Origin of the sequence: Caulobacter ginsengisoli, from assembly GCF_030814835.1 — a bacterium.
In the GTDB taxonomy this organism is placed as follows: domain Bacteria; phylum Pseudomonadota; class Alphaproteobacteria; order Caulobacterales; family Caulobacteraceae; genus Caulobacter; species Caulobacter ginsengisoli.
Genome location: NZ_JAUSVS010000006.1, coordinates 107,859 through 220,519, shown reverse-complemented (window position 1 = coordinate 220,519; position 112,661 = coordinate 107,859). Strand labels below are relative to the sequence as shown.

Here is a 112,661-nt window from a genome sequence, read left to right as displayed (position 1 = left end):
GTCAACGAGACGACCTGGGGATCGTCCGCGCCTAGCCGGCCGCCCAACGCCTGGACCGACTGGTCCAGGTCGAACAGCAGGGTGCGGCGGCCGTCGTCGCGGATCATCGACTGCACCCAGAAGAAGGACGCCCAGCGCGAGCCCCTGGTGATGGGCGCCACCCGGTGCAGGCTGGAGGCGGGGTAGAGGATCAGGTCGCCGGCGGCCAGCTTCACCGCATGTTCGCCGTAGGTATCCTCGATAATCAGCTCACCGCCGTCATAATCGTCCGGGTCGCTGAGAAACAGGGTGGCCGACAGGTCGGTGCGGTAGCGGACGCCCGCGCCTTTCGCGAAGCGGATGGCGTTGTCGACATGCTCGTCGAACTTCATCCCGGCGTCATAGCGGTTGAACAGCGGCGGGAAGACCTTCAGCGGCAGGGCGGCGGAGACGAACAAAGGGTTGCGGCCCAGGGCAGTCAGGATGGTCTCGCCCAGGGCCCGGGCCTGGGGCGCCTCTTCCGGGATCTGCAGGTTGTGCTTGGCCAGGGCCGACTGGGCGCCCGCCGTCACCCGCCCGTCGACCCAGTCGCCGCCGCTGAGGACGCCGCGGGCGTCCGCGACTTCCTGGGGCGACAGCAGGGCGGGAACCTGGATCAGCATGGGGCCGGTTTTGTCAGAACTTCCGGCCGAGCGACAGGATGAAGGTGCGGCCCGCCGCCGGGACGCCACGGTTGCCGAACGCCTGGCTGTAGTTCAGCCGGTCGGTCAGGTTGTAGCCATTGACGGCCACCCGCCAGTCGCCGACCTGCCAGGCGACATAGGCGTCCAGGCTGAGGCTGTCGGGGATCTCGGCGATCAGCGACAGCCGCGAGGGGGCCGGCGCCACGCGGGTCACCGTGTAGCGGACCGGCATGCTGCTCTGATAGGTGACCCCGCCGCCGGCGGTGAGGCCGGTCACCAGGCTGTCCAGGTCGAGCGTGGTGTAGAAGCTGCCGGAGTTCTTCGGGGTGAAGATCACCGGCCGGCCGACCACGAAGCGGTTCAGGGTCGGGGTGCCGATCGGAACCCCCGCCCCGCATTCCAGCGTCGTCGCCGAGCAGTTGGTGAAGGATTCCAGCGTCTCGCTGTCCAGATAGGCGTAGTTCAGCGCCACCGACCAGTCGGGGGTGATCTGGGCGGTGGTCCCCAGTTCCAGGCCTTTGACCTCCTGCTTTTCCCCCGACTGGGCCAGCAGGAAGCCGGTGCCCGGATCGGTCTGGGTGGCGTTGTTCTTCTCGACCTTGAAGACGGCGGCGCTGACGTTCAGCCGGCCATCGAGGAAGCCCAGCTTGGAACCCAGTTCCCAGGTCGTCGCGATCTCGGGCTCCAGATCCCGGGCCGCCAGGGTCAGGTTGGTCCCGGCCCCGACCACCGAGGTCCCCTGCGGCGTCTCCGAGCGGCCCCAGGTCACATAGACCGTGCGGTCCTCGGCCGGCTCCCAGACCAGGCTGAGGCGCGGGCTGACCAGGTCGGACTTGGACTTGATGCGGGTGGCCGTCCCGTTGACGGCGATGGCGTCATAGCGGGCGCTGTAGCGCTCCCAGCGCACCGAGCCGATCAGCGAGACCTGGTCGGTCAGCCACAGACGGTCGGTCAGGAAGACCCCGAAGTCGGTGGCGTCGCCGCTGGTGGTCAGGACCGAGGTCGCCGTCGCCGTGCAGACGCGCGGGGCGGCCGGACAGACGTTGCTGGCGGTCGGGTGATAGACCGCATAGCCGGCCGGATAGCGCCGGTCTGGCCCCGTCAGATTGCGCGGGATCAGGTTCCGCGCCGTGACCCCGGCCGGCAGGGTGTAGAAGCTGAAGGTCTTGTCGTTGGACTGGTAGCTGACGTCCAGGCCGGCGATCACCAGGTTGCGCAGGCCCAGGGCCTCGAACTCGCCCTTCAGGGTGGTCAGGTTCTGGGCGCCCCAGGCGTCCATGTCATAGGGGCCGCCGCCGCCCATGCCGGCGTTGGGCGCGGTGGCCGGGTTGCCGTCGAACAGGTTGGCCGTGCAGGTCGCGTTGCACTGGTCGGTGGTCGAATAGGCGAAATAGCGGGAATAGACCCCGACCCGGCTGTCGTTGGTGACCACCCAGCCATTGCCGAACGTCTTGGAGAACCGGGCGGTGACGACGTCGGCCTGGGTCTGGTCGATATCTTCCGAATAGCCGGTGAAGGTCGAGCGATCGACGCCGACATTGTACGAGCTGGCCGGGCGGGCGATCAGGTCGCCCGGCTTCTGGACGATGATGATGCCGTAGTCGGGGATGCGCTCGTCGTTCTGGTGGACATAGTTCAGGTTCAGGCTGGTGTCGGTCCCCAGGCCCAGGCCCAGGGCGAGAGCCACGCCCCAGCGCTCGTCCTGGATCACATCGCGGTCGACGGCCCGGCTGGACTGGCCCATCAGGTTGATGCGCAGGGCGGTCGCATCGCCCAGGGGGATGTTCACGTCGGCCAGGGCGCGGACATAGCCGCCCGAACCGCCGAACAGGTCGAGCGTCGTCTCGGCCTCGCCGGTATTGGGCTTCTTGGAGACGGTGTTGATCGCCCCGCCCACCGAGCCGCGGCCGAACAGGGCGCCCGAGGGGCCTTTGAGGACCTGGACCTCCTCGTAGGGGAAGCTGTCGCGGCTGTAGACGCCGAAGTCGCGCAGGCCGTCGACATAGACATCGTCCTTGGCGTCGAAGCCGCGAATCTTGAACTGGTCGCCGCTGAGCGTGCCGCCCTCGCCGATGGCGATGGTGATGCCGGGCACGCTGCGCAGGGCCTGCTCCAGGCTGCTGACGCCCTTGGCGCGCAGTTCGTCCTGGTTGATCACCTGGACGGTCTGGGGGGTGTCCTGCACCGAGGTCGGGGCGGCGGCCATGTCGAGCAGTTGCTTGGGGGCCTGGACGTTGACCGAGGAGACGGTGTTGGCGGAGTCCGCCGCGTCGGCGGCGTCAGCCGCATCGGCCGTCGCGGCCGTGGCCGCCTCGGCATGGACCAGGCCCGGGGCCAGGCTCAGCCCCGCGACGCCGGCCAGGGCGGCCATCCGCAGAGGCGCGCGACGGAGAGACGAACCGGCGCGGGCGGTGACGCCCTGACCCTGATAACGACGCATGAAACTGACCTCTGGAACCCGGCGGCGCCAGACTGTGGCCCGCCCCCGAAACTGCGATTGCGAGTCGTTCTTAGATGGCTTGTTTCAGACTCGCAATGAGAATCGTTCTCAAAAACGTCAGCTTGTCGCAGCCGTGTCGTGGCCCGCATCGTGACCATGCCGGATCGCCTTGCGCAGATGCCGGCGATGCAGCCACATGATCGTGCCGCTGGTCCCCAGCAGGGCGGGGGCCAGGCCGGCCAGGAAGATCAGCGCCTGCCAGACCGGACCCATGTCGTCGCCGTCATGCAGCCGGCGCATCCAGCGCGACAGCGGGTCCTGCGCGGCCGGGCCGTCGGGGCCGCCGCCCTGGCGGACCTCGCCGCTGGCATCGTCCACCCGCACGGTGACCGGCGCGTCCAGGCCGTCCACCTTCAGGGCCACCCGCCAGGCCGGGGCCTTGCCCTTGGTCGGCAGGGTCACCGCGGTCAGCACGCCGGGGGTCTCGGCCTGGGCCGCCTGAACGGCCTCGTCGATGGTCAGCCTGGTCTCGGCCAGGGGCGGCGGCGGGGTGCGCCGTGGGCCGCCCATCCCGGGCATGCCGCCGCGCTGCGCCGCCGGCGGAGCGACCCCGAAGAGGGCGCGGGCGGTCTGCGGGAAGGAAATATAGACCCCGGTCAGGGACAGGATCAGCAGCGGGACCAGCACCCAGAAGCCGACCATGTGGTGCAGGTTGTTCCAGGTCGAGGGTGAGCGCCGCCAGCGCAGGGCCTTGAGCACCCGTCCGTTGCGCGGCCACCAGAGCCAAAGGCCCGTCAGGCAGGAAACCGTCATCGCCCAGCCCAGCCAGCCGACGATCTTGCGCCCCAGCCCCGGCGTCGTAACCAGCAGTTGGCCGTGCAGGCGGTGCATGATCCGGGTGAACGAGGCCTCGGTGTCGACCACCTCCAGCACCTTGCCGGTGGCCGGGTCGAGGAAGGCGGTCAGGGTCTTCGGCCGCGCCCCGGCCGCCACGGGTCCGGGAACCCGGCCCTGCACGGTGGCGGGCCCGCCCTCGTCCTCGGGCAGGCGCAGCTGGGTCGGGGTCGCCCGCTGGCCCAGCGCCGCGCGGGCGGCGTCCAGCAGGGTGGAGGCCGGAACGACCTCGGCGCTCCGGCTGACCGCATAGCGGCCCGGATGGGTCAGCCGGTCGAAGCCGTCATGCCAGACCAGGTACGCCCCCGACAGCCCCAGCGGAACCGTCAGCACGAACAGCCCCACCCCCAGCCAGAGATGCACATCCAGCCAGAGGCGACGCAGGCGGCCGAGCAGGGAACGGGTCACGGGCGGGCTCCGATGATGAGGCTGAAGCGCTAGTGCAAACGCTTCTCAACTGCAATCCTCTTGTTTCTCCCTTCCTCCTCCCCCGGGTCGGGCCTCGCCCGGCCCGCCCGAGGGCAGGCTGAGGAAGGGCGGGGATGGTGATGGTGGCACAGCGTTTCCGGAAGCGCTCAGGGAGGCGTGGTCGCCACCCCGCACCCTTCCCCTGACACCGAGCGCACACCACCACCCCTGCCCCTCCTCCATCGAGGAGGAGGGGTTCTAAGCCGGTGGGCGGCGGCGTAGTCTCTCCGCATGGACGACGCGCCACAGTTTCCAGTGTTCAGCACGACCCAAACCCGCCCGGCCCGCCAGTGGCGGCGCGGCGGCGGCGGGGAAGCCATCACCCGCCCCCTGGCCGACGAGACCCCCATCGGCCTGATCTATGACAACCGCCCCCACGCCGTGCTGATGGCCACCCCCGCCGAGGTCGAGGACCTGGCCGTCGGCTTCACCCTCACCGAGCGGGTGGCCACCCTCGACCAGATCGAGGCGATCGACACCGAGATCCTGGCGCAGGGCGTGCAGGTCCGCCTGACTCTCGCCGAATCCGCCCGCAAGTCCAGAGCCCGGGCCCGCAGCCGTAGCCTCGAGGGCCGCTCCAGCTGCGGCCTCTGCGGCGTCGAACGGCTGGCCGCCGCCGTGCGGCCCCTGCCCCGCCTCCCGGACAGCCCCGCCCTCACCCAGGCCGCCATCGAGGCCGCCCTCGACGCCCTGGAAGACCAGCAGGCGCTCGGCAAGCTGACCCGCGCCATGCACGCCGCCGCCTTCGCCTCCGCCGACGGAACCCTGCTGGCCGTGCGCGAGGACGTCGGCCGCCACAATGCCCTCGACAAGATCGTCGGCGCCGCCGCCCGCCAGGGGCTCAGGCCCTCCGACGGCTTCGTCCTCGTTACCAGCCGCTGCTCCTACGAGATGGTCGAGAAGGCCGCCATGGCGGGTTTCCCGCTGCTGGTCGCCATCTCGGCCCCCACGGCGCTGGCCATCCGCAAGGCCGAGGAGGCCAACCTCTCCCTGGTCGCCCTGGCCCGTTCCGACGGCTTCGCGGTCTTCGCCGGTCCCCGGAGGATCGCCCCATGACCAAGGTCAAAGGCGTCAAGACCTACCGTAAGCCCGCCGGTGGCTGGGGCGCCCTCCGTGCGGTCGCCGGCGCCCTGAGCGACCAGGAGACCGTGGTCGAGGGCGGCCGCTCGCTGCTGTCGGCCAACCAGCCGGACGGCTTCGACTGCCCCGGCTGCGCCTGGCCCGACCCCAAGCACACCTCCAGCTTCGAGTTCTGCGAGAACGGGGCCAAGGCCGTCGCCTGGGAATCGACCACCAAGCGGGCCACCCCCGAGGTCGTCGGCGCCCACACCGTCGCCGAACTGCTGACCTGGAGCGACCACGCCCTGGAGGACCTGGGCCGGCTGACCGAGCCGATGGTCTATGACCGCGCCACGGACCGCTATCGCCGCATCGACTGGGCCGGGGCATTCGACCGCATCGGCGAGGTCATGCGCGGCCTCTCCAGTCCCGACCAGGCCGAGTTCTACGCCTCGGGCCGGGCCTCCAACGAGGCGGCCTTCCTGTTCCAGCTGATGGGGCGGAAGTTCGGGACCAACAACTTCCCCGACTGCTCCAACATGTGCCACGAGCCGACCAGCGTGGCCCTGCCGGACGCCATCGGCATGGGCAAGGGCAGCGTCACCCTGGAGGACTTCGACCTCTGCGACGCGGTCTTCTCCTTCGGCCACAACCCCGGCACCAACCACCCGCGGATGATGTCCACCCTGCGGGCCGCCGCCAAGCGCGGGGCGGCCATCGTGGTCTTCAACCCGCTGCGCGAGCGGGCGCTGGAGAAGTTCGCCTCGCCCCAGGACCCGGTCGAGATGGCCACCCTGACCGGGACCGACATCGCCTCGCGCTATTTCCAGGTCGCGGTCGGGGGCGACGCCGCCGCCGTCACCGGCATGCTCAAGGCCCTGCTGGCGGCCGATCGCGCCGGCGGCCAGGTCATCGACTGGCCCTTCGTCGTCGAGCACACGGCCGGCTTCGAGGCCCTCGCCGAAACCGTCGACGCCGCCGACTGGCCGACCATCGAGGCGCAGAGCGGCCTGACCCGAGCCGACCTGGAAGAAGCCGCCGCCATCTACGCCCGCTCGAAAGCCGTGATCCTCTGCTACGGCATGGGCATCACCCAGCACCGCTCCTCCTCGAGCGCCGTCCATCAGCTGGCCAACCTGCTGCTGATCCGCGGCAATATCGGCCGGCCCGGCGCCGGCATCTGCCCCCTGCGCGGCCATTCCAACGTCCAGGGCGCCCGCAGCGTCGGGGTGGCGGAAAAGCCGACCCAGGCCCTGCTGGACAATATCGAAAAGGTCTTCGGCTTCCGGCCGCCGCAACACCACGGCCACACCGTGGTCGAGGCCATCGCCGCCATGCGCGACGGCGGGAGCAAGGCGCTGATCAGCCTGGGCGGCAACTTCGCCGTCGCCGCCCCCGACCCGGCCGCCACCTTCCCCGCCCTCACCGGCCTCGACCTCACCGTCACCGTCGCCACCAAGCTCAACCGCACCCAGCTGCTCTGCGGCCGCGAGAGCTACATCCTGCCCTGCCTGGGCCGCACCGAGCGCGACGACCAGGCCGGCGGGCGCCAGGCGGTGACGGTCGAGGACTCCATGTCGATGGTCCATGCCTCCAGAGGCCTCAACCCGCCGGCCTCCGAGCACCTCCGTTCCGAACCCTGGATCGTCGCCGAACTGGCCCTGGCCCTGCTGGGCCCCGACACCGGCGTCGACTGGCGGGGCCTGGTCGCCGACTACGGCAAGGTGCGCGACCTGATCGAGCAGGTCTTCCCCGAGACCTTCACCGGCTACAACCAGCGCATCCTGACGCCCGGCGGCTTCCGCCTGCCCGTCCCGCCCTCCGAGCGGATCTGGAAGACGGCCAGCGGCAAGGCCAACTTCATCCCCTACCAGGCCGACGGCGATGACCCCCGGCGCGGCGATCCCGACGTGCTGCTGCTGACCACCGTGCGCAGCCACGACCAGTACAACACCACCATCTACGGCCTGAACGACCGCTACCGCGGCGTCTCCGGCCGCCGGGACGTCATCTTCGCCAGCCCCGCCGACCTCAAGGCGAGAGGCCTGGCCGACGGCGACCTCGTCGACGTGGTCGCCGCCTTCGCCGATACCGGCCCAAATGGGGGCCATGTCCGCCGCCTGGCCGGCTTCACTGTCGTCGAACGGGTCCTCCCGACCGGCTGCCTTGCCGCCTACTACCCCGAGGCCAACCCCCTGCTGGCCCTGGCCGACCACGACAGGCGCAGCGGCACCCCGGCCTACAAGTCCATGCCCGTGCGGCTGATGCGGGCCGGATGATCGCCGGCCTCGTCCTGGCCGGGGGAAGGTCCAGCCGCTTCGGCTCGGACAAGGCGGCGGCGCTGCTGGACGGCCGGCCGCTGCTGGACTGGGCGCTGGACGCGTTGCGGCCGCACTGCATGGCGCTGGCGGTGAGTGGGCCCGGCGGGTTGGCCGACGCGCCGGGAGATCCGGATGGGCCGCTGTCGGGGGTCAAGGCGGGGCTGATCTGGGCTCGGGAGATCGGGGCGAGCCGCCTGGCCACCCTGCCCTGCGATGTGCCGAGGGTTCCGGCCGACCTCGTCCCTTGCCTGGCGGCTGTCGATGCACGCGTCGTCTCAGCCCGTACGGTCGATGGGTCTCAGCCGCTCTGCGCGCTGTGGTCGGTCGATCTGCTGGACGCCATCACAGCCGAACTGGCCGCCGGCCACCCGTCCATCCAAGATCTGCAGGCGCGGCTGGGTGGGGCGCAGCTGCTGTTCGAGAACGAGCGGGCATTTCGGAACGTGAACAGGCCAGAAGACCTTCCCCCGCTGGCGGGGGAAGTGGCCTGAGATGCGCAGCATCGAAGGTCGTTGGGGGTCCTTGCGGCGTTGGCGGATATTCCCACCGTGGGTAAGGGCCCCCAACGAGCCTCCAGCTTCGCTGTCGGCCCACTTCCCCCGCCAGCGGGGGAAGGGCTTTTTGACTTTCTACATCCCCCGCCGCATCTCCACCCAGGCCGCCTCGAGCCCGTCGCGATGCTGCGGCGCCGCCACCCCGATCAGCGCCTGGGCCCGCCCCTCGAGCGTCAGCCCCCGCAGGTCGGCCGTCCCGAACTCCGTCACCACCACCGCCAGGTCCGCGCGAGGCACGGACACCGCATTCATCTCCAGCCGGGGCACGATCCGGCTCAGACTCCCGCCCTTGGCCGTCGCCGCCAGGGCGACGATCGGGACCCCGCCCTCCGACAGCCTTGCCCCGCGCAGGAAATCGGTCAGCCCGCCGATCCCGGAAATCTGCCGCCCGCCCATGAACTCCGCATTGGCCTGGCCGAACAGGTCGACCTCCAGCGAGGAGTTGATCGCCACCAGCTTCGGGATCGCCGCCAACACCCGCACATCGTGGGTGAAGCTCGACGGGGCGAACCGGATGCGGCGGTCCTCGCCACACCGCCGGTAGAGGGCGTCCGTCCCCATCGCCATGCCGGTCAGCACTTCGTCCAGCACCCCGCCGTCGAGCGCGTCCAGCAGCGGCTCGGTGACCATGCCGGAATGGATCTTCAGCCCCCGCCGCCCCGCCAGCCCGGCCAGGGCCGCGACCCCCACCTTGCCGACCCCGAACTGCAGCACCCCGCCGTCGGGGATCAGCTCGGCGATCCTGCCGGCGATCACCGCGAAGGCCGGGTCCAGTCCGCCGGCGTCATAGGTCAGCAGCGGGGCGTCGGTCTCGGCGACCACATCGAAGGCCGCCAGCGGGATCGAAGGCCCCTGGGTGCGCGGCATGGCCGGGTTGATCAGGCCCGCCTTGAAAACGGCGCGGTCCATCACCGCCGGGGCCATGTCCGCGGCGACGCCCAGCGAGCACGTCCCGCCCTCGTCCGGGGGCGAGACCTGCATCATCACCGCGTCCAGCGGCGTCTGGGCCAACCAGCCAAAGGTCTGGAACCAGGTCTGCGGCCGCAGGGTGAAACGGCCGGCTTCGAAACTGGCCCGCCAGTCGGCCGAGGCGAACGTCCCCTCCGACCGCGCCCCGCAAGCGGCCCAGTCCCGGCGGTTCACCCCCGGGACCAGCGCCCCGACGAAGGTCAGCCCGGCCGCCAGGTCCGGTTCGCGCTGGAAAATCTCCAGCAGCTGTAGCGGTTCTGCCGCACCGCCCTGGATAAAGACGCGACCGCCGCCAATACTCGCCCGTTCGGCGAGTTTCCGGGCCAAAAGATCGACTGTGACGCGAATCATGTCAGATTCAGTTCAGACGACGCCTGCAACCTTCGCGCCGCCTGAGTGTTTCCCGCTTTGAAACCCGGCCCCTGAAGGACCAAGGACCGCCACCGATGCAAGCCGCCGATCACAGCCACGACATCCTGCGGCCCTTCCTGATCGTGGGGGCGCTGGCCTTCATCACGGGCTTTCTGGGCTACCTCGCCCTGTTCATGCCGGGCGTGCAGGGCTAAGCCCCCGTCGAGCCGAAGCCGCCGGCGCCGCGCACCGTCGCGTCCAGTTCCGCCACCTCCTCCCACGCCGCCCGCGCCACCGCGGCGACGATCAGCTGGGCGATGCGGTCGCCCCGCCGGATGGTGAAATCCGTCTCTCCCAGATTGGCCAGCACCACCTTCAGCTCGCCGCGATAGTCGGCGTCGATGGTGCCGGTCAGGCAGGTGATCCCGTGCCGGATCGCCAGGCCCGAGCGCGAGCGGATCTGCCCCTCGAAGCCCAGCGGCAGGGCGAAGGCCAGCCCGGTCGGCACCGCCGTCCGCGCCATGGGGGCCAGGATAAGCGGCTCGTCCTCGGGAATGGCGGCGCGCAGGTCCATGCCGGCGGCGGCCTCGGTTTCATAGGCCGGCAGCGGCAGGTCGGGATTGTGAGCCAGGCGGGTGATCGGGACGCTGGGACGGTCTTGGCTCACTTAAAGGCTCTCTCTTAAAGGCTTTGGGCGATGCGCAGCGCCAGGCGCTGGGCGACTTCGGACTTGGGGGCGCGCTCCCAGCGCTCGGTTCCGGCGGCGGTGATCAGCAGGACGGCGTTCTCGCCCCCGCCCATCACGCCTGGCTCGGTGACATCGTTGGCGACGATCCAGTCGCAGCCCTTGCGCTGGCGCTTGGCGACCGCATGGGCCTCGACGTCGTTGGTCTCGGCCGCGAAGCCGACGACCAGCTTCGGACGGCCCGGCCCAGAGGCCGAAAGTTCGGCCAGGATGTCGGGATTCTCGACCAGGGTGATGGCCGGCGGGCCTTCCCGCCCCTTCTTCAGCTTCAGGCCATAGACCTCGTCCGGCCGCCAGTCGGCCACCGCCGCCACGCAGACCGCGACATCGGCCGGCAGGGCCGCCTTGCAGGCCGCCAGCATCTCGCGGGCGCTTTCGACATCGACCCGCGTCACCTCGGCGGGAGCCGCCAGGCCGGTCGGTCCCGAGACCAGGGTCACCCGCGCGCCCAGCCGCGCCAGGGCCGTGGCGATCGCATAGCCCTGCTGGCCGCTGGAGCGGTTGGAGATGAAGCGCACCGGGTCCAGCGCCTCGAGCGTCGGCCCCGCATTGACCAGCACATGCTTGCCGGCCAGCGGCGCGCCGGTCTGCAACAGGCCCAGGATGGCCTCGAGAATGGCCGGCGGCTCGGCCATGCGGCCGGGGCCATACTCGCCGCAGGCCATGGCGCCCTCGTCCGGCCCCACGAAATGCACCCCGTCCGCCTGCAGGGTCGCCAGATTGCGGCGCGTGGCGGCGTGCTGCCACATCCGCACATTCATGGCCGGGGCCATCAACACCGGCTTGTCGGTGGCCAGCAGGGTGGTCGAGGCCAGGTCGTTCGCCAGGCCCGCGGCCGCCTTGGCCATCAGGTCGGCGGTGGCCGGGACGACGACCACCAGGTCGGCCGAGCGCGACAGTTGGATGTGGCCCATCTCGGCTTCGTCGGTCAGGGAGAAGAGGTCCTGGTAGACCTTGTCCTCGGCCAGCGAGGCCAGCGACAGGGGCGTGACGAACGCCGCGCCCGCCTTGGTCAGCAGCGGCCGCACGGCCACCCCGGCCTTGCGCAGCAGCCGGGTCAGTTCCAGCGCCTTGTAGGCCGCCACCCCGCCGCCGACGATCAACAGGACTCGCTTCTCGGCCACGCGTCAGACCCCGCTCAAATCTCATTTTCCTTTAGGGCGCCGAAGGGGACTGGACAAAGGATCAAATCTGTTCTTTGTTTGTTCCAAGACAACCTGGGGATGGAGGGCAAGCAATGTCCCGCATGAGAATCCAGTGGCTTCTGGCGGCCGGCGTTTTAGCGCTGGCGGCCTGTGACGGCGGCCCCTCTGCGGTGGCCAAGCGTGATCCGGCCGCGCCCGCCGCCTGGTCCGGGGGCGACAGCCAGCAGGCCGACAACAGCTATGACCGCCCCTCGGCCCGCCGCTCCAAGGCCGACGCGCCGGTGAAGCTGGCCGAGGATGGCCGGCCGATCTGGGCCGCCAGCCGCAAGGGCACGGCCGAGGAGCAGGCCCAGAAGGCCTTCGACCGCAATGGCGAGGCCTTCGGCGCCGCCACCCTCGAGGCCTATGTCGCCAAGGTCCACGCCTTCACCGGCAACCCGCCCAAGGGCGCCCAGACCCTCACCCGCCGCAACGGCGACAAACTGATCTACGACCCGCGCGGCAACGTCTTCGCCGTCGTCACCCGCGACGGCGCCCCCCGCACCATGTTCAAGCCCGACGACGGGGCGGCCTACTGGGAAAAGGTCAAGGCGGGGGAGGCCAAGCCGCGCAAGGCTTCGGGCCGCAAGGATGACGATCAGGCCTGACCAATAATCCGCTCATCCCCGCGAAAGCGGGGACCCAGGCTTTTTACTGTTCGGGGCGATCGGGCGGGGGTGAGCGGTTGGAAGGCTGAAACGAAAAACGCCTGGGTCCCCGCTTTCGCGGGGATGAGCGGGGTTTTTATAGAGGCCACCAACGGGCCAGCAGGAAGGCCGCCCCCGCCACGGCGGCGCCGACCGCGAACCAGGCCAGCCGCGAGGGCGGGCGGGGGGGCGGGGCGATCACGATCGGGGCGCCATGCTCCTCGGCCAGCCTCGCCAACGCCCGGACGGCCCGCAGGCCCTCGTCGGCGAAGTCGCGGGCCTTGGCGGCCGGGCCCAGTTCCCGGGCGATCCAGCGACGGACGATGGGGTCGGCGGCGGCCCAGAGGTCGTGGCTGGGATCGATGCGGCGGGCCACGCCCTCGACCGTGACCATGGTCTTCTGCAGCAGCACCAGCTCGGGCCGCAGGTGCATGTCGAAGAGGGCGGTGATGTCGAACAGCTGGGCCAGCAGCCGGCCCATCGACACCGCCGAGGCGGCCCGGCCGAACACCGGCTCGCCCACCGCCCGCAGCGACTGGGCGAAGGCGTCGACATCGTGGTGCGGCGGCACATAGCCGGCCTCGAAATGCACCGCGGCGACCCGGGCGTAGTCCTTGCGCAGGAAGCCGTAGAGGATCTCGGCCAGATAGCGCCGCTCGGCTTTTCCCAAGCGCCCCAGGATGCCGAAATCGACCGCCACCAGCTTCGCGGGGGCGTCGATGAACAGGTTGCCCTCATGCAGGTCGGCATGGAAGACGCCGTGGTCCAGGGCCTGGGCCAGGAAGGCGCGGATCAGGTTGTCGGCCAGCAGGCGATGGTCCAGCCCCGGCAGGGTCAGCGAAGCCGGCGAGGACAGCGGGACGCCGTCGGCCCATTCCAGGGTCAGCACCCGGCGGGCGACCCCGTCCCAGACCACCTTGGGGCAGGTCATGAAGGCGTCGCGACCCATGACCTCGGCCATCTCGGCGGCGCCAGCGGCCTCGAAGCGCAGGTCCAGCTCCAGCTCCAGCGAGCGGATCACCGTCTCGGTGAACAGCTTGGGCTCCAGCCGCTTCAGAGCGGGCGCGAAGCCCAGCAGCAGCCCGGCGGCCAGGCGCAGCGTGGCGCTGTCCTTGGCCACCCGCTGCTCGATGCCCGGCCGCAGCACCTTGACCGCCACGATCCGCCCGTCGGCCAGCACCGCCCGGTGCGCCTGGGCCAGGGAGGCGGCGGCGATCGGGTCGCCGAACTCATTGAGGAAGCCCGCCAGCGGCCGGCCCAGGGCCTGCTCGACCTCGGCCCGGGCCACATCGGTGGGGAAGGGATCCAGCCGGTCGCGCAGCCGGCCCAGGTCGTCGCTGAACTGGATGCCGAAGATGTCGGAGCGGGTCGCCAGGAACTGGCCCAGCTTGATGGCGACCGGGCCCATATGCTCCAGGCAGCGGCCCAGCCGCTCGCCCGGCCGGCCCTCGCGCGCGGCCCGACCGGCGAACAGGCGCAGAAACCCGGCCACAGCCCTTACCCCGGCCGGCAGCACCGGGTCGATCTCGCGGGGAATCAGCGCGTCGGCCCGGACCAGGGTCCAGCCCGCCGCGACCAGGCGGCCGAAAGCCGGCAGGCTTGCCATGGCTAGATGGCCCAACCCTGGTGCAGGGCGGCGACCCCGCCGGTGAAATTCGTGAACGTCACCCGCGAAAACCCGGCGTCGCGCATCATCTGGGCGAAGGTCTGCTGGTCGGGGAAACGGCGGATGCTCTCGACCAGATACTGGTAGGACTCCCGGTCCTTGACGACCAGTTCGCCGATGGCCGGAATGGCCTTGAACGACCACAGGTCATAGGCGGCCCGCACCGCCTCGCTGGTCGGCCGCGAAAACTCCAGGCAGACGAACCGCCCGCCGGGCTTGAGCACCCGCCGCGCTTCGCGCAGGGCCGCGGCGATGTCGGTCACGTTGCGGATGCCAAAGGCGATGCAGTAGCCGTCGGCGCAGGCGTCGGGCAGGGGCAACCGCTGGGCGTCGCCGACGGCCCAGGTAATCTCCGGCTCGGAGCCCCGCTCGCGGCCGGCGGCGATCATCTCGGCGTTGTAGTCGATGACATGGACGACGGCGTCCTTGTCCAGCCCCCGGCGCAGCTGCGCCGCCCGGGCCATCTTGGCGAACCGCCGCGCCATGTCGCCGGTCCCCCCGGCGCAGTCGACGATGACCTCGCCGGGCTGGACGTTGAGCCGCGCGGCTGTCGCGTCCTTCCAGAGCCGGTGCACGCCCGCGCTCATCAGGTCGTTCATCAGGTCGTAGCGGCCCGCGACCTTGTCGAACACGCCGCGCACCAGCGAGGGCTTCTCGCGGGCGTCGACATCGCGAAAACCAAAAGTCGCTGTGCGCTCGGACATGGCCGCCGTCATAGCGGGCGCGGCGGCGATTAGGAAGGCGCATAGGTCACGGCCGGCGCGCGCCTGAAGCGGATATAGGCCTCGGCCAGCACCAGGTTGGCGCTCCAGGACAGCCAGGAAATGACCCGGTAGGCCGGGAAGAAGTCGATGCCGAGCACCAGCCCGGAAAACGGCAGCATCAGCCGAAGCGTAATCGCCCCCGCCAGGACGGCGTAGGACCGCAGCATCCAGGCCCTGTGGTCGCCAAAGCGCCTTTCAACGGCCGCGCGCCAGCCCAGCCAGGTGAACAGCGGCCACAGCACGGCGGGAATGGAAAACCCCAGGCCCGCGACCGGCCCCGCCGTGACGCCGAAGGCCAGGACGAAGCCGGCCGGCGCGCCGATGGCGCAGGCCAGCAGATAGAGCCGGCCGTTCAGGCGGTGGAAGCCGGGCCAGCGCCTGCGGATCGCGGCCACGAACTGCAGCGGCGCGATGGCCAGGGCGACGATGGACGCGGCGACGTGAATGACCAGGACGGGGCTGGCGAAGGTGTTCTCGACAATCACCTGCGGCGGTGTTTCGCTGCCGACCAGGTAGCGGGCGGCCGCGGACCAGGCGACCTGGGCGGTCAGCAGCACGAGCGCCGCACGCCAGGCGGCCGAAGAAAGAGGGGCAAGTCTTCTGATCATCATGGGCTCCGGGCAGGAATGGGCGCACAGCGCTCGCCCCGTCGCCGGGCCGTGGAAAGGCGGTTTGCCGTGAACCGTGCATCCGGGTCGCGAACGGCGCCTGGTTCACGGGAAGCCGGGGGCCGGCGCTGGCGGGGGCTTCTGCTCGACCTGCTGCTGTTCGGCGGGTTTGGCCTGGTGATGACGGCGCTGGGCCCCTATCGCACCCTGGACACGCCCACCCCGCTGCGGACGGCCTACTGGCTGATCGCGGTGATCGCCTGCGGGCTGTTCGGCGCCGGCGTCGAGGCTCTGCTGGGAACGAAGATCCGCGCCTTCTGGCCGCGCGTCGCCGCCGTCTCGCTGATCATGACGCCGCCGGTCACCCTGTTCATCTACGCGCTCAACGCCCTGATGCTCGACCTGCCCAGGCGCCCCTGGATGCTGCCCCAGCTCGGCGGCCAGGTGCTGGTCGTCGCCCTGCTGCTCATGACGCTGCGGGGCCTGGCGCGGCGGCGGGTGATCGAAACCCGCACGGTCATAGAGCCCCCGCTCCCGGACGCCGAACGCGCCTTCCGGCTCAGGCTCTCGGCCAGGCGGCGCGCCGCCCGGCTGATCGCGGTCGAGGCGGAAGACCATTATGTGCGCGCCCACACCGACAGCGGCTCGGAGCTGATCCGGATGCCGTTCTCCGAGGCCCTCGACGAACTGGCCCAGGTCCACGGCCACCGCCTGCACCGCTCCTGGTGGGTCCCCGCGCAGGCCATCGAAGCGGTGCGCTGGAAACGCGGCGGCGGCGAGGCCCGCCTGGCCGGCGGCCTCATTGCGCCGGTGAGCCGAAGCTACATGGCCGCTCTGAAGGAGGCCGGCTGGCGCTAGGCTGGATGCGACAGGAAAGGTTCACCACGAACAACACGAACAACACGAACAGACGGAGCCAAACGCGTCCTCCCGGCCGAAGGCCCGATCTATCAAACAGACCCTTCGGGTCAGAGCTGGGCTAGCGCCGACCCGTTCGTGTTGTTCGTGTTGTTCGTGGTGAAAAATCTGCACAACGCCAAATTCGCCAACCGCCGGATGGCGCAATTCCAACCCCGCCCCATATGCTCCCCACATGCCCGAGCTTCCCGAAGTCGAAACCGTCCGCGCCGGTCTGGCGCCCGCCCTGGAGGGGGCCAGGCTGAGCCGGGTGGAGGCGCGGCGCCCGGACCTGCGCTTTCCGCTGCCCGAGGGGTTTGTGCAAAGGCTGACCGGGGCCAGGATCGAGGGCCTGACCCGGCGGGCCAAATACCTGCTGGCCCCGCTGGATCGCGGCGACACCCTGGTCATGCATCTCGGCATGACGGGTCGGTTCGAGATCGAGGGCGCGCGCCTCAAGGAACAGCCCGGCGAGTTCTATTACTCGACCCCGCCCGATCCCAAGCACGCCCATGTCGTCTTCGAGACCGAGGCCGGCAGCCGCATTACCTACTATGACCCGCGCCGGTTCGGCTTCATGGACCTGATCCCCACCGACCGCCTGTCCCAGCACCCCTGGTTCGCCGGCATGGGGCCCGAGCCGCTGGGCCCCGACTTCGATGTCGAGGTGCTCGCCAAAGCCTTCGCCGGCCGCAAACAGGGGCCCAAGACCCTGCTGCTCGACCAGCATGTCGTGGCGGGGCTGGGCAACATCTATGTCTGCGAGGCGCTCTACCGGGCGAAGATCGCCCCCGACAAGCCGGCCGGCGAGGTCCCCAGACGCAAGCTGACCGCCCTGACCACGGCCATCCGCGAGGTGCTGACCGAGGCCATCGCGGCCGGCGGCTCCTCGCTCAAGGACTATGCCGCCGCCGACGGCGCCCTGGGCTATTTCCAGCACCGCTTCCAGGTCTATGACCACGAGGGCGATCCCTGTCCCCGGCCGACCTGCCGCGGCGTGGTAGCCCGCCAGGTCCAGGCCGGCCGCTCGACCTTCCACTGTCCCATCTGCCAGACCTGACGGAGTTTCCATGGCCTTCAATTTCAGCAGGGCGTGGAAGCGCCTGGTCGCCGCGGCCACGGTCTGGCTGGTCGGCTTCGGCGTCGCCGCCGCCCAGCCGCCGGTCTGGGTCGTGAGGGACGCCGATTCCACCGTGGTCATCTTCGGCTCGGTGCATGTGTTGCCGCCCGGCCTGGACTGGAAGCCCAAGGTGCTGACCGACGCCCTGGCCAAGGCCGACGACCTGTGGTTCGAGCTGCCCTTCGACCCGGCCAGCCAGGCGGCCGGGGTCGAGGTGGTCAAGGCCAAGGGCCTGCTGCCGCCGGGCGAGAGCCTGCTCGCCAAGCTGACCCCCGCCGGCCGCGAGCGGCTGGCCCGGCTGGCCCCGAAGCTTGGCCTGTCGCTGGAGCAGATGGACCGCCTGCGCCCCTGGCTGGCCGACGTCACCGTGGGACTGGTGGACATGTCCCAGCGCGGGGCCGGGGCCGCCGACGGGGTCGAGCAGACCATCGAGAAAGCGACCCCGCCCACCGCCCTGCGCAAGGCCTTCGAGACGGCCGACGAACAGATCGGCTTCTTCGCCGACGCCCCCGAGGCCGACCAGCTGGCCTCGCTGGAGGACACCCTGCGCCAGATCGAAGAAGAGCCGGACGCCTACAACCGCCTGCTGGCCGCCTGGCTGTCGGGCGACCTCAAGGCCCTGCAGACCGAGGGGCTGGAGCCGATGAAGCGCGCCTCGCCCGACCTCTTCGACCGCATGATCACCCAGCGCAACAACCGCTGGGTCGAGGCCATCACCCAGCGCATGGCGGGCTCGGGCGAGACGGTCATCGTCGTGGGCGCCGGCCACCTGGTCGGCCCGGACGGGGTGCCGGCGTTGCTGCGGGCGAGGGGGTTCAAGGTCGAGGGGCCGAGGTAGGGGGGCTTAACCGCCTTCCCCTAATTCCTCGCCCGTTGGGCGAGGTGGCGGCGAAGCCGACGGAGTGGGCCGTGGAGCACACGGTGTTTCCGGATCGAGCACTGTCGGGGTGGGCATGCTTGAAGCTCCGTGTGCTCCCCAGAGCCCACTCCACCACTTCGTGGTCCCCCTCGCCCAATGGGCGAGGAATGCGAAGGGCTTGAGCGCAGCCGCGAGCCGGTCCAAAACCCGCGTCATGACCTACAACACCCTGCTGATCGAAACCCCCTCCCCCGGCGTGACCCTGGTGCGCCTCAACCGCCCCGAGGCGCTCAACGCCCTCAACAGCGAGCTGCTCGGCGAACTGGCCCAGGCCCTGACCGCCGCCACGGCCGACGACAGCATCCGCTGCCTGGTGCTGACCGGCTCGCCCAAGGCCTTCGCGGCGGGGGCCGACATCAAGGAGATGTCGTCCAAGTCCTATGCGCAGATGTTCACGTCGAACTTCTTCGCCGACGCGGCCAAGGCGCTGGAGGGGTTCCGCAAGCCGATCATCGCGGCGGTCTCGGGCTATGCCCTGGGCGGCGGCTGCGAGCTGGCCATGATGTGCAGCTTCATCATCGCCGCCGACACGGCGAAATTCGGCCAGCCGGAGATCAATCTCGGCGTCGCCCCCGGCATCGGCGGCACCCAGCGGCTGACGCGGTTCGTCGGCAAGTCCAAGGCCATGGACATGATCCTCACGGCCCGAATGATGGACGCGGCCGAGGCCGAGCGGGCCGGGCTGGTCAGCCGGGTCGTGCCCGCCGACCGCCTGCTGGACGAGGCCCTGGAGGCCGCCGCCAAGATCGCCTCGCTCTCACCGCTGGCGGTGATGATGAACAAGGAGCTGGTCGAGGCCGCCTACGAGACCACCCTGACCGCCGGCGTCGCCCTGGAGCGGCGCCTCTTCCACTCCCTCTTCGCCTTCGAGGACCAGAAGGAGGGCATGGCCGCCTTCGTGGAAAAGCGGAAGCCTGACTTCAAGGGGCGGTAGGGGCGTCGGCGTTAGGCAGGGTGGCGCCGCTGAAGATGAACTGGCCGGCGATGGACCCCAGCCATTCGGCGAAGGCCTTGGCCGCCGCTTCGCCCGCGCCCTTGGTCACCACCACCGCGACGGGCGCTTCCGGGGTTCCCACCGTCCAGCGGTTTTCCAGCGGCGCCCGGCGCGTGCGCTGAAGATTGTCGGCCAGCAGCAGCTGGTGGGTGATCAGGATTCGCGCGCCGTCGGCTTCGGCGAGTTTGATGAGCTCCGTCGGCGGTCCCTGCGCAATCGTCCAGCGGCTGTCCGGGTGCGACTTCTGATACGTCGTCAACGAGCGCTTGACGGCCTCGACCAGGTCCGGATCGCAGATCACCGCCAGGTCGTCGCTCTTCTGACTGCAACTGGCTGCCGCGCCCAGCGCGGCGAGGGAAACCAGCAAGGTCCGGCGGTGCATAAAGAGTCCTTTCAACGACTTGCCTGGCGTCTGCGCATTGACCCGGGGGCCAGCGTTGCGTATATCGCGCGCCTTCCAATTCAGTGGCGCCCATTCTCGGGCGTCCAGTCCGTTCGAGGTTTTCTAAGCCATGGCCAACAATCCCGGCGCTAAAAAAGCGATCCGTAAGATCGAGCGCCGCACCGAGGTCAACAAGGCCCGCCGCTCGCGTGTCCGCACCTTCCTGCGCAAGTTCGAAGAAGCTCTGACCGGCGGCGACGCCGGGGCCGCCAAGGCCGCCTTCATCGAGGCTCAGTCCGAACTGATGCGGGCCGTGTCCAAGGGCGTGGTCCACAAGAACACCGGCTCGCGCAAGGTCTCGCGCCTGGCGGCCCAGCTCAAGAAGATGGCCGCGGCCTAATCTTTGGGCTGATTGCCCACGATTTCCGTAGAACGCTGATTTATCAGCGCTTTTGAACCGATCCGGTCCCTGACCGGGTCGGTTTTTTCGCTTGACCCAAGCCCCGTTCGGAGTCCGTCGTACGCGCTGCCTGCGGCCAATTAACCCTGCTCCGAACTCGCGCGGTTAACGAATTCCCTTGCGGGGCGAGGGGTCCTCGCGAGTCAACAGAAAGATTCGCTGGAGTCGTCAAATTTCCCGTTTGACCCCCCCATCGAGGTGGCTAGTGTTGGGCCACAGACGCATTTTTTCCTTCCTCAGTCGGATGAAAACAAAAGCGGCGGCGGATGCATGCGCATACGCCGCGCGGGGAAGCTTTCCCTGTTTCTGAAGGGCGTTTTCCGTCGCGGGGGACGGACAATGTTGTGGGTTCGGGCGTGACCGGAAACGAGAGAAGTGAGGGGCTAATGATGACAAGGGGCGCTCAAGGCATGCCTGAGCTGACGCCAGCCGACACCGTTTGGACCAAGGCCTGTTCGGCCCTGCGTCGTGAGCTGGGTGAGGCTGATTTCGGTTCCTGGCTGAGCCAAGCGGCCCTGCGCGAGGGCGCCGCCGGCGCCCTGGTGCTGGTCACCCCCACGGGCGTCGCCCGCGACTGGATTCGCCGCAACGCTTGGCGCCGCATCGCCGAGCTGTGGGCCCAGAACGACCCGCAGGGCCGTCACCTGGACCTCAAGTCGCGCATGGAGTTCGAGGCCGAGGCTGGTCCGGCCTCTTCCGCGAGCCCGGCCGTCGTCGTCTCGCCGCTGGAAATCGCCGATCCCGTCTCCACCGACGCGGCCCCCGCCGCCGGCCGCGGCCGCAGCGCCGCCCTGGGCGGGCTGCAGGAGCGCTTCACCTTCGACACCTTCGTGGTGGGACCGGCCAACGAGTTCGCCTATGCGGTGGCCAAGCGCGTGGCCAGCTGGGCCGACGGTCACTTCAACCCGGTGGTGATCCACAGCTCCTACGGCTTCGGCAAGACCCACCTGATGAACGCCATGGCCTGGGAGGCCATGCGCACCCAGCCGACCCGCAAGGTGGTCTATCTGAGCGCCGAGCGCTTCCTGTCGACCTTCGTGCGGGCGGTGATGGACCGCGCCACCACCGCCTTCAAGGAAGAGCTGCGCGACGCCGACCTGCTCTTGATCGACGACGTCCACTTCGTCGGCGGCAAGCAGTCCACGCAGGAAGAGCTGTTCCACACCCTGACCGCCCTGATGGAGGACGGCCGCCGGGTGGTGTTCTCCACCGACCGGCCGCCCAGCGCCATCACCGAGATCGACGCCCGCCTGCGCAGCCACCTGTCGGCGGGCCTGGTCTGCGGCATCGAGCCGGCCGACCGCGACCTGCGGCTCGGCATCCTGGAAAAGAAGCTCGACACCCTCGGCCGCCAGCAGGGCTTCGCCGCCACCGCCCGGCCCGAAGTGCTGCAGTTCCTGGCCGACCGCTTCACCGACAGTGTCCGCGAGCTGGAAGGGGCCCTCAACACCCTGGTCGCCCGCGCCGGGGTCGGGGTTTCCAGGCTCTCGCTGGACGAAGCCCAGGCCATCCTGCGCCCCCACCTGCGCGGCGCCGAAAAGCGCATCACCATCGACGACATCCAGAAGGCCACCTCCGAGCATTTCGGCCTCAAGCAGGCCGACCTGATCAGCGAACGCCGCAACCGCTCCATCGCCCGGCCCAGACAGGCGGCCATGTGGCTGGCGAAGCAGCTGACGACCCGCTCGCTGCCCGATATCGGCCGGCGGTTTGGCGGCCGGGACCATACGACGGTGCTGCACGCGGTGCGGCGGATCGAGGAACTGAAGGCCGGGGACGCGCAGCTGGCGCGGGATCTCGAGGCCCTGGCGCGGAAATTACGCGGCTAATCCTCACCCGGAGGGGGAGGGGGACCGCCGCGCAGCGGTGGTGGAGGGGGTCGGTGTGGTTCCCACGCTTGGCTTGAGTCCTCAGCCGATCCGCCGCGCCCTTTTTTGAACCCTGGAAGTCACACGGACCCCCTCCACCATGCTCCGCATGGTCCCCCTCCCCCTCCGGGTGAGGATTTAGAGGGCCGCCTTCCGCAACGACGCCGAGATCGCCTTCAGCCCCCCCGCCAGCTCCGCCGGCAGCGGCCAGCCGTAGCCCAGCCGGAAATACCGGTCGTCCTGCTCGAACCAGTGCCCCGGCCCGACATAGCAGCCGTGGATGTCGTTCAAGGTCGCGTAGAAGACCGCCATGTCGACCTCGCCGACGATGCGCGGGAAGCAGACGCAGCCGCCCGACGGCTCCACCCATTCCAGCATGGGCTCGGCGGCGATCCAGGCCGCCACGCTGTCGAACGCCGCCTTGAGCGGGGCCTGGACGCTGGCCATCCAGGCGTCGGCCTGGCTGTAGGCGGCCAGGCCGATGGCCTCGTCGACCACGCTGCCGCAGATGCCGATCTGCTCCTTGGCGCACAGGAAGCGGTAGTTCAGCCCCCGGTCGCGGCTGACGATCCAGCCCAGGCGGATGCCGGGAATGCCATAGCTCTTCGACAGGGACGAGACGCTGATCAGCCGCTCGCTGAGCGTCGCGGCCACCGGCGGCTTTTCCACGAAGGACATGTCGCGATAGGTCTCGTCGACCAGCACATGCACGTCATGGCGCTCGGCCATCGCCGCGACGGCCCGCAAGGTGGCCGCCGACAGCGCCACGCCGGTGGGGTTATGCGGCGTGGTCAGGCTGATCAGCCTGGTCTTGGGCGTGATCATCGTCTCGAGCCGCGCCAGGTCCAGCGCAAAGCCGTCCTCGAACTTCAGGTCCAGGCATTCGACCTGGCAGCCCAGGATGCGCGGGGTCTCGATGTTGGTGGCGTAGTTGGGCCGCACCACGATCATGTGGTCGCCGCGATCCAGCAGGGTGACCGCCACGATGAACAGGGCCGCCGCGGCGCCCGCGGTCAGCAGCACCTCGCCACTCTGCATCCCGGCCCGCGCCGCGATCGCCTCGCGCAGGGGCGGCAGGCCCAGGTGATCGGTGTAGCAGAGGATCTGGTCGTTCAGGTCCAGGCCCAGTTCCGCCAGGGTGCGGTCCCGCAGCGAGGATTCGGTCAGGTTGAACTTGATCTTGTCGTAGCCGAGCTGTTCGGGCGACTCCGCCTCGATGAGCATGCGTGGAAAACGCAAAGGCGGAGCCCCCTCTAGAACCTAGGCCTTAGTACGACTTACCCGGCATCTTGTAGAAGGCGAAATAGTCCAGCATCCGCTTCCAGCCGTCGGCCGCCGCCTCGGCGTTGTAGCTGGGCCGGTAGTCGGCGTGGAAGCCGTGCTGGGCCTCGGGATAGACGATCAGCTGGCTGTTGGTCTTGCGCCCGTCGATCATCGCCTGGCGCATCTTCTCGATGTCGCTCTGGGGGATGCCCTGGTCCTTGCCGCCATAGAGGCCCAGCACCGGGCATTTCAGCTCTGGCGCCAGCTCCAGCGGCCAGCGGCGCTCGGGCTCGGACAGGAACTGCCCGTCGGCCGGGCGCGACAGGCGGCCGTACCAGGCCACCCCGCACTTGAAATAGCGGAACCGCTCGCAGGCCAGCCAGACCACCGCCCCGCCCCAGCAGAAGCCGGTAATAGCCATCTTCTTGGGATCGACGAAGCCCTGCGCCATCGCCCATTGCACGCTGGCGTCCAGGTCGGTCATCACCTGGGCGTCGGAGGCGGCCGAGACGATGCGGCGGATCTCGGCGAAATCGGTGACCGGGGCCGGATCGCCGGCCCGCACGAAGAAGTCGGTGGCCATGGCCACATAGCCCAGCTTGGCGAGGCGCCGGCAGATGTCGCGGATATATTCGTGGATGCCGAACACCTCGGAGATCACCATCACGGTGGGGAACTTCCCCTTCGCCCTGGGCCGGGCGACATAGGCCGGGATCGAGCGGTCGCTGGCGGGGACCATGACGGTCTCGCAGATCAGGCCGGTTTCGTCCGTATGGATCGGGTCGGCCTCGGCCGAAAAGGCGGCTACCGCATAGCCGGCGAAGAACAGGCCGCCCAGCGAGCGGCGCGAGACATCGAAGTCGCCCGGAAGGGGACCTTCGGGCCGGTTCAGTACGCGCATCGGCGTTTCCTCCCACTATTGCCGGCACCCTATCCCCGGGAAAGCGGCGAGGGGAAGGGGAGTCTGGGGGTGCGATGCGATCCGACTTCCGGGGCGGCGTGCATGTGGGTTTAAGCCGCTTCGCGGGAGGAAGAGGAGTTTTAGAGGAGAAGAGCGAGCGACAGCGACTTCCCAGCAGAGCGCCGCAGGCTGTCCTTCGAATGGAATGCCTGCGGCGCTTCAAGGATGGCCCGGCCGCTCACTCTTCTCCTCTAAAACTCCTCTTCCTCCCCGCCGAAGGCGGCACACTTTCCTAAGCCGGCCGCGCCCGCCGCAAAGTCAGATTGATCCGCCCACCCCCAGGCACCAGCCGCGAGGACCCGCCCAGGATGCGGTCCACCCCGTGATAGGCCAGCCGCGCCTCTCCCCCCAGCAGGCAGACATCGCCGGAACTGAGCTTCAGCGAGCGGGTGGGATCGGTGCGCTTGCGGCCGCCGATGCGGAAGACGGCGGTGTCCCCCAGCGAGACCGACAGCACCGGAAAGCCGAAATCGGCCTCGTCGCGATCCTGATGCAGTCCCATCCGGGCCCCGGGGCGATAGAGGTTGACCAGGCAGGCGTCGGGCGGGGTGGCGGGGTCGGCCAGCTCGGCCCAGAGGTCGAGCAACAACTGGGGCATCGGCGGCCAGGGCCGGCCGGTGACCGGGTGGGCGGCTTCGTAGCGGTAGCCGGCGGCGTCGGTGATCCAGTTCAGCGGTCCCATCCCGGTCATCTCCACCCGCATGGGCAGGCCGCCGGGGGTGATCGGCGTGTAGAAGGGCGCGTCCTCAGCGCCCGCCATCACTGCGCTGACAAGCGCGGCCTGCGCCTCGGCGTCGAGGCGGCCGGGAAGATAGAGGAAGCCGGACGGGATCATGGATCTTCGATAGCGCATCGCGGCCAGCATGGCGGCCTTTGCGGTGAATACGCGTCCGGATTCCGCCGGGAGATCGGCGAAGGAACTTCCGAACCTGACAAAAGCTTCATGATCATGGCGATCCGCAACAGCCTAGGTTACCGCGCAACTCCCGGGGAGGATCGAGATGCTCCAAAGTCTGGCCCGCGCCGCCACGCTCACGGCTGTCCTGTTGCTGGCCGCCTGCGCCCCGCAGAAGGACGCCCGCCAGGTCCTGCCCCCCGGCGTCACCCCGATCCACTACGACATCAGCGTGGTCCCCGACGCCGCCAACCTGAGGTTCGGCGGCACGATGGGGGCCGACATCGTGCTCGGCGCGCCGATGGAGACCCTGACCCTCAACGCCGCCAACCTGAAGTTCTTCAAGGTGGCGGTGGATGGCCGCGTGCCCGACGTGAAGATCGCCTATGACCAGGACGCCCAGCGGGCCAGCCTGACCTTCGCCGCGCCGCTCCCCGCCGGCAAGCACCGCCTGACCATCGACTATACCGGCCGCATCGAGCAGCAGGCCCAGGGCCTGTTCGCCATCGACTATGACGGTCCGGCCGGCGAGAAGAAGCGGCTGCTGGCCACCCAGTTCGAAAGCCCCGACGCCCGCAGATTCGCCCCGATGTGGGACGAGCCGGCCCTCAAAGCCACCTTCACCCTCAGCGTCGCCGCCCCCAAGGACCAGCTGGTGGTTTCCAACATGCCGGCCGCCGCGACGGCGGACCTGGGCAACGGCCTCATCAAGACCACCTTCCAGCAATCCCCGAAGATGAGCTCCTACCTTCTGTTCATGGCCATGGGCGATCTGGAGCGGGTTCACCGCCAGGTCGGCAAGGTCGATGTCGGCATGGTGGTCAAGCGCGGCTCGACGGCCGAGGCGGCGTTCGGCCTCGACGCCGCCGCCAAGCTGCTCCCCTATTACGACGACTATTTCGGCACGCCCTATCCGCTGCCCAAGCTGGACATGGTGGCCATCCCCGGCGGCTCGACCGCCTTCTCGGCCATGGAGAACTGGGGGGCCATCCTCTATTTCGAGAAGGCCGTGCTGGTCGACGCCAAGGTCTCCTCCGAGGAAGACCGCCAGAACGCCTTCACCACCATCGCCCACGAGATGGCCCACCAGTGGTTCGGCGACCTGGTGACCATGAAATGGTGGGACGACATCTGGCTGAACGAGGGCTTCGCCTCCTGGATGGAGACCAAGGCCACCGACCATTTCCATCCCGAATGGTCGGTCTGGCTGCAGGACCAGGCGGGCAGCGACGCGGCCAAGAACCTCGACGCCCGCTCGGCCACCCACCCGGTCGTGGTCCCGGTCGCCGACGCCCGCGACACCCCCTTCGACACCATCTCCTACCAGAAGGGCCAGGCGGTCATCCGCATGATCGAGGCCTATGTCGGCGAGGACAAATTCCGCCAGGCCCTGCGCAGCTATATGAAGAAACACGCCTACGGCAACGCCACCAGCCAGGACCTGTGGGCCGAGGTCCAGGCCGCCTCGGGCCTGCCGATCCTGGCCATCGCCAGGGACTTCACCACCCAGGGCGGGGTGCCGATGGTCAAGGTGTCGGCCTACGGCGAGGAAGATGGCGTGCGGCTCAAGCAGACGCGCTTTGGCGTCGATGCGGAGTCGAAGGCCTGGCGGTCCTGGAACATCCCGGTGCGGGTGGGCCGCGAGCAGGGCGTCATGACGCCCGGCCACAGCCTTGGCTTCATCTACAGCTATGCGGTCGTGAACACCGGCCAGACCGGCTATTTCCGCACCGACTACGACGCGCGCAGCTTTGCCCGGATCTCCCGGGACTTCGCCAAACTCGACCCCGCCGACCAGTTGGGCGTGCTGAACGACAGCTGGGCCCTGGGCGAGGCCGGCGTCGAACCGCTGGCCCGCTGGTTCGCCCTGGCCGGCCGGCTGCCCGCCGACGCCAACCCCATCGTCTGGATCAATGTCGCCGATGCCCTGGAAGCCGTCGACGACCTCTATGACGGCGATCCCCGCCAGGCCGCCTTCCGCGCCAAGGCCCGCGCTGTCCTGGCGCCGGTCTGGGCCCGGGTCGGCTGGACGCCCAAGGCCGGTGAGATTCCCACCGTCATCCTGCTGCGCACCGAGCTGATCCAGGCGCTCGGCCAGTTCGACGACGCCGCCGTCGTCGCGGAGGCTAGAGCCCGGTTCGCCCGCATGGACAGCGATCCCCTGCCAGCCGCCATCCGGGGCGAAACCCTGCGCGTGGTGGCCAGCCACGCTGACTCTGCGACCTGGGAGCGGCTGCACGCCCTGGCGGCGGGGTCGAAGAACGCCCTGGAGAAGCAGCAGTTCTACTCGGTGCTGGGCGCCGCCCGCGATCCGGCCCTGGCCCGCCGCACCCTGGACCTGGCGCTCAGCGACGAGCCGCCGATCACGCTTAGGCCCGTGCTGCTGCGCGAGGTCAGCCGGCGCAACGCCGCCATGACCTGGGACTTCCTGATGCAGAACCAGGCCAGGGCCGACGCCCAGTTCGCCCCCGACGGCCTGGCCAGCGTGGTCCCGCGCCTGACGGGGGGGACCAACGACCCGGCCCTGGCCGGCAGGATCGGCGCCTGGGCCACCGCCCATGGCGGCATCGGCGCCCGGCTGAAGGCCGGCCTCTCGGCGGTCGAACAGCGGGCCCGGGTCAAGCGCGACCGGCTGGGCGAGGTCGACGCCTGGGTCAGGGGCGCCTAGCCGCGGGCAGCGGCTGGGCGAAGACGCCCAGAGAGGCGCCGACGAAGCGCAGCGACCCGTCGCTGGGGTTGTTCAGCACGTTGTAGCCGCCCTGGCCGTCGGACTGGACCATGCTGGACGAGCCGCCGCCGTCGAGATTGACCGCCGTCCAGGCGTTCAAACAGATCATCACGCTCGCCGCCTGCGGCACGGTCAGGCCGCCGCTGTCGCCCGCCTTGCCGTCGATGGTGACCAGATAGAGGGTGTCGCCGTCCTGCGAGAGGCCCAGCATGGTGCGGGCCGCCGAGCCGAACGGATCGGCGTAGCGGGGGTTCTGGGCGCCGCCGTTGTTCTGTCCCTGCTGGACGATGATCCCCGTGCCGGCCACGGCGGTGACGACTCCGTTCAGCGGCGTCAGGACGGCGGGCGTCTGGATGGCGACCTGGTTGCCGGCGCCGAAGGTGACCAGGGCCGTCCCCGCCTCGAACGGGTCGATGTTCTGCCCCGAGACCTGCTGGCCCTTGGCGACCACCATGCCCAGCAGGACGGTGTCCGCGCTGGTTCCGCCATTGCCCAGATCCTGGCAGCAGGGCCAGAACAGATTGGCGTTGATCGCCACGGCCGTGTTCGAGGCGACCAGGAACTGGCCGGTCGTCGCCGACCGGGTGTCCTGCGACCCACCGCCGGTCGAGGCGGTGAAGCCAACCCCCGGCGCGGTCAGGTCGATGGTCAGGACCTCGCCGAAGAAGTCGTTGTTCGGGTCGGTCACGGTCGAAAAGGCGACGCCCTGGAATTTCAGCAACGGCGTGGTCTGCTGAAAGCCCGGGATCGTGCAGGCTCCCGCCTGGGCCAAGGCCAGGCCGGGGACCGCCGCCAGCAGAACCGCCATCAAAACCAGCCGCCGCATCCCGGACTCTCCCTCAGATTGCCAGGGAGAGCCTAGAAGCGGCGGGGTGGCTGCGCAATCGCGACGGGATCAGTCCCCCGTATACCGGTAGACGCTGACGTTGCAGACATCGATGCCCTGGCGGATCAGCACGTCGCCGTCGCTGAACACCGCCTTGAAATCGTATTTGCAGTAGCCGGTGCCGTCATCGACATTGACGGTCACCGAGGCGCCCGGCCGCAGCATGTCGGTCCCCAGGATGTCTTCCTCCCAGTCGTTCTGGCCGATGTTGGAGGCGTAGAACTGCACGATGGTGTGGTCGGTCTCGTTGATGATCTTGACCCGGCGATCCTCGGCCAGGGCCGGGCCGGCGATGAGGGCCGATAGGCCGGCGGCGAGCAGAACCAGCCGGCGGGCGCGGGCGGCGAAAACGAAGGTCATGTGAGGGGTTCCAAACCAAGGGAAACTGACGGACCCCACCCTGGATGCGCGCCGGCCGGGCCCATACCCACGAAAAGGGGCCTCCGCGACGGAGTGTCCTCAAACGCCCCGAACGATCAAACCCCCGACATCCGTAGGGCTTTTCCCCTTGCGAGTGGGCGAGACTTCCCCATATGGCGACTCGAAACGGCGCTTTCCGTCAGCGGAAGGCTCCGCTATGCAACCGGGTCGTCTTTGACGGTCCCAACCTGGATTAACCGGGGACGGAAGAGAAAAACCGGGGCGCCTCTTTCGAGGGCCCTCGCCGCCACCGTCCGCCACTTGAGGAGCGAAGAGAACCACAGATGAGCAAGATCATCGGCATCGACCTGGGCACCACCAACTCGTGCGTGGCCATCATGGACGGCAAGACGCCCAAGGTGATCGAGAACGCCGAGGGCGCCCGCACCACCCCCTCGGTCGTCGCCTATCTGGAAGATGGCGAACGTCTCGTCGGCCAGCCGGCCAAGCGCCAGGCGGTCACCAACGCCTCCAACACCCTGTTCGCCATCAAGCGCCTGATCGGCCGCGCCTTCACCGACCCGGTGGTCGCCAAGGACAAGGACATGGTGCCCTACGAGATCGTCAAGGGCCCGACCGGCGACGCCTGGGTCCGCGCCCAGGGCAAGGACGTCAGCCCGCAACAGGTCTCGGCCGACATCCTGATCAAGATGAAGGAAGCCGCCGAGCAGCACCTGGGTGAAAAGGTCGAGAAGGCCGTCATCACGGTTCCGGCCTACTTCAACGACGCCCAGCGCCAGGCGACCAAGGACGCCGGCAAGATCGCCGGCCTGGAAGTCCTGCGCATCATCAACGAACCCACCGCCGCGGCGCTGGCCTACGGGCTTGAGAAGTCCGAGGGCAAGAAGATCGTCGTCTACGACCTGGGCGGCGGCACCTTCGACGTCTCCGTGCTGGAAATCGGCGACGGCGTCTTCGAGGTGAAGGCCACCAACGGCGACACCTTCCTGGGCGGCGAGGACTTCGACCTGCGCATCGTCGACTACCTGTCCGACGAGTTCAAAAAGGAAACCGGCGTCGACCTGCGCAAGGACAAGCTGGCCCTGCAGCGCCTGAAGGAAGAGGGCGAGAAGGCCAAGAAGGAGCTCTCCAGCGTCACCCAGTACGAGGTGAACCTGCCCTTCATCAGCATGAACGCCTCCGGCCCGCTGCACCTGAACATCAAGCTCTCGCGCGCCAAGCTCGAGGCCCTGGTGGAAGACCTGATCGCCAAGACCATCGGTCCCTGCGAGCAGGCCCTCAAGGACGCCGGCCTGAAGAAGGGCGACATCGAGGAAGTGGTCCTGGTCGGCGGCATGACCCGCATGCCCAAGGTCGTGGACGCGGTGAAGGAATTCTTCGGCCGCGAGCCCCACAAGGGCGTCAACCCCGATGAAGTCGTGGCGCTGGGCGCGGCCATCCAGGCCGGCGTGCTGCAGGGCGACGTCAAGGACGTGCTGCTGCTGGACGTCACCCCGCTGACCCTGGGCATCGAGACCCTGGGCGGCGTCTTCACCCCGCTGATCGAGCGCAACACCACCATCCCGACCAAGCGGTCCCAGACCTTCTCGACCGCCGACGACAACCAGAACGCCGTGACCATCCGGGTCTTCCAGGGTGAGCGGCCGATGGCGTCGGACAACAAGATGCTGGGTCAGTTCGACCTGATGGGCATCCCGCCGGCCCCGCGCGGCATGCCGCAGATCGAGGTCACCTTCGACATCGACGCCAACGGCATCGTCCATGTGACCGCCAAGGACAAGGCGACCAACAAGGAACAGTCGATCCGCATCCAGGCCAACGGCGGCCTCTCGGACGCCGACATCGAAAAGATGGTCAAGGAAGCCGAGGCCAACAAAGCCGACGACGAAAAGCGCAAGGTCGGCGTCGAGGCCAAGAACAGCGCCGACGCGGTCCTGCACTCGACCGAGAAGGCCCTGGCCGAACACGGCGACAAGGTCGACCCCGGCGAGAAGATGGCCATCGAGAACGCCATCAAGGAGCTGAAGGAAGCCCTGGAAGGCGACGACATCGAAGCCATCCAGGCCAAGACCCAGGCCTGTATCCAGACCTCGATGAAGCTGGGCGAGGCGATGTACAAGGCCCAGCAGGCCGAGTCTTCGCCCGAAGGCGGCGGCGAGGAAGCCAAGGCGGCGGACGACGGCGTCGTCGATGCCGAGTTCGAAGAAGTCGACGACTCCAAGCCCGCGGCGTGACGGTTTGCCCCATGGCGGTCAGAGCGTCACTGATGCACAAATCGTCCTGGGGATCGTCGCCGTCTCACGGTAACCCGCCCCGAGCGCCCGGCCCAGAGAATGGGTGGCGGGCTTGTCTCGGGGCGGGGATCACCCCACCTCCCATACAGATCGGTTTTGATGTGATCCCGTCCCATGCGTGATTACTATGAAGTCCTGGGCGTTCAGCGCGGCTGCGACGACGCGGCCCTGAAGGCGGCTTTCCGCAAGCTGGCCATGGAGCACCATCCCGACCGCAACGGCGGCTGCGAGGACGCGACCGGCCGGTTCAAGGAAATCAACGAGGCCTATTCCATCCTCTCCGACGCCCAGAAGCGGGCGGCCTATGACCGTTTCGGCCATGCCGGCGTCAATGGCGGCGGGGGCGGCGGCGGGCCGCAGGGTTTCGGCGACGTCCACGACATCTTCAACGAGGTGTTCGGCGAGGCGTTCGGCGAGATGTTCGGCGGCGGCCGCAAGGGCCGCTCCAACGGCCCGGCCCGGGGCGCCGACCTGCGCTACGACCTGGAGATCACCCTGGAGCAGGCCTATGCCGGCGCCGAGGTCGAGCTGAAGGTCCCCTCCTCCATCACCTGCGAGCCCTGCAACGGTTCGGGCGCCAAGCCCGGCACCAACCCGACCACCTGCGGCACCTGCGGCGGGGCCGGCCGGGTGCGCGCCACCCAGGGCTTCTTCGCCATCGAGCGCGCCTGCCCCCGCTGCGGCGGGGCCGGCAAGCTGGTGCTGGATCCCTGCCAGGCCTGTCACGGGGCCGGCCAGGTCCGCAAGGAGCGGGTCCTGTCGGTGCGCATCCCGGCCGGGGTCGATGACGGCGCCCGCATCCGCCTCGCCGGCGAGGGCGACGCCGGCCAGCGCGGCGGGCCGCGCGGCGACCTCTACATCTTCCTGTCGGTCAAGCCGCACGAGCTGTTCGAGCGCGACGGCCTGGACCTGCTCTGCACCGTCCCCGTGCCGATGACCACCGCCGCCCTGGGCGGCCAGATCGAGGCCCCCTGCCTGATGGGCGGCGAGAACTGCGACGGCCAGTGCAAGCTGCCCGTCGACGTCCCCGAGGGCGTGCAGACCGGCAAGACCATCCGCCTGAAGGGCCGCGGCATGCCCTCGCTGCGCAACCGCCAGAGGGGCGACCTGGTCGTCGAGCTCTATGTCGAGACGCCCACCCACCTCTCCGCCCGGCAGAAGGAACTGCTGCGCGAACTGGCCGACCTCTGCGGCGACAAGCAGCATCCCAAGTCCGCCAACTTCATCGGCAAGGCCAAGCGGTTCTGGGAAGAGGTGACGGGGGTCTAGCTTTCACCCCGTCCCGATCGGCGATAGGCTCCGTCCGCTGATCCGGAGGGCCGATCATGATCCTGCGCATCCTGGCGCTCGTCTGCGGCCTGCTGCTGGGCGCCGGCCCGGCCGCCGCGACCGACAGCTGGCAGCCCTATGTCAACAAGAGCTATGGCGTCTCGCTCCAGATGCCGAGCCCGCCGCAGATCAAGGTCGAGACGCCGCCGTCCGCCGACGGCCAGCCGACGCGCCGGACGCTGACCGTCACCGCCAAGCCGGCGGAGAACCGCTACTACATGCTGCGGGTCGACATCTTCGACCTGCCCAGGCGGGGCACGCCGCGCGAGCGCCTGAACCGCACCGTCGATGGCCTGCTCACCCCCGACCGCGGGCCGGTCATTTCGCGGACCGAGACCACGGTCGGCGGCAGCCCCGCCATCGATATCGTGTTCGGACCGGGGGAGGGCGGGGTCTATCTGCGCAGCCGGCTGATCAACCGCGAGGACAGGCTGATCCACCTGACCACCGCCTCCGACAGCCCCCCGCCGCTGGACCGCTTCTTCACGGAGTTCGCCTTCATCCCCTGAGCGGACGCGAACGCCGCTTCCCACATTGTTGCCGGGCTGACGCTCATCTAGGCTCGCCCTTCGAATTCATAGGGGCCCCAAATGTTCAATCGATGGCTTGCGGCGCTGCTGGGCAGCCTGCTGATCTGCGGCGGCGCCATGGCGGCCGACAGCTGGGTCCATTACCGCGACCCGGCCAGCGGCGCTTCGATGGACTTTCCGGGCCAGCCCGAACTCAGCACCGCCAACGGCGACGGGCGGGTGACCAGCACGGCGGGGGTTTCGACGGACGACGCCTATTACAGCCTGTCGGTCGTAACCTATGGCGAGGTCCTTGACGGCGATCCCTGGACCGTCCTGGAAGCCGGCCTCGCCGGGGGCCTCAACGCGGCCAACGCCACGCTGGTTTCCAAGACCCGTACCGAGATCGACGGCTCGCCCGCCATGGTCGTGGACATGAAGCGGGACTCGGACAACCTCAAATTCAGGAGCGTCTTCACGGTGCGAGACTCGCGCCTCTACGTCGCCGTCGTCGTGGGATCGCCCCAGCTGCCGGCCGAGACTGACCGCTTCCTGGCCTCCCTGCATCTGGGCGGCGAGACGCCCTGACGTTGGCCTTTCGGCGGCCCCGTTCTAGGGTGGCCGCAAATCCCGGGAGTCTGACGATGTCGTTGCGAAGCCTTGCCGCCCTGCTGGTCGGCCTGTCGCTGTGGAGCGGCGCGGCCCTGGCCGCCGAGCCGGACTGGCAGGCCTATCGCAATGACGAGTTCGGCGTCGCCACCGCGCTTCCCGCCGCGCCGCAGACCGTTACCAACAGCACGCCCGCGGAAGGGGAAAGGCCGGCCCTCAAGACGGTCATCGTCTCCAGCAGTTTTGGCGCCGACCGGTTCTATTCCCTGCAGATGACCCGCTCGACCCGGCCGCCGGACGATGTCGACGCCAAGCTCGCCACCCTGGCCGGGGTGCTGTCGGAGAAGCTGAACCTGCCGGTCATCTCGCAGACCCGGTTCACGTTCCAGGGCCTGCCGGCCCTCGACCTGGTCCTGGGCCCCAGCAGCGACAACGTCTACATCCGGGGCCGGTTCGTCCTGCGGGGCGGCGACCTGGTCCAGCTGCTCACCTCCAGGGTCGGCGAGGCGCCGCCGCTGGACCGGTTCTACAGCGACTTCAAGCTGGACCCGGTGTCGCCGGGCGGGGTTCCCGCCGGCGGACTCTAGCGATTGCCGGGTGGTCGGCTTCAGAACGCTGCCGAGAGGATATCCCCGTCGCCGGTGAACCCGGCCCGCTTCATGCCTTCCGAGACATAGGGCATGGCGATCTGACCATCGGCCCCGACCGCGATCAGCCCGCCATCGCCGCCCAGCGACTTGATCTCGTCCAGCACCGCCTGCGTCGCCTCGGCCAGGCTCTGGCCGCCGAACTTCATGCGGAAGGCGACCTGCGAGGCCGCCGAGGTGCGGATGAAATACTCCCCTTGGCCGGTGCAGGAGACCGCCACCAGCCCGTCGGCCCAGCCGCCCGAGCCGATGATGGGGGTGTCGCCCACCCGGCCGGGCAGCTTGCCGAACACCCCGCCGGTCGAGGTCGCCGCCGCCAGCCGACCTTCGCCGTCCAGGGCCACGCAGCCGACCGTGCCGTGGGCCAGCTTGCCGGGCGGGTGGTTGGCTTCGAAGGTTCCGGCCCGGGTGAACCAGGCGGCCGGGTCGCCGATGGCGTCCATGTCCTGGTCGCGGGCGAACAGCGCCGCGCCATCGCCGGCCAGCATGACGTGGGGGGTCTTTTCCATCACGCAGCGGGCGACGCTGACCGGGCTCTTGAAGCCGGTCAGGGCGGCCACCGATCCGGCCCGGCCCGACGCGCCGTCCATCAGGCAGGCGTCCAGCTCATAGACCCCGGCGGTGTTGGGGCTGGCCCCGCGTCCGGCCACATAGAGGCCGCTGACCTCCAGCTCGCGGGTCGCCGCCTGGACGACGTCGAGCGCGCTGGCCCCGCCGCGCAGGGCGTCGCGCCCGGCCTCGACGACGCCGCGCATATGGGCGATCTCGCGCGTGTAGTCGCGGCCCTTTTTCGCGCCGGCGCCGCCGTGCACCACCAGACTCAAACATTTGTTCGTCAACACGGCTCTCCCGGTCTATGAACGCTGATAACACCGCGCTAGCGTCGCGGAGACAGCAATAACACTATGGGAGAGGCGGCATGAAGGCGGTGCTCAGCAAGGTCGTGGGTGGCCCGGAAACCCTGGTGGTCGAGGACCTGCCCAGCCCGGTCGCCGGACCGGGCCAGGTGCTGCTGGCGATCAAGGCCTGCGGGGTCAACTATCCCGACGTGCTGATCATCGAGGACAAGTACCAGTTCAAGCCCGCCCGTCCCTTCGCCCCCGGCGGCGAGGTCTCCGGCATCGTCAAGGCGATCGGCGAGGGCGTGACCCATGTGAGCGTCGGCCAGCGCGTCTTGGCCAACACCGGCTGGGGCGGCATGGCCGAGGAGCTGGTGCTGGACGCGGCGCGCGTGGTGCCGATCCCCGACGCCATGCCCTTCGACGAAGCGGCCGCCTTCATGATGACCTACGGCACCAGCTGGTATGGCCTCAAGGACCGCGGCCACCTGCAGGCCGGCGAGACCCTGCTGGTCCTGGGCGCCGCCGGCGGCGTCGGCCTGGCGGCGGTCGAGCTGGGCAAGGCCATGGGCGCGCGGGTCATCGCGGCGGCCTCTTCGCAGGAGAAGGTCGACCTGGCCATCGCCCGCGGCGCCGACAGCGGCGTCGTCTATCCCACCGGCCCCTTCGACAAGGACAGCGCCAAGGCCCTGGCCCAGCTCTTCAAGGACGCCTGCGGGCCCAGCGGCTGGGACGTCGCCTATGACGCGGTCGGGGGCGACTATGCCGAGGCGGTGATCCGCGCCGCCGGCTGGGGCGGCCGCTTCCTGGTCATCGGCTTCCCGGCCGGGATTCCGAAGATCCCGCTGAACCTGACCCTCTTGAAATCCTGCGACATCGTCGGGGTGTTCTGGGGCGCGGCCGTGGCCCGCGATCCCAAGGCCCATCAGGAGAACGTCAAACAGCTGATGGAGATGTATGCGGCCGGCAAGATCCGCCCGCACGTCTCCGAGACCTTCCCCCTGGCCCGGGCCGGCGAAGCCATCGCCCACCTGGGCAGCCGCAAGGCCCTGGGCAAGGTCGTGGTCGTCACCGAGTAGCAGAAAACAGTCGAGGGGGTTTGAGCATGGCGGGACGGCTTGAGGGCAGGATCGCCCTGATCACCGGCGGCGTGTCGGGGATCGGGCTGGGGGCGGTGGAGCTGTTCGTCGCCGAGGGCGCGAAAGTGGTCGCCGCCGACCTGCAGGACGAGAAGGGGGCGATGCTGGAAAAGCGTTTCCCCGATCAGGTCCGCTACGCCCATTGCGACGTCACCTCCGAGAGCGACGTCGCCGCGGCGGTGAAGCTGGCCGAGACGGCGTTCGGCGGGCTGGACATCCTCTTCAACAACGCCGGTCACGGTGGCAGTCCTGGCGGCGTCGCCGACATGGACGCGGCCGGCTGGGACCACACCTTCGCCCTGCTGGTGCGCGGCCCGGCGCTGGGCATGAAATACGCCGTCCCGCTGATGGCCAAACGCGGCGGCGGCAGCATCGTCAACACCGCCTCCATCGCCGGGCTGCAGGCCGGGTTCGGCCCGCTGGCCTACAGCAGCGCCAAGTGCGCGGTCATCCATATGAGCCGCTGCGCCGCCGCCGAGCTGTCGCCCCAGAAGATCCGCGTCAACGCCATCTGCCCGGGCCTGATCGCCACCTCGATCTTCGGCGCCTCCATGGGCCTGCCCCGCGAGGTCGCCGACCAGATGGCCGCCCGGGTCGAGGAGATCGGCGCCAAGGTCCAGCCCATCCCCAAGGCCGGTATGCCCGAGGATATCGCGAGGGCCGCCCTCTACCTGGCCAGCGACGACAGCGTCTTCGTGACCGGGACCCACATCGTGGTCGACGGCGGCATCACCATCGGCGGGCGGCACAGCTGGGACGTCTCGGCCTCCTCACCGATCCTCGACGCCCTGGGCATCACCCCCGAACAGGCCCAGCAGATGCGCGCCGCCCAACTGGCCATGAGCCAGACGCCGGGATAGGCGCGATCGACCCGACACTCCGTCTCGCACGGTCTGCGCGAAGTGTGGCGGGAAGGAAGAGAAGGTCAGAGGAGAAGCGCAAGCGACTGTGGGCGGAGCCGATGCCGCGGGCCATCTGCAAGCAGCGAGCTATTGAGGCGCAAAGCGCCTCGACGAGATTCAACAGGCTCGTGACGAATGGCTCAGGAAGGCCCTGCAGCTTGCTCTTCTCCTCTTAACTTCTCTTCCTTCCCAATTTAAACCCACGCCCCATGCCGCCCGCGGCTTCGGCGGCCAAGCCCCCTCTCCTGGGCGCTCGTTTTTTCCGAAAACCGGTTCCCACTTATAGGAACGCGCTCTAAATCGGCCCGGTGACCACCAGCATCCACCTCGATCCCGGCCTCGATCCGCGCCAGCTGGCGCCGGTGCTGGCGCAGTTCGGCCGGCTGCACCTGCCGGGCGTCTTCGATCCCGGCTCGGCCGTCGCCATCGCCCAGGCCCTGGCGGCGCCGCAGGTCCCCTGGATCAAGACCTGGCGCACCCTGGGCGCCAGCCTGGACGGCTCGCTCGAGGCCTTCGACAGCCTCACCCCCGAGAACCGCGCCGCCTTCGACGCCGAGATGAAGGCGGCGGCGCGGGGCGGCTTCTGCTTCCTGTTCGACGCCTGGCGGGTCAGCAAGGACATCGAGGCGGGCCAACGCCGCGGCGGCGCGCTGGAGCCCATCGAGGCGGTCTACGACTTCCTCAACAGCGAGACCTTCCTGACCTTCATCCGCCGGATCACCGGCGAGACCCGCGAGATCTTCTGCGACGCCATGGCCAGCCGCTATCGGCCGGGCGACTTCCTGGCCGCCCATGACGACGCGGTCAGCGGCCAGCGGCGGCTCTGGGCCTATGTGCTGAACTTCACCCCCGGCTGGCGGGCCGACTGGGGCGGGGTGCTGAACTTCCTCGACGAGGACGGCCATGTCGCCGAGGGCTACAGCCCGGTCTTCAACGCCCTCAACCTCTTCTCCATCCCCACGCCCCACGCGGTCTCCTACGTGGCCCCCTACGCGCCGTCGCCAAGGCTCTCGATCACCGGATGGGTCCGGGCGCGCTGATGCCCGACGTCCTGCCGCCCGTCCCGGAACTCGCCAAACGCCCGACCCTGGCCCCCAATGTGCGGGGCGCGCTGTGGATGCTGGCCTCGGCCCTGATGTTCACGGTGATGACCACCCTGATCAAGTTCTTAGGGAACGACTATCCGGCCGCCCTGCAGACCTTCTACCGCCAGGCCGCCGGCCTGATCGTCCTGGTCCCCTGGATCGTCCGCGACTGGAAGGGCGCCTTTCGCACCACAAGACTGGGCATCCTCCTCTTCCGCTCCAGCGCCGGCACGCTGGGCATGATCCTGAGTTTCTACGCCTTCCAGAAGCTGCCCCTGGCCGACGCCAATGCGCTCTCCTTCACCCGCACCCTGTGGCTGGTCCCCCTGGCCTTCTTCGTGCTCAAGGAGCCCCTGGGCCCCCGGCGGATCATCGCCGCCCTGGTCGGCTTCGCGGGGGTGCTGGTCATGCTCAAGCCTGGCGTCGGCGGACATGTGTTCAGCTGGGGCGAGGGGGCGATGCTGACCGCCTCCCTGCTGTTCGCCCTGACCATCACCGGCATGAAGGTGATGACCCGGGACCACAGCCCCTTCACCCTGCTGGTCTATTCGGCCGTGCTGGGCCTGGCCTTCTCGATCCCCGGCGCCGTCCTGACCTGGCGCTGGCCCAGCCCGACCGACATGGCCCTGCTGGCGGCCATGGGCGTGGCCGGCACCATCACCCAGGGTTGCTACATCAAGGGCATGCAGATCGGCGACGCCGGCGCCATGGCCCCGATCGACTACAGCCGGTTGGTGATGACCGTCATCGTCGGCTTCATCCTGTTCCAGGAAATCCCGGCCTGGACCACCATCCTGGGCGCGGCGGTGGTGGTGGCCTCGACTCTCTACATCACCTGGCGCGAGCAGCAGATCGCGCTGAAACGGTGAGGGGCTAACCCGGACATCCGGCTGGCGGCATCCGGTGTGGGATTAAATTGGGAAGGAAGATAAGGGGAAGAAGAAGCGTAAGGGACGGCGCTGGCCGAGCCTGGGCCGTCAGAGGCCGGCAATCTTCTTCGAGGCGCTTCGCGCCTCAATAGGACTCCGTTCGGACGTGGCCCAGGCGCGGTCGATCCTTCGTCGACAGCCCTTGCTCTTCTTCTTCCCCTTATCTTCCTTCCAAGTTTAATCCCACGCCCACCCCGCCAACGGTCGCCAACGCCTTAGCGCCACACCACGAACGGCCAGGCGATGGCCGTCTGGCCGCCCCAGTAGAGGAACCAGATGAGAAGGCCCGCCAGCTTCGGCCGGCCGAACACCGTCTCGTCCTTGAACAGCTGCACCGCCAGGATCGAGTCCGAGGCCATGAAGGCGACCGCCCCGGCCATGCAGGCCGCGTAGCTGGCGGGCAGGGTGAAGCTGGCGGCGACCATGGCCAGGATGGCCAGCACATAGACCGCCACCATGTAGCGCATCTGGCCGACGCCCGGCCAAAGCCAGCGCAGCAGCAGGGCCCCCACCACGACCACCGCCAGGGCCGCCCCCAGCCGCCAGCCGAGGACGGTGAACTCGGCCAGGCCGGCCCCGATCCCCAGGAACAGCGGCACATAGAGGACATGGGCCACGAAGAAGGCGGCCATGCCCGGCTGCAGCCACTTCCTGGCGTCCCCGGCCAGGAAGGCGTCGCCGAGCGCCGAGAAGGCCAGGGCCAGGACCAGCAGCAGCGGCGCGCCGGCCAGGAAGGCCGCGCCGGCCAGCGCCGCCACCGCCGCCGTCTTGACCACCGTCCGGAGCCAGGACGGCGGCCGATGGGTCAGCCACAGGCCATAGGCCAGGGCCGCCGCCAGCGAGACGATGCCTAGTCCCTCAATCATGGGGGCCCTCAATCATCGGCGAGCCGGTCCAGGAAGCCCCGCGCCGCCGCCTTGTGGGCCGGCTTCACATGCTTGCCGACCACCGCCAGCACGGCGGCCAGCACCGCGGCGTCATCGGTGAAGCCCAGCCCGGCGATCATGTCGGGAATGGCGTCGGTCGGCAGCACGAAATAGGCCAGGGCCGCCAGCATCAGGCCTTTCGCGGCCGCCGGGGTGGCCGGATCGCGGACGCACCACCACACCGACAGGGCGTCGTCGGCGAACGGAATCCTGGCCGCCACCTTGCGGATCTTGGGCCAGAAGCCCCGCGCGACCTTCTGCTCGTTCAGGCGGACCACGGCGGGCAGCAGGGATTTCTCCTTGTCGAGGACAGCCTCGGCGGCGGCCTTGCCCAATCCCTCGGGCGAGTTGACGTCGGGTGACGGCTTGGCATTCGCGTTCACGAGGCTTAACCCCCTGGTTTGAAGTCTATTGAACACCAACGTCCCGGGAGACGTCCATGAAACTCGATTCATCCATCAGCGCGGTCGTGACCGGCGGCGCCTCGGGCCTTGGCGAAGCCACCGTCCGCGCCCTGGTGGCGCAAGGCGTGAAGGTCGCCATCTTCGACCTGGACCGCCAGGCCGACCGCGGCGCCGCCCTGGAGAAGGAACTGGGCGTCACCTTCTGCGCCGTCAACGTCACCAGCGACGCCGATGTCGACGCCGGCTTCGAAAAGGCCCGGGCCGCCAACGGCCAGGAGCGCATCCTGGTCAACTGCGCCGGCACCGGCAACGCGGCCAAGACCGCCGGCCGCGACAAGACCACCGGCGATATCAAGCACTTCCCGCTGGCCCATTTCGACATGATCATCCAGATCAACCTGGTCGGCACCTTCCGCTGCATCGCCAAGTCGGCGGCCGGCATGCTGACCCTGGACCCGCTGGAAGACGGCGACCGCGGCGTCATCGTCAACACCGCCTCGGTGGCGGCCGAGGACGGCCAGATGGGCCAGGCGGCCTATTCCGCCTCCAAGGCCGGCGTCATCGGCATGACTCTGCCCATCGCCCGCGACCTGATGAGCGAGGGCATCCGCATCAACACCATCCTGCCGGGCATCTTCAACACCCCGCTGCTCAACGCCGCTCCCGAAGCGGTCAAGGCGGGCCTGGCCGCCAGCGTCCCCTTCCCCAAGCGCCTCGGCCAGCCGGAAGAATACGCCCAACTGGCCCTGACCATGATCACCAACGGCTACTTCAACGGCGAAGACGTCCGCCTCGACGGCGCCATCCGCATGGCGCCGCGCTAACCTCCCCTTTCGGGGGAGGCGACTCGCGGCGACGCCGCGAGCGGGCGGGGGCTGAAGCCCACTGTCGATTATGGGGCCGGCCGCACGATGGTCGGCCCCAGATTGGCCAGCACGTCCCGCGCATCGAAGACATGGCGGTCGCCGGCCGGGGGCGGGCCCTTGCCGACGGCGATCTCGGCGGTGGCCTCGAACTTCTCGATGGTGCGGACATCCATGCGGTCGGCCCAGAAGGGGTCGCCATACCAGGGGTCCCACCGCCGCCAGCCCGGACCAGCCCCATAGTAGCGCCAGTAGGGCCGCCAGTAGCCGAACCGTCCGGGCCCATAGCCGAACGGATCGGGCTCGACATAGGTGCGGCTGGTGCGGTCGACCTGTTTCTCGACCGTGGCGAACCAGTCAAAGCCCTGGTCCACCGTCAGCTCGGCCGAGCGATAGAGCAGATAGCGCTCCACCGTGTCGCGCGAGGTCAGGCTGTTGCCCGCGAAGGTGACCCGGAAATGGGTCGCGTCCAGCCGCTGTTCGGAAAACCCGCCCGAGACCGCCTGGCCGGGCACGTTGGGTTGGTAGGGGGTGGCGGTGGCGCAGGCCGTCAGGGCCACGCCCGCCATCAGGATCGCGGCTGCCGCCGCCGATCGCATGCTCATTTCAGCGCCTTTCGTCTCGAAAGTTCCGTCCCTGGAGTCAACACTTGGAACCCCGGCGAAGTTGCCGCAAGACCCCGTCGCGCTTCGATTTTTCCTGAACGCCACCGGCGACGATTTGCGGTGACGCCGGGGCCGCCGTCTGCGACTTAGTCGGCCTGACGGAAACGGGGCCGCATGAATACGGACTTCTGGCTGTTCTTCGCCGTGGGTATCGCCGCCCAACTGGTCGATGGAGCCCTGGGCATGGCCTATGGCGTGGTGTGCAGCACCGCCCTGCTGGCCCTGGGCGTGCCGCCGTCCAACGCCTCGGCCAGCGTGCATGCGGCCAAGGTGTTCACCGGCGCGGCCTCGGCGGTCAGCCACGTCCTGCATGGCAATGTGAACTGGCGGCTGCTGGCCCTGCTGTCGGCCGGCGGCGTGCTTGGCGGGGTGCTGGGGACCTTCGTGCTGACCAGCATCGACGGGGCCATCGTCAAGCCCTGGGTGGTGGCCTGGCTGGGGATCATGGGCCTGGTCATCCTCTGGCGGGCCTGGCGCGGGACCCGGCCGCAGGTCCTGGGCTGGACCCGGCCGCTGCCGCTGGGGGCCATCGGCGGCTTCTTCGACGCCATCGGCGGCGGCGGCTGGGGGCCGGTGGTGACCAGCACCCTGCTGGGCTGGGGCGGCGACGCCCGCCAGGCCATCGGCACCACCAACGCCGCCGAGTTCTTCGTCGCCTCGGCCATCTCGGCCACCTTCCTGGCCGCCCTGGTCACCGGCCAGTGGGAGGCGGCCGGCCTCTCCGATCACGCCTGGTCGATCGGCGGGCTGATCGCCGGCGGCGTGGTGGCCGCTCCCATCGCCGGCTGGACCATCAAGGTCGTGCCGGTCAGGGCCCTGACCTGGCTGGTCGGCCTGCTGGTGACAGGCCTCGCCATCTGGCAAGGCCTGGTGCTGGCCAAACTGATCTGATCGATCAGACCCCGCCGGTCTGGATGGCGACCCAGATCGCCCTGCCCAGGGCGCCCAGCACCAGGACCGCGGCCGCCAGCGACTGGACCAGGAAGCCCATGCTGCGCGACTGGGCGGCCTTGGAATAGCCGGTCGCATAGAGGATGCGGCCGAGGATCCAGACCACGCCCAGGGCGGCGGCGACCCGGTCGTTCCAGTAGAAGGCGAACAGCCACAGGCCCGGCAGGAAGATCGGCATCCATTCCAGGGTGTTGGCCTGGACGCGGAACACCCGCTCGAAATCGGCATGCCCGGTGGTGGCCGGCACGGCGATGCCGTATTTGGCCCGCGCCCGGGCGACCAGGAAGCTGGTCCAGAAATAGGTCAGCACCGCCAGCAGGGTGACGATGGCGACGAGTGTGTGGCCTTGCATGTGTTTTCTTCCCCGACCGAGGGGTCTTATGCCCCTCAGGGGCGAGATTGACATGCTTCGGGGCGAACGGCGATATGGCGGTGTGGACCCTAGTTGGGCAGCCGCGCGTTTAGTCCGCAGACGGAATCGGCCGCAGAGGGCGTCGCCATGCAGACCACCGCCTCGATCCACGCCATCCGCTACGAGGAAGACCGCCACAAGCTGTTCGTCCGCTTCAACGACGGCGAGGAATACGTCTATGTCGGCGTGACCGGCGAGGCGCACCGGTCCTTCGTCGATTCCGACAGCCGCGAGGCCCACTTCGCCAGCGAAATCAGCGGGCGGTATCCGTTCAATAAGGTGGAGTAGGCGGCCTTCCGCTCCCGGCGGGAGCGGACGACCTCGCCAGAGCGAGGTCCGGTGAGGGTTTCGGGGGCCGTGTTCGGGGTTTGGGACTACCCCTTGCCTATAAGCCAGGCGCCCGAGCGAGGCGGTGGCAAATCACGCCTTGTCGCCACACGGCCCTGGAAACCCTCACCTGGCCAGGCCTCGCACGCGCTCGCGGCGCGTGTCGGGCGGCCGTCCGCTCCCGCCGGGAGCGGAGCAAGCTACCCCCGCCGGTCCCGCTTCGCCGCCACCCGCAGCCGCAAGGCGTTCAGCTTGATGAAGCCCGCCGCGTCGCGCTGGTCGTAGGCGACCTTGCCCTCCTCGAAGGTCACCAGCTCCTGGTCGTAGAGGCTGTAGGGGCTGGTGCGGCCGATGATGCTGACATTGCCCTTGTAGAGCTTGACCCGCACCTGGCCGGTCACCTTGGCCTGGCTGAAGTCGATGGCCGTCTGCAGCATCTCGCGCTCGGGGCTGAACCAGAAGCCGTTGTAGATCAACTCCGCATAGCGCGGCATCAGCTCGTCCTTCAGATGCATCGAGCCGCGATCGAGGGTGATCGACTCGATGCCCCGGTGGGCGGCCAGCAGGATGGTCCCGCCGGGGGTCTCATAGACGCCGCGGCTCTTCATGCCGACATAGCGGTTCTCGACCAGGTCCAGCCGGCCGACACCATTGGCGTGGCCCAGTTCATTGAGTTTGGTCAGCAGATTGGCCGGCGACAGCGCCTCGCCGTCGATGGCGACGGGATCGCCCCGCTCGAAATCGATGGTGAAGACGGTGGCTTTGTCGGGGGCGTCCTCGGGCGCGATGGTCCGCATATAGACGCTCTCGGGGGCCTCCACGGCCGGGTCCTCGAGCACCTTTCCTTCCGAGGAGCTGTGCAGCAGGTTGGCGTCGACGCTGAACGGCGCCTCGCCCAGCTTGTCCTTGGCGATGGGGATCTGGTGGTCGCGGGCGAAGGCCAGCAGGGCCTCGCGGCTCTTGAAGTCCCATTCCCGCCAGGGCGCGATGACGGTGATGTCGGGCTCGAGGGCGTAGTAGGCCACCTCGTAGCGGACCTGGTCGTTGCCCTTGCCGGTCGAGCCGTGGCTGACCGCGTCGGCGCCCACCTTGCGGGCGATGTCGATCTGGGTCTTGGCGATCAGCGGCCGGGCGATCGAGGTGCCCAGCAGATACTGGCCCTCGTAGACGGTGTTGGCCCGGAACATCGGGAAGACGTAGTCGCGCACGAATTCCTCGCGCAGGTCCTCGATGAAGATGTTCTCGGGCTTGATGCCCAGCAGCAGCGCCTTCTCGCGGGCCGGCCCCAGCTCCTCGCCCTGGCCGAGGTCGGCGGTGAAGGTGATGACCTCCGCGCCATACTCGGTCTGCAGCCATTTGAGGATGATCGAGGTGTCGAGACCGCCCGAATAGGCGAGGACGACCTTCTTGACGGCGGGCTTGTCGGACATGTCGGGCTTTCGGCAGTGCAGCAAAGTTCAGGCGCTGCGTTCAAGGGCCGTTTAGCCCCCCCGTCAAGTCCGCTGTTGCGGCGCCCAGCGGAAATGGCCCGTCTGGCGGAACGGAAAGGCCGCCGCCTCGCGCTTCGTCCCGCCGCCCATGTTGTGGATGACATCCTGCACGCCGAAGGCTCCGGCCCCCGCCGCCAGCATGATGTGGGTCCCCACCGGGACCAGCTGCACGGTGATGATGTCTCCCGGCTGCCAGGTTTCGCCGGACGGGCGGGCCGCCCCCAGGCGGGTCAGGAAGGTTTCCAGGTTAGGCACCCGGCGGTGGTCGATATTGCTGTCCGGACCCTTGAGCCCCCAGCGATGCGGATAGGCGGCGAAGGCGCGTTTCATATCCTCGTGCACCAGCCGCTGCAGGTCGATGCCGAAGGCGTCGCGATAGGCGCGGACCACCACGTCGGTGCAGACCCCCTTCTCACGCGGCACGTCGCCGTTCGGGTAGGCGATCCTGGTGTAGAGCGGGTCGTAGTGGACGGTCGTGCCGATCTGCGCTGACGCCGCCTCCAGCAGTTTCTCAGCCCAGGTGGCGGCGTGGGCCCGTCGCGGCGGCGCGCAGGCGCTGAGGGCGAGGGCGGGCGTGGCGGCGAGCAGGGCGCGGCGGTGGATCATATCGTCAGGTTCCCGACGGACTTGGGCGAATTCGCGGCCTCCCATAAATCCGCTCATCCCCGCGAAAGCGGGGACCCAGGCTTTTTGCTGTTGAGGGCGGTTCTGACGGGTCCGGGCGGCTGAAAGCCCGCTACGAAAAACACCTGGGTCCCCGCTTTCGCGGGGATGAGCGGGTGTGGGGAGATGATCTAGACCGTAACCTGAGCCCCCAGCTCCACCACCCGGCCCGGCGGAATCTTGAAGAAGTCCGTCGGGTTGGCGGCGTTCTTCATCAGGAAGATGAACAGCTTGTCCTGCCAAAGGGGCATGCCCGACTGCGCATTGGGCACCAGGCTGCGTCTCCCCAGGAAGAAGCTGGTCGCCATGATGTCGAACTTCAGCCCCTGCTTGCGGCACAGGCCCAGCGCCTTGGGCACGTTCGGGGTCTCCATGAAGCCGTAGGTGATGGTCAGCTTCTTGAAGTCCTCGTTGACCGGCTCGAGCTTGATGCGCTCGCTCTCCTTGACGCGCGGCGTCTCGGCGGTGCGGACGGTGGCGACGATGTTCTTCTCGTGCAGCACCTTGTTGTGCTTGAGGTTGTGCATCAGGGCGACCGGGGTCATGTCCGGGTCGCTGGTCAGGAAGATGGCCGTGCCGGGAGCGCGGTGCGGGGCTCTGGCCCGCAGGATCTCCATCAGATCGGCGAGCGGCACGCTGTCCCGGCGGGTCTTGTCGGTGAGGATCTGGCTGCCCCGCGCCCAGGTCCACATGATCAGGACCAGCACCGCCCCGAACACCAGCGGCATCCAGGCCCCGTCGGGGATCTTCAGCATGTTGGAGGAGATGAAGGTCAGGTCCAGCAGGACCAGCGGCGCCAGCAGGGCGAGCGTCGCGGGCCAGCCCCAGTTCCAGTGCTTCCGGGCGATGACGAAGGCCAGCATGGTGTCGACGAACATCGCGCCCGTCACGGCGATGCCATAAGCCGAGGCGAGGCGATGGCTGTCGCGGAACACGAACAGCAGCACCAGCACCCCCACCATCAGGTAGGTGTTGACCTGCGGCACGAAGATCTGGCCGGCCTGGGTTTCGCTGGTCCGCTTGATGTCCATGCGCGGCAGCAGGCCCAGCTGCACCGCCTGCTGGGTCATCGAGAAGGCCCCGGTGATCACCGCCTGGCTGGCGATGACGGTGGCGGCGGTGGCCAGGACCAGCACCGGCCAGTAGGCGATGGCCGGGACCATCTCCCAGAAGGGGTTGTGCCGGGTTTCCGGCTCGCGCAGCACCAGGGCGCCCTGGCCCAGATAGACCAGCGCCAGGCAGATGAAGGCCACCACCCAGGCAAAGCGGATCGGCCCTTTGCCGAAATGGCCCATGTCGGCATAGAGGGCCTCGGCCCCGGTCACCGCCAGAAAGACGCTGCCCAGGATCACGAAGCCCAGGAAGCCGTTGCTGGCCAGGAAGCGGATGCCGTACCAGGGATTGAAGGCGGCCAGGATCGCCGGGTCCTGGACCAGGTGATAGAGGCCCAGCCCGCCCAGGGTCAGGAACCAGATAAAGGTCACCGGCCCGAACAGCGAGGCCATGCGGTGGGTGCCCTTGGCCTGGACGAAGAACAGGGCGATCAGGATGCCGGCCGAGATCGGCAGCACATAGGGCGTGAAATAGTGGCCGAAGTCGGGGGCGTCCTTCAGGCCCTCGACCGCCGAGAGCACCGAGATGGCCGGGGTGATGATGCCGTCGCCATAGAACAGCGCCGCGCCCAAGACCCCCAGGAAGAACACCGCTGTCGAGCGCTTGCCCAGGGCCCGTTGCGCCAGGGCCATCAGGGCCAGGGTGCCGCCCTCGCCCTTGTTGTCGGCCCGCATCAGGAAGACGACGTATTTCAGGGTGACGATCAGGGTCAGGGTCCACAGGACCAGCGAGACCACCCCGAACACCGCCAGCGGGCTGGCGCTGTTCTTCGAGTGGGCCAGGGCCTCGCGCATGGCGTAGAGCGGGCTGGTGCCGATATCGCCGAACACCACGCCCAGCGAGCCCAGCGACAGGGCCAGGAAGGCGCGCTTGCTCTTCGGCTCACCGTGGCCGTGATGGGTCGTGTGGGGCTGCGACGCCGGATCGGACTCGGTCGCGCCAGAGGCTTCAGCAGCCATCAAGTTCAGGTCTCCGGGACCGGCCAGGGAGCGCCGTCCCACGTCAATGCGGCGGGCGCCATATACCCAATCACAGGCGGGTTCAATCGCAACCCGACGTCAACGGGATAGCCCAGCCCTTTCAACGAAGCCCTAAGGCGCCTAGTTTCATAGCCACATGTCCGACAGCCAGAAATTTCCCGTCGCCGCCCACGCCCTGGCCTATATGGCCCACAAGGGCGCGACCAGCGCCGACAAGGCGGTGTCCAGCGGCGAACTGGCCGCCTCCATGCCCACCAACCCCGTCGTCGTGCGGCGGGTGACGGCCATGCTGGCCCGGGCCGGGCTGATCGAGACCCGGGCCGGAGCCGGCGGCGGCGCCTGGCTGATCGCCGACCCTGCGACCATCGGCCTCGACCAGGTCCTGCGCGCCGTCGGCGGCTGCGCCCACCTGGGCGTGACCCCGAAGGGGGCCCAGGGCTGCCCGGTCGGCGAGAAGATCCCCGACGCCATCCGAGGGGCGATTATCGCGGCCGACAAGGCGGCGGCGGACCGGCTGGGGGATTTCTCGGTGAGTGATCTGCTCGCCTGACGGGCCTCAACAACACTCTCCCGTAGGGGGCTTGCGGATTCACACATCGATCCTCAGCCCAAGCCCTTCCCCCGCTGGCGGGGGAAGTGGCCTGAGACGCGCAGCGGCGAAGGTCGTTGGGGGTCCTTGCGGCGCTGGTGGGTTGCACGACGGTGGGAAAGGGCCCCCAACGAGCCTCCAGCTTCGCTGTCGGCCCACTTCCCCCGCCAGCGGGGAAAGGGCTGGCAACCCTGTCCGGCAGATGTGTGAATGCGGTAGCCCGTTGGGAGAAGGGAAGTATGGGGCCTTCTACCGCCGCAAACTCCCCAGCACCCCGCGCAACAACTCCCGCCCGACCTGGCTGCCGATCGAGCGCAACATCGACTTGGCGAAGGCCTCGCCCATGCCTTGTCGGTTCGACGAGCGGCGGGGGGCCTCGTAGCGGGGCGCGCGCTGGGCCTGCTGGCGCTCCCACTGTTTTTCCTGGGCGGCGCGGTCCTTGGCGGCCTGGGCTTCCGCCTTGTCGAGGTCCGCCTGACGAGACGCCTGGGCCTGGCGGGCGGTCAGGGCCTCGAAGGCCGAGTCGCGGTCGATGGTCTGGTCGTAGAGGCCGCGCACCGGCGAGGCCTGCGATGTGGCGTCGCGCTCGGCCGGGGTGACGGGGCCCAGGCGCGAGGCGGGCGGGCGGATCTTGGTGCGCTGGACGATGGTCGGGGCGCCCTTTTCGTCGAGGACCGAGACCAGGGCCTCGCCGACTTCCAGGGCCTGGATGGCCTCCGCGGTGTCGAAGGCCGGGTTGGGGCGGAAGCTGTCGGCGGCGGCTCTGAGGCCCTTCTGCTCGGCCGGGGTGTAGGCGCGCAGGGCGTGCTCGATGCGGTTGCCCAGCTGGCCCAGCACGGTGTCGGGAATGTCGGCCGGGTTCTGGGTCACGAACCAGACGCCCACCCCCTTGGAGCGGATCAGCCGGACGACCTGCTCGATCTTCTGCAAGAGGGCGCCGGGGGCGTCGCGGAACAGCAGGTGCGCCTCGTCGAAGAAGAACACCAGGCGCGGCTTTTCCGGATCGCCGACCTCGGGCAGCTCCTCGAACAGCTCCGACAGCAGCCACAGCAGGAAGGTGGAATAGAGCTTGGGGCTCTGGATCAGCCTGTCGGCGGCCAGGATGCTGACCAGGCCGCGGCCCGAGCCGTCGACCCGCATCAGGTCGGAGAGCTTCAGGGCCGGCTCGCCGAAGAAGTCCTCGGCGCCCTGGGTTTCCAGGCTCAGCAGGGCCCGCTGGATGGTCCCCACCGTGGCGGCCGAGACGTTGCCGTATCTGGCGTCGATCTCCTTCTCGTGCTCGGCGACATATTTCAGCGCCGCCTGCAGGTCCTTCAGGTCGAGCAGCAGCAGGCCCTCGTCGTCGGCCAGCTTGAAGACGATGTTGAGCACCCCCTCCTGCACATCGTTGAGCTCCAGCAGCCGGGCCAGCATCACCGGCCCCATCTCCGAGACGGTGGCGCGGATGCGGGCGCCCTTGTCGCCGAACAGGTCCCAGAAGATCACCGGCGGGGCGTCGGGCCGCAGCTCCAGGTTCATGCCGGCGGCCCGGGCCTGCATCTTCTCGTTGGGGGCGCCGGGCTGGCTGATGCCGGCCAGATCGCCTTTCACGTCGGCGGCGAACACCGGCACGCCGTTGTCGGAAAAGGCCTGGGCCAGAATCTGCAGGGTGACGGTCTTGCCCGTGCCGGTCGCCCCGGCCACCACGCCATGGCGGTTGGCCCGGTTCAGCAGCAGGGTCTCGGGCTTGTCGCTATAGCCGATCAGGATGGAATTGGCGGGCAGGTCCACAGGCGGTCTCCGGTTGCGAAGCACAGTCTAGCTTCCGGCCGCGCCTTGGCCCAACATTCCCGCGCCCCAAATCGCGAGACACCGACATGGCCACCGCCAAGCCCCCCATCAAGGTCGACAACACCGCCCGCAACGCCGTCGTGGTCATCGCCGTGGTGTTGTGCGGCGCGACGATGAAGTGGCTGACCGGCATCCTGGCGCCGCTGGCCCTGGCCATCTTCCTGGCGGTGATGATCGACGGTTTCGCCCGGGTGCTGCGCGAGCGGGTCAGGTGGGTGTCCGAAGACGCCGCCCTGCCGGTGGCCATCGTCACCGCCATCCTGCTGTTCGGGGCCGCGGCCTTCGTGGTCGGGGACAACGCCGCCGGGTTCGCCGCCCAGGTCGAGGACTACACCCCGCGCCTCAACGCCCTGATCCGCCGGGTCTACGCCCTGCTGGGCCAGCAGGCCCCGGCCTCGGTGGAGGAGCTGGTCCGCAACGCCAACCCAGGCCAGTATCTGGTGACGGTGGCCAACGGGGCCCGGGCCTTCCTGGGCCCGGCCTTCTTCGTGCTGATCTATCTCGCCTTCATCATCGCCTCGCGCCGGGGCTTTAGGCGGAAACTGGTGGCCATGTTCCCCCACCACCTCGAGCGCGACGACGCCATGGCCACCTTCCAGGCCATCCGGGTAGGAGTGGAGCAGTATCTCTGGGTGCAGACCGTCACCGGCCTGATGATCGCCGCCGCCTCCTGGGTGGTGATGATGCTGGTCGGGCTGGACAACGCCTTGTTCTGGACCTTCATCATCTTCCTGACCTCCTACATCCCGATCATCGGCGGCATGGTCGGCACCTTCCTGCCGGCGGCCTTCGCCTTGTTGCAGTTCACGACCTGGTGGCAGGCGGCGGTGGTGTTCGGCGGCCTGCAGGCGGTGCAGTTCATCGTCGGCACCTTCATCCTGCCCAAGATGCAGGGCGACAGCCTGAACATGGACCCGGTGGTGGTGCTGCTGTCCCTGGCCTTCTGGGGGGCCATCTGGGGGATGCCGGGGATGTTCCTCTCCACCCCGCTGACGGTGATGGTCATGGTCATCCTGGCCCAGTTCCCCGGCTCGCGCTGGGTCGCCATCCTGCTGAGCGCCAACGGCAACCCCCATACGCCGCCGCGGCATGCGGAGGTGTCGGAGGGGATGGGGTAGGCCTCTTCCTCCCCGCGAAGCGGGGGAGGATTGAATTATTTTATGTTGCAGTGCAGCAAAAAGCTTGCATTCCCGCCCGAGGCGACTATCTGAAGCTCTGTCGGGGAACACCCCCCTGTCCCCGACGATGATCCGGCGCCTCTCCTCCCCCCTGCGGCGCCGGAACGAAGCGTCCCACCCCAATGCGGTGGGGCCCCTGCGCCGCCGGATCCCCCCTCCGGCGGCGCTTTCGTGTCCGCTCTATGAAATTTCGGGGTCAAAAACACCCCTGATAGAAAGTTTCTGAAGAAACTTCTTGCTTCCGGGTCCGACCCGCGTTTGATCCCCACCCCAAGCAGGCTAGGCTTGCACAAATTCCCATGGGGACACCGATGAAGGGTTCGAACCTTCACCTCGCCGGCGCCGACGCGGGCGAACTGGCCAAGGCTTTCCAGGCGCGGCTCAAGGGCAAAGGATCGCCCAGTGGACCGGCCGCCGACTTCCTGGGCCAGCTGACCCAGGACCTGGCCGACGAGGACACCCCCTCCCAGGATCCCGCCGACCTGGCCATCGCCTTCGCCGACTTCTGGGCGTTCGGGGAAAAGCATGAGGGCGAGGCGCCGCTCATCCGCCTGCGCCGCTGGAAGGGCGCGGATGGCCGCGACCTCGGCCGCGACCTCTTGGAAATCGTCCAGCCCGACCGGCCCTTCCTGGTCGACAGCATCATGGGCGAGATCGCCGAGGGCGGCCTGACCGTCCGGGCCCTGTTCCATCCCATCGTCGCCATGGGGAAGGGCCGCCACGAATCCCTGATCCAGATCCAGCTCGACCCGGTCGGCGAGGACCGCGAGCAGGCGGTGGTCGACGCCGTGGCCGCGGTGCTGGCCGATGTCCGCCTGGCGGTCGACGATTTCGACGAGATGCAGGCCCTGATGGCCCGCACCATCCGCGAACTGGACGCCGCCCCGACCCGGGTCGCCGCCGACCTGAAGGCCGAATACCACGCCTTCCTGCAGTGGCTGGAGCACGAGCACTTCGTCTTCCTGGGCGCCCGCATCTACGAATATCCGCGCACCGCCGACGGCGGCTACGCGGCCGAGGAGCCGCTCTACCAGCCCGAAGGGAGTCTCGGCGTGCTGCGCGACCAGGCCCGCGCCGTGCTGCGCCGGGCCAGCGAGCCGGCCATCCTGTCGGCCCAGGTGCGCCGCCACCTGGAGACCGCCGACCCGCTGATCGTCGCCAAGTCCAACCTGCGCTCCAAGGTCCATCGCCGCGGCTACATGGATTACGTCGGGATCAAGCGCTACGGGGCCGACGGCAAGCCCTCCGGCGAGGTCCGCTTCGTGGGCCTGTTCACCGCCGAGGCCTATGACGCCCCGGCCAAGGACGTGCCGCTGGTCCGCCGCAAGGTGGCCCGGGTCATCGAGCGCGCCGACCGGGTGGTCGGCAGCCACAGCGACAAGCGGCTGCGCAACATCCTGGAGACCTGGCCGCGCGACGAGCTGTTCCAGATTCCCGAGGACCAGCTGCTGGAAATGGCCCAGGGGGTCATGCACCTCTACGACCGGCCCCGGGTGGGCCTGTTCGCCCGCCGCGACCCGTTCGACCGCTTCATCTCGGTGCTGCTGTTCGTACCGCGCGATCATTATGACAGCCGGGTCCGCCAGCGGGCCGGCGAGATCCTGGCCGACGCCTGGCGCGGCCGGGTCAGCGCCTACTATCCCAGCTTCAGCGACGCGCCGCTGGCCCGGGTCCACTTCATCATCGGGGTCGAGCCCGGCAATCACGACGAGCCCGACCTGGGGCTGGTCGAGGACGAGATCGTCGAGGCCGTGCGCACCTGGGAAGACCGTTTCGACGCGGCCGTGCGCGGCGGCGGGGCGGCCTCGGGCCAGGTGGCGGCCATGCTCAGCCGCTGGGGCGGGGCGTTTTCCAGCGGCTACCGCGACTATTACGACGCCGACGAGGCCCTGGCGGACCTGGGCGAAATCGACGCCATGGGCGAGGACAGCTTCCGGGTCCGGGCCTTCCGCAAGGTCGGCGATTCGGTGCTGCAGTTCCGCTTCAAGCTCTATCACCGCGGCGGCCCGGTCGCCCTGGCCGACGTCACCCCCATCCTCGAGCGCATGGGGCTCAAAGCCCTAATCGAGGACGCCTTCGAGGTCAGCCCGCTCGATCGGGCGGGCGGGCGCCAGACCGTCTGGGTCCACGACTTCCTGCTCGAGGACGAGCGCGGCGAGCGGTTGACCTTCGCCGACATCCGCGACCCCTTCGAGGCCACCTTCACCGCCGTCTGGACCGGCCAGTCCGAGAGCGACGGCTTCAACCGCCTGGTGCTGGAACTGGGCGTTTCCTGGCGCGAGGCGGCCCTGGTCCGGGCCCTGGCCAAATACCGCCAGCAGTCGGGGCTGGACCCCAGCCAGGTGGTGCAGGAACAGGCGCTGGGCGACTATCCGGCCGTGGCGCGGCTGATCCTCGACCTCTTCCGCATCCGCTTCGACCCGGCGATCAGCGCCGATATCGAGGCCCGCCAGATCCAGGCCGGCGCGGTGATGGCCGAGATCACCACCGCCCTGCAGACCGTCGAGAGCCTGGACGCCGACCGGGTGCTGCGCCGCCTGGCCGCCCTGGTCGCCGCCCTCAAGCGCACCAACTTCTACCAGACGGGCGCCGACGGGCAGCCCAAACCCTACATCAGCTTCAAGGTCGCCAGCCGCGAGCTGGAAGACCTGCCGGCCCCCAAGCCGTTCCGGGAGATCTTCGTCTGGGCGCCGCATGTCGACGGCGTCCACCTGCGCTTCGGCCCAGTGGCCCGTGGGGGCCTGCGCTGGTCGGACCGGCGCGACGACTTCCGCACCGAGGTGCTGGGGCTGGTCAAGGCCCAGCAGGTCAAGAACGCCGTCATCGTCCCCGTCGGCTCCAAGGGCGGCTTCTTCCCCAAGCAGCTGCCGCGCGGCGGCGCGCCCGACGCCATCCGGGCCGAGGGTATCCGGGCCTACAGGACCTTCCTGTCGGGCCTCTTGGACATCACCGACAATATCGACGCGGACAACAAGGTCGTGCGGCCCACGGGCTGCGTCATCCATGAGGGCGACGATCCCTACCTGGTCGTCGCGGCGGACAAGGGCACGGCCACCTTCAGCGACATCGCCAACGGCATCGCCGAGGACTACGGCTTCTGGCTGGGCGACGCCTTCGCGTCAGGGGGATCGGTCGGCTACGACCACAAGGTGATGGGCATCACCGCCCGCGGCGCCTGGGAAGCGGTCAAGCGCCACTTCCGCGAGCTGGGCAAGGATATCCAGGCCGAGCCCTTCACCGTCGCCGGCTGCGGCGACATGTCGGGCGACGTGTTCGGTAACGGCATGCTGCTGAGCAAGCAGATCAAGCTGGTCGCCGCCTTCGACCACCGCCACATCTTCCTCGACCCCAATCCCGAGCCGGCCTCGAGCTGGGACGAGCGCAAGCGGATGTTCGACCTGCCCCGCTCCAGCTGGGACGACTACGACAAGGCCAAGATCAGCGCCGGCGGCGGGGTCTTCGCCCGCAGCCTGAAGTCCATCCCGCTGAGCGACGAGGTCAAGGCCCTGCTCGACACCAAGGCCGCCAGCCTGTCGCCGACCGAGCTGATCAACCTGATCCTCAAGGCCAGGGTCGAGCTCTTCTACCTCGGCGGCATCGGCGCCTATGTGAAGGCCAAGACCGAGACCCAGGCTGACGCGGCTGACAAGGCCAACGATCCGGTGCGGGTCAACGGCTCGGAACTGCGCTGCAAGGTGATCGGCGAGGGGGCCAACCTGGGCCTCACCCAGGCCGGCCGCATCGAGTTCGCCCTCGCGGGAGGCCGGATCAACACCGACGCCATCGACAACTCCGCCGGGGTCGACAGCTCCGACCACGAGGTCAACATCAAGATCCTGACCGGCATGGCCGAGCGGGCCGGCAAGCTCAGCCGGCCCGACCGCAACACCCTGCTGGCCTCGATGACCGAGGATGTCGGCCATCACGTGCTGCGCCACAACTACGACCAGACCCTGGCGCTGTCGCTGCTCGAACGCGACGCGCCGGCCGAGCTCGACGCCCACGCCCGCTTCATGACCGACCTGGAGAGCCAGGGGCGGCTGGACCGGCGCGTGGAGGGCCTGCCCGACGCCGCCGTGCTGGTCGAGCGGGCGGCGGCCGGCAAGGGCCTGACCCGGCCGGAGCTGGCCGTGCTGCTGGCCTATGGCAAGCTGACCCTCAACGACGACATGGTCGCCGGCAAGGCGGTGGACGATCCCTACTACCTCAAGACCCTGGAGGGGTATTTCCCCGAGCCGCTGAAGCGCTTCGAGGCCGAGATGAAGCAGCACCGGCTGCGGCGCGACATCATCGCCACCGTGGTCGACAACGCCATCGTCAACCTCTGCGGCCCCGGCTTCCCAGCCCGCCTGCGCGCCGCCGCCGGCTGCGACACCGACGCCCTGACCATCGGCTTCTCGGCGGCGCGGGAAGTGCTGCGCTTCGACGAGGCCTGGGCCCAGGTCGCGGCCCTGGACGGCAAGGCTCCGGCCGCCGGCCAGATGGCCCTGTTCAAGGCCCTGGTCCACACCCTGCGCTCCCAGACCTTCTGGCTGGCCCGCCGGGCCGCCCAGGGCCTGGGCGTCCAGGCCCTGATCGACGAATACCGTCCCTCGCTCGACGCCCTGAAGGGCCTGATGCCCGGGCTTCTTTCGCCCTTCGAGCAGAAGGCCGTGGCCCGCCGGGTCAAGGATTTCGTCAGCGACGGCGCCCCCGAGGCCCTGGCCCAGGCCATCGCCATCCTGCAGCCCCTGACCACCGCCGTCGACCTGGTCGACGCCGCCAACGCCTCCAGCTGGCCGGTGGCCAATGTCGCCCGGCTCTATCACCGGGTCGGCGCCACCTGGTCCTTCGACCGCCTGCGGGCGGCGGCGGGCGAACTGCGCGGCGGCGATCATTTCGAGCGCATGGCCGTGCGGCGCCTGGTCGAGGACATGCTGACCGAACAGACCCTGCTGACCAAGGCGGTCATGAAGTTCGCCGGCGGCGCCCAGGGCGCCGACACCGACGAGGCCGCCAAGTCGACGGTGACCTCCTGGGCCCAGATGCAGTCCGGCCCCGGCCGGGCGGTCAAGCGCACGGTCGACGAGATCGAGGCGGCCGGCGGCGGCTGGAGCTTCGCCAAGCTGACCATCGCCAATGCGGCGCTGCGGGAACTGGCCAACTCGGCAAGCTGACTCCTGAAATCCTCCCCCGGAGGGGGAGGGGGACCATGCGAAGCATGGTGGAGGGGGTCCACCACTACATCCCCCTCTTTCCAGCTAATCGCAGCCGGTCAGCCGCGTTCTATCCTGATGTCTGAATGCAGGCTCAAACCCCCTCCACCACCGCTTCGCGGCGGTCCCCCTCCCCCTCCGGGGGAGGATTGTCGAGGCCGCTACCCAAACGCCCGCTTCAGCATCCCCGCGTAGAGCCCCCGCGACGTCTCCAGCAGATCCGGCCGATACTTCGCCCGCGGGTCATTGGCGTGATCATCATCGAACGCATGGGTCGCGTCCGGGAACAGCGTGGTCTCCACGCTCACCCCATCCCGCGTCAGCCGCTGCAGCGCCTTCTGCGGCCCGTTCACGCCGACCACCTGGTCCTTGCCGCCCAGGATGGCGGTGACCGGCGGCTTGGCGCCCGGCCAGCCCTGGGCCGAGGTCAGGGAGGGGAAGCTGGCATAGGGATAGACCAGGAAGGCGCCCTTGACCCCCTGCAGCGCCGCCGGGTCGGCGTCGGCGATGCCGGTGACGCGGGCGGCGTTCGACCCCATGGCCAACGCGTCCATGATCGTCCAGCCGCCGTGGCTCCAGCCGGCCAGGGCGATGCGGTCGGGATCGGCCCAGGGCTGGGCGCGGGCCCAGGCCAGCATGGCGAAGACGTCCGCCGCCCGCTGGGCGCCGCGAAGCGTCGTGCCCGTGCAGACAAACAGCTTGCCGTCCAGGTTGCTCATGCCGCGCGGCCGGAAACTGTCGATGGTCACGGCCGCGACGCCCAGGTCCGTGGCGGTCTTGCCGTAGGTCTGCAGGAAGGGCTCGGCCCCGCCGCAGCCGTGGAACTGCAGCACCACCGGCACGCGGGCCATGGCCAGCAGCGGCCGCTGCACGGTGGCGCCGCGGGCCAGGACCTCGCCCCACTCGGCCGCCTTGAGGCCCGCGCCGCCCGTCCGCCCAAGCTGGATCACGCCCCGCCCCTTCTGTTCGCTGCTGCCACTTTCGAACCGCCAACCCGGCGATTTCGTGGCCAGGCTTAGATAGGATGGCGCCGCACCGATCCCAGAGGCCCAGATGACACAGACCCAGCGCGCCAATGCCTTTCTCGCCCTGCACAAGGCCCCCGGCGGCTTCATCCTGGGCAACGCCTGGGACGCCGGCAGCGCCATCCTGATGGCCGCCGAGGGCTTCAAGGCCATCGCAACCACCAGCGCCGGGGTGGCCTTCTCGATCGGCAAGCCCGACTACCGGGTCGGCGATCCGCGGGTGGCGGTCAGCCGCGAAGAGACGCTCGCCCGGTTGGCCGAGTTGACCTCAGCGGTCGACATTCCGGTCAACGCCGACCTCGAGGACGGCTATGGCGAAGCCCCGGAAGCCGTCGCCGAGACCGTGCGCCTCGCCGTGGCGGCGGGCGCGGCCGGCGGCAACATCGAGGACATCGGGGCGGGACCGGACCTCTATGACGAGGCCCTGTCGGTCGAGCGCATCGCCGCCGCCCGGGCCGCCGCGCCCCACTTCGTGCTCAACGCCCGCACCGACGCCCTGCAGATCGCCGGCCCCGAGGGCCTGGCCGAGGCCATCCGGCGCGGCAACCGCTACCTGGAGGCCGGGGCCGACTGCGTCTTCGTCCCCGGAACCGGCGACCTCGACCTCATCCGCACCCTGGTTCGCGAGATCGCCGGCCCGCTGAACATCGTCGTCGGCCTGACCAGCGCCAACGCCACCGCCCGCCAGATGCTCGAGGCCGGCGTCCAGCGCATCAGCACCGGCGGCTCCATCGCCCGGGCGGCGCTGGGCCTGGTGCGGCGGGCGGCGCGGGAACTGCTGGACGAGGGCACGTTCGGCTACGGCGCCGGGCAGATCGGCCAGGGCGAGCTGAATGCGTTGTATTCGACGGCGCGGCTCAATGCCGGAACACCCGAACCCCGGTAAACGCCATGGCGATCCCCGCCGCGTCCGCCGCCGCGATCACCTCCTCGTCGCGGATCGAGCCGCCGGGCTGGATCACCCCCGTCGCCCCCGCCTCCGCCGCTTGAATGAGCCCGTCGGCGAAGGGGAAGAAGGCTTCCGAGGCGCAGGCGCTACCCTTCAGGTCCAGGCCGAAGTCGGCGGCGCGCATGGCGGCGATGCGGGCGCTGTCCTTGCGGTTCATCTGGCCGGCCCCGACGCCCAGGGTCTGGCCGCCGCGGGCGAAGACGATGGCGTTGGACTTGACGTGCTTGGCGATGGTGAAGGCGAACAGCATGTCCTCCACCTCCTGCGGGGTGGGGGCGCGTTTGGTGACGATCTTCAGGTCGGCGGCGGTCAGGCGCGCCGTGTCACGGCTCTGGACCAGGAAGCCGCCGGCCACCGAGCGGAAGGTCTCGCCGGCGTCCAGGGCATTGGGGAGGCCCTCGGTGACCAGCAGGCGCAGGTTCTTCTTCGCCGCGAACACCGCCACCGCGTCGTCGTCGGCGCCGGGGGCGATGACCACCTCGGTGAACACCTCGGCGATGGCTTCGGCCGCCGCCCGGTCCAGCCGGCGGTTGACCGCCACGATGCCGCCGAAGGCGCTGACCGGGTCGCATTCCAGGGCCCGGCGGTGGGCTTCCAAGAGGTTCGGACCGGTGGCGACGCCGCAGGGGTTGGCGTGCTTGACGATGACGCAGGCGGCGTCGGGCCCATCGAACTCGGCGGCCAGCTCGAAGGCGGCGTCGGTGTCGGCGATGTTGTTGTAGCTCAGTTCCTTGCCCTGCAGCTGGCGGGCGGTGGCCACGCCCGTACGGCGGTGCTCGAAGCCGTAGAAGGCGGCCGACTGGTGGCTGTTCTCGCCATAGCGCAGGGTCTGGATCAGCCGGCCGGCGATGGCCTTGCGCGGCGGGGCGCTCTGGCCGAGCTGGCCGGCGAACCAGGCCGAGATGGCCGCGTCATAGGCGGCGGTGCGGGCATAGGCGCGGGCCGCCAGGGTCTTGCGCAGGGCCAGCGACGTGCCGCCCTCGGCCTTCAGCGCCGCAAGGACCTCGGCCATGTCGGCGGGGTCGGTGCAGACGGCGACATAGCCGTGGTTCTTGGCCCCCGAGCGGATCATCGCCGGCCCGCCGATGTCGATGTTCTCGACGCAGGTCTCGTAGTCGCCGCCGGCCGCGACGGTGGGTTCGAACGGGTAGAGGTTCACATAGACGAGGTCGATGGCCCCGATCCCGTGCTCGCCCATCGCCGCCGCATGGGCCGGGGCGTCGCGCACGCCCAGCAGGCCGCCGTGGACTTTTGGGTGCAGGGTCTTGACCCGGCCGTCCATCATCTCGGGAAAGCCGGTGAGCTCGGCGACGTCCTTCACCGGTATGCCGGCCGCGGCGATGGCCGCCTTGGTGCCGCCGGTCGAGACCAGCTCGACCCCGGCGTCGGCGAGCGCGCGGGCGGCGTCGATCAGGCCGGTCTTGTCGGAGACGCTGATCAGGGCGCGCTTGAGGACGACCTTGTCGGGCGAGGGCGGGAAGTCGGGGGCGGCGGGCATGGCTTGGGCTCCGGTCTGTCGAGTGGAGCCCAGGCGCGCGGCATATGAGGCCCGCGCTCCCCGGTGGTTCTCCACCTATGCGCCAGTCACGCGGACGGCGTCCGTATAGGCGCGGTCGGGCCAAAAGGGAAGGAGTCCACGAACCACACGAACCACACGAACGGGAGCGAACTCCGAGGGTCTGGGCTGGTGGACGCGTGGGAATTTTGGGGTCGCTTCGCGACAGGAAGAGAAGTTTAGAGGAGAAGAGCAAGCGACGGCGGCTCGCGGGATGCGCCGCAGGCCGTCCTTCGAATTGATTGCCTGCGGCGCTTTGGTAGCTGGCTGAACCGCTTACACTTCTTCTCTTCCCTTATCTTCCTGTCGCGAAGCGACCCCAAAACCCACGTCCGGACGAGCCCCGGCGCCGGCAGTCATCGCGCAGGCTCGTTCGTGTGGTTCGTGTGGTTCGTGGACATTCCTTCCCTTCCCCGCCCATCCCGACTAACTCCCCGGCATGGAAAACTACGACGTCATCGTGATCGGCGCCGGGGCCGCCGGGATGATGTGCGCCATCGAGGCGGGCCGGCGCGGCCGCTCGGTGCTGGTCATCGACCACGCCAAGGCGCCGGGCGAGAAGATCCGCATCTCCGGCGGCGGGCGGTGCAACTTCACCAACACCCGCACCGAGCCGAAGAACTTCCTGTCGGCCAACCCCAAGTTCGCCATCTCGGCCCTGCGGCGCTATCGCCCCACCGACTTCATCGCCCTGGTCGACCGCCACCACATCGCCTGGCATGAGAAGACCCTGGGCCAGCTGTTCTGCGACGACAGCGCCCGGCAGATCGTCGCCATGCTGCTCGAGGAGATGGAGGCCGTGGGCGCCCAGCTGCGGCTGGAGACCAGCGTCACCGCCATCGACAGGACGCCGGAGGGCTTCCGGCTGATCGCCGGCGGCCGCACCGTGACCTGTACCTCGCTGGTCCTGGCCAGCGGCGGCAAGTCGATCCCCAAGATGGGCGCGACCGGCTTCGCCTATGAGGTCGCCGCGAAATACGGCGTTCCGGTCGTTGAGACCCGCCCGGCCCTGGTGCCCCTGACCTTCGATGTCAGCCTGCTGGAGCGGCTGCGCACCCTGGCCGGGGTGGCGGTCGACGCCCGGGTCTCCAGCGGCAAGACCCGTTTCGAGGAGGCCATGCTGTTCACCCATCGCGGCGTCAGCGGCCCGGCCATCCTGCAGATCTCCTCCTACTGGCGCGAGGGCGGCGAGATCGAGATCGACATGGCGCCGGGGACCGACGTCTTCGAACTTTTGCGCGAGGCCCGCCGGACCAGCGGCAAGCAGGCGGTCGCCACGGTGCTGTCCCGCATCCTGCCCAAGAGCCTGGCCAACCACATCGCGGTCACCGGCGGCGCGGTGGGCAATATCGCCGACGCCAACGACGCCCTGCTGCGCCGGCTGGCGGGGTCCGTGAGCGCCTGGCGGGTCAAGCCGGTCGGCTCGGAGGGCTACCGCACCGCCGAGGTCACCCTGGGCGGCGTCGACACCGACGCGCTCGACTCCCGCACCATGGCGGTGAAGGCGGTCCCGGGCCTCTATTTCATCGGCGAGGCGGTCGACGTCACCGGCTGGCTGGGCGGCTACAATTTCCAGTGGGCCTGGGCTAGCGGCTGGTGTTGCGGGCAGGCGGTCTAGGAAAGAAAGGCCCTATGGTGGGCGGCCCGCCTTCGAAGACGGGCGTGAGGGAATCCCAAGTGGTCCCGTGCGGAAGGTGCCGCAGTTCCCCGCCATTAAATCGAGCCCAAGCCTCCAACATGCTCGCAAAAAAGGTCAATTCAGGTTGTGTTTCGTTCGAACGAGAAACGAACAGTTGGGGGTACCCTAGGGAGCCATCTGGAAGTCGAACCTTGTGGCTTTCAACGCTCACCCAAATATATTTGAGATGCTCATATCGGTCCTCGGAAGACTCAATGGCGGATCGAATTCCATAGCCGATACTAGCCGCGTCGATCATGCGTTCTGACTCGTTCATTATGACCAACAAGCCAGATGCGTGGCTTAGACCAAGCCTTCGCTTCGTTTCCAAAACCTGATTGTTCGATTTGTAGAGATGACGACGAACAGCACGAATGGATAGATCGATAACCAGTTTGGACATTTCGTGCCCGTCTGGCATTGCACGAAATATCGCCGCCAGTCCGTAACGCCCCATCACTATGGGAGCGCCAGGCTGGGAGAACCATTCTTGCAGGCGATGCTCGACGCGATTCTTGGGGTCGCCGTTTATTGTCTTAAGCTCGGCGACGATGTTGCGGTTATTTAGTAAGTAGTCAGCTTTTTCGCCAGGGCCGAGCTGTCGGGCTAGGGAAGGCTCATCCAACGACTCAGTGCTGTCTCCGGTCGTCATGAACCGGAGCATCCGATCTTCAAGGCCAGCCTCAGGACATATTGGTGCCTGCAGGACAAAAACAAAGAGTCGCAGATCGGTGTCGTTATCCGTGTTCACCGCCCAATCGCCTCTACAGCCCGCCCGCGAACAGGTCCGGCTTGCCGATCTGCACGCCCTTGGCCCGCAGGATGCCGTAGGCGGTCGAGAGGTGGAAATAGAGGTTGGTGGTGGCGAACACCGTCAGCCACTGGCCGGACGGCAGGGTCGGCTCCATGCCGTTGCCGAGGGGATAGGTCAGCGGGACATCGTCGCGGCCTTCGAACTGCGCGGCGGTCAGCCCGGCCAGATAGGCCTTCGCGTCGACCAGGGCGGCCTTGAAGCCGGCGACGTCCAGCTGGTCGTTGACCTCGGCGGGCAGCGGCAGGCCGGCGACCCGCGCCGGCCACAGGCGGGTGAAGTTGCAGACCACCATCAGCTGGAAGCGCAGCGGCGCCATGTCCTCGATCAGCCGCCAGTCCAGGCAGTCCTCGCCGCCGGCTTCCGCCCCCTTGTCCAGCAGGTGATCGGCGGTCGCGACCTGGCGCGAGAACAGGTCGACGAAGGTGAACAGGCTGACGGTCATCGGAGGCTCCCCCATGGATTCGTTTTGCGGCGATCCTGACGATAGGGGATGGAACTGCAACTGCTTTACGGGGGTCGAGGTGGGTTTAAATCTGGAAGGAAGAGAAGGGGAAGAAGAAGCGTAAGGGCCTGAGCCGCCCCGTGATTGCGCCGCAGGCGACCGATCTGAAAGACGGCCTGCGGCGCCGGCCGCCAGGTCCCGGCCCCTTGCTCTTCTTCTTCCCCTTCTCTTCCTTCCCGGATTAATCCCACGGCTGGCGCCTCCAACCCCGCTAGCCCCTCGGAACCGAATCCCGGATCAGCGCCGCCCGCTCCTCCGCCGTCAGGGCCCGCCACGACCCCTCCGGCAGGTCGCCCAGCTTCAGCGGCCCGATCCTCAGCCGCAAAAGGTCGGTCACCTCCAGGTCGACCATCTCGCACATCCGGCGGATCTGGCGGTTGCGGCCCTCGGTGAGGATGAAGCGCAGGGTTCCCTCGCCCTCGGACCGCACCTTGGCGACCTTCAGGTGGCGGCCGTCCAGGGTCAGGCCATGGCGCAGGCGGCGGACCTTGACCTCGGTGACCGCCCCCGAGACCCGCACCAGATATTCCTTGTCCAGCGCCGAGTCCGGCCCGATCACCGCCTTGGCCAGCACCCCGTCCTCCGACAGGATCAGCAGGCCCCGGCTGTCCATGTCCAGCCGGCCCAGCGGGGCCAGGCGGTTGTGCAGGTCCGGAATGGCGCTCTCGCCGACCAGCCGCTCAGGCGTCAGCAGCCGCACGGCCGGAACCTGGTCTTCGTCGGCATGGGCCGACACCACCCCCACCGGCTTGTGGATCACCACGCTGAGCGAGCTTTCCAGCCCCGCCTGGGCCGCGTCGGACAGCACCAGGGTCTGGCCGGGCAGGATCTTGCGGCCGGGATCGGTGACCACCTCGCCGTCGATGCTGACCAGCCCCGCCCCGATCATCCCCTCGGCCTCGCGCCGCGAGCAGACCCCGCTCTGGGCCAGCCAGCGGTTGACCCGCTGGGGCTGCGGCTCGTCATAGCGTCGGGTCCAGGCCATCTACCCCTCCGCCCGCGACAGTTTCCAGCGGATGCGGCCGCCCTTGTCGAGCCGGACCTGGCCCTTCAGCACGATCTGCTGGGCGCGGTGGGGCTGGCCGTCCTCGAAGTGGGCGCTGGGCTGCAGGCTGACCTCGGCGGCGTCGTTGCGCAGCCACCAGCCCTGGTCGGAGGGGCCGCGCAGCAGGATGCTCTTGTTGTCGCGGGCGATGCTGGCCCGGCAGTCGGGATGCAGGTGGAAGCGCACCGCGAAGGGCATGTAGCGGCGCGGGGCGGCGTTCGGCCTGGCTTCCTCTTTGGCGTCCTTGGGGGCGAAGCTGTCCTCGCCGCGCAGTTCGCCGGCGACCTTGTCGAGATAGAGGCGGCGCTCGTGGACCAGGCCCGTGCGTCGGACCCAGCCGTCATGGAACAGCTCCAGCCAGGCGGCCACGTCGCTGTCATGGCGGCGGGCCTCCACCTGGCGGGGGGCGCCGGTCAGGCGGGGGCCCAGGCCATAGGCGGCCAGGCCCTGCAGCGGCCCGCCGGTGATCAGCTCGCCCAGATGGGCGGTGGAGGCGGCGTCGATCAGGCGCAGGGCCCCGGGGCCGGCGGCGTCGGGGCTCCAGCCGCAGGCGGTGACCAGCCGGTCGGCGCCGCAGACGATCTCGATGGCCAGGGGCTGGGCGCAGGCGCCGACGCTCCATCTGCCCTGGGCCGGCGGGGCGGCGTCGGCCAGCACGGTCAGGCCGCCGCCGTCCAGCCGCTGGAAACCCCCGAAGGCCGCGCGGGAAGGGCCGCCGCGTCCCGCCTCGTCGTGGGCCACCGCAGCGGCCACGGTGCGGGGATCGCGGGCCTCGCCGCCCTGCAGCACCGGCAGGGCGCCGTCGGGCAGGGTGAAGAAGCGCAGCGCCGCGGTCAGCCGGTCGATAGCGCGGTTGATCTCGTCGGGCCCGGCCTGGCCGCGCTGGTGCAGGGCCTCGTCCAGGGTCATCAGGTCGAAGAGCAGCTCCAGGCCCCGCTCCGGCGAGCGGCTGGCGTGAACGCCGTCGGGGCGGACGGCCTCGGGAAGCTCGGCCTTCAGCCGGTCCATGGCGTAGTCGATCAGCGCCTCGCCCGGCTCGCCGGCCAGGGCGCAGCCGGCCACCCCCGCCGCCACGGCCCGCTCGACATGGCGGTCGGGGCTGATGGCGATGCGGGTCAGGTGGCGGGCCTGGCGGGCCAGGTCCTGGGTGAAGGTCTGGGCCTCGGCGTCGGAGGCCCCTGCCGCCAGCCGCCGCGCCGCGCAGGCCAGGTTGAACACCCGCCGCTCCAGCACGTCTGGCCCCCAGGAAAACCGGTTCCACTTGCCGAACACCCGCCGCCAGTCGAGCACAAGGCGCAAACCTTGGGCGGCGGCCTCGGGCCCGACCGACAGCAGATCGCCCATCCAGCCCATGCGGTGCAGCACGATGCCGAACCGGCGGTGCGGCAGCGCCCGGTCCCAGGGATCGCCGCCGGGCCCGACCAGCAGTTTCGCCCCGGCCAGCTCGAACTGCCCGGCCAGGATCTGGCGGCCCCGGGCCGGATTGACCGGGCGCAGGTCGTGGGGGTTGGCGGCCAGGCCCTGGGCGGCCGGGCTGGCGATGGCCAGGCGGTGCAGCGGATTGCCGAACCATTCCCGCTCGCCCTGGCGGCGAAGGGCGCCGCCTATGCCGCCGGCCAGGTTCGCCAGGGGTTCCAGGACTGGGGTGCGCGCCACCGTCCGGTCAGCTCCCTCGCAGCGCGCGGATGTTGTCGGCGTAGGCGCCGGGGCCGCCCTTGAACACCGCCGTGCCGGCCACCAGGGCCGTGGCCCCGGCCGCGATGCACAGCGGGGCGGTCTGCGGCGTGACGCCGCCATCGACCTCCAGCGGGATGTCGCGGCCGGTGGCGTCGATCATCCTGCGCAGGGTTTCGATCTTCTTCAGCTGCGAGGTCATGAAGCTCTGGCCGCCGAAGCCGGGGTTGATCGACATGACCAGGACCAGGTCGACCTCGTCCATCATGTATTCGATCACCGATGGCGACGTGGACGGGTTGAACACCACGCCCGCCTTGGCCCCCAGCTCGCGGATGCGCTTGAGGGTGCGGTTGAGGTGCGGGCCGGACTCCGGATGGACGCTGACGATATTGGCGCCGGCCGCAACGAAGGCCTCCAGGAAGGGATCGACCGGGGCGATCATCAGATGCACGTCGAAGGGGATGGCGACGTGCGGGCGCAGGGCTTTGACGATGTCGGGGCCCAGCGTGATGTTCGGGACGAAATGGCCGTCCATGACATCGACATGCAGCCAGTCGGCGCCGGCCGCTTCCACCGCGCGCGCTTCCTCGCCCAACTTGGCGAAATCCGCCGCCAGGATGGAGGGGGCGATGATGGTCTTGGGGGCGCTCATGGGGTTGGGACTTAGCCTCAAGCTTGGGGCCGGGACAAGGCGTGGGTGGAAGTGGATTGGTCCGCGAATCGCACGAACTGGAGAGCCGACCGCTGGCGGCATGGGACGTGGGATTAAATTGGGAAGGAAGAGAAGGGTAAGAAGAAGAGTGAGCGAAGGCGCTGGAGCGAGCCTGGGCCGTCAGAGCCCGGCTATCTTTTCGAGGCGCTTCGCGCCTCAATAGGATCCTGTTCGAGCGTGGCCCAGGCGCGGTCGATCCTTCGTCCACAGCCCCTCGCTCTTCTTCTCTCTTCTTCTCTTCCTTCCCAATTTAATCCCACGCCCAAGCCGCTCACGGCCTCTCAGTTTGCGCTCGGGATCAGGCCTTGCGCACCAGCCGCGCCGCGAAGAAGCCGTCCATCCCCCCCGCCATATGCTGGGGCAGGATGCGCAGCCAGCCCTGGGGCGTCACGCTCGCCTCAGGCGAACCGCCTTCGCCCGGCTGGATGGGGTCGGTGGCGAAGTCCGGGTTTGAGCCCAGGAAATTGCGGACCTGGCTCTCGCCCTCCTCGGGCTCCAGGGAGCAGACGCAGTAGACCAGCCGCCCACCCGGCTTCACCCGCCCCGCCGTGGCGGCCAGCAGGCGGGTCTGGACGGCGGCCAGCTTGGCGATGTCGGCGGGGCTGGAGGCCCACAGCACGTCCGGGTGGCGGCGGAAGGTCCCCGTCGAGGCGCAGGGGGCGTCGAGCAGGACGGCGTCGAACTGCCGTTCGTCGCGCCAGGCGTCGCCCTCGGCGGTGACGACCTCGGCGGTGAGATTCATGCGGGCAAGGTTGTCGCGCAGCCTCGCCAGGCGCGGGGCCGAGCGGTCCAGGGCCGTGACCGTCGCCCCGGCGGCGGCCAGCTGCAGGGTCTTGCCGCCGGGCGCGGCGCAGAGGTCCAGGGCGGTCTCGCCGGGTTTGACGCGAAGCAGCCGGGCGGGGATGGCGGCGGCGGCGTCCTGCACCCACCAGCGGCCCTCGGCGAAGCCGGGCCAGAGGGCGACATCGCCCTTCAGGGCCGAGCGCAGGGTGAGGCCGGGCAGGACCGTGGCTTCGAGATCGGCGGCCAGGGCCTGCGCCTCGGCCGGATCGCGCGGGGTGAGGTCGGTGGCCGGCTCCTGGGTCACGGCGGCGGCGATGCCGGCCAGGGCCTCCTCGCCATAGGCGGCGCGCCAGCGGGCCGACAGCCAGGCGGGCAGGACGGTGTCGACGGTCTCCATCGGCGGGCCGTCGCGCAGCAGGCCGCGCAGCACGGCGTTGACCAGGCCCTTGAGCCGCTGGGTGTTCTTGCCCCGGTCGGCCAGCTCGACGCTGGAGGCGACGGCGGCATGGTCGGGGACGTTGAGCCAGAAGGCCTGGGCGACGCCGAGCCTAAGGATGGTCAGGACGCGCTCGGGCGGCGGCCGCGAGAGCTTGCCCTGCAGGGCGTTGTCGATCGGACCCAGGTGTCGCAGGGCCGCCAGGGTCAGGGCCCGGGCGAAGGCGCGGTCGCGCGGCTCCAGCCCCTTGAGGGCCCCGCTCGACAGGGCTTCATCGAAGCCGCCGCGACGGGCCAGGGCCGCCTCGAAGAGGGTGATGGCGGCTTGGCGGGCGGGCAGGCCGGCGTCGCCGGCGGAAGGTGCTTGATCGGTCACGCCCGCCCCGTGCCCCCTTTAGGGGCCGGTGGCAAGGCCTGTGATCAGGCCGGCTTGCGCCAGAGCGACAGCACCGAGACGGCGAACAGCAGCATGCCGATGATCACGGTCAGCTCCGGGATCGGCATCAACGGCCCGATCTCCTTCTCGTGGCCCGACAGCAGGTAGGCCAGCATCGGGGTCATGATGATCACCCCCAGCGTGGACACCGCCCAGTTGGCCCAGGCCAGCCGCCGCGAGGCGCGGTCGCCGGCCAGGGCGTAGAAGGTTCCCATGATCGACAGGGTCACCCAGCCCAGCAGGTTCAGGTGGGCGTGGGCCGGGGCCAGGATGAAGTTCTGGGTGGCTCCCATATAGCTGCCCCAGACCATGCCGGTCAGGCCGCAGAGCAGAGCGGTGGTGAAGAAGGCGAGTGAAACGCGCGGCATCTGGATTGTCCCCCGACAATGGATCGGGGGACGAAACCAGCGTTCGCTCATCTGCGCAAGTTTCGACCCGTTTTGGGTCTAGGCGGCGACCGTGCGCGGGCCGCGCGAGGCGGCCAGGATCAGGTTGGCCCCGAACAGCAGCATGCCGCCGACCAGGCTGAACTCGCCGATCATCAGGAACGGGACGACGCCCTTGTTGCCCAGCAGCAGCAGGGCCAGCGAGGGAATGCAGAACAGGATGCCCAGGCTGGAGACGGCCAGGTTGATCCAGGCCAGGCGGGTCGAGGCGCGGGCGCCGGCCAGGGCGTAGAAGCCGCCCATGAGGGCCAGGCTGACCCAGCCCAGCAGGTTGAGGTGGGCGTGGACCGGCATGAGGGTGAAGTTCTCGGTCGCGCCCATGGCCATTCCCATGCCCATGCCGATGATGCCGCAAACGAAGGCGACGATGAAGAAAGCGTAAGAAACCCTGGGCATTGAATGCTCCCCTTGTTGATGGCGACACCGGGAGGTCCGGCGTCCAGGGGGCGGATCAAATACAACGTCGTTTTTTGTGAACAACCATTGTTTTCTTAAATCGCATCCATCATGAACTCTATGTCATGAGCGATGATCTTGAACGCCCCGAAGGCGCCGCCCCCGACAAACCGCTGAGCCCGGCCGCGCGCCGGGCCCTGGAAGAAGCCGCCGCCCGCCGGGCCGCCGCTTCCGCCGAACTGCCGGCCGAGCTGGGCGGCCCCAAAGGCCCCGAACCGACCCGCTTCGGCGACTGGGAGCGCAAGGGCATGGCGGTGGATTTTTAGGGGAGCGCCTCTCCTCCTCGCTTGCGAGGAGGAGCGAGGGACACGCCGAAGGCGGCGTCCCACGGAGGAGGATCCTTGCGGCGGTTCAGCATTCTGCCAGCGCTGGGTGTTTCCCCCGATACGTGGCCGCTGACTGTCGCCTCACCCGCTCGGCGGGCTGGCGCCCAGCCGAGTCGACCTCTCCTCTGAGAGGAGAGGAGGCGCGTTGGCGTCTTCGCCCTCCCCTTAACCCTAACATCCCCCCTCACGCGCGAACCGCGCCTCGCCCCCGAGGGGCAAGCGCTGGAAGCCCGCCAGTCCAGCGCTCAGGTTGCGCGATCAGACCTGGGTGGAGGCTTTCATGGGCCGCTGGCTGCTGCGTACTTCTCTGGCGATCCTGACCCTGTTCGTGCTGGCCCGGGCCGCATCGGCGGCTCAGACCGGCGGCCCGCTCTATGCGGGCCCGCCGCCGTCCGCCTCGCCCCCGCTGGCCGGGGGTCCGCCGCCCAGCTGCGCGCCCATGCCCTGCGGCTATATCGACGGCGGTATCGTGCCGGGTCCCGGCGGCGGCTATGTCAGCGCCAATCCGCCCTATGTGTCCGGCCCGCCGCCCGCCTATGTGGACCCCAACCCGCCCTACGATGTGCAGGGTCCGCCCCCAGTTGCTTATCCGCCCTCGGCCTATCCGCCGACCGCCTATGTCGATCCCGATCCGCCCTACTACAACACCCAGCAGTCGTCGGGCGGTTCGACCTATTACCGCGACGACCGCTACGGCCCCGCGCCCGGCCCGGGCTGCAATCCCTGCGGCCAAGGCGCCGGAGGGGGCGGCGGCGGCGAATGGAGCCAGGGCTATGTCACCGGCTATCGCGACGGCTACCGGGACGGCTATGGCGACGCCCTCTATGGCGGCGGCTACAGCCAGCAGTCCTATGACCGCCGCTGGAATTCCGGCTGCGGCTGCTATCCGCCCCCGCCGCCCTGCCAGCCGACGCCGCGCTACAACTGCCGCACCGGCGAGGTCAGCCTGAACGACAACTTCTTCTACGGCGGCGGCGGGGTCGAGCCGCCGATGCTCAGCTATGGCGGCGGGGGCGGCGGCGGCTATGCCGTGGCCGGCGCCGGGGCCAGCGCCTCGGCCTATGCCAGCTCCAGCGTCAGCATCCGCTACGGCGGCCGCGGCGGCGGCCGTCCGCCCAAGGGCCGCGGCGGCTGCGGCTGCAAATAGCGGCTAGGCGCGTTTCCGGGCGTTTGAGCGGGCAGTTTCCACCCCTTCCCGAGTTCCCTGGCGAAGGCCAGGGCCCATACGGGGCCGGCCACCCTGCTCGCGGTCTTTAAGGACCCTCAGCTTGGGCCCTGGCCTTCGCCAGGGAGACCGGGGATGGAATGGGCAAACCGTGATTCATCATAGGCGGAGAACGTCCTAGACTACAGCCACCCCGCCCATCTCCTCGACGATGGCGATGGCCGCCGCCCGGGGGTCGGGCGCGGCGGTGATCGGCCGGCCGATGACCAGGTGGCTGGCCCCCTGGTCCAGGGCGAAGCGGGGCGTGGCCGCCCGGGCCTGGTCGTTGAGCGCCGCCCCGGCCGGCCGGATGCCCGGCGTCACCACCAGGAAGTCCGGACCGCCGATGCGGCGCGCCAGGGCCGCCTCCTCCGGGCTGGCCACCACCCCGTCGGCTCCGGCCGCGATGACCTGGCGGATGCGCCGCTCGACCAGGGCCTCGACCCCCATGCCATAGCCGATTTCGGCCAGGTCCTGGCCCGACAGGCTGGTCAGCACGGTGACCCCCAGGATCTTGACCGCGCTGTCCGACCCTCGCCCCTTGACCGCCGCCGCCAGCACCTGGGGCTGGGCGTGGACGGTGAGGAAGTCGCAGGCCCCCGTGCCGGCGATGGCCGCCGTGGCCTTCTCGACCGTCGCGCCGATGTCGTGCAGCTTCCAGTCCAGAAAGACCTTGCGGCCGCGCTTCTTGAGGTCGGCGGCCATGGCCATGCCGCCGGTCGCCAGGAGCTGCAGGCCGATCTTGTAGAAGCCCACGCTGTCGCCCAGCCGCTCGACCAGGGCCTCGGCCTCGGCGCGGGTGGGCAGGTCCAGGGCGACGATCAGGCGTTGGTCAGCAAGCACGGTCTTAGCTCCCGGGTGGCGCGCGGGCGCGACCCGCCCTAGAGAAGGGGTCGCGCGGCGGATTCAATTGAAGGCTAAGGGGTTCGAATGGGCCAGAGCGCGTTCTTCGTCAACTTCTTCGTGGCGCTGTTCGCCCTGATCGACCCGATCGGCAACGTGCCGCTGTTCGCCGCCGCCACCGTTGGGGCCTCGCCGGCCGGCCGGCGCTGGGTGGCCGCCTATATCTCGGCCTTCGCCTTCGTGTTCATGGCCTTCTTCTGGTTCACGGGCGTGTCGCTGCTGCAGTTCTTCGGCATCTCGCTGCCGGCCTTCCGCATCGCCGGCGGGGTGATCCTGTTCATGCTGGGCCTGAACATGACCCGCGACGACTTCACCGCCGCCTTCGCCGACGCCGCCGAGACCGGCGAGCCGGAAACCGCCCGGGCCTATGCCCGCAAGCGCTTCGAGCGGCTGGTGGTGCCCTTCGCCATGCCGCTGCTGATCGGACCGGGCGCCATCTCCACGGCGGTCATCTATGCCGGCGAGGCCCACCATTTCGGCCTGGCGGGCCTGGGCGTGGGGCTGGGGGCCATCGCGGCGGTCTGCCTGGTGACCATGCTGTGCTTCTGGCTCAGCCCCCTGATCTCGCGGCTGCTGGGCAAGATCGGCATGACCATCGTGGTGCGGGTGCTGGGCCTGATCCTCTGCGCCCTGGCGGTGCAGTTCGTCATCGCCGGCATGGCGGAAGTGACGCATGGCATGGTGAGGCCGTCTGTGGCGACGCCGTATCAGTAGGCGTGGCGGGGGCGGTGGGCGCCGCTAGGCTTCACCACGAACAACACGAACAACACGAACGGGCGGCGATGACCCGCGCGCGCTCGGCCGAAGGCCCGTCTTGATTCACCGACCCTGCGGGTCATTCGAGGGAGCAGCTCGGACCGTTCGTGTTGTTCGTGTTGTTCGTGGTGAATTTCTTAGGGCCGGCGATGCCGCCCTCACACCTTCCGGAACCGCCCCCCCTGCCCCGCCATCAGCGCCAACGCCCAGTCGTCGGGGATGAGCTTGGCGAAGGCGGCGATGGCCTTGTTGGGGGCGCCGGTGACGCAGACCGGGCGGTTGGCCTCGGCGGCCTCGTAGCCGCTGGCCGCCACCTCGTCGGCCCCCAGCCACAGCCAGGCGGGGGTGGAGGCGTTCAGCATCTCGCGCGCGCCGTTGACGTCATGGAATTCCGACCAGGTGAAGCCGGGGCACAGGGCCGTCACATGCACGCCGGTGTTGAGGTTCTCCAGGTGCAGGCTCTGGGAGAACTTGATCAGGTAGCTCTTGATGCCGGCATAGAGGGTCTGGCCCACCGATCCGGGGACCAGACCGGCCAGGGAGGCGACATTGACGATGCGGCCGAACTTGCGCTCGACCATGCCCGGCAGCACCCGGTGGACCAGCTCGGTCGGGGCGGTCAGCATGACCTGCAGGCTGTCGCGCTGGTCGATCCAGTCGGTGGCCGCGAAGGTCCCGTTCAGGCCGTAGCCGGCGTTGTTGACCAGGGCGTCGACCTCGCGGCCATGGGCGGCGACGGCCTCGAGGATGGCGGCGGGGGCGGCCGGGTCGGCCAGGTCGGCGACGATGGGAATGGCCTCGACCCCGAAGCGCAGCGAGATCTCCTGGGCCAGGGCCTCCAGCCGATCGCCGCGCCGGGCGGTGATGGCCACGTCATAGCCGTGGTCGGCATAGATGCGGGCGGAGGCGGCCCCGATGCCGGCGGAGGCGCCGGTGATCAGGGCGAGACGGCGAGCCATGCGGGCGGACCTTGTTCGAAGCAGCGCCCCGAACTTGGCCCGCCCGCCGCGCAAGTCAAGCAGTGGGGGGCCGGAACGCAATCCGCCGGGCCGGCGGATAAATTGCGTTCCAGCTTTTAGTGGAGAGCCTGTTCATCCCGATCAGGTTGAAGACCTGATCGGGACAGGCTCTACGCTGCTTGTTCCAGCGCCGGCTGGGCCCCGCGCGACCAGCGCAGGGCGGCGAGGGCCACCCGCTCGCCAAGCAGGCGGGCGGTCTCGCGGTCGCCCGCCGGCGGGGTGATTTCCGGCGAGGCGTTGTCGGACTGGGCCGAGAGGCCGATGAACGAGCCGACCCGGTTGAGGGTCTCGGGGCCGCGCTCGGCGGCGGTGACGGCCGGGGAGGGAATCCCCAGGTTGATCCAGTTCATCCCATGCTGGGCGGCCAGGATGGAGAGGCTGGACAGGGCATGCAGCTTGTCGCCGGCATAGCTGTGGCTGTTGGTGAAGCCCGCGGCCAGCTTGTCCTTCCAGGCCCCGGTGAAGAAGGCCTTGGAGCTGGCGTCGGCGAAGGCTTTGAACGGTGCCGAGACATCGCCCATGTAGGTGGGGGCGCCGAAGACGATGGCGTCGGCCTCGCCGGCCGCGTCGACCAGCGGGCCCATGTCCTGGGCCAGCGATTCGATGTGCAGCAGCACGGGCTCGGCCCCGGCGTCGCGGACGCCCTGGGCGAGGCTGTCGGCCAGGACGGCGGTGTGGCCGAAGCCGGAGTGATAGACGATGGCGACCTTGGTGGTCATGGGTAAATCCCCTGTTTTCCGAAACTGGAACAGTGGCGATTACATAATCGCGGCCAGCGTCGGCGCAAGGCAATTGGAACAAGATCGGTTGCAATAATTCTGAGGGCGGGGTGGAGGAAAAGTGGGAGGACCGCTCTTCCGGCTCTTCCCGTTGGCGTGGGGGAGCAGCCGGGGCCTCTAAGCCGCCTTGCGCACCTTCTTCGCCTTCACCGGCTCGACCGCCGCCCGGTTCGTCCAGGCCGACAGCGTGTCGGCCGGGGCCGGCCGGCCGATCGCGTAGCCCTGGATCTCGTCGCAGGCCTCGCCGCGCAGGAAGTCCATCTGCTCGGCGGTCTCCACCCCCTCGGCCACCACCGGGATGTTCAGGCTGCGGCCCAGGCCCAGCACGGCGCGGACGATGACCGTGGCGCGGTCGTGGACGTTGATGTTCTCCACGAAGCTCTTGTCGATCTTGATCTTGTCGAACGGGAAGGACTGCAGGGTCGAGAGCGAGGAGAACCCGGTGCCGAAATCGTCCATCGCCACCCGCACCCCCAGGGCCTTCAGCCGGCGCAGGTTGTCCAGCGCCCGCTGATAGTCCTTGAAGAGGGCGCTCTCGGTGATCTCCAGCTCCAGCCGGCTGGGCGACAGGCCGGTCTCGATCAGGATCTCGTGGACGAGGCTCGGCAGGGTCGGGTTGTTGAGCTGCAGCGGCGAAAGGTTGACCGCGATCCGCAACGGCTTTTCCCAGGTCATGGCGTCGGCGCAGGCCCGGCGCAGGACGAATTCGCCCAGCGGGGCGATCAGTCCGCTGTCCTCGGCCAGGGGAATGAAGTCGACGGGCGGGATCATGCCCCGCGTGGCGTGCGGCCAGCGGCACAGGGCCTCGAAGCCGCAGACCTCGCCGTCGGAGGCCCGGGCCAGGGGCTGGTAGTGGACCACCAGCTCCTCGTCGAGGATGGCCTGGCGCAGTTCGCGCGACAGGGTGCGGCGCTGGCGGATGGTCTCGTCCATCTCGCGCTTGAAGAAGCAGTAGGCGCCCCGGCCGCCCTCCTTGGCCCGATAGAGGGCCATGTCGGCATTGACCAGCAGGGCCTCGCCGGTGCGGCCGTCGTCCGGATAGAGCGACACCCCCAGGCTGGCGGCCATGGCCAGCTCCTGGCCCTCGTAGAAGGTCGGGGCCCGAAGCGTTTCCAGCAGACCTCCGGCCAGTTCGGCGGCGGCGGTGGGTTGGTCGGCGTCGGTGATCTGGATGACCACGAACTCGTCGCCCCCCAGGCGGGCGGCGAAGCTCGGCGCGGTGATGGACGCCTGCAGGCGGCGGGCGGTCTCGACCAGCAGGGCGTCGCCGGCATGGTGGCCGTGCAGGTCGTTGGCTTCCTTGAAATGGTCCAGATCGATGCAGATCACCGCCAGGCTCTCGCCGGACGCCTCGACCCGGTCCAGGGCGGCGATCAGCCGGCCCTGCAGGCTGTTGCGGTTGGGCAGGCCCGTCAGGCCGTCATGTTCGGCCAGGTAGCGGATCTTCTCCTCGGCCGTGCGGCGCTCGCGCAGGTCGCGGACAGCCAGTACGGTCAGGCCCGTGGTCTCGATGCGGGCCCCGTCGTCCATCAGGCGCGAGAACACCTCGACCGGGATCTGCCGCCCACCGGACACCGGCTGCAGCAGCCCCTCGCGGCGGGCGTCGCCCTGGGCCAGCGCGCCGAGCGTCGGCAGGCCGGCGTCGAAGCTCAGCATGGCGCCCAGCAGCGGCTTGCCGGTCAGGTCCTCGAGCGGGGCGCCGGCCAGGTCGCAGAAGGCCTGGTTGGCGTCGTTGATCCGGCCGTTCTGGATGACGACGATGCCCTCGTAAGCCGCGTTGGCCAGGGTGCGGATGCGGTCCAGGGCCGAGCGGGTGGTCGAGGCCTCGATGAGGACGGCGCCCAGCCCGCCCAGGATGATCAGGGTGGTGATCGAGGCCACGGCCAGGGTCATCACCCCGCCCGACAGCATCTGCTCGGGCACGAAGACGCTGGCGTCCGGGGTGATGGTGATGGCGGCCATGCCGGCATAGTGCAGGCCGACGAAACCGGCGGTCAGGCTGGCGGCGCCCAGCAGCTGACTGCGCAGGGAGCGGGCCCGGCCGGCCAGCATGAGGGCGGCGGTCGAGCCGCCGACGGCCAGCAGCACCGAGAGCGCGATGGTGGCGGTCTCCCAGGCGATCTGGCCCTGGACCACGAAGGCCGACATGCCGATGTAGTGCAGGGCGGTCAGGCCGCAGGCCAGCAGCATGCCGCCGGCCACCTGGTTGGAACGGCTTTGGCCGAGGCTCGAGCTGGCGAAGCCGCCGCTGATGAACAGCACGCCGGTGATCAGCGAGGTGAAGACGCCGGTCGGCGAATAGCCGATCTTTTCACCGGGCTGGAAGGCCAGCAGCGACAGGAACTGGCTGGCCCAGACCCCCGAGCCGGCCACCAGCGAGGCCAGCAGCAGCCAGGCCCCGTAGACGAGGCCGCGCGCCCCGCGCATACGGCTGTAGAGCTTGAAGGCGGTGAAGGCCGCGCCCAGGCAGACCATGCCGGAGACGACGACCAGGGTCAGATCATGCTGGGAGACCAGCGCCGAGAGGATCTTGAGCACGCCCCACACTCCAGATCGTGGACTGTCCTGAAGCGCGGAGTATCGCTAACAGGTGCGAAAAAAGCGTTTCCAATAACGGCGTGCGGCGAAGAGGTCGCAGGCCAGGCGGTAAAAGGGTTTGCGGCGATGGAGGACGGCCTGGAAAAGGCTAACGGGCTGGCCGCGGCCGGCCGCCACGCTCAGGCCGTCGCCGGCTATGAACGCAGCCTCGCCCGCAACCCCGGCCAGCCCCAGGCCTGGTACAACCTCGGCAACAGCCTGGCCCTGCTCGGCCGCCGCGCCGAGGCGCTGGAGGCGCTGGAGCGGTCCCTCACGCTCGATCCGACCCAGGCCGGCGCCTGGAACAACCGCGCCAACCTGCTGGCCGATCTGCGCCGGCCGCAAGAGGCCATCGTCAGCTTCAACGAGTCCCTGCGGCTGCGGCCGGGCGACCCCTCCACCCTCAACAACCGCGCCCACGCCCTGGCCCAGGCCAAGCGGCCGCTCGAGGCCATCGCCGCCTATGGCGAGGCCTATGCCGCCGATCCGAAATTCCCCTTCCTGGACGGGGCCTGGCTGAACGCCCGGCTCAAGCTCTGCGACTGGGCGGGCGTCGACGCGCATCTGGCCCGGGTCGCGGCGGCCATCGGCCGGGGCGAGCGGGCCGCGACGCCCTTCCTGGCCCTGGGCTTCACCGACGATCCGGCCCTGCAGGCCCAGGCCGCCCGGACCTGGGCCGCGACCCTGGGGCCGCCCGGCCCGCCGGTTCCGGAACCGCCCCCTTCAGACCGCATCCGCCTGGGCTATGTCTCGGGCGACTACCACAACCACGCCATCGCCTGGCTGATCGCCGAGCATGTCGAGCTGATCGACCGGAGCCGCTTCGAGCTCACCGCCTTCTCCTACGGCCCGGCCAGCGACGACGGCATGCGCCGGCGCCTCAGCGCCGGCTTCGAGCATTTCGTCGATGTGCGCGAGATGCCCGACGCCGCCATCGCCGCCCTGGCCCGCGAGCGGGGCATCGACATCGCCGTCGAGCTGACCGGCTTCACCCAGAACGCCCGGCCCGGGATCATGCTCGCCAGAGCCGCCCCGATCCAGGTCAACTATCTGAGCATGCCCTGCACCATGGGCCTGGGCGTCATGGACTACATGCTGGCCGACGGCGTGGTCATCCCGCCCGGCGAGGAGCCGCATTTCGACGAGAAGATCGTCCGCCTGCCCGGGACCTACCAGGTCAGCGACCGCCGGCGGGAAATCTCGGACCGCGCCTTCACCCGCGCCGACCTCGGCCTGCCCGAGACCGGCGTCGTCTATTGCTGCTTCAACAACAACTACAAATTCCGCCCCGAGCGGTTCGCGGTCTGGGTGGCCATCCTGCGCGGCGTCCCCGGCAGCGTCCTCTGGCTGTTCCAGAACGACCCGGCCAGCACCGCCAACCTGCGCCAGGCCGCCGCCAGCCATGGGGTCGATCCGGCCCGGCTGGTCTTCGCCCCGCCCATGCCCTTCCCCGAGCACCTGGCCCGGCAGCGGCTGGCCGACCTCTTCCTCGACACCGCCCCCTACAACGCCCACACCACCGCCAACGACGCCCTGTGGATGGGCCTGCCGGTGCTGACCCTGCCGGGCGGCTCATTCGGCTCCCGGGTGGCCGCCAGCCTGCTGACCGCCTGCGGCCTTCCCGAGCTGATCATGCCGGACATCGAGACCTATGAGGCGACCGCCATTGCCCTCGGCCGCGATGCACAGCGGCTGGCGGCCCTGAAGGCCCGGGTGCTGGCCAGCAGGACGGCCCGGGGTTTCGACACCGGGCGCTTCACCCGCACCGTCGAGACCGCCTACGAAACTATGATCGCCCGCCGCAAGGCGGGGCTTGCGCCGGACCACATGACCCTCGACGATTAGCCGTCATGGCCGAACGCCCCGCCATCGCCGATCCTCGCGACCCCCAGCGGTTTCCCACCCTGGAGGGCGCCGCCATCGAGCGGCTGCGCCATTTCGGCGAGGTCGTCCGCTTCAGGGACGGCGAGGCCCTGGCCAGGGCCGGCCAGACCGGGCGCGGCCTGACCGTGGTGCTGTCGGGCGCCGTCCAGGTCAGCCAGGCCGACGGCCACGGCGGCCATCAGCCCATCGTCGAGCACGGCCCGGGCGGCTTCCTGGGCGAGCTGGCCCAGCTGGCTGGCCGCCCCTCGATGGTCGACAGTATCGCCGTGGGCCCGGTCGAGGCCCTGGTCATCCCGCCCTCCGGCCTGCGCGCCATCCTGGTCGCCGAGGCCGAGCTGGGCGAGATCATCATGCGGGCCCTGATCCTGCGCCGGGTCGGGCTGCTGGAGAGCGGCCTGGGCGGGCCGGTGATCGTCGGCCGGCCCGACGACGCCGACGTGCTGCGCCTGGAGAACTTCCTGACCCGCAACGGCCAGCCGCACCGCTGCCTGGACCCCGAGACCGACCCGGAAGCCGCCGCCCTGATCGAGCCCTTCCATCCCGTCCCGGCCGACCTGCCCATCGTCCTCTGTCCGACCGGCGAGATGCTGCGCAACCCGGACGAGGCGACCCTGGCCCGCTGCATCGGCATGGTCGAGCCGATCGATCCCAATACCCTCTATGACGTGGCCATCATCGGGGCCGGGCCGGCCGGGCTGGCGGCGGCGGTCTATGCCGGGTCGGAGGGCCTCAAGACCCTGGTCGTCGACGCCCACGCCTTCGGGGGCCAGGCCGGGGCCTCGGCCAGGATCGAGAACTATCTGGGCTTTCCCACCGGCATCACCGGGCTCTCCCTGATGGGCCGCGCCTACAGCCAGGCCCAGAAGTTCGGGGTCGAGCTGGCCATTCCCGACAAGGTCACCGGCCTGACCTGCCGGGACGGCACGCTGGAACTGGCCCTGCAGGCCGGTGAAACCGCCAGGGCCCGGGCCGTGGTCATCGCCAGCGGGGCCCGCTACCGCAAGCTCGACCATGTCGATGTCACCCCCTTCGAGAGCGCCAGCGTCCACTACTGGGCCTCGCCGCTTGAGGCCCGGCTCTGCGCGGGCCAGGAGGTGGCCCTGGTCGGGGCCGGCAACTCGGCCGGCCAGGCGGCGGTGTTCCTGGCCGCCCGCTGCGTGAAGGTCTTCATGCTGATCCGCGGCGAGGGCCTGTCGGCCACCATGTCGCGCTACCTGGTCGACCGCATCCAGGCGACCCCCAACATCGAGCTGGTGACCGGGGTCGAGGTCTGCGGCCTGGACGGCCAACAGGGCAAGCTCGACGCCTGCGCCTGGCGTCACCGCACCAGCGGGGAAATCACCCGCCGCGACATCCGCCACCTCTTCCTGCTGATCGGGGCCGAGCCCAACACCGACTGGCTGGCCGACGCCGGGGTCGAGCGCGACCGGGCCGGCTTCGTCCTGACCGGCGACGGCTGCGCCAACCATAGAGCCGCCTTCGAGACCAGCCTGGACGGCGTCTTCGCCATCGGCGACGCCCGTGCCGGCTCGGTCAAGCGGGTGGCCGCCGGGGTCGGCGAAGGCGCCCAGGTGGTCGCCGCCCTGCATGCCTATCTGGCCAAGGAGACGCCATGAGCTGCCAGCATGTCGGCGGAATCTGCACCGTCACCCCCAGCGCCAAGGGCTGCGAGGACTGCCTGAAGACCGGTTCGCCCTGGGTCCACCTGCGCCTCTGCCGCACCTGCGGCCATGTCGGCTGCTGCGACGACAGCCCCAACCGCCACGCCACGGCCCATTTCCACGCCACCAAACACCCCATCATCGAAGGCTACGACCCGCCCGAGGGCTGGGGCTGGTGCTATGCCGACGACGAGGTGGTGGAACTGCCGGACCAGACCCCGCAGCTGGGGCCGATACCGCGGTGGGTATAGGAAAAAGTTGTCCACGAACCACACGAACCACACGAACGGTCCGAGCCAAACTGTGAGCGACCCGAAGGGTCTCTGAATCGAGACGGGCCTTCGGCCGGAAGCGCAGTCGGCGTTCGTGTGGTTCGTGTGGTTCGTGGACAATTCCTAAGACAGCGGCGTTGCCGCGCCCGGCGGGAGAGCGTTATGTAGCGCGACTACATAACGCCGAGACCCCCTCATGCTGCGCCGCGCCCTCCTGGTCCTCGCCCTCGCCCTGGGCCTGACCTCCGCCGCCCAGGCCCAGCCGCAGCCGCTGACCGTCTTCGCCGCCGCCTCGCTGAAGAACGTCCTCGACGAGCAAGGCGCCGCCTTCACCGCCGCCGGGGGGCCGCCGGTGCGGTTTTCGTACGGCGCCTCCTCGGCCATGGCCCGGCAGATCGAGCAGGGCGCCCCCGCCGATCTCTTCCTCTCGGCCGATGTCGACTGGATGAGCTATGTGGCGGGCAAGGGCCTGATCGTCCCCGGCAGCCGCCGGAACCTGCTGACCAACCGCCTGGCCCTGATCGCCCCGGCCGGTTCCACCGTGAAGCTCACCGTGGCCAAGGGCATGCCGATCGGCCGGGCCCTGGGCGACGGGCGACTGGCCATCGCCGCCCCGGAGGTTCCCGCCGGCCGGTACGGCCGCGCCGCCCTCGCCGCGCTGGGGGTCTGGCCGCAGGTCAGGGACCGCCTGGCGCCGGCCGAGAATGTCCGCGCCGCCCTGCAGTTCGTGGCCCGGGGCGAGACTCCGCTGGGCGTCGTCTACGACACCGACGCCAGGGTGGAGCCCGGCGTGCGCATCGTCGGGCTGTTTCCCGAGACCAGCCACCCCAGGATCCTCTACCCGGCCGCCATCCTGAAACGCTCGGCCAACCCGGCGGCGGCCCGGTTCCTGGCCTTCCTGCAGAGCCCCCGGGGCCGGGCCATCTTCCAGAAATACGGCTTCACGGTCCTGCGCTGATGGACGGCCGGCTCACCGCCTCCCTGGTCCTCAAGCGCGGCGCGGCCGCCCGGGTCGGGCTGGAGCGGGCGGCGCTGCTGGAAGCCATCGCCGACACCGGCTCCCTGGCCGCCGCCGCCCGCCAGCTGGGCCTCAGCTACAAGGGCGCCTGGGACGCGGTGCAGGTCCTCAACAACCTCTTCGACGCCCCGCTGGTCGAGGCCGCGCCCGGCGGCCGGTCCGGCGGCGCGGCCGCTCTGACCCCGCGCGGCCGGGCGGTGATCGCCGGCTTCCGGCGGGTGGAGGCCGAGATCGCCGCCGCCCTGGCCCGGCTGGAAACCGGCCTGGCCGGCGCCCCGGACGATGACCTGGGCGCCTTCTGGAGCCTGGGCCTGAAGACCAGCGCCCGCAACGCCCTGCGCGGGACCGTCACGGCCGTGCGGGCCGACGCGGTCAGCGGCGAGGTCGACCTGGCGCTCGGGCAGGGCGCGGCGATCACCGCCATCCTCACCCGCCGCAGTATCGACGACCTGGCCCTGACCCCCGGCCGCGCCGCCATCGCCCTGATCAAGTCCGGCTTCGTCATCCTGGGCGCCTTCAGGACCGGCCCATCCGGCTCCAACCGGATTGCGGGCATCGTCGCCAGCCGCGACGACGGCTCCGAGGCCAGCGAAATCGCCCTCGACATCGGGGGCGGCAAGACCCTGATCGCCGCCCTCCCCCGAAACCTGGCCCGCCAGGCCCCCCAGACCATCGCGGTCGGCGACCGGGTCACCGCCTGGATCGACCCGGCCCACGTCATCCTGGCGGTGGAATAGGCCCAAAACGCAAAACGCCGCCCCCGAAGGAGCGGCGTCTGCGGGCGTTTTCACGCCGGAAATTTGGAGCGGGCGAAGAGATTCGAACTCTCGACCCCAACCTTGGCAAGGTTGTGCTCTACCACTGAGCTACGCCCGCGCTCCTGGACATCCCCAATACCATTTGGCGTGGGGACGCCCGAAAATTCGAGAGGCGGCTTATGGCAGGCCGCCAACCGCTTGGCAAGCGGGGTCCTTCAAACCCCGCGTTTCGGGGCGTTCAGCCGGCGCTTGTTGACGTGAGTGGGCGGGGCCTCGCCGTGGCCCTCCGGCATCTCGCCCTTGAAATAGAACCGCTGCCAGGCCTCACGCAGGGCCTCGGGCTCGCGCTTGTAGATGCGGTTGTTGAACTCCTCGCGGCGCTCGTACCAGGCGGTGTACTGGCCGTGCAGTTCGACATTGCGGTCCAGGCTCTTGATGATCGGCTTGGTCTCGGCCATCGCCTTGTCCTGGGTCAGGGTCACGAAGCAGAAGGGCTCGCCCTTTTCGAACCGCACCCGGCCGGGCCGGGTGAAGATCCAGTTCATGGTGAAGGGGAAGGGCAGCCAGTCGGTCTCGACCAGCCCGACCAGCGGCTGGATGCCGTCCTTGATATGGTTGGGCGCCCCGCCGGCCCACATCGACCAGCCCGGGCTGGTGCGGAACAGATAGCCCGGATGGAAGGTGATGATCCCCGAGGAGAAGTGCGACTTGACCAGGTCGCGGAACTTCGGATCGGGCCGGTCGGGGGTCAGCTTGATGTCGGTGGTGGCCTTGCCGCCGTTCCATTCCGCCGTGAACGGGATGGGGTTGAGGATCTCCCAGCCGGTGGTGTTGGCCATGGCCAGCGGCAGGCAGCGATAGGGGTGGCGGTCGGCGAAGGCCTCCATCCAGGCCCGCTGCGGCCGGCCGGGCACGATCTCGGGCGGCCGCTCGTCGGTGGGGTAGATTTCCAGGAAAGGGGCTTCCACGGGATCGGTCATTGGCGCCTCGAAATCATCTAGCCCTTGACCTCTAGCGCCAGGAACGGGATGCGCAACGGTCATGAAGGACCGCGCCGCCCTCTTCGCCTTTCTCGATGCTCACGGGATCGCCCATTCCACCCTCAACCACCCGGCCGTGTTCCGGGTCGGAGAGGGCGACGACATCAAGGCCAGCCTGCCCGGCGGCCACACCAAGAACCTCTTCCTCAAGGACAGCCGCGACCAGCTCTGGCTGATCTCGGCCCTGGGCGAGACCACCATCGATCTCAAGCGCCTGCCGGCGACCATCGGCTCGGGGCGGCTCAGCTTCGGCAATCCCGAGCTGATGAAGGCGACCCTGGGCGTCACCCCCGGCTCGGTGACGGCGCTGGGCCTGATCAACGATACCGACCACCGCATCCGCTTCGTGCTGGACGCGGCATTGGCGGCGGCCGACCCGGTCAACTTCCACCCCCTGACCAACACCGCCACCACGGCGATTTCGCAGGCGGGCTTTCGGAAATTCCTGGCGGCGCTGGGGATCGAGCCGCTGATTGTCGACTTCGGCAGCCTGTCCTTACTGGCGTAAGAGGGGGGTCGCTTCGCGACAGGAAGATAAGGGAAGAGAAGAAAGATAAGGGGCTGGGATGGCTCCGAAGCGCCGCAGGCATTCCATTCAAAGACGGCCTGCGGCGCCTCTGCCGGAAAGCCGCCGTCGCTTGCTCTTCTTCTCTAAACTTATCTTCCTTCCCGCGAAGCGGCTTAATCCCACCTCGCCGCTCGCGAAGCCCGAGCGGTCCCATCCACCGAAAAACCGCACAGAGATTGAAGCCGCGCCCGATTGCGACCATTTAGGCCGCCAGACGTTGCAGATTTCGGGACCTCGGGACGCTCATGACCCTGATCGGTGAAAACACCGCCCCCGCCGGCGCGGGCGGCGACTACATCAAAGAAGGCTCGGACGCCGGTTTCATCGCCGATGTCGTCAACGCCTCCAAGGACGTCCCGGTCATCGTCGATTTCTGGGCGACCTGGTGCGGCCCCTGCCGCCAGCTCACCCCGGCGCTCGAAAAGGCCGTCAACGCCATGGGCGGGGCGGTGCGGCTGGTGAAGATCGATGTCGACAAGAACCCCGTCTATGCCGGCCAGCTGCGGGTGCAGTCGATCCCCACCGTCTACGCCTTCAAGAACGGCCAGCCGGTCGACGGCTTCATGGGCGCCCTGCCCGACAGCCAGGTCATGGCCTTCGTCGAGAAGCTGGCCGGCCCGCCGCCGCCCGGCGAGGTCGACGCGCTGCTGGGCCTGGCCGCCGAATCGCTGAGCCTCGGCGACCAGGGCGGCGCGGCCCAGGCCTACGCCCAGATTCTCGATCTCGAGCCCGACAACCTCAAGGCCATCGGCGGCCTGGCCCGCATCTACCTGAACGGCGGCGACCTGGAACAGGCCGCCGAGATCGCCGCCCTGGCCCCGCCGGACGCCAAGGACCCCGACCTGGAGGCCGTGCGCGCCGCGCTTCTCCTGGCCCAGAACGCCAACGCCGAGACCGCGCCCTTCGAGCAGCGGCTGGCCGCCGACCCCAACGATCACGAGGCCCGCTTCGAGCTGGCCGGCGCGTTAGCGGGTCAGGGCGACTTCGCCGCCGCCGCCGACCAGCTGCTCGACCTGATCGAGCGCGACCGCACCTGGAACGACGAGGCGGCCCGCAAGCAACTGCTGACCGTGTTCGAAGCGGCCGGCCTGGCCTCGGAGGTCGCCAAGAGCGGCCGCCGGCGCCTGTCGTCCATCCTGTTCAGCTAGGACCCAAAAAAAGGAGCCGGAGATGCCCACTGGCTATCGCAAGGCCACCGACCTGCCCCAGGTGATCCCGGTGTTCCCGCTGGACGGGGCGCTGCTGCTGCCCGGCGGCCAGCTGCCGCTCAACATCTTCGAGCCGCGCTATCTGAACATGATCGACGACGCCATGGCCTCCGACCGGGTCATCGGCATGGTCCAGACGCGGGAGGGCGGCGACCGCCTGCGGCCCCACCTGGCCCCCGTCGGCTGCCTGGGCAAGATCACCGCCTTCGCCGAGACGGGCGATGGCCGCTACATGATCACCCTGACCGGGGTCTGCCGCTTCACGGTGGGCGACGAGCTGCCGGTGCAGACGCCCTATCGCCAGGTGCGGGCCAACTACGCCCCCTATGACGGCGACCTGCGGCCCCAGGACGGCGAGACCCTGGCCGACCGCCAGCCCTTCCTGACCGCCCTGAAACACTATCTCGACCACCGCGGCCTGGAGATCGACTGGGAAAGCGCCCAGGCCGCCCCGCCCGACGCCCTGATCAACAGCCTGGCCATGGCCCTGCCCTTCGAGGCGGCCGAGAAACAGGTGCTGCTGGAAGCGGCCAGCCTGACCGAGCGCCGCGACGTGCTGATCACCCTCTTGGAATTCGACGCCGCCGGCGGCGACGATGACGACCGGCCCCGCTTGCAGTAGAGGGGGTGGCATGAGCGCTCTGGAAATCGACCCCCGCCTGCTGGAAGTCCTGGTCTGCCCGGTCAGCCGGGGGGTGCTGGAGTATGATCGTGAGAAGGCCGAGCTGATCAGCCGCTCGGCGAAGCTGGCTTACCCGATAAGGGATGGGGTGCCGGTGATGCTGCCGGAAGAGGCGCGGTCGCTCGAAGACGAGTAGCCTTCAATCCTCACCCGGAGGGGGAGGGGGACCGCCGCGAAGCGGTGGTGGAGGGGGTTTGAGCCTACATGCAGGGGTCAGAATAAAACGCCGCGGATCGGCTGAGATTAGCTGGACAGAGGTGGATGTAGGGGCTGACCCCCTCCACCACGCCGGAGCCTGTCCTCGGGCGCGCGCTTCGCGCGACCCGGGGGGCGCGGTCCCCCTCCCCCTCCGGGTGAGGATTTAAGAAGCTAAAGCGCCTGCCCCCGCAGCAGCCGTGGCAGATCCCCCACAGCCCCGCCTGCCTCGTGCATGAAGAACCGCCGCGCCGGGGCAATCCGGTTGACCACCCCGATCCCCACGCCCCGCGCCAGCCGCACCAGCGGGTTGTCGTTGGAAAACAGATGCACGAACGCATCGAACCCCAGGGCCAGGGTGGTGTTGTCGAACCGCCGCCACCGCGCATAGCGCTCCAGCACCGCCCCGCCGCCCAGGTCCTCGCCCAGCCGCATGGCCTCGACCAGCACCTGGGCCAGGGCCGCGGCATCCTTCAGCCCCATGTTCAGCCCCTGGCCGGCGATGGGATGCACCCCGTGGGCGGCGTCGCCCAGCAGCACGGCCCGCTCGGCGGTCATCCGTTCGGCCAGGGACAGCGACAGGGGATAGACGAAGGTCGGGCCGACCACCTCGACATGGCCCAGGAACTCGCCGAACCGCCGGCGCAGATGGGCGTGGAAGATTTCCGGGCGCGCATGGCGCAGCGCCTCCGCCCGTGAGCGCTTCTCGGTCCAGACCAGGCTGGCGCGTTGCTCGGTCAGCGGCAGGATGGCGAACGGCCCGCCCGGCAGGAAGTATTCGTGAGCCACGCCCTCATGGTCGCGCTCCAGCTTCACCGTGGCGACGACACCCGACTGCGGATAATCCCAGCCGATCTCCCCGATGCCCATCTGCCGGCGCACCACCGAGCCGCGGCCCTCGGCCCCGACCACCAGCGGCGCGCGCAGCACCCGGCCGTCCTCCAGCGTCACCTCGGCGCCGCCCGGCCCGGTCTTCACCGTCTGCACCCGGGCCGGGGCCAGCACGGTCAGGGCGGGATTGGCCAGCACCGCTTCGCTGAGCGCTGAGCGGGTGCGGCGGTTCTCGATCAGGTAGCCGAGCGGCTCGCCCTCGCTGCGGCCGGCGATCTCGGCCGAATCGAAGCGCAGGTAGAAGGGCGAGGCCGCCCCGGTCGCCGCCCCGGGGGTGCGGCCATCGGTCACCAGGATCTGCTCGATCCGCTGGGCGTGCGGCTCCAGCGCCTCGCCCAGCCCCAGCGCCTTCCATTGCCGGAACGAGGCATAGGCGATGGCCGAGGAGCGGCCGTCGAAGGTCGGCGCCAGCTGGGCGCTGAACGGGGCCGGGTCGATCAGGATGGCGGAAAGGCCGCCGCTGGCCAGGGCCAGGCCCAGGGTCGCCCCGGCCATGCCGGCGCCGGCGATGATCACATCAGCGTCTGCCATGAGCGCTGTATGCGCCCATGGCCCTGGCCGGTCTAGAGCAGCCAGCCGCCGCTATCCAGGTGGACGTCGCCGGTGATCTTCATCCGGTAATCGGCCAGGCCGTCGCCGTTGACATCCAGCGACAGCACGGTGATCCCGCCCGCGAAGCTGAGGGTCATCTCGCCGGCGTGATGGCTGAAGTTGCCGACCAGGTGGAAGGCGTCGTCGTCGACGGTCGAACTGTCGGCGTCGATGGCCGACAGGTCCAGTTTGTCGCCCTGGCCCAGGATCAGGTCGTTGACGGTGTCGACCTCGATGGCCCCGCTGGTGTGGATCGACTCCTGGCGGATGACGAAGGTATCCGCGCCAAGGCCCCCGACCATGACGTCCGACCCGGTTCCGCCGATCAGGGTGTCGTTGCCGTCCAGGCCCTTGAGCACGTCGTCGCCGCCCTGGCCGTCGAGCATGTTGGACCCGGCATTGCCGGTCATGGCGTTGGCCAGGCCGTTGCCGGTTGCCCGGTTGCCGCCCGTTCCGTCCAGCACCAGGTTTTCGATATTGGCCCCCAGGAGGCAGTCCAGGGTGGCGTGAACCGTGTCGGTCCCCTCGCCCTGCCCCTCGACGGCGGTGTCGAGCTTGTCATCGAAATAGTAGACGTCGTCGCCGAGGCCGCCGGTCATGGTGTCGCTGCCCAGCCCCCCGGTCAGCACGTCGTTGCCGTCGCCGCCGTTCAGGATGTCGTTCCCCACCCCGCCGTTCAGCTGGTCATTGCCGGTTCCGCCATTGAGGGTGTCGTTGTCGGCCCCGCCGTCGAGGATGTCGGCGCCACTGCCGCCGTAGAGGGTGTCGTTGCCGATGCCCCCGTCGAGGCGGTCATTGTCGTTCTGGCCGTCCAGGCTGTCGGTCCCGTCCCCGCCGTAAAGCATGTCGGCCCCGTCGCCGCCCAGCAGGGTGTCGTTGCCGAGCCCGCCCTTGATGACGTCGTCGCCGGCGGCTCCGTCGAGGGTGTTGGCCCCGTCGTTGCCGGTGATGGCGTTGGCCACCGCGTTGCCCGCGCCGTTGATGGCGGCGGTCCCTTCCAGCACCAGGTTCTCGAAGTTGGTCGCCAGGACCCAGCTCAGGCTGGCGCGGACGACGTCGGTCCCCTCGCCCGGCAGTTCGGTCAGCTGGTCGTTCAGGTCATCGACGACATAGGTGTCGTCCCCGGTCCCGCCGGCCAGGGCATCGGCCCCCACCCCGCCGTCCAGCCAGTCGCCGTTGGCGCCGCCTTCCAGCGTATCGCCCCCTTCGCCGCCATACAGCAGGTCGGCGCCGTTGCCGCCCAGCAGGTGGTCCAGCCCGATGCCGCCGGTCAGGGTGTCGGCCCCGTCGCCACCCGACAGGGTGTTGTCGCCGTCGTTGCCGGTGATGACGTTGTTCTCGCCGTTGCCGGTCCCGTCGATGTTCGCCGAGCCATCAAGGATCAGCTGCTCGAGGTTGGCCGCCAGGCTCCAGCTGATGACGGCGCGGACGCTGTCATAGCCCTCGCCCGAGGTCTCGTTCGTCGCGTCGCCCAGGTCGTCGACATAGTAGGTATCGTCGCCCAGCCCGCCGGTCATGGCGTCGGCGCCCGTTCCCCCGTTCAGCGTATCGGCGCCATCGCCGCCGTCTAGGGTATCCGCGCCGGCCAGCCCGTTGAGGGTGTCGTTACCGTCGCCGCCCGACAGGGTGTCGGCCCCCGTCCCGCCGCTGGCGGTGTCTGCGCCTGTCGTGCCGGCATAGTTGATCACAGGATCGGGGCTGGCATGGCCCAGCACGATATAGACCGAGCCGCCCCCGGATACCCCGGCCACCACCAGGTCGTCATAGCCGTCGTGGTTGATGTCCCCGGCCGAGGCGACACTCGATCCCATGCGGGCATGGACCGAGTTGATCAGCTTGAAGCCGTTGGTCCCATCGAGGGTGGAAAGATCAAGGTTCGCCGCGAACCCGGCGCGAGTCCCGTAGACGACGTAGGCGGCGCCGTCGTTGTTGCCCCCATCCGGAGCGCCCAGGATGATGTCCTCGATCCCGTCGCCGTTGAAATCACCGGCGGACGCGACCGAGTAGCCCAGCCGGCTGTGCGCCTGGAGGCCACGCATCACGAAGCCGTTGGTCCCGTCGAGGTCCGCGGTGCTGATGCTGGCGTCGAAACCGCCCGACTTGCCGAACACCACATAGACGGCGCCAGCCCGGTCAATGGCGCCGTTGTCGCTCTCCAGGCCGCCGATGATGATGTCTTTGACGCCATCGCCGTTGATGTCGGCGGTGGCGACGGAGGTTCCGCTGAAGCCGTATTCCGCGCCCAGAACCGCAAAGCCGTTCGTCCCGTCCAGGTCATTGATCTGGACATTGGCGTCAAAGCCGTCCCCAGAACCGAACAACACGTAGGTAACGCCGGAATAGGGAACACTGTTCTGCGGGTTGGTCTGGTAGGCCGCGCCGATGATCAGGTCGTCGACGTGGTCCCCGTTGACGTCGCCGGCCGCCATGGCCTTGCCGAACCAGGAGACCACGCCCGGCCCCTCGATCCGGAAGCCGTTGGTTCCGTCCAGGTCGGCGACGTCGATGTCGGCGGCGAACCCGCCTCGATTGCCGAACACCACGTAGGCGTGGCCATAGCCGTTGCGCCAGCTGTCCAGGAAGATGTCCTCGACCCCGTCGCCGTTGAGGTCGCCCGCCGAGCCGACCATGTAGCCGACCGAGTCGTAGACGCTGGTGTCGCCATGGACGGTAAAGCCATTGGCCCCGTCCAGTGCGCTGATATCCATGAGGGCGGGGAAGCCGCCGCCCTCGGAGCCATAGACAACGTAGGCGACACCAGCGAAATGCCCGTTCTGGTCGATGATGGCCGGGGCGCTGAGGATCAGGTCGCCATAGCCGTCGCCGTTGACGTCGGCGTGGCCTACCGAGGTTCCCAGGGCCTCGTTGAAGTCCGGGTCGGCGCTGGCGGTCAGAGCCTGCAGCTGGAAGCCGTTCGTCCCGTCGAGGTCGCCGACATTGAGGTTTTCGGGAAAGCCGCCCGGGCCGCCGTACACCACATAGGCGCGGCCGTGAGAGCGGAATTCGAAGAAGCCGTAACCCTGATTGATGGTTCCGAACCCGAAGGTTTTCGGCACGCCGATGATGAAGTCATCGAAGCCGTCGCCATTAACGTCTCCGGCCGAAGAAACGACAACCTGCGAGGTCGCCAGGTATTGCAACTGGATCGTGAACCCTTGGTCCCCGTCCAGGGTCGCTACGTCGACCACTCCAGCATCGTCAGCCATAGCCTCAAGTCCCCCTAAAACATTCGGCGGGAAACTCGGGGTAAGGGCGGTGAGCGATCAACCGCGCCCTGGCTCACTTCCGGTATTTCATGCCCGCGGGGTGGCTCATTATCGGTATTCCGCCCGGCGGCGCATTTCCGCTAACCTGAAACGGCGAGATCGATGGAGTGGTCTTCGAGTGCCTGTGGCGTCGGTAATCACAATTCAGGACTGGGCGTCCCGCGCCACCGTGCGGATCAGCGGCGACTATCTCCTCGACTGGATTGCGGCGATGCGCGCCCCGTTCGGGGATTTCGATCTGGCGGTGGCCTTCGCCGCGGTGGTCAACGGCTCGATCCGCCATCCAGGCCGGGACGCCGAGCTCAACGGCCTGCCGCCCGGCGAGGGAGCGCCGCGCCAGCCGATGAGCGCCCGCTCGCTGGGCCGTTCCATCCAGCTGCCGCACCAGACGACCCGCCGCCATGTCGAGGCCCTGATCGAGGGCGGCTGGGTCGAACGCCGCGACCTGGGCCTGATCGTAGCGCCGGAGGTGCTCACCGGCCCCCGGCTGCAGCCCGCTGCAAATCTGCTGATGGAGCGGCTGACCGGGATTCTGACGGGGCTGGCGGCCCTGGAAAGCCCTCCGCCGGATTTCCGCCTGGCGCCCGAGCGCGGCGGCCTGTTGCTGGTGCTGACCTGCGACTTCGTCCTGCGCTGGGTGGAGCGGCATATCGCCGTCCCGGGCCAGGTCTTCACCGAGGCGCGTCTGAACATCGGCGGCCTGGTGTTCTGGGCGGTGATGCGGGCCAATCTCCGCCACGTCAACGACGACCCGCGGCTGCAGCGCGCCTATGCCGATCTCACATTGCCCGACCAACTCAAGCGCCCGGTGTCTGTCAGGGAAATTGCCGACACCCTGGAGCTTCCCTACGAGACCCTGCGGGGGTTGGTGCAGAAGATGATCGAGCTGGGGCTGCTGAGCCGGGTCGGCAGGGGGTTGATCGTCAGCGAGGAGAGGCTGGCTACGCCCAGATCCGCCGCCGACCACCGCATAAATCTGACCGACCTGCGCCGACTGCTGAGTCAGCTGACCGAATGCGGCGTGTTGCTGCCGGCCTAAAGCTCCCACCGGTAAACGCCTCTTAACCCTCTTGCGCCAGGACTCGGAGGTTCAACGGTTTGGTGGCGGTAAATGGCGCGTGTAGCGAGGCGATCGGGAGCGGAGCTGCTGGCGGAAGCGGCGGTGCTGGCTTGGCGCGCGCCGACCACGGCCCGGTTCCGCGGCGGTCTCACCGTGGCCCTGGGCGTGGGCCTGGCCCTGTCGGTCGCCACCTACAACGCCGCCGATCCCAGCTTCAACGCCGCCACCGCCAAGGCCGCCACCAACGCCCTGGCCGGGCCCGGGGCCCTGCTGGCCGACCTGATGGTGCAGTCGCTAGGGCTTTCCGCCTGGATCGCCGCCGCCCTGCTGGTCGTCTTCGGCCTCTCCCGCGTGGTCGACACCGATCCGGATCGCCATCGCGGCGCCCTGCGCCGGCGGGCCGTGACCGGATTCGCCGCCCTGCTGCTGCTGGCCGGCGGCCTGGCCATCGCCCCCAAGCCGGCTGCCTGGCCGCTGGCCAAGGGGCTGGGCGGGTTCTGGGGCCAGGCGCTGCTGGACGGCCTGACCCGGCTCTTCGCCTTCGCCCACCTGCCCGCCGCCGGCATCATCGCCGCCGTGACGCTGCTGATCGCCGGGATCGCCACCCTGGGCTGGGCGGTCGGCTTCCGCCGGTCCGACCTCGACAACCTGGCCGGCAGCCTGGCCGAGCGCATGACCCGCCGGCCCCCCCCGAAAGCCGCCGAGCCCGCGCGCCGCGTCCGCAGGCCCGCCCCCCAGCGCGACGGCTCGGTCATCCCCCGCGATGTCGAGTTCGAGGCGCCCCCCGCCGCGCCCCTGGCCATCAAGGCCCCCAAGCCCGTCGCCCGGGCCGCCTCCTCCGACCGCGAACTGCGCGAGCGCCAGAAGAGCTTCGAATTCGTCGAGCCGGGCGGCTTCCGCCTGCCCGAACTGGCCATGCTGGCCAAGCCCAAGCCCCGCCAATCCGCCTTCGACGAGGAAGCCCTGCGCCAGAACGCCCGCCTGCTCGAAAGCGTGCTCTCCGAATTCGGCGTGCGCGGCGTCATCGACCAGATCCGCCCCGGCCCCGTGGTCACCCTCTACGAACTGGCCCCCGCCCCCGGCGTCAAGCACGCCCGCGTCGTCGCCCTTTCCGACGACATCGCCCGCTCGATGAGCGTCGCCGCCTGCCGTGTCGCCGTGGTCCAGGGCCGCAACGCCATCGGCATCGAACTGCCCAACGCCAAGCGCGAGACCGTCTATCTGCGCGATCTGCTGGCCGCCCCCGACTACGAGCGGGCCAGCCAGCTCCTGCCCCTGGCGCTCGGCGAAACCATCGGCGGCGAGCCCTATATCGCGGACCTGACCAAGATGCCCCACCTGCTGGTGGCCGGCACCACCGGCTCGGGCAAGTCGGTCGGGATCAACGCCATGATCCTGTCGATCCTCTATCGGCTCTCGCCCAGCGAATGCCGCTTCATCATGATCGACCCCAAGATGCTGGAGCTCAGCGTCTATGACGGCATCCCGCACCTGCTGGCCCCGGTGGTCACCGACCCCAAGAAGGCCATCGTCGCCCTGAAATGGACCGTCCGCGAGATGGAGGACCGCTACCGGCGGATGTCCAAGATCGGGGTGCGCAACGTCGCCGGCTATAACGAGAAGGCCCGCGAGGCCCTGGCCAAGGGCGAACATTTCGAACGCACCGTCCAGACGGGCTTCGACGACGCCGGCCGCGCCATCTACGAGAGCGAGAAGATCCGTCCCGAGCCCATGCCCTACCTGGTCGTGGTCATGGACGAGATGGCCGACCTGATGCTGGTCGCCGGGAAAGAGGTCGAGGGCGCCGTGCAGCGCCTGGCCCAGATGGCCCGCGCCGCCGGCATCCACCTGATCATGGCGACGCAACGCCCATCGGTCGACGTCATCACCGGCACCATCAAGGCCAACTTCCCCACCCGGATCAGCTTCCAGGTCACTTCCAAGATCGACAGCCGCACCATCCTGGGCGAGCAGGGCGGCGAGCAGCTGCTGGGCCAGGGCGACATGCTCTACATGGCCGGCGGCGGCCGCATCACCCGCCTGCACGGCCCCTTCGTCTCCGACGGCGAGGTCGAGGCGGTGGCCAAGTTCCTGCGCGACCAGGGCGAGCCGCAATACCTCGAGGAAGTCACCGCCGGCGGCGATGATGAGGACGGCGAGGGCTCGGGCGGCGGCTATGGCGGCGAGGGCGAGGCGGGCGATCTCTACGACCAGGCCGTCGCCATCGTCACCCGCGACCGCAAGGCTTCGACCAGCTATGTCCAGCGGCGCCTGCAGATCGGCTACAACCGCGCCGCCTCGCTGATCGAGCGCATGGAACGCGAAGGCGTGGTGACCGCCGCCAACCACGCCGGCAAACGCGACATCCTGGCCCCGCCGCCGCCATAGCGGACCACGCCGCTTCCGCCTCGCAAGCTGTCAGGTGGGATTTTGGGGTCGCTTCGCGACAGGAAGATAAGTTCAAAGAAGAAGAGCAAGCGACAGCGGCTCGCTGGATGCGCCGCAGGCTGTCTTTCGGATTCGATTGCCTGCGGCGCTTCGGAGATGTCTCGGCCGCTTACCCTTCTTCTTCTACCTTCTCTTCCTTCCCGCGAAGCGGCTTAATCCCACCTCGAAGCGCCACGGCATTCGCCCGCCACCCATTTTCCGGGCGCCTTTTCGCCCCCTCCGCGCGTTAGCTTGCATCCGAAGGCCAAACCGGAGACACCCCGCCTCTATGAACCGAGACCTTTCCCGCCGCGCCCTGCTGGCCGCCGGCGCCGCCCTGGCGACCCTCCCCACGTCGGCCCTCGCCGCCCCGACCAAGGCAGCCCTCGCCCCCGTCGACCAGGCGCTGGTCGACCAGGCCGTGGCCTATCTGCAAGGTCTCAGCGCCGCCCAGGGCCGGTTCCGCCAGACGGACAGCCGCGGGACCCAGACCACCGGCCGCCTCTGGCTGCAGCGGCCGGGCCGGGCCCGCTTCGCCTATGACCCGCCGTCCGGCCTGGTGCTGGTCTCCGACGGCCGGGTGGTCGCCCAGACCAACACCCGGCTGAAGACCACCAGCCGCGTGCCCCTGGCCGCCACGCCGCTGGCCCTGTTCCTGGCCAAGGACATCCGCCTGGATCGCGGCGTGGTGATCACCGAGGTCAGGCGTTTCGGCGACGGCTTCTCGATCGTCGCCCGCGACGGCCGCAAGCAGACCCCGGGCCAGATCGAACTGCGGTTTTCCGACAGCCCGCTGGCGCTGACGGGCTGGACCATCATCGACAACCAGTCCCGGGCCACCCGCGTCGAGCTGATCGACCTGCAACGGGTCGGCAGCCTGGACGGCAAGCTGTTCGTTGTCCCGCCGCCCCCCAAGGCGGCCACAGCCAGGCCATAGGCGGACCGGCGGCTGTTGCGTGTTCGCTACAGGCAATAAATCTTGGATTTGTTATTGACGTTTACCGGTCTGAGTTGCAATAATGCCACTTAGAACGACGGATGCGTCCGACCTCGCGCCCGTCCGGAAAATCCGTGCCGGAACCTATCCCCTCCCGGCCGCGGCATGAGAGACCACTTTTTAAGCCGCCCGGGTGCTCGCCAGCACCCGGGCGTTTTCTTATCTTCCCCTCCTGGGGGAAGCGACTCGTCGCGAAGCGGCGAGCGGAAGGGGGCTCCATCCACGGGTTAGGGGGCTTCCTCCCCGGACCAATCAAAGCTAACCCACCCCCATGCGCCTGCGTCTCGCCACCTGGAATATCAACTCCGTCCGCCCGCGCGGCGACCTGATCGGCCGCTTCGTCGACGAGGTCGCCCCCGACGTCCTCTGCCTGCAGGAGATCAAGTGCCAGAACGGCGAGTTCCCCGTGCAGATGTTCGCCGACCTGGGCTTTCCCCACCTGCGCATCGCCGGCCAGAAGGGCTGGCACGGCGTCGCCATCGCCTCGCGCCTGCCGATCGAGGACGCGCCCAAGCTCGACGTCTGCCGTGAAGGCCATGCCCGGGTCGTCGGGGCGAAGATCGCCGGGGTCGAGATCCAGAACTTCTACATCCCGGCCGGCGGCGATGTTCCCGATCCGGCGGTGAACCCCAAGTTCGCCCACAAGCTCGACTTCTTCGCCAGGCTCACCACAGAGATGGCCAAGCGCGATCCCAAGGCCCCGCTGATCGTCACCGGCGACCTCAACGTCGCCCCCGGCGAGTTCGACGTCTGGAGCCACAAGCAGATGTCGAAGATCGTCAGCCACACCCCCGTCGAGATCGCGGCGATGGAAGCCCTGAAGGCCTCGCTCAGCTTCATCGACGTGCCGCGCGAGGCCATCCCCGAGCCGCAGAAGCTGTTCTCCTGGTGGAGCTACCGCGCCCTGGACTTCCGCGCCTCCAACCGCGGCCTGCGCCTGGACCACATCCTGGCGACGCCGGGGCTGCGCGACAGTGTCTTCCACGACGGCAAGGCCCTGTCGCGCGTCCACGACGACGTCCGCGGCTGGGAAAAGCCCAGCGACCACGCGCCGGTGACGGCGGATTTGAAGGTCTAGCAGGCCAGGGCTTGCATGTGCCCGGCCTCACCATAGGCCAGCAGCAGCCGGTCACGGGTCATGAGCCGGTAGCCCTCCTGTCGGGCCGTCGCCGCCATAATCCTGTCAGCGGGATCGCGGGGCGGATCGCCGGGCAGGAACGAAGACTGGACCAAATGTGCGGGCGCAAGCGGCGCGGCCTTCAACCCCGGTAAGGCCACGAGCCGTTCGTACCAATCGAGCGGCTGGAGGGTAAGGGCCAGCCTGCCCTTGGACACCAGCTGGCCCACTTCCCAAGCCGTGAAAGGCGAGACGAGGGTCGGAACGCCACGGCTGAAGGCTTCGGCCAGCGCAGCCATCGCCTGATCGCTGATCGGGTCGCCTTCAGCAACCCAGATCGCTGCGCAGGTATCCAACAGGATGGGTGTCACTCGGAGAGCGAGCCCCACTCGGAATCGGCCGGCTCAGTCAGATCGACGCCGGGCATGACCCGAACCATCCCCGCCAACGCACCGAAGGCCGGGTGACGACGCTCCGACGGATTGCCGCCCGTAGTCTTGCGAAACACCACATGACCGTTGTCGATATCGATCTGTTCGGCGCGATAGCCCGCGCGGAGCCAGGCCTGGGCGTTGACGTGACCGGTGGGATTATTGCTCCACCAGGCCTCATGCTTGCGGGCGGAGGGCGGCAAAGGCTGGCCGATGATCGCTTCCACGTCCGCGAACGACAGCGAATGAACGTCCTCGGGGGTCTCGCGCAGGAAGTTTTCAAGCGGAACGTATTTCATAGGAACTTCCTTTCCTGAGATAGGAAGTTACGCTCGTTGCGCCGTTCCGTCAAACCTACGGCTGCAGCCGGTACCCGCCCGCTTCCGTCAGCAACAGCCGCGCATTGGTCGGATCCGGCTCGATCTTCTGCCGCAGCCGATAGACGTGGGTTTCCAGGGTGTGCGTCGTGACCCCGGCGTTGTAGCCCCAGACCTCGGTCAGCAGCTCTTCCCGCGACACGGCCTTGGAGCCGGAGCGGTAGAGGTATTTGAGGATGTTGGTTTCCTTCTCGGTCAGCCGCACCTTCTTGGCCTTGTCGTCGACCAGCAGCTTGGAGGAGGGCCGGAACTCATAGGGGCCGATGCGGAACACCGCGTCCTCGGAGGCCTCGTGGCTGCGCAGCTGGGCGCGGATGCGGGCCAGCAGCACCCCGAAGCGGAAGGGCTTGGTGACATAGTCGTTAGCCCCGGAATCCAGGCCCAGGATGGTGTCGGAATCGCTCGAAGCCGCCGTCAGCATGACGATGGGGGCGGTGACCCCGCCCTTGCGCATCAGCCGGCAGGCCTCGCGCCCGTCCATGTCGGGCAGGTCGACGTCGAGCAGCACCAGGTCGGGACGGACCTCCTTGGCGAGGCGCACGCCCTCGCCGGCGGTCTCGGCCTCGACGGCGGAGAATTCCTCGTGCAGCTGCAGCTGTTCGGCCAGCGCGCCGCGCAGGTCGTTGTCGTCGTCGATGATCAGCAGAGTCTTACGTTGCGCCATGTCCCGACCATGCACCGCTTCGCCGTCCCACGCCAACTCCTGCGCTCAACCGCGCGTTCCAAATAGCGCGCTGCCCACCCGCACGCTGGTGGCGCCGAACCGCACCGCCGTCTCGAAGTCGGCGCTCATGCCCATGGAGAGGCGCTCGAGGCCGTTGCGGCGGGCGATGGCCGCCAGCAGGGCGAAATGCGGCCCGGCCGCCTCCGCCTCGGGCGGGATGCACATCAGCCCCTCGATCTGCAGGCCGAACTCACCCCGACAGGCGGCGATGAAGGCGTCGGCCTCGGTGGGAATGACCCCGGCCTTCTGCGGCTCCTCGCCGGTGTTGACCTGGACAAAGAGGCGAGGGCCCCCGCCGGCCCTTTGGATCTCGTCGGCCAGAACGGCGGCCAGCTTGGGGCGGTCCAGGGTCTCGATGACGTCGAACAGGGCGACCGCCTCGCGGGCCTTGTTGCTCTGCAGGGGGCCGATCAGCCGCAGCTCAAGACTGTTCCGGCGGGCTCCCCAACGGTCCTGCGCCTCCTGCACCCGGTTCTCCCCGAAAATCGTCTGACCCGTGGCCAGCATGGCGGCGATGCGGTCTTCCGGCTGTTGCTTGGAGACGGCGACCAGAGTCACATCCCCGGGCGCCCGGCCCGAAGCGGTCGCGGCGGCGGCGATCCGGTCCAGGACGGCCTGGCGGGCGGCGGCGATGGAGGCCTGGAGTGTCGCGGTCACGGACGAATCTGCAGCGTTTGTGGGAAATCGCCCTCTCCCTAAGCCTCGCCGCGCCTGGGCGGAAGGGCCTGCCGCCCCTGCTCTTCCTCACCGATCCCGAACGGACGCCCGATCCGGAAGGCGTCGCGGCCCAGCTTCCCGCCGGGGCAGGCGTCGTCTTCCGCGCCTTCGGAGCCGCCGACGCCGTGGACCGGGGCCAGCGCCTGGCCGCCATCGCCAGGGACCGGGGCCTGACCCTGCTGGTCGGGGCCGACGAAGCCCTCGCCACGGCCTGCGGGGCCGACGGCCTGCACCTGCCCGAACGCGCCATCGCCGAGCTGCCGGCCCTGAGGGCGAAGCATCCCGGCTGGCTGTTTACCGCCGCCGCCCATTCCGCCGAAGCCCTGCAGGCCGCCGCCCAGGCCGGCGCCGATGCCGCCCTGCTCTCGGCGGTATTTCCCAGCCAAAGCCCCTCGGCCGGCCCGCCCCTGGGCCAGCGCCGGTTCGCCGCCCTGGTCCGCCAGGCGGGACTGCCGGTCTATGCGCTAGGCGGGGTGAATACGAAAACGGCCCCGCGCCTGTTGGCGACCGGGGCCGTGGGACTGGCTGTGGTGTCGGGGATCTGAGACGCCGTCCCCGATATTCCTCGCCCCTTGGGCGAGGTGGCGGCGAAGCCGACGGAGTGGGCTCTTGGGAGCACACGGGGTTTCAGGATTGAGCTCTTCCGGAGTGGGCGTGCTTGAATCTGTGTGCGGGCTGACAGAGCCCACTCCACCACTTCGTGGTCCCCCTCGCCCAACGGGCGAGGAATAGCGGAGTCTAGAACTTGAACGCCGTCTCCAGCCGGACCCGCGGCGCCTCTTCCTTGTTCGGCGGCTTGCGGACGACCTCGTCGCGGCTGGAGCCCACGCCCACGCCGGCTCCGACGCGCAGCTGCGGGGTGACCTTGAACCAGGCGCCGGCCTCGACGTCCTTCAGCTGCAGGTCGCGGCTGGCGGGCTGGTCGAGATCCAGGGAAAGGCCCCAGCGGCCCTTCTTGGTGTCGAACTGCAGGGTCTTGCGGGCGGCCAGCGGGCCGAACTGGCCGGCGCGGGGATCGAAATCGCCCTTGACCGTGAAGGCGTCCGGCGTCAGCGGCGCCGCCGGCTTGGCGCGCACGCTCTCGGCATGGGCGGCGCTCGCCACGCCCATTGCCGCGAAAGCGGCCAGACCGATCCAGAAACGCTTGGTGCGCATAGCGCCTTTAAACCCCATCCCCTCCCATCATCCGCCTTTTCACGGCGGTAGTTGGGCGTTGAGAAGAAATAAACGCACCGCCGGCCCTTTGGTCAATGTGACAGAAGGTGTTCGCCTTGAATCCACCGTGATTCCCGGCTCGCCTGTGGCGCGAAGGTCACGAGATTCCTGTTTGGAGCCTTGGCGGCCATGATGTAGACCGGCGCGCAACGGATCAGGCCCTTGTTTAGACACAGGCCTGGGCGCAAACACGCCGGGGGCGTGCTGGGCGCTAAAAGGCATTGGAGCGGACGAGAATGCGGTTTGGGCGTGCCTCTATGGGGCGGAATTGGGCGCGGGTCGCCGTGGTGGCAGTGACGGCGCTGAGCCTGACGGGGCTGGCGGCGTGCGGGACCACGGGTCCGAAGGCCGACAAACCGAAGAGCGGCCTGTTCGGCCTGGGCCGCGACAAGCCCAAGACCGGCGGCCCGGCCCAGATCGGCGTCAACGGCTATCTGTGGCGCGCCAGCCTGGACACCCTGGCCTTCATGCCCCTGGCCTCGGCCGATCCCTACGGCGGGGTGATCATCACCGACTGGTACAGCAATCCCGAGACGCCCAGCGAGCGCTTCAAGGCCACCGTCTATATCCTGGACACCCGCCTGCGCGCCGACGGCCTGAACGTCACCATCTTCAAGCAGGTGTCCGACGGGGCCGGCGGCTGGGTCGACCAGCAGGCCTCGGCCCAGACCGAGACCGATATCGAGAACGCGATCCTGACCCGGGCGCGACTTCTCAGGCTGGCCAACGTCAACCAGCCCTGATCGAGAGCGTGTCAGGCGAAGTGCTTGCGGTTCGCCGCCCGGACACGCTCCACCTTGAAAGACCGCCGACCCCTCTCGGGGTCGGTGGGGCTAGCAAAGGGGACAGGGCAGACCGCCTTTCCCTTTTCACTGAGCCGAAGTAGACCCAGGCCATGGTTCGCTACAATCCGAGAGACACTGAGCCCAAATGGCGCGCCGCCTGGGCTGACGCCGGCACGTTCACCGCCTCCAACGCGGACGACGGCCGGCCGAAATACTACATTCTGGAGATGTTCCCCTATCCGTCGGGGCGCATCCATATGGGCCATGTGCGCAACTACACGATGGGCGACGTGGTGGCCCGCTTCAAGCGCGCCCAGGGCCACAGCGTGCTGCATCCGATGGGCTGGGACGCCTTCGGCATGCCGGCCGAGAACGCCGCCATGGAGCGCGGCGTCCACCCCAAGGGCTGGACCTTCGAGAACATCGCCGCCATGCGCGAGCAGCTGAAGCTGCTAGGCGTCTCCATCGACTGGTCCCGGGAGTTCGCCACCTGCGAGCCGGCCTATTACGGCCAGCAGCAGCGCTGGTTCCTGGCCCTGCTGAAGCGCGGCCTGGTCTATCGCAAGGAGGCCCAGGTCAACTGGGATCCGGTCGATCACACCGTGCTGGCCAACGAGCAGGTCATCGACGGCCGCGGCTGGCGCTCGGGCGCGGTGGTGGAAAAGCGCAAGCTGACCCAGTGGTTCCTGCGCATCACCGACTATGCCGACGCCCTGATCGACGGCTTAAGCACCCTGGACCGCTGGCCCGACAAGGTCCGGCTGATGCAGGAGAACTGGATCGGCCGCTCGACGGGCCTGCGCTTCAGGTTCGGCTTCGAGGGCGCCCCGCCCGTCGGGCTGGAAGACGGGCTGGAGGTCTACACCACCCGGCCCGACACCCTGTATGGCGCAAGCTTCGTGGCCATCGCCCCCGAACACCCCCTGGCCGAGCAGCTGGCCGCCGCCAGTCCGGAGGTGGCCGCCTTCGTCGCCGCCTGCCGCCAGGGCGGCACCTCGGAGGCCGAGATCGAGTCGGCCGAGAAGCTGGGCTACGACACCGGCATCCGCGTCGTCCATCCGTTCGACCCGAGCTGGACCCTGCCGGTCTGGATCGCCAACTTCGTGCTGATGGACTATGGCACGGGGGCGATTTTCGCCTGCCCGGCCCACGACCAGCGCGACCTGGACTTCGCCCGCAAATACGCCCTGCCGGTCAAGCCGGTGGTGCTGCCGCCGAATGCCCATCCGGCCACCTTCATGATCGGCTCGGAGGCCTATACCGGCCCCGGAACCATCTTCAATTCCGACTTCATGGACGGGATGGGCATCGAGGCCGCCAAGGCCGCCGCCGTCGCGCGGATGGAAGCCCAGCAACAGGGCCAGGGCGCCACCGTCTACCGCCTGCGCGACTGGGGCATCTCGCGCCAGCGCTATTGGGGGACGCCCATCCCGGTGATCCACTGCCAGGCCTGTGGCCTGGTCCCGGTTCCCGACGACCAGCTGCCGGTCGAGCTGCCCGAGGACGTCACCTTCGACCGGCCGGGCAATCCGCTGCTGCGTCACCCGACCTGGCGGTTCGTGAGTTGCCCCAGCTGCGGCGGGGCGGCCGAGCGCGAGACCGACACCCTGGACACCTTCGTGGACTCCAGCTGGTATTTCGCCCGGTTCGCCAACCCCGACGCCCCCGGCCCCATCGACAAGGCCGCCGCCGACCGCTGGCTGCCGGTCGACCAGTATATCGGCGGCATCGAGCACGCCGTGCTGCACCTGCTGTACGCCCGCTTCGTGACCCGCGCCCTGAAGGACGAGGGCATGCTGAGCGTCGCCGAGCCCTTCGCCGGCCTGTTCACCCAGGGCATGGTCACCCACGAGACCTATCTGAGGCGCCAGTCCGAACGGCCCGAATACGTCGAACCGGCCGAGGTCGAGCTGGCGGCCGAGAAGGGCGTGCGCGTCGCCAAGCTGAAGGCCACCGGCGAGGCGCTGGACATCGGCGACGTCGAGAAGATGTCCAAGTCCAAGAAGAACGTCGTCGCCCCCGAGGACATCTTCGACGCCTACGGGGTCGACGCCGCGCGCCTGTTCGTGATGTCCGACAGCCCGCCCGAGCGCGACGTGCAGTGGAGCACCGGCGGGGTCGAGGGAGCGGGGCGTTTCGTCGGCCGGGTGTGGAATGAGTTCGATGTCGAGCCGCCCCCCGCGGCGGATCAGGACGCCGAGCGCTCGGACGCCCTGCGCCGGGCGACCCACAAGCTGATCAAGGCGGTCACCGAGTCCATCGAGGGCTTCAAGTTCAACAGCGGCATCGCCAAGCTGTACGAATTCCTGAACATCCTCAAAGGCTTCCCGGCCACCGACGGCGCCGTGTCGGCCGCGCGGGGCGAGGCGCTGTCGGCCTTCTGCCGGCTGATCGCCCCCTACACCCCCCACCTGGCCGAGGCCTGCTGGGAGCGGATGGGCGGCGAGGGCTGGGTGGTCAACGCCCCCTGGCCGGTCTTCGACCCCGCCCTGGCCGCCGACAGCGAGCTGGTCCTGCCCGTGCAGGTCAACGGCAAGCGGCGCGGCGAGGTGCGGGCCGCCGCCGGGACGCCGGAGGCGGAGGTTCGCGCCTTGGCTCTGGCGGACAGCGGCGTATCGGTTCACCTTGCGGGCCTGACCGTGCGCAAGGTGATCGTCGTGCCCGACCGCATCATCAACATCGTTGCCAACTAGGGCGAACTGACCATGCGGCTTCCCGCCTTCCTGATCGGCCTGACCCTGGTCGCCGCCCCGCTGCTGGCCGGCTGCGGTTTCACGCCGCTCTACGCCACCCCCGGCCTGGCCCCGGCCCTGTCGGGGATCGAGACCATCGCGCCGGAAGGCCGGCTGGGCGCCCTGCTGCGCGAGCAGATGGACGACGCCGTGGCCCGCGACCGCTCGGCGCCGGCGACGATGCGGCTGGAGATGAGCCTCAAGCAGGTCCGCACCGCCCGTGGCCGGCGCATCGACAACGTCGCCACCCGTTACGAGCTGGTGGCCACCGCCGACTGGCGGCTGACCTCGCTGGCCGACGGCCAGGTGGTGCGCACCGGCCAGACCCGGGCCGAGGTCACCGTCGATTCCACCGACCAGCCCTACGCCGCCGTCGCCGCTCAGCAGGACGCCGAGAGCCGCCTGGCCGGCGAACTGGCCCGGCGCATCCAGCTCGACATCTCCACCTGGCTCTACCGCCAGAAGACCGGAAGCTGAGCCTCAGGTGATCCTGTCAAAGCGCCCCGAGGTCGAGCGCTTCCTGAAAGGTCCGCCGGACAACATCCGCGCCTGCCTGCTCTATGGCCGCGACCGGGGCGGGGTGCGCGAGCGGGCCGACGCCCTGGCCCGGACCATCACCCCGGTCATCGACGATCCCTTCAACGTCGCCATCCTCACCGAGACCGATCTCGATTCCGCCGGCACGCTCGAGGGCGAGCTGACCGCCATCTCGATGATGGGCGGCCGGCGGCTGGTGCGCCTGCGCCTGACCGGCGACCGCGCCGCCCCCGACAAGACCGCCGCCGAGGCCCTGACCCTGCACGCCGACGGCAAGCTCAATCCCGACGCCTTCTTCCTGATCGAGGCCGGGGGGCTGGGCCGCGAGTCCGCTCTGCGCAAGGTCGCCGAGAAGGTCGCCGGCTGCGCCTGCATCCCCTGCTACGAGGACGAACACGGCGATGTCGCCCGCCTGGTCCGCGAGGCCCTGGTCGGCGACCGGGTCGGGCTGGACGCCGCCGCGCTGGAGCTGTTCGTGAACCGCCTGCCCAAGGAGCGCGGCGTCGCTCGCCAGGAGATCGAGCGCCTGGCCCTGTGGCTGGGCCCCGGCAGCGGCCGCACCGCCACCGCCGCCGATCTGGAGGATTTCCTCGGCGTCGAACCGGAAGCCTCACTGGCCGACGCCGCCGTCGACGCCTTCGGCGGTCGGTTGGGCGCCGCCCAGGCCGGCCTGAGACGCGCCGCCGCCGAGGGCGAAACCGGCCCGCCGGCCGTCCGGGCCATGGGCATGCACCTGGCCAGACTGCGCCGCACCCTGACCCTGGCCGGCAATGGCGCCAGCCTGCAGGAAGCCGCCAAGGCCTCCGGCGTGTTCTGGAAGACCGAACGCGAGTTCCTGCGCCAGGCCCGCGCCTGGACCCTGGAAACCCTCTCGGCCCTGCAACCCGAAGTCCTCAACGCCGACCGCGCCTGCAAACAGACCGGCTCCCCCGACCACCTGATCGCGGAACGCCTGGCCCTGACCATCGCGGGGCGGGCGCGGCGGCTGGGACTGTGACGGCTCCCGACAGGTGCGCTGGCGCGGCGAGGTGGGGTTAAGCCGCCTTCGGCGGGGAGGAAGAGGAGTTAAGAGGAGAAGAGTAAGGGGCCGTGTTCGAAGGATCGCCTGCGCCTGGGCCACATTCGAACAGAGTAATTATTGAGGCGCAGAGCGCCTCCAGAAAGATTGCGACGCTTTGACGGCCCAGGCTCGATTCAGCGCCGTCGCTCGCTCTTCTCCTCTTAACTCCTCTTCCTCCCCGCGAAGCGGCTCTCTTTCCGTAGGCGACGGGTGAGCCCTGCGCCTCGGGTTTCCCCGTCGGCCAACGACGCAATCCCGCCCTAAACCCATGATGGCCTGACCCGCATGGCGACGATCCGGCCCCCAGGCAGTCGACTGAGCCGCTGGGCGCCCGGCGCGGTGATGGGCGCCCATGCCCACGCCGCCGCCTCGCTCTGCTTTCTCATTGAGGGCGGCTATGCCGAGGAGACCCTGGGCCGGCGCACCGACCATCGCCCCGGCGACCTGCTGGCCCTGCCCGGCGACACGCCCCACGCCCAGCAGATCTCGGCCGCCGGCGCGCTGAAACTGATCCTGGCGCCCAGCGAGGCGGCCATCGACATTCTTCAGGCTGAACCCGACTTCGCTCAGGCCCCCGCCCTGCGCTCGGAAACCGTCGCCGCCCTCGGCCGCCGCCTGGCCCGCGAACTGGCCGAGCCCGACGACTTCAGCCCCCTTGTCCGCGAGGGCCTGGAGATCGAGGCCGCCGCCCTGTTCTGCCGCGGCCTGCGCCGCGAGCGCCTGCCCGCCCCGCCGCCCTGGCTGAAAGCCGCCCGCGACCGCGTCGTGGGCCAGCTCGACGCCCCCGCCAGCCTCGACGAGGTGGCCCGCGCCGTCGGCCGCCACCCGGCCCACCTCGCCCGGGCCTTTCGCCGATCCTACGGAACCAGCCTGGGCGAATACGCCCGCCGCCAGCGCCTGGAGACGGCCGCGCGGCTGCTGCGCACCGGCGCCATGCCGCTGGCCGAGATCGCCCTGACCTGCGGCTTCCACGACCAGGCCCACCTTTCCCGGGCCTTCAAACTGGCCTTCGGGCAGAGTCCGGCGGCCTGGCGGCGGCTGTTCGTCTGAAGCCCTTCCCCCGCTGGCGGGGAAGGACTGGGCGCATACAAACCACGCAACGCCCATACAAGACGCGCCCCCGCAGGCGCACCATCCTCTCCCCATGAAACGCCTCCTACTCGCCGCCGCCCTGGCCCTGACGCTCAGCGGCCCCGCCCTGGCCGCCGGCTTCGACCGCGCCGCCTGGCAGGCCGACTTCGTCTATCTGAAGACCGAGCTGGAGGGCTCCTACTCGCACCTCGCCTGGATGGCCTCGCCTCAGAGCGGCATAGACCTGCCGGCCCTCAACCGCCGCGCCGAACGCCAGCTGGCCAAGGCGACCAGCGACGCCGAAGCCGCCGACGCCATCCGCGCCTTCGTGGCCGGCCTGCATGACGGCCATCTCTCCGAGTTGCCGACCCTGAAACCCGCCCCACCCGCCGATCCCCCAGCCAAGCGCGACCTGACCCGAGACGACGCCCGCACCGGCTGCGCGGCCCTGGGGTATGCCCACCGGACAAGTGTCGCCTTCTCGGCGCCCTTCGAGGGATTGGCGGGGTTCCGGCTGCTGGAGGGCGACCAGGTGTTCCGCGCCGGCCTGCTGCCCTTGCCGGACGGGCGGACCCTGGGTTTCGTCCGCATTCCCCGGTTCCGGGGCGCGGAATTCCCCGAGCTCTGCCAGCAGGCCTGGGCGGCGATCCTGGCCAAGGGTGAGACGCCCAGCCGGGGCGCCATCGGCGACCGGATGGACGACCTCTTCCTGCAGGCCCTGGCCGCGCGGCTGAAATCGCTGGAGGCGGCGGGCGCCGTCGCCCTGGTCGTCGATATCGGCGGCAACGGCGGGGGCAACGACCTGGGCGACTGGGCGGCGCGGCTGTTCACCGACAGGCCGGTGAAGTCCGCGCCGCTGCTGATGGTCGATAGCCCGGTCTCAGTCGGCTATTTTGATGAACAGATTGAAGGGCTTAAGGCGGCCAAGCCCAGCCCGGCCGTCGACGCGGCCCTCAAGGCCTTCGAGGCCGGCAAAGCCGTGATCGGAAAGCAAAAGGCCTGCAGCCGAAATTGGGTCTGGCGCGAACAGCGGGCCTGGGGTGCGGATTTGGACTGCGCTGGGCTGCTGAGCGCAGGTTTTGCCAGCGGCGCCAGTCAGGCCATCGACCCCGAACCGGCCCTCTACTGGCCCATCGTCGCCCAGCCCTATGCCGGGGCCTGGACCGGGCCGGTCTATCTGCTGACCAACAGCGGCACGGCCTCGGCCGCCGAGATGTTCGCCGCCGTCATGCGCGACAACGCCATCGCCCGGACCATCGGGGCGAAGACCTCGGGCCTGGGCTGCGGCTTCATGGGCGACGGCGAGACGGCGGTTCTGCCCAATTCGCGCCTGCGCTTCCAGATCCCCAACTGCGTGCGGCTGCGGGGCGATGGGACCGACGAGGTGGCGGGGATTTCGCCGGACCTGCCTATTCTCCCTGCCGAGGGCGAGTCCGAGGCGGCGAGGGCCTGGCGGATCGTGCGGACGATCGCGGGTGATCTCAGCCGCGGGTAAGCCGCCGGCAGAGATCGTCCAGCTGTTCCAGCGTCTCGTAGGCGATGCGGATTTCGCCGCGGCCGCCCTTGTCGAGGATCTCGACGCCAAGCCCCAGCACCTCGGAAAGATCGTTTTCCAGCGACAGGGTGTCGGTGTCCTTGCCGCCCGGCTTGAGCCGGCTGGGGCGGGGAGCGCCGCCTTCGGTCGCCGAGCGCTTGGCCAGGGACTCGGTCTCGCGGACGTTCAGCCCCTTGGCGACCACCTGCCTGGCGAGCGCCAGCGGATCGGCGGCGCCGACCAGGGCGCGGGCGTGGCCGGCGCTCAGCGCGCCTTCGGCCAGCAGGGCCAGGACCGGTTCGGGCAGGCTGAGCAGGCGCAGGGCGTTGGCCACGTGCGGGCGGCTCTTGCCGACGACCTGGGCGACGGCGTCCTGGGTGCGGCCGAAGCGGTCGATCAGGGCCTTGTAGCCCTGGGCCTCCTCGAGCGCGTTGAGATCGGCGCGCTGGACGTTCTCGATGATGGCGATTTCCAGGACCTGCAGGTCGTCCAGCTCGCGGATCACCGCCGGAATCGCCCGCAGACCGGCCCGTTGGGCCGCCCGCCAGCGCCGTTCGCCCGCCACCAGCTGGTATTCCCCGGTCACACCGGGGGCCGGCCGCAGCAGGACCGGCTGCAGCACGCCCTTTTCGCGCACCGACTGGGTCAGCTCCTCCAGCTCGGCCTCGGCAAACTGGCGGCGGGGCTGGTCGGGGTTGCGGCGGATCAGTTCCAGCGGGATCTCGCGGCCGCCGGCGGCCTGGTCCTCGCCGCCCTCGGCTTCCGTCTCGCCCAGCAGGGCCGACAAGCCCCGGCCCAAACCCCTGCGTCCTTCAACCATCTTTTAGTCCAGTCAAATCAGAGTGATATAAATATTACGCAGCAACCCGCCGGCGCTCGCGCTCGCGGCCGACGACCTCGCGGGCCAGTTTCAGATAGGCCTGTGAGCCGGCGCATTTGAGGTCATAGATCAGCACCGGCTTGCCGAACGACGGCGCCTCGCTGACCCGGACGTTACGGGGGATCACCGTCTCATAGACCTTGTCGCCGAAATGGCTGCGCACATCCTTGGCCACCTGTTCGGAGAGGCTGTTGCGGCGGTCGTACATGGTCAGCACCACGCCCTGGATCTCCAGGCGCGGGTTGAGGCTGCCGCGCACCATCTCGACGGTGCGCATCAGCTGGGTCAGGCCTTCCAGGGCGAAGAACTCGCACTGCAGCGGCACGAACACCGCGTCGGCGGCGGTCATGGCGTTGACGGTCAGCAGGTTCAGCGAGGGCGGACAATCGATCAGGACGTAGCTGTATTTTCCGGACGCCCGCAGCACCTCGAAGGCGTCGCGCAGGCGGTAGGAGCGGCGGGCGGCCTGGCCTAGCTCCAGCTCCACCCCGGCCAGGTCGCCGTCGGCCGGCACCAGGTCCAGGCCGGGGAGGGCGGTGCGGACGGCGGCCTCGGTGAGCGGGGTCTCGCCCATCATCACGTCATAGAGGCTGACCTTGCGGTTCTGGCGCGGCACGCCCAGGCCCGTCGAGGCGTTGCCCTGCGGGTCGGCGTCGACCAGCAGCACCCGCTCGCCGACCGCCGCCAGGGCGGTGCCCAGATTGATGGCCGTGGTGGTCTTGCCTACCCCGCCCTTCTGGTTGGCCACGGCCAGGACGCGCATGGCAGGCAGATCCTGGGTCGGCAGGCTATCGGACACGGGAAAGTCCTCTGATTTCAACGACATGACCATCGGGATTGCTGAGGCTCGGGGTCAGCGACGCCTCGAAGCGCCAGGTCTCGCGGGCCAGCTCGAGCTCGGCCGGCGCGTCCTGGCCCTTGAGGAAGAGGCCGGTGGCGCCGCGCTTCAGATAGGGCTCGGCGAAGCCCAGCAGCTTTGTCATCGGCGCCAATGCGCGGGCGGTGACCACGTCGACCGACAGCTTGAAGCTTTCAGCTCGGGCGTTGTGGACCTGGGCCGGCAGGTCGAGGGCCTGGACGACCTCGGAAAGGAAGCGGCAGCGCTTGGCGAGGCTGTCGACCAGGTGGACCTGGGCGCCGGGAGTCTGCTTGAGAAGTATGGCCAGTATGACCCCCGGGAAGCCGGCGCCGGCGCCAAGGTCCGCCCAGGTCAGGGCTTGCGGGGCGTGGCTGAGCAGCTGGGCGCTGTCGAAGGCGTGGCGGGGCCAGAACTGGGCGAGCGCCGATGGGCCGACCAAGTTCATCTTCTCGTTCCAGGCGGTGAGCAGGGCGAGATAGGCGGCCAGGTCGGCCATCTGGGCGTCTGTGGCGTTGGTGGCAGTTTGGAAGGTTTGGGCGTCCGTGGGCGGGAGCCCCCCTCGGCCCTCCGGGCCACTCCCCCCAGAGGGGGGAGAGAGGTCGCGCAGTAACCCTGCTCCCCCTCTGGGGGAGCTGTCGCGAAGCGACTGAGGGGGCTCATAGGGCTCAGGCATCAAGCGGCCCGAACCCGACGGGCATGGGCCAGCAGGGCCGTGATCGCCCCGGGCGTCACCCCCTCGATGCGGGCCGCCTGGCCCAGGGTCAGGGGCCGGACCGCCGACAGCTTCTCGCGGATTTCGTTCGAGAGCCCGCCCACCGCGCCATAATCCAGTTCGGCCGGAAGCCGCAGGTCTTCGTCCCGCCGGAAAGCGGCGACATCGGCCAGCTGGCGATCCAGATAGCCCGCATAGCCGGCGTCGATCTCGACCTGCTCGCGGATTTCCGGGGCCCAGTCGCCGATCTGCGGCCACAGGGCCTGCAGGGCGGCGAAGTCCACGTCGGGGAAGGCCAGCAGCTGGAAGAGGTCGCGGCGCTGGCCATCGGCCTTGACCTTTAGCCCGACCTTTTCGGCCTGGGCGGGGGTCAGGGTGAGCGACCGGGCCATTTCCCGGGCCTCGGCCAGCCTGGATTGTTTCACGTGAAACACTTTGTCGCGGCCATACCCGACGCAGCCGAGAGTAATTCCTTTACCAGTGAGTCGCTGGTCGGCGTTGTCCGCCCGCAGGGTCAGGCGGAATTCGGCCCTACTGGTGAACATCCGGTAGGGCTCGGTCACACCGCGGGTCACCAGGTCGTCAATCAGCACGCCGATATAGGCCTCGTCGCGGGCGAAGCTGGCGGGCTCGGCTCCCGAGGCGGCCCGGGCGGCGTTCAGCCCCGCCACCAGGCCCTGGGCCCCCGCCTCCTCATAGCCGGTGGTGCCGTTGATCTGGCCCGCCAGGTAGAGGCCCGGCAGCCGCTTGACCTCCAGGGTCGGATAGAGCTCGCGCGGGTCGACATAGTCGTATTCGATGGCGTAGCCGTAGCGGCGGACCGCGACGTTTTCGAGCCCGGGGATGGTGCGCAGGAACAGCGCCTGGGTCTCTTCCGAGACCGAGGTCGAGACGCCGTTGGGATAGACGGTGTCGTCGTTCAGGCCTTCCGGCTCCAGGAAGATCTGGTGGCTGGTCTTGTCGGCGAACCGCACCACCTTGTCCTCGATCGAGGGGCAGTAGCGGGGGCCGCGCCCCTCGATGCGGCCGCCATAGACGGCCGATTCGCTGAGGCGCTCGGCGATGATCCTGTGGGTCTCGGCGGTGGTGTGGGTGATGCCGCACTGGATCTGCGGCACCTCGATCCGGTCGTTGAGGAAGGAGAAGGGGATCGGGACCGCATCGGCCGGCTGCATCTCCAGCCGGTCCCAGGCGATGGTCGAGCCGTCCAGCCGGGCCGGGGTGCCGGTCTTCAGCCGACCCATGGAAAGGCCCAGGCCGTAGAGGCGGTCCGACAGCCCGATAGCCGGGGCCTCGCCGACCCGGCCGGCCGGGATGCGCTTGTCGCCCTGGTGGATGACGCCCTTGAGGAAGGTGCCGGTGGTCAGCACCACCCTGGGCGCGGCGTAGGTCCGGCCGCTGGCCCCGACCACGCCCGTGACCCCGCCGTCCTCGATGACCAGGTCCTCGACCGCATCGGCCAGGATGTCGAGGTTCGGTTGCTCGGCGAGCGCCGCCTGCATGGCCTCGCGGTAGAGTCGGCGGTCGATCTGGGCCCGGGGACCGCGCACGGCGGCGCCCTTGGAGCGGTTGAGCATGCGGAACTGGATGCCGGCCTTGTCGGCCATGCGGCCCATCAGCCCGTCCAGGGCGTCGATCTCGCGGACCAGATGGCCCTTGCCCAGCCCGCCGATGGCCGGGTTGCAGCTCATCTCGCCGATGGTGTCGAGCCGGTGGGTCAGCAGCAGGGTGCGCGCGCCGAACCGCGCCGCCGCGGCCGCCGCCTCGCAGCCGGCGTGACCGCCGCCGATGACAATGACATCCCAGTTGGACATGGCCTGAATGTGGGCTCGACGAGACAAACGACAACGCCCCCGGCGGGCGGGGGCGACGGGTTAGTCCTATAGCGCAAAAGGGGAGGGGCGTCGATTCAGACCTCGCCTTGAGCTAGGCTGGCGGCATGCGGTTTCACGTGAAACACCCTGGGATGCGGTTCGCCCTCCTGTTGCTGCTGGCCGGCTGCGCGTCGGCAGCCCCCAGCCCGCCGCCGGCCGATCCGTTCGCGGTGGGCGGCCCCTTCAGTGCGGGGCCGGAGAACTGCCAGGCGCGGGGCGGACGGATCGAGATCGCCAAGGGCGAGCGCCGGGTCTGCCGGGTTCGGCTGCCGGACGCGGCCAGGACCTGCACCGACGGCGGCCAATGCCTTTCCAAGGTCTGCGTGGCGGACACGCCGCTCATGGCGCCGCCGGACGGGACCTGCGCGTTCAGCAATATCAACACCGGCTGCTTCACCCAGCTGACGGATGGCAGGGCGCGGGAGATCTGCGTGAACTGAGAGCGCGCCTCCTCTCCTCTTCGAGGAGAGGTCGACTCTGAGCGCGC

102 protein-coding genes, 1 tRNA gene and 1 riboswitch (1 of these 104 only partly in view) are annotated in these 112,661 nt (G+C 69.4%); of the genes, 52 read left to right on the top strand and 51 right to left on the bottom strand.

Annotated elements, in window-relative coordinates; all coding sequences use genetic code 11:
- The 3 genes from QO010_RS15970 to QO010_RS15960 form a co-directional block, all read right to left on the bottom strand.
- Positions 1-641 carry the 5' portion of a Fe2+-dependent dioxygenase gene (locus QO010_RS15970; RefSeq protein ID WP_307350708.1) on the bottom strand. 43 nt of this gene lie to the left of the window's left edge, so only the first 641 of its 684 coding nucleotides appear in the window; the start codon lies at positions 639-641; its stop codon lies beyond the left edge, outside the window.
- A 13-nt stretch (positions 642-654) separates the two neighbouring features.
- The gene (locus QO010_RS15965; RefSeq protein WP_307350706.1) at positions 655-3,102 is read right to left on the bottom strand and encodes a TonB-dependent receptor; all 2,448 of its coding nucleotides are present in this window, start codon (positions 3,100-3,102) and stop codon (positions 655-657) included.
- Positions 3,103-3,219: 117 nt separating this feature from the next.
- Entirely contained in the window at positions 3,220-4,404 is a 1,185-nt protein-coding gene (locus tag QO010_RS15960; RefSeq protein ID WP_307350704.1) for a PepSY-associated TM helix domain-containing protein, read from the bottom strand.
- Positions 4,405-4,695: 291 nt separating this feature from the next.
- Here QO010_RS15960 and fdhD point away from each other — a divergent pair, with 291 nt between their 5' ends.
- Genes fdhD through mobA form a run of 3 tightly spaced genes read left to right on the top strand, consistent with a single transcriptional unit; the run spans position 4,696 to position 8,335 of the window.
- Positions 4,696-5,520 (top strand): formate dehydrogenase accessory sulfurtransferase FdhD, encoded by an 825-nt coding sequence (gene fdhD, locus QO010_RS15955; RefSeq protein ID WP_307350702.1) that lies wholly within the window; start codon positions 4,696-4,698, stop codon positions 5,518-5,520.
- Entirely contained in the window at positions 5,517-7,802 is a 2,286-nt protein-coding gene (locus QO010_RS15950) for an FdhF/YdeP family oxidoreductase (protein ID WP_307350700.1), read from the top strand. Before fdhD ends, QO010_RS15950 begins: the two co-directional genes overlap by 4 nt.
- On the top strand, positions 7,799-8,335 hold the full coding sequence (gene mobA / locus QO010_RS15945) for a molybdenum cofactor guanylyltransferase (RefSeq protein ID WP_307350698.1): 537 nt from the start codon (positions 7,799-7,801) through the stop codon (positions 8,333-8,335). The genes QO010_RS15950 and mobA overlap by 4 nt, the downstream gene beginning before the upstream one ends.
- A 138-nt stretch (positions 8,336-8,473) precedes the next feature.
- Here the strand turns inward: mobA and QO010_RS15940 are convergent, their stop codons facing one another.
- The 3 genes from QO010_RS15940 to coaBC form a co-directional block, all read right to left on the bottom strand.
- Positions 8,474-9,718, bottom strand: a complete 1,245-nt coding sequence (locus QO010_RS15940; protein ID WP_307350696.1) for an acetyl-CoA hydrolase/transferase family protein — start codon at positions 9,716-9,718, stop codon at positions 8,474-8,476.
- Positions 9,719-9,929: 211 nt separating this feature from the next.
- On the bottom strand, positions 9,930-10,385 hold the full coding sequence (gene dut / locus QO010_RS15935) for a dUTP diphosphatase (protein ID WP_307350694.1): 456 nt from the start codon (positions 10,383-10,385) through the stop codon (positions 9,930-9,932).
- A gap of 14 nt (positions 10,386-10,399) precedes the next feature.
- Positions 10,400-11,587, bottom strand: coding sequence for a bifunctional phosphopantothenoylcysteine decarboxylase/phosphopantothenate--cysteine ligase CoaBC (gene coaBC, locus QO010_RS15930; RefSeq protein ID WP_307350690.1), 1,188 nt, complete (start codon positions 11,585-11,587; stop codon positions 10,400-10,402).
- Between the two features lie 113 nt (positions 11,588-11,700).
- Here coaBC and QO010_RS15925 point away from each other — a divergent pair, with 113 nt between their 5' ends.
- Positions 11,701-12,255: a hypothetical protein gene (locus tag QO010_RS15925; protein ID WP_307350687.1), complete on the top strand. Its 555-nt coding sequence runs from the start codon at positions 11,701-11,703 to the stop codon at positions 12,253-12,255.
- A 136-nt stretch (positions 12,256-12,391) separates the two neighbouring features.
- Here the strand turns inward: QO010_RS15925 and ubiB are convergent, their stop codons facing one another.
- From ubiB to QO010_RS15910, 3 genes are read right to left on the bottom strand one after another with little or no spacing between them, the layout of a single operon-like run.
- Positions 12,392-13,900 (bottom strand): 2-polyprenylphenol 6-hydroxylase, encoded by a 1,509-nt coding sequence (ubiB, locus tag QO010_RS15920; protein WP_307350685.1) that lies wholly within the window; start codon positions 13,898-13,900, stop codon positions 12,392-12,394.
- A 2-nt stretch (positions 13,901-13,902) separates the two neighbouring features.
- Complete coding sequence (locus QO010_RS15915) at positions 13,903-14,664, bottom strand: class I SAM-dependent methyltransferase (RefSeq protein WP_307350683.1); 762 nt, start codon at positions 14,662-14,664, stop codon at positions 13,903-13,905.
- Positions 14,665-14,693: 29 nt separating this feature from the next.
- Complete coding sequence (locus QO010_RS15910) at positions 14,694-15,332, bottom strand: DUF2306 domain-containing protein (RefSeq protein WP_307350682.1); 639 nt, start codon at positions 15,330-15,332, stop codon at positions 14,694-14,696.
- A 69-nt stretch (positions 15,333-15,401) separates the two neighbouring features.
- Between QO010_RS15910 and QO010_RS15905 the strand changes: the two genes are divergently transcribed.
- From QO010_RS15905 to QO010_RS15890, 4 genes are all read left to right on the top strand, one after another.
- On the top strand, positions 15,402-16,190 hold the full coding sequence (locus QO010_RS15905; protein ID WP_307350680.1) for a LytTR family DNA-binding domain-containing protein: 789 nt from the start codon (positions 15,402-15,404) through the stop codon (positions 16,188-16,190).
- A gap of 235 nt (positions 16,191-16,425) precedes the next feature.
- Positions 16,426-17,289, top strand: a complete 864-nt coding sequence (gene mutM, locus QO010_RS15900; protein WP_307350678.1) for a bifunctional DNA-formamidopyrimidine glycosylase/DNA-(apurinic or apyrimidinic site) lyase — start codon at positions 16,426-16,428, stop codon at positions 17,287-17,289.
- A 10-nt stretch (positions 17,290-17,299) separates the two neighbouring features.
- Positions 17,300-18,187 carry a TraB/GumN family protein gene (locus tag QO010_RS15895; RefSeq protein ID WP_307350676.1) on the top strand — a complete coding sequence of 296 codons (888 nt, stop codon included), beginning with the start codon at positions 17,300-17,302 and terminating at the stop codon, positions 18,185-18,187.
- A 235-nt stretch (positions 18,188-18,422) separates the two neighbouring features.
- Complete coding sequence (locus QO010_RS15890) at positions 18,423-19,202, top strand: enoyl-CoA hydratase (protein ID WP_307350675.1); 780 nt, start codon at positions 18,423-18,425, stop codon at positions 19,200-19,202.
- Here the strand turns inward: QO010_RS15890 and QO010_RS15885 are convergent.
- Entirely contained in the window at positions 19,189-19,644 is a 456-nt protein-coding gene (locus QO010_RS15885; protein ID WP_307350673.1) for a hypothetical protein, read from the bottom strand. The genes QO010_RS15890 and QO010_RS15885 overlap by 14 nt on opposite strands.
- Before the next feature lie 130 nt (positions 19,645-19,774).
- On the opposite strand from QO010_RS15885, the gene rpsT reads away from it, so the two are divergent.
- Together rpsT and dnaA are read left to right on the top strand one after the other, a co-directional pair.
- Complete coding sequence (gene rpsT, locus QO010_RS15880; RefSeq protein ID WP_307350671.1) at positions 19,775-20,044, top strand: 30S ribosomal protein S20; 270 nt, start codon at positions 19,775-19,777, stop codon at positions 20,042-20,044.
- Positions 20,045-20,490: 446 nt separating this feature from the next.
- Positions 20,491-21,933: a chromosomal replication initiator protein DnaA gene (dnaA, locus tag QO010_RS15875; RefSeq protein ID WP_307350670.1), complete on the top strand. Its 1,443-nt coding sequence runs from the start codon at positions 20,491-20,493 to the stop codon at positions 21,931-21,933.
- Between the two features lie 177 nt (positions 21,934-22,110).
- Here dnaA and QO010_RS15870 read toward each other — a convergent pair whose 3' ends face one another.
- From QO010_RS15870 to QO010_RS15860, 3 genes are all read right to left on the bottom strand, one after another.
- On the bottom strand, positions 22,111-23,211 hold the full coding sequence (locus QO010_RS15870) for a pyridoxal phosphate-dependent aminotransferase (protein WP_307350669.1): 1,101 nt from the start codon (positions 23,209-23,211) through the stop codon (positions 22,111-22,113).
- Positions 23,212-23,239: 28 nt separating this feature from the next.
- Positions 23,240-24,136 (bottom strand): dienelactone hydrolase family protein, encoded by an 897-nt coding sequence (locus tag QO010_RS15865; RefSeq protein WP_307350667.1) that lies wholly within the window; start codon positions 24,134-24,136, stop codon positions 23,240-23,242.
- 292 nt (positions 24,137-24,428) lie between these two features.
- Complete coding sequence (locus tag QO010_RS15860; RefSeq protein WP_307350664.1) at positions 24,429-25,031, bottom strand: alpha-ketoglutarate-dependent dioxygenase AlkB; 603 nt, start codon at positions 25,029-25,031, stop codon at positions 24,429-24,431.
- A 166-nt stretch (positions 25,032-25,197) separates the two neighbouring features.
- Here QO010_RS15860 and QO010_RS15855 point away from each other — a divergent pair, with 166 nt between their 5' ends.
- A complete protein-coding gene (locus QO010_RS15855) occupies positions 25,198-27,759 on the top strand; it encodes a M1 family metallopeptidase (protein WP_307350662.1) in 2,562 nt (853 codons plus the stop codon).
- Here the strand turns inward: QO010_RS15855 and QO010_RS15850 are convergent.
- Together QO010_RS15850 and QO010_RS15845 are read right to left on the bottom strand one after the other, a co-directional pair.
- Positions 27,746-28,645 (bottom strand): phosphodiester glycosidase family protein, encoded by a 900-nt coding sequence (locus tag QO010_RS15850; protein WP_307350660.1) that lies wholly within the window; start codon positions 28,643-28,645, stop codon positions 27,746-27,748. The two genes, QO010_RS15855 and QO010_RS15850, sit on opposite strands and share 14 nt — an antisense overlap.
- A gap of 69 nt (positions 28,646-28,714) precedes the next feature.
- Complete coding sequence (locus QO010_RS15845) at positions 28,715-29,065, bottom strand: hypothetical protein (RefSeq protein ID WP_307350658.1); 351 nt, start codon at positions 29,063-29,065, stop codon at positions 28,715-28,717.
- Between the two features lie 344 nt (positions 29,066-29,409).
- On the opposite strand from QO010_RS15845, the gene dnaK reads away from it, so the two are divergent.
- The 5 genes from dnaK (at position 29,410) to QO010_RS15820 (ending at position 34,414) form a co-directional block, all read left to right on the top strand.
- The gene (dnaK, locus tag QO010_RS15840) at positions 29,410-31,320 is read left to right on the top strand and encodes a molecular chaperone DnaK (RefSeq protein WP_307350655.1); all 1,911 of its coding nucleotides are present in this window, start codon (positions 29,410-29,412) and stop codon (positions 31,318-31,320) included.
- A gap of 174 nt (positions 31,321-31,494) precedes the next feature.
- Entirely contained in the window at positions 31,495-32,649 is a 1,155-nt protein-coding gene (gene dnaJ, locus QO010_RS15835; RefSeq protein WP_307350653.1) for a molecular chaperone DnaJ, read from the top strand.
- Positions 32,650-32,705: 56 nt separating this feature from the next.
- The gene (locus QO010_RS15830) at positions 32,706-33,218 is read left to right on the top strand and encodes a hypothetical protein (RefSeq protein ID WP_307350651.1); all 513 of its coding nucleotides are present in this window, start codon (positions 32,706-32,708) and stop codon (positions 33,216-33,218) included.
- Between the two features lie 81 nt (positions 33,219-33,299).
- Positions 33,300-33,806, top strand: a complete 507-nt coding sequence (locus QO010_RS15825; RefSeq protein WP_307350649.1) for a hypothetical protein — start codon at positions 33,300-33,302, stop codon at positions 33,804-33,806.
- Positions 33,807-33,862: 56 nt separating this feature from the next.
- Positions 33,863-34,414, top strand: a complete 552-nt coding sequence (locus QO010_RS15820) for a hypothetical protein (RefSeq protein ID WP_307350647.1) — start codon at positions 33,863-33,865, stop codon at positions 34,412-34,414.
- A gap of 20 nt (positions 34,415-34,434) precedes the next feature.
- Here the strand turns inward: QO010_RS15820 and QO010_RS15815 are convergent, their stop codons facing one another.
- Entirely contained in the window at positions 34,435-35,313 is an 879-nt protein-coding gene (locus QO010_RS15815; protein WP_307350645.1) for an isoaspartyl peptidase/L-asparaginase family protein, read from the bottom strand.
- A gap of 80 nt (positions 35,314-35,393) precedes the next feature.
- Here QO010_RS15815 and QO010_RS15810 point away from each other — a divergent pair, with 80 nt between their 5' ends.
- The 4 genes from QO010_RS15810 to QO010_RS15795 all read left to right on the top strand — a co-directional run bounded on the left by QO010_RS15810 (position 35,394) and on the right by QO010_RS15795 (position 39,308).
- The gene (locus tag QO010_RS15810; protein WP_307350643.1) at positions 35,394-36,392 is read left to right on the top strand and encodes an NADPH:quinone oxidoreductase family protein; all 999 of its coding nucleotides are present in this window, start codon (positions 35,394-35,396) and stop codon (positions 36,390-36,392) included.
- Between the two features lie 26 nt (positions 36,393-36,418).
- Positions 36,419-37,312: an SDR family NAD(P)-dependent oxidoreductase gene (locus QO010_RS15805; RefSeq protein ID WP_307350640.1), complete on the top strand. Its 894-nt coding sequence runs from the start codon at positions 36,419-36,421 to the stop codon at positions 37,310-37,312.
- Between the two features lie 350 nt (positions 37,313-37,662).
- Positions 37,663-38,394 (top strand): 2OG-Fe(II) oxygenase, encoded by a 732-nt coding sequence (locus tag QO010_RS15800; RefSeq protein ID WP_307350638.1) that lies wholly within the window; start codon positions 37,663-37,665, stop codon positions 38,392-38,394.
- Entirely contained in the window at positions 38,394-39,308 is a 915-nt protein-coding gene (locus QO010_RS15795) for a DMT family transporter (RefSeq protein ID WP_307350636.1), read from the top strand. Before QO010_RS15800 ends, QO010_RS15795 begins: the two co-directional genes overlap by 1 nt.
- Before the next feature lie 275 nt (positions 39,309-39,583).
- Here QO010_RS15795 and QO010_RS15790 read toward each other — a convergent pair whose 3' ends face one another.
- Positions 39,584-40,234, bottom strand: coding sequence for a lysoplasmalogenase family protein (locus QO010_RS15790; protein WP_307350634.1), 651 nt, complete (start codon positions 40,232-40,234; stop codon positions 39,584-39,586).
- Between the two features lie 8 nt (positions 40,235-40,242).
- Positions 40,243-40,677: a YkvA family protein gene (locus tag QO010_RS15785; protein ID WP_307350633.1), complete on the bottom strand. Its 435-nt coding sequence runs from the start codon at positions 40,675-40,677 to the stop codon at positions 40,243-40,245.
- Between the two features lie 56 nt (positions 40,678-40,733).
- On the opposite strand from QO010_RS15785, the gene QO010_RS15780 reads away from it, so the two are divergent.
- Entirely contained in the window at positions 40,734-41,522 is a 789-nt protein-coding gene (locus tag QO010_RS15780) for an SDR family NAD(P)-dependent oxidoreductase (RefSeq protein ID WP_307350632.1), read from the top strand.
- Between the two features lie 68 nt (positions 41,523-41,590).
- Here the strand turns inward: QO010_RS15780 and QO010_RS15775 are convergent, their stop codons facing one another.
- Positions 41,591-42,166 carry a CC0125/CC1285 family lipoprotein gene (locus tag QO010_RS15775; RefSeq protein WP_307350630.1) on the bottom strand — a complete coding sequence of 192 codons (576 nt, stop codon included), beginning with the start codon at positions 42,164-42,166 and terminating at the stop codon, positions 41,591-41,593.
- A gap of 174 nt (positions 42,167-42,340) precedes the next feature.
- On the opposite strand from QO010_RS15775, the gene QO010_RS15770 reads away from it, so the two are divergent.
- Entirely contained in the window at positions 42,341-43,117 is a 777-nt protein-coding gene (locus QO010_RS15770) for a sulfite exporter TauE/SafE family protein (RefSeq protein ID WP_307350628.1), read from the top strand.
- 4 nt (positions 43,118-43,121) lie between these two features.
- Here the strand turns inward: QO010_RS15770 and QO010_RS15765 are convergent, their stop codons facing one another.
- Positions 43,122-43,529 carry an MAPEG family protein gene (locus QO010_RS15765; RefSeq protein WP_307350626.1) on the bottom strand — a complete coding sequence of 136 codons (408 nt, stop codon included), beginning with the start codon at positions 43,527-43,529 and terminating at the stop codon, positions 43,122-43,124.
- A 147-nt stretch (positions 43,530-43,676) separates the two neighbouring features.
- On the opposite strand from QO010_RS15765, the gene QO010_RS15760 reads away from it, so the two are divergent.
- A complete protein-coding gene (locus QO010_RS15760; RefSeq protein ID WP_307350624.1) occupies positions 43,677-43,877 on the top strand; it encodes a KTSC domain-containing protein in 201 nt (66 codons plus the stop codon).
- A gap of 239 nt (positions 43,878-44,116) precedes the next feature.
- Here QO010_RS15760 and QO010_RS15755 read toward each other — a convergent pair whose 3' ends face one another.
- The 3 genes from QO010_RS15755 to QO010_RS15745 all read right to left on the bottom strand — a co-directional run bounded on the left by QO010_RS15755 (position 44,117) and on the right by QO010_RS15745 (position 48,141).
- Positions 44,117-45,346 carry an argininosuccinate synthase gene (locus tag QO010_RS15755; protein ID WP_307350623.1) on the bottom strand — a complete coding sequence of 410 codons (1,230 nt, stop codon included), beginning with the start codon at positions 45,344-45,346 and terminating at the stop codon, positions 44,117-44,119.
- A 63-nt stretch (positions 45,347-45,409) separates the two neighbouring features.
- Entirely contained in the window at positions 45,410-46,012 is a 603-nt protein-coding gene (locus QO010_RS15750; RefSeq protein ID WP_307350622.1) for a DUF1287 domain-containing protein, read from the bottom strand.
- 188 nt (positions 46,013-46,200) lie between these two features.
- Positions 46,201-48,141: a potassium transporter Kup gene (locus QO010_RS15745; protein WP_307350620.1), complete on the bottom strand. Its 1,941-nt coding sequence runs from the start codon at positions 48,139-48,141 to the stop codon at positions 46,201-46,203.
- A 157-nt stretch (positions 48,142-48,298) separates the two neighbouring features.
- On the opposite strand from QO010_RS15745, the gene QO010_RS15740 reads away from it, so the two are divergent.
- Positions 48,299-48,712 carry an Rrf2 family transcriptional regulator gene (locus QO010_RS15740; RefSeq protein WP_307350618.1) on the top strand — a complete coding sequence of 138 codons (414 nt, stop codon included), beginning with the start codon at positions 48,299-48,301 and terminating at the stop codon, positions 48,710-48,712.
- Positions 48,713-49,000: 288 nt separating this feature from the next.
- On the opposite strand, the gene QO010_RS15735 is transcribed toward QO010_RS15740, so the two are convergent.
- Positions 49,001-50,521, bottom strand: coding sequence for a helicase HerA-like domain-containing protein (locus QO010_RS15735; protein ID WP_307350616.1), 1,521 nt, complete (start codon positions 50,519-50,521; stop codon positions 49,001-49,003).
- Positions 50,522-50,607: 86 nt separating this feature from the next.
- Between QO010_RS15735 and QO010_RS15730 the strand changes: the two genes are divergently transcribed.
- Together QO010_RS15730 and QO010_RS15725 are read left to right on the top strand one after the other, a co-directional pair.
- Positions 50,608-51,699, top strand: a complete 1,092-nt coding sequence (locus QO010_RS15730; protein ID WP_307350615.1) for an AI-2E family transporter — start codon at positions 50,608-50,610, stop codon at positions 51,697-51,699.
- 371 nt (positions 51,700-52,070) lie between these two features.
- Positions 52,071-56,915, top strand: coding sequence for an NAD-glutamate dehydrogenase (locus QO010_RS15725; RefSeq protein WP_307350613.1), 4,845 nt, complete (start codon positions 52,071-52,073; stop codon positions 56,913-56,915).
- Positions 56,916-57,115: 200 nt separating this feature from the next.
- On the opposite strand, the gene QO010_RS15720 is transcribed toward QO010_RS15725, so the two are convergent.
- Positions 57,116-57,904: a dienelactone hydrolase family protein gene (locus QO010_RS15720; RefSeq protein WP_307350611.1), complete on the bottom strand. Its 789-nt coding sequence runs from the start codon at positions 57,902-57,904 to the stop codon at positions 57,116-57,118.
- A gap of 103 nt (positions 57,905-58,007) precedes the next feature.
- Between QO010_RS15720 and QO010_RS15715 the strand changes: the two genes are divergently transcribed.
- Positions 58,008-58,865, top strand: coding sequence for an isocitrate lyase/PEP mutase family protein (locus tag QO010_RS15715; RefSeq protein WP_307350608.1), 858 nt, complete (start codon positions 58,008-58,010; stop codon positions 58,863-58,865).
- Here the strand turns inward: QO010_RS15715 and purH are convergent.
- The gene (purH, locus tag QO010_RS15710; RefSeq protein WP_307350606.1) at positions 58,837-60,426 is read right to left on the bottom strand and encodes a bifunctional phosphoribosylaminoimidazolecarboxamide formyltransferase/IMP cyclohydrolase; all 1,590 of its coding nucleotides are present in this window, start codon (positions 60,424-60,426) and stop codon (positions 58,837-58,839) included. The two genes, QO010_RS15715 and purH, sit on opposite strands and share 29 nt — an antisense overlap.
- 20 nt (positions 60,427-60,446) lie before the next feature.
- A riboswitch (ZMP/ZTP riboswitch) is annotated at positions 60,447-60,526 on the bottom strand.
- 396 nt (positions 60,527-60,922) lie between these two features.
- Between purH and QO010_RS15705 the strand changes: the two genes are divergently transcribed.
- Positions 60,923-62,101: a BaiN/RdsA family NAD(P)/FAD-dependent oxidoreductase gene (locus tag QO010_RS15705; protein WP_307350605.1), complete on the top strand. Its 1,179-nt coding sequence runs from the start codon at positions 60,923-60,925 to the stop codon at positions 62,099-62,101.
- On the opposite strand, the gene QO010_RS15700 is transcribed toward QO010_RS15705, so the two are convergent.
- From QO010_RS15700 to QO010_RS15665, 8 genes are all read right to left on the bottom strand, one after another.
- Positions 62,070-62,912 carry a hypothetical protein gene (locus QO010_RS15700; RefSeq protein ID WP_307350603.1) on the bottom strand — a complete coding sequence of 281 codons (843 nt, stop codon included), beginning with the start codon at positions 62,910-62,912 and terminating at the stop codon, positions 62,070-62,072. The two genes, QO010_RS15705 and QO010_RS15700, sit on opposite strands and share 32 nt — an antisense overlap.
- Positions 62,913-62,925: 13 nt before the next feature.
- Complete coding sequence (locus tag QO010_RS15695; protein WP_307350602.1) at positions 62,926-63,417, bottom strand: DUF1993 family protein; 492 nt, start codon at positions 63,415-63,417, stop codon at positions 62,926-62,928.
- Positions 63,418-63,688: 271 nt separating this feature from the next.
- Entirely contained in the window at positions 63,689-64,462 is a 774-nt protein-coding gene (locus QO010_RS15690; RefSeq protein WP_307350600.1) for a pseudouridine synthase, read from the bottom strand.
- Positions 64,463-66,178: a heparinase II/III family protein gene (locus QO010_RS15685; protein ID WP_307350598.1), complete on the bottom strand. Its 1,716-nt coding sequence runs from the start codon at positions 66,176-66,178 to the stop codon at positions 64,463-64,465.
- A 7-nt stretch (positions 66,179-66,185) separates the two neighbouring features.
- Complete coding sequence (gene rpe, locus QO010_RS15680) at positions 66,186-66,851, bottom strand: ribulose-phosphate 3-epimerase (protein WP_307350596.1); 666 nt, start codon at positions 66,849-66,851, stop codon at positions 66,186-66,188.
- Between the two features lie 358 nt (positions 66,852-67,209).
- Positions 67,210-68,505 carry an RsmB/NOP family class I SAM-dependent RNA methyltransferase gene (locus tag QO010_RS15675; protein WP_307350594.1) on the bottom strand — a complete coding sequence of 432 codons (1,296 nt, stop codon included), beginning with the start codon at positions 68,503-68,505 and terminating at the stop codon, positions 67,210-67,212.
- 44 nt (positions 68,506-68,549) lie between these two features.
- Complete coding sequence (locus QO010_RS15670; protein ID WP_307350591.1) at positions 68,550-68,933, bottom strand: hypothetical protein; 384 nt, start codon at positions 68,931-68,933, stop codon at positions 68,550-68,552.
- Between the two features lie 78 nt (positions 68,934-69,011).
- Positions 69,012-69,407 (bottom strand): hypothetical protein, encoded by a 396-nt coding sequence (locus tag QO010_RS15665; protein WP_307350589.1) that lies wholly within the window; start codon positions 69,405-69,407, stop codon positions 69,012-69,014.
- A gap of 125 nt (positions 69,408-69,532) precedes the next feature.
- Between QO010_RS15665 and QO010_RS15660 the strand changes: the two genes are divergently transcribed.
- Complete coding sequence (locus QO010_RS15660) at positions 69,533-69,733, top strand: DUF1674 domain-containing protein (protein ID WP_307350588.1); 201 nt, start codon at positions 69,533-69,535, stop codon at positions 69,731-69,733.
- A gap of 340 nt (positions 69,734-70,073) precedes the next feature.
- On the top strand, positions 70,074-70,940 hold the full coding sequence (locus QO010_RS15655) for a hypothetical protein (RefSeq protein ID WP_307350586.1): 867 nt from the start codon (positions 70,074-70,076) through the stop codon (positions 70,938-70,940).
- Between the two features lie 195 nt (positions 70,941-71,135).
- Here the strand turns inward: QO010_RS15655 and pyrF are convergent, their stop codons facing one another.
- Complete coding sequence (gene pyrF, locus QO010_RS15650; protein ID WP_307350584.1) at positions 71,136-71,840, bottom strand: orotidine-5'-phosphate decarboxylase; 705 nt, start codon at positions 71,838-71,840, stop codon at positions 71,136-71,138.
- Between the two features lie 87 nt (positions 71,841-71,927).
- Between pyrF and QO010_RS15645 the strand changes: the two genes are divergently transcribed.
- Positions 71,928-72,614, top strand: a complete 687-nt coding sequence (locus QO010_RS15645) for a MarC family protein (protein WP_307350582.1) — start codon at positions 71,928-71,930, stop codon at positions 72,612-72,614.
- Positions 72,615-72,814: 200 nt separating this feature from the next.
- Here QO010_RS15645 and QO010_RS15640 read toward each other — a convergent pair whose 3' ends face one another.
- From QO010_RS15640 to QO010_RS15630, 3 genes are all read right to left on the bottom strand, one after another.
- Positions 72,815-73,615, bottom strand: coding sequence for an SDR family NAD(P)-dependent oxidoreductase (locus QO010_RS15640; protein WP_307350579.1), 801 nt, complete (start codon positions 73,613-73,615; stop codon positions 72,815-72,817).
- 170 nt (positions 73,616-73,785) lie between these two features.
- Positions 73,786-74,394 (bottom strand): flavodoxin family protein, encoded by a 609-nt coding sequence (locus tag QO010_RS15635; protein ID WP_307350577.1) that lies wholly within the window; start codon positions 74,392-74,394, stop codon positions 73,786-73,788.
- Between the two features lie 177 nt (positions 74,395-74,571).
- Entirely contained in the window at positions 74,572-76,992 is a 2,421-nt protein-coding gene (locus QO010_RS15630; protein ID WP_307350575.1) for a putative bifunctional diguanylate cyclase/phosphodiesterase, read from the bottom strand.
- Positions 76,993-77,118: 126 nt separating this feature from the next.
- On the opposite strand from QO010_RS15630, the gene QO010_RS15625 reads away from it, so the two are divergent.
- The 5 genes from QO010_RS15625 (at position 77,119) to QO010_RS15605 (ending at position 82,603) form a co-directional block, all read left to right on the top strand.
- Positions 77,119-78,876, top strand: a complete 1,758-nt coding sequence (locus QO010_RS15625; protein ID WP_307350573.1) for an O-linked N-acetylglucosamine transferase, SPINDLY family protein — start codon at positions 77,119-77,121, stop codon at positions 78,874-78,876.
- A gap of 5 nt (positions 78,877-78,881) precedes the next feature.
- Positions 78,882-80,531 (top strand): FAD-dependent oxidoreductase, encoded by a 1,650-nt coding sequence (locus tag QO010_RS15620; RefSeq protein WP_307350572.1) that lies wholly within the window; start codon positions 78,882-78,884, stop codon positions 80,529-80,531.
- Positions 80,528-80,827: a UBP-type zinc finger domain-containing protein gene (locus tag QO010_RS15615; protein ID WP_307350571.1), complete on the top strand. Its 300-nt coding sequence runs from the start codon at positions 80,528-80,530 to the stop codon at positions 80,825-80,827. The genes QO010_RS15620 and QO010_RS15615 overlap by 4 nt, the downstream gene beginning before the upstream one ends.
- Before the next feature lie 217 nt (positions 80,828-81,044).
- On the top strand, positions 81,045-81,806 hold the full coding sequence (modA, locus tag QO010_RS15610; RefSeq protein ID WP_307350570.1) for a molybdate ABC transporter substrate-binding protein: 762 nt from the start codon (positions 81,045-81,047) through the stop codon (positions 81,804-81,806).
- Positions 81,806-82,603 carry a TOBE domain-containing protein gene (locus QO010_RS15605; protein ID WP_307350569.1) on the top strand — a complete coding sequence of 266 codons (798 nt, stop codon included), beginning with the start codon at positions 81,806-81,808 and terminating at the stop codon, positions 82,601-82,603. The genes modA and QO010_RS15605 overlap by 1 nt, the downstream gene beginning before the upstream one ends.
- Positions 82,604-82,667: 64 nt before the next feature.
- Here QO010_RS15605 and QO010_RS15600 read toward each other — a convergent pair.
- Together QO010_RS15600 and QO010_RS15595 are read right to left on the bottom strand one after the other, a co-directional pair.
- Positions 82,668-82,742 (bottom strand) — tRNA-Gly (locus QO010_RS15600).
- Positions 82,743-82,839: 97 nt separating this feature from the next.
- The gene (locus tag QO010_RS15595) at positions 82,840-83,604 is read right to left on the bottom strand and encodes a DUF6065 family protein (RefSeq protein ID WP_307350568.1); all 765 of its coding nucleotides are present in this window, start codon (positions 83,602-83,604) and stop codon (positions 82,840-82,842) included.
- Positions 83,605-83,665: 61 nt separating this feature from the next.
- On the opposite strand from QO010_RS15595, the gene QO010_RS15590 reads away from it, so the two are divergent.
- From QO010_RS15590 to QO010_RS15575, 4 genes are all read left to right on the top strand, one after another.
- Positions 83,666-84,172 (top strand): prolyl-tRNA synthetase associated domain-containing protein, encoded by a 507-nt coding sequence (locus QO010_RS15590; RefSeq protein ID WP_307350567.1) that lies wholly within the window; start codon positions 83,666-83,668, stop codon positions 84,170-84,172.
- 305 nt (positions 84,173-84,477) lie between these two features.
- Complete coding sequence (gene trxA / locus QO010_RS15585; protein WP_307350565.1) at positions 84,478-85,380, top strand: thioredoxin; 903 nt, start codon at positions 84,478-84,480, stop codon at positions 85,378-85,380.
- A gap of 22 nt (positions 85,381-85,402) precedes the next feature.
- Entirely contained in the window at positions 85,403-86,062 is a 660-nt protein-coding gene (locus tag QO010_RS15580) for an LON peptidase substrate-binding domain-containing protein (RefSeq protein WP_307350563.1), read from the top strand.
- Between the two features lie 10 nt (positions 86,063-86,072).
- Complete coding sequence (locus QO010_RS15575; protein WP_307350562.1) at positions 86,073-86,258, top strand: Trm112 family protein; 186 nt, start codon at positions 86,073-86,075, stop codon at positions 86,256-86,258.
- 233 nt (positions 86,259-86,491) lie between these two features.
- Here the strand turns inward: QO010_RS15575 and QO010_RS15570 are convergent, their stop codons facing one another.
- Together QO010_RS15570 and QO010_RS15565 are read right to left on the bottom strand one after the other, a co-directional pair.
- Entirely contained in the window at positions 86,492-87,739 is a 1,248-nt protein-coding gene (locus QO010_RS15570) for a UbiH/UbiF/VisC/COQ6 family ubiquinone biosynthesis hydroxylase (protein WP_307350561.1), read from the bottom strand.
- Positions 87,740-87,771: 32 nt separating this feature from the next.
- Positions 87,772-91,005: a hypothetical protein gene (locus QO010_RS15565; RefSeq protein WP_307350559.1), complete on the bottom strand. Its 3,234-nt coding sequence runs from the start codon at positions 91,003-91,005 to the stop codon at positions 87,772-87,774.
- A 184-nt stretch (positions 91,006-91,189) separates the two neighbouring features.
- Between QO010_RS15565 and QO010_RS15560 the strand changes: the two genes are divergently transcribed.
- The 4 genes from QO010_RS15560 to QO010_RS15545 all read left to right on the top strand — a co-directional run bounded on the left by QO010_RS15560 (position 91,190) and on the right by QO010_RS15545 (position 96,627).
- A complete protein-coding gene (locus QO010_RS15560) occupies positions 91,190-92,104 on the top strand; it encodes a hypothetical protein (protein WP_307350558.1) in 915 nt (304 codons plus the stop codon).
- A 72-nt stretch (positions 92,105-92,176) separates the two neighbouring features.
- Entirely contained in the window at positions 92,177-94,513 is a 2,337-nt protein-coding gene (locus QO010_RS15555; protein ID WP_307350556.1) for an FtsK/SpoIIIE family DNA translocase, read from the top strand.
- 328 nt (positions 94,514-94,841) lie between these two features.
- Positions 94,842-95,489, top strand: a complete 648-nt coding sequence (locus QO010_RS15550) for a LolA family protein (RefSeq protein WP_307350555.1) — start codon at positions 94,842-94,844, stop codon at positions 95,487-95,489.
- A 331-nt stretch (positions 95,490-95,820) separates the two neighbouring features.
- Complete coding sequence (locus QO010_RS15545) at positions 95,821-96,627, top strand: exodeoxyribonuclease III (RefSeq protein WP_307350554.1); 807 nt, start codon at positions 95,821-95,823, stop codon at positions 96,625-96,627.
- Here QO010_RS15545 and QO010_RS15540 read toward each other — a convergent pair.
- The 4 genes from QO010_RS15540 to QO010_RS15525 are packed head-to-tail and all read right to left on the bottom strand — an operon-like array spanning position 96,624 to position 98,855.
- Complete coding sequence (locus QO010_RS15540) at positions 96,624-97,037, bottom strand: type II toxin-antitoxin system VapC family toxin (protein ID WP_307350553.1); 414 nt, start codon at positions 97,035-97,037, stop codon at positions 96,624-96,626. The genes QO010_RS15545 and QO010_RS15540 overlap by 4 nt on opposite strands.
- Complete coding sequence (locus tag QO010_RS15535) at positions 97,034-97,396, bottom strand: DUF7662 domain-containing protein (protein WP_307350552.1); 363 nt, start codon at positions 97,394-97,396, stop codon at positions 97,034-97,036. The genes QO010_RS15540 and QO010_RS15535 overlap by 4 nt, the downstream gene beginning before the upstream one ends.
- A gap of 55 nt (positions 97,397-97,451) precedes the next feature.
- Positions 97,452-98,138, bottom strand: a complete 687-nt coding sequence (locus tag QO010_RS15530) for a response regulator transcription factor (protein WP_307350551.1) — start codon at positions 98,136-98,138, stop codon at positions 97,452-97,454.
- A gap of 45 nt (positions 98,139-98,183) precedes the next feature.
- Positions 98,184-98,855, bottom strand: a complete 672-nt coding sequence (locus tag QO010_RS15525) for a YggS family pyridoxal phosphate-dependent enzyme (RefSeq protein WP_307350550.1) — start codon at positions 98,853-98,855, stop codon at positions 98,184-98,186.
- Positions 98,856-98,872: 17 nt separating this feature from the next.
- Between QO010_RS15525 and QO010_RS15520 the strand changes: the two genes are divergently transcribed.
- Entirely contained in the window at positions 98,873-99,460 is a 588-nt protein-coding gene (locus QO010_RS15520; RefSeq protein ID WP_307350548.1) for a thiamine phosphate synthase, read from the top strand.
- A gap of 193 nt (positions 99,461-99,653) precedes the next feature.
- Here QO010_RS15520 and QO010_RS15515 read toward each other — a convergent pair whose 3' ends face one another.
- Positions 99,654-100,070 (bottom strand): NtrZ family periplasmic regulatory protein, encoded by a 417-nt coding sequence (locus tag QO010_RS15515; RefSeq protein ID WP_307350547.1) that lies wholly within the window; start codon positions 100,068-100,070, stop codon positions 99,654-99,656.
- Positions 100,071-100,366: 296 nt separating this feature from the next.
- Here QO010_RS15515 and QO010_RS15510 point away from each other — a divergent pair, with 296 nt between their 5' ends.
- The 6 genes from QO010_RS15510 to QO010_RS15485 all read left to right on the top strand — a co-directional run bounded on the left by QO010_RS15510 (position 100,367) and on the right by QO010_RS15485 (position 107,810).
- Positions 100,367-100,873, top strand: coding sequence for a DUF3576 domain-containing protein (locus tag QO010_RS15510; protein WP_370873768.1), 507 nt, complete (start codon positions 100,367-100,369; stop codon positions 100,871-100,873).
- A 152-nt stretch (positions 100,874-101,025) separates the two neighbouring features.
- Positions 101,026-103,608 (top strand): leucine--tRNA ligase, encoded by a 2,583-nt coding sequence (gene leuS / locus QO010_RS15505; protein WP_307350544.1) that lies wholly within the window; start codon positions 101,026-101,028, stop codon positions 103,606-103,608.
- A 12-nt stretch (positions 103,609-103,620) separates the two neighbouring features.
- Positions 103,621-104,124, top strand: coding sequence for an LPS assembly lipoprotein LptE (gene lptE, locus QO010_RS15500; RefSeq protein WP_307350543.1), 504 nt, complete (start codon positions 103,621-103,623; stop codon positions 104,122-104,124).
- A gap of 7 nt (positions 104,125-104,131) precedes the next feature.
- Complete coding sequence (gene holA, locus QO010_RS15495) at positions 104,132-105,181, top strand: DNA polymerase III subunit delta (protein WP_307350542.1); 1,050 nt, start codon at positions 104,132-104,134, stop codon at positions 105,179-105,181.
- 348 nt (positions 105,182-105,529) lie between these two features.
- Positions 105,530-106,294 (top strand): AraC family transcriptional regulator, encoded by a 765-nt coding sequence (locus QO010_RS15490; protein WP_307350540.1) that lies wholly within the window; start codon positions 105,530-105,532, stop codon positions 106,292-106,294.
- 94 nt (positions 106,295-106,388) lie between these two features.
- A complete protein-coding gene (locus QO010_RS15485; protein WP_307350539.1) occupies positions 106,389-107,810 on the top strand; it encodes a S41 family peptidase in 1,422 nt (473 codons plus the stop codon).
- Here QO010_RS15485 and QO010_RS15480 read toward each other — a convergent pair.
- The 4 genes from QO010_RS15480 to mnmG form a co-directional block, all read right to left on the bottom strand.
- A complete protein-coding gene (locus QO010_RS15480) occupies positions 107,797-108,669 on the bottom strand; it encodes a ParB/RepB/Spo0J family partition protein (protein ID WP_307350537.1) in 873 nt (290 codons plus the stop codon). The two genes, QO010_RS15485 and QO010_RS15480, sit on opposite strands and share 14 nt — an antisense overlap.
- Positions 108,670-108,703: 34 nt before the next feature.
- Positions 108,704-109,492, bottom strand: coding sequence for a ParA family protein (locus tag QO010_RS15475; protein ID WP_307350803.1), 789 nt, complete (start codon positions 109,490-109,492; stop codon positions 108,704-108,706).
- A gap of 25 nt (positions 109,493-109,517) precedes the next feature.
- Positions 109,518-110,084 carry a 16S rRNA (guanine(527)-N(7))-methyltransferase RsmG gene (gene rsmG, locus QO010_RS15470; protein ID WP_307350535.1) on the bottom strand — a complete coding sequence of 189 codons (567 nt, stop codon included), beginning with the start codon at positions 110,082-110,084 and terminating at the stop codon, positions 109,518-109,520.
- A gap of 176 nt (positions 110,085-110,260) precedes the next feature.
- Entirely contained in the window at positions 110,261-112,114 is a 1,854-nt protein-coding gene (mnmG, locus tag QO010_RS15465; protein ID WP_307350533.1) for a tRNA uridine-5-carboxymethylaminomethyl(34) synthesis enzyme MnmG, read from the bottom strand.
- Between the two features lie 152 nt (positions 112,115-112,266).
- Here mnmG and QO010_RS15460 point away from each other — a divergent pair, with 152 nt between their 5' ends.
- A complete protein-coding gene (locus QO010_RS15460) occupies positions 112,267-112,614 on the top strand; it encodes a hypothetical protein (RefSeq protein ID WP_307350531.1) in 348 nt (115 codons plus the stop codon).
- Positions 112,615-112,661 lie beyond the last annotated feature (47 nt).

Coding starts and splice junctions, on each gene's coding strand:
- QO010_RS15940 (WP_307350696.1), bottom strand. CDS start 9,718: ATGATTCGCGTCACAGTCGATCTTTTGGCCCGGAAACTCGCCGAACGG.
- dnaJ (WP_307350653.1), top strand. CDS start 31,495: ATGCGTGATTACTATGAAGTCCTGGGCGTTCAGCGCGGCTGCGACGAC.
- QO010_RS15775 (WP_307350630.1), bottom strand. CDS start 42,166: ATGAGCATGCGATCGGCGGCGGCAGCCGCGATCCTGATGGCGGGCGTG.
- QO010_RS15850 (WP_307350660.1), bottom strand. CDS start 28,645: ATGCGGCGGCTGGTTTTGATGGCGGTTCTGCTGGCGGCGGTCCCCGGC.
- QO010_RS15590 (WP_307350567.1), top strand. CDS start 83,666: ATGAAGGACCGCGCCGCCCTCTTCGCCTTTCTCGATGCTCACGGGATC.
- lptE (WP_307350543.1), top strand. CDS start 103,621: ATGCGGCTTCCCGCCTTCCTGATCGGCCTGACCCTGGTCGCCGCCCCG.
- QO010_RS15865 (WP_307350667.1), bottom strand. CDS start 24,136: ATGCGCGTACTGAACCGGCCCGAAGGTCCCCTTCCGGGCGACTTCGAT.
- QO010_RS15790 (WP_307350634.1), bottom strand. CDS start 40,234: ATGATTGAGGGACTAGGCATCGTCTCGCTGGCGGCGGCCCTGGCCTAT.
- rpe (WP_307350596.1), bottom strand. CDS start 66,851: ATGAGCGCCCCCAAGACCATCATCGCCCCCTCCATCCTGGCGGCGGAT.
- QO010_RS15570 (WP_307350561.1), bottom strand. CDS start 87,739: ATGGCAGACGCTGATGTGATCATCGCCGGCGCCGGCATGGCCGGGGCG.
- QO010_RS15660 (WP_307350588.1), top strand. CDS start 69,533: ATGAGCGATGATCTTGAACGCCCCGAAGGCGCCGCCCCCGACAAACCG.
- QO010_RS15845 (WP_307350658.1), bottom strand. CDS start 29,065: ATGACCTTCGTTTTCGCCGCCCGCGCCCGCCGGCTGGTTCTGCTCGCC.
- QO010_RS15670 (WP_307350591.1), bottom strand. CDS start 68,933: ATGCCGCGCGTTTCACTCGCCTTCTTCACCACCGCTCTGCTCTGCGGC.
- QO010_RS15615 (WP_307350571.1), top strand. CDS start 80,528: ATGAGCTGCCAGCATGTCGGCGGAATCTGCACCGTCACCCCCAGCGCC.
- rsmG (WP_307350535.1), bottom strand. CDS start 110,084: ATGGCCGACCTGGCCGCCTATCTCGCCCTGCTCACCGCCTGGAACGAG.
- dnaA (WP_307350670.1), top strand. CDS start 20,491: ATGATGACAAGGGGCGCTCAAGGCATGCCTGAGCTGACGCCAGCCGAC.
- QO010_RS15620 (WP_307350572.1), top strand. CDS start 78,882: ATGGCCGAACGCCCCGCCATCGCCGATCCTCGCGACCCCCAGCGGTTT.
- QO010_RS15730 (WP_307350615.1), top strand. CDS start 50,608: ATGGCCACCGCCAAGCCCCCCATCAAGGTCGACAACACCGCCCGCAAC.
- QO010_RS15825 (WP_307350649.1), top strand. CDS start 33,300: ATGTTCAATCGATGGCTTGCGGCGCTGCTGGGCAGCCTGCTGATCTGC.
- QO010_RS15575 (WP_307350562.1), top strand. CDS start 86,073: ATGAGCGCTCTGGAAATCGACCCCCGCCTGCTGGAAGTCCTGGTCTGC.
- QO010_RS15625 (WP_307350573.1), top strand. CDS start 77,119: ATGGAGGACGGCCTGGAAAAGGCTAACGGGCTGGCCGCGGCCGGCCGC.
- QO010_RS15535 (WP_307350552.1), bottom strand. CDS start 97,396: ATGAAATACGTTCCGCTTGAAAACTTCCTGCGCGAGACCCCCGAGGAC.
- QO010_RS15755 (WP_307350623.1), bottom strand. CDS start 45,346: ATGTCCGACAAGCCCGCCGTCAAGAAGGTCGTCCTCGCCTATTCGGGC.
- QO010_RS15510 (WP_370873768.1), top strand. CDS start 100,367: ATGCGGTTTGGGCGTGCCTCTATGGGGCGGAATTGGGCGCGGGTCGCC.
- QO010_RS15605 (WP_307350569.1), top strand. CDS start 81,806: ATGGACGGCCGGCTCACCGCCTCCCTGGTCCTCAAGCGCGGCGCGGCC.
- mnmG (WP_307350533.1), bottom strand. CDS start 112,114: ATGTCCAACTGGGATGTCATTGTCATCGGCGGCGGTCACGCCGGCTGC.
- QO010_RS15805 (WP_307350640.1), top strand. CDS start 36,419: ATGGCGGGACGGCTTGAGGGCAGGATCGCCCTGATCACCGGCGGCGTG.
- QO010_RS15515 (WP_307350547.1), bottom strand. CDS start 100,070: ATGCGCACCAAGCGTTTCTGGATCGGTCTGGCCGCTTTCGCGGCAATG.
- QO010_RS15725 (WP_307350613.1), top strand. CDS start 52,071: ATGAAGGGTTCGAACCTTCACCTCGCCGGCGCCGACGCGGGCGAACTG.
- QO010_RS15820 (WP_307350647.1), top strand. CDS start 33,863: ATGTCGTTGCGAAGCCTTGCCGCCCTGCTGGTCGGCCTGTCGCTGTGG.
- QO010_RS15645 (WP_307350582.1), top strand. CDS start 71,928: ATGGGCCAGAGCGCGTTCTTCGTCAACTTCTTCGTGGCGCTGTTCGCC.
- QO010_RS15910 (WP_307350682.1), bottom strand. CDS start 15,332: ATGATCAGAAGACTTGCCCCTCTTTCTTCGGCCGCCTGGCGTGCGGCG.
- QO010_RS15750 (WP_307350622.1), bottom strand. CDS start 46,012: ATGATCCACCGCCGCGCCCTGCTCGCCGCCACGCCCGCCCTCGCCCTC.
- QO010_RS15635 (WP_307350577.1), bottom strand. CDS start 74,394: ATGACCACCAAGGTCGCCATCGTCTATCACTCCGGCTTCGGCCACACC.
- QO010_RS15885 (WP_307350673.1), bottom strand. CDS start 19,644: ATGCACCGCCGGACCTTGCTGGTTTCCCTCGCCGCGCTGGGCGCGGCA.
- dnaK (WP_307350655.1), top strand. CDS start 29,410: ATGAGCAAGATCATCGGCATCGACCTGGGCACCACCAACTCGTGCGTG.
- trxA (WP_307350565.1), top strand. CDS start 84,478: ATGACCCTGATCGGTGAAAACACCGCCCCCGCCGGCGCGGGCGGCGAC.
- QO010_RS15745 (WP_307350620.1), bottom strand. CDS start 48,141: ATGGCTGCTGAAGCCTCTGGCGCGACCGAGTCCGATCCGGCGTCGCAG.
- QO010_RS15690 (WP_307350600.1), bottom strand. CDS start 64,462: ATGGCCTGGACCCGACGCTATGACGAGCCGCAGCCCCAGCGGGTCAAC.
- QO010_RS15565 (WP_307350559.1), bottom strand. CDS start 91,005: ATGGCTGACGATGCTGGAGTGGTCGACGTAGCGACCCTGGACGGGGAC.
- QO010_RS15640 (WP_307350579.1), bottom strand. CDS start 73,615: ATGGCTCGCCGTCTCGCCCTGATCACCGGCGCCTCCGCCGGCATCGGG.
- QO010_RS15760 (WP_307350624.1), top strand. CDS start 43,677: ATGCAGACCACCGCCTCGATCCACGCCATCCGCTACGAGGAAGACCGC.
- QO010_RS15530 (WP_307350551.1), bottom strand. CDS start 98,138: ATGGCGCAACGTAAGACTCTGCTGATCATCGACGACGACAACGACCTG.
- QO010_RS15580 (WP_307350563.1), top strand. CDS start 85,403: ATGCCCACTGGCTATCGCAAGGCCACCGACCTGCCCCAGGTGATCCCG.
- QO010_RS15780 (WP_307350632.1), top strand. CDS start 40,734: ATGAAACTCGATTCATCCATCAGCGCGGTCGTGACCGGCGGCGCCTCG.
- QO010_RS15740 (WP_307350618.1), top strand. CDS start 48,299: ATGTCCGACAGCCAGAAATTTCCCGTCGCCGCCCACGCCCTGGCCTAT.
- QO010_RS15860 (WP_307350664.1), bottom strand. CDS start 25,031: ATGATCCCGTCCGGCTTCCTCTATCTTCCCGGCCGCCTCGACGCCGAG.
- QO010_RS15665 (WP_307350589.1), bottom strand. CDS start 69,407: ATGCCCAGGGTTTCTTACGCTTTCTTCATCGTCGCCTTCGTTTGCGGC.
- QO010_RS15855 (WP_307350662.1), top strand. CDS start 25,198: ATGCTCCAAAGTCTGGCCCGCGCCGCCACGCTCACGGCTGTCCTGTTG.
- QO010_RS15795 (WP_307350636.1), top strand. CDS start 38,394: ATGCCCGACGTCCTGCCGCCCGTCCCGGAACTCGCCAAACGCCCGACC.
- QO010_RS15555 (WP_307350556.1), top strand. CDS start 92,177: ATGGCGCGTGTAGCGAGGCGATCGGGAGCGGAGCTGCTGGCGGAAGCG.
- ubiB (WP_307350685.1), bottom strand. CDS start 13,900: ATGGCAAGCCTGCCGGCTTTCGGCCGCCTGGTCGCGGCGGGCTGGACC.
- QO010_RS15915 (WP_307350683.1), bottom strand. CDS start 14,664: ATGTCCGAGCGCACAGCGACTTTTGGTTTTCGCGATGTCGACGCCCGC.
- QO010_RS15925 (WP_307350687.1), top strand. CDS start 11,701: ATGTCCCGCATGAGAATCCAGTGGCTTCTGGCGGCCGGCGTTTTAGCG.
- QO010_RS15545 (WP_307350554.1), top strand. CDS start 95,821: ATGCGCCTGCGTCTCGCCACCTGGAATATCAACTCCGTCCGCCCGCGC.
- leuS (WP_307350544.1), top strand. CDS start 101,026: ATGGTTCGCTACAATCCGAGAGACACTGAGCCCAAATGGCGCGCCGCC.
- QO010_RS15595 (WP_307350568.1), bottom strand. CDS start 83,604: ATGACCGATCCCGTGGAAGCCCCTTTCCTGGAAATCTACCCCACCGAC.
- QO010_RS15475 (WP_307350803.1), bottom strand. CDS start 109,492: ATGCGCGTCCTGGCCGTGGCCAACCAGAAGGGCGGGGTAGGCAAGACC.
- fdhD (WP_307350702.1), top strand. CDS start 4,696: ATGGACGACGCGCCACAGTTTCCAGTGTTCAGCACGACCCAAACCCGC.
- QO010_RS15810 (WP_307350643.1), top strand. CDS start 35,394: ATGAAGGCGGTGCTCAGCAAGGTCGTGGGTGGCCCGGAAACCCTGGTG.
- QO010_RS15770 (WP_307350628.1), top strand. CDS start 42,341: ATGAATACGGACTTCTGGCTGTTCTTCGCCGTGGGTATCGCCGCCCAA.
- QO010_RS15480 (WP_307350537.1), bottom strand. CDS start 108,669: ATGGTTGAAGGACGCAGGGGTTTGGGCCGGGGCTTGTCGGCCCTGCTG.
- rpsT (WP_307350671.1), top strand. CDS start 19,775: ATGGCCAACAATCCCGGCGCTAAAAAAGCGATCCGTAAGATCGAGCGC.
- QO010_RS15895 (WP_307350676.1), top strand. CDS start 17,300: ATGGCCTTCAATTTCAGCAGGGCGTGGAAGCGCCTGGTCGCCGCGGCC.
- QO010_RS15490 (WP_307350540.1), top strand. CDS start 105,530: ATGGCGACGATCCGGCCCCCAGGCAGTCGACTGAGCCGCTGGGCGCCC.
- QO010_RS15550 (WP_307350555.1), top strand. CDS start 94,842: ATGAACCGAGACCTTTCCCGCCGCGCCCTGCTGGCCGCCGGCGCCGCC.
- QO010_RS15695 (WP_307350602.1), bottom strand. CDS start 63,417: ATGACCGTCAGCCTGTTCACCTTCGTCGACCTGTTCTCGCGCCAGGTC.
- QO010_RS15830 (WP_307350651.1), top strand. CDS start 32,706: ATGATCCTGCGCATCCTGGCGCTCGTCTGCGGCCTGCTGCTGGGCGCC.
- mutM (WP_307350678.1), top strand. CDS start 16,426: ATGCCCGAGCTTCCCGAAGTCGAAACCGTCCGCGCCGGTCTGGCGCCC.
- QO010_RS15485 (WP_307350539.1), top strand. CDS start 106,389: ATGAAACGCCTCCTACTCGCCGCCGCCCTGGCCCTGACGCTCAGCGGC.
- modA (WP_307350570.1), top strand. CDS start 81,045: ATGCTGCGCCGCGCCCTCCTGGTCCTCGCCCTCGCCCTGGGCCTGACC.
- QO010_RS15715 (WP_307350608.1), top strand. CDS start 58,008: ATGACACAGACCCAGCGCGCCAATGCCTTTCTCGCCCTGCACAAGGCC.
- QO010_RS15655 (WP_307350586.1), top strand. CDS start 70,074: ATGGGCCGCTGGCTGCTGCGTACTTCTCTGGCGATCCTGACCCTGTTC.
- QO010_RS15705 (WP_307350605.1), top strand. CDS start 60,923: ATGGAAAACTACGACGTCATCGTGATCGGCGCCGGGGCCGCCGGGATG.
- QO010_RS15765 (WP_307350626.1), bottom strand. CDS start 43,529: ATGCAAGGCCACACACTCGTCGCCATCGTCACCCTGCTGGCGGTGCTG.
- QO010_RS15965 (WP_307350706.1), bottom strand. CDS start 3,102: ATGCGTCGTTATCAGGGTCAGGGCGTCACCGCCCGCGCCGGTTCGTCT.
- purH (WP_307350606.1), bottom strand. CDS start 60,426: ATGCCCGCCGCCCCCGACTTCCCGCCCTCGCCCGACAAGGTCGTCCTC.
- QO010_RS15460 (WP_307350531.1), top strand. CDS start 112,267: ATGCGGTTCGCCCTCCTGTTGCTGCTGGCCGGCTGCGCGTCGGCAGCC.
- QO010_RS15890 (WP_307350675.1), top strand. CDS start 18,423: ATGACCTACAACACCCTGCTGATCGAAACCCCCTCCCCCGGCGTGACC.
- QO010_RS15950 (WP_307350700.1), top strand. CDS start 5,517: ATGACCAAGGTCAAAGGCGTCAAGACCTACCGTAAGCCCGCCGGTGGC.
- mobA (WP_307350698.1), top strand. CDS start 7,799: ATGATCGCCGGCCTCGTCCTGGCCGGGGGAAGGTCCAGCCGCTTCGGC.